The 114281-nt window shown below is 64.8% G+C and carries 100 protein-coding genes and 1 tRNA gene (2 of these 101 running past the window's edge); 42 read left to right on the top strand and 59 right to left on the bottom strand.

What is annotated here, in order from left to right; genetic code table 11:
• Nucleotides 1-281: the 5' end (the start) of a TetR/AcrR family transcriptional regulator gene (locus tag AC1Q7F_RS23425; protein ID WP_492510967.1), read on the bottom strand. 400 nt of this gene lie to the left of the window's left edge; 281 of the gene's 681 nt are visible here — the first part of the coding sequence; the start codon lies at nucleotides 279-281; its stop codon lies off the left edge, out of view.
• 264 nt (nucleotides 282-545) lie between these two features.
• On the opposite strand from AC1Q7F_RS23425, the gene AC1Q7F_RS23420 reads away from it, so the two are divergent.
• Together AC1Q7F_RS23420 and AC1Q7F_RS23415 are read left to right on the top strand one after the other, a co-directional pair.
• A complete protein-coding gene (locus AC1Q7F_RS23420; protein WP_492510966.1) occupies nucleotides 546-2651 on the top strand; it encodes a 3-hydroxyacyl-CoA dehydrogenase NAD-binding domain-containing protein in 2106 nt (701 codons plus the stop codon).
• Nucleotides 2652-2704: 53 nt separating this feature from the next.
• Nucleotides 2705-3922 (top strand): acyl-CoA dehydrogenase family protein, encoded by a 1218-nt coding sequence (locus tag AC1Q7F_RS23415; RefSeq protein WP_492510965.1) that lies wholly within the window; start codon nucleotides 2705-2707, stop codon nucleotides 3920-3922.
• Nucleotides 3923-4119: 197 nt separating this feature from the next.
• On the opposite strand, the gene AC1Q7F_RS23410 is transcribed toward AC1Q7F_RS23415, so the two are convergent.
• Entirely contained in the window at nucleotides 4120-5139 is a 1020-nt protein-coding gene (locus AC1Q7F_RS23410) for an NAD(P)/FAD-dependent oxidoreductase (RefSeq protein WP_492510964.1), read from the bottom strand.
• A gap of 150 nt (nucleotides 5140-5289) precedes the next feature.
• Here AC1Q7F_RS23410 and tsaE point away from each other — a divergent pair, with 150 nt between their 5' ends.
• The 8 genes from tsaE to AC1Q7F_RS23370 all read left to right on the top strand — a co-directional run bounded on the left by tsaE (nucleotide 5290) and on the right by AC1Q7F_RS23370 (nucleotide 14088).
• Entirely contained in the window at nucleotides 5290-5742 is a 453-nt protein-coding gene (gene tsaE / locus AC1Q7F_RS23405; RefSeq protein ID WP_492510963.1) for a tRNA (adenosine(37)-N6)-threonylcarbamoyltransferase complex ATPase subunit type 1 TsaE, read from the top strand.
• 6 nt (nucleotides 5743-5748) lie between these two features.
• Complete coding sequence (locus AC1Q7F_RS23400; protein ID WP_492510962.1) at nucleotides 5749-6753, top strand: aminoglycoside phosphotransferase family protein; 1005 nt, start codon at nucleotides 5749-5751, stop codon at nucleotides 6751-6753.
• A gap of 20 nt (nucleotides 6754-6773) precedes the next feature.
• Entirely contained in the window at nucleotides 6774-7514 is a 741-nt protein-coding gene (locus tag AC1Q7F_RS23395; protein ID WP_492510961.1) for a nucleotidyltransferase family protein, read from the top strand.
• Complete coding sequence (addB, locus tag AC1Q7F_RS23390) at nucleotides 7514-10546, top strand: double-strand break repair protein AddB (RefSeq protein WP_492510960.1); 3033 nt, start codon at nucleotides 7514-7516, stop codon at nucleotides 10544-10546. Before AC1Q7F_RS23395 ends, addB begins: the two co-directional genes overlap by 1 nt.
• A 21-nt stretch (nucleotides 10547-10567) precedes the next feature.
• Complete coding sequence (locus AC1Q7F_RS23385) at nucleotides 10568-11119, top strand: DUF1003 domain-containing protein (protein WP_492510959.1); 552 nt, start codon at nucleotides 10568-10570, stop codon at nucleotides 11117-11119.
• Between the two features lie 184 nt (nucleotides 11120-11303).
• Nucleotides 11304-12443, top strand: a complete 1140-nt coding sequence (proB, locus tag AC1Q7F_RS23380) for a glutamate 5-kinase (RefSeq protein WP_492510958.1) — start codon at nucleotides 11304-11306, stop codon at nucleotides 12441-12443.
• Between the two features lie 48 nt (nucleotides 12444-12491).
• Nucleotides 12492-13259 (top strand): competence/damage-inducible protein A, encoded by a 768-nt coding sequence (locus AC1Q7F_RS23375; protein ID WP_492510957.1) that lies wholly within the window; start codon nucleotides 12492-12494, stop codon nucleotides 13257-13259.
• A 31-nt stretch (nucleotides 13260-13290) separates the two neighbouring features.
• Entirely contained in the window at nucleotides 13291-14088 is a 798-nt protein-coding gene (locus AC1Q7F_RS23370; protein WP_492510956.1) for a substrate-binding periplasmic protein, read from the top strand.
• On the opposite strand, the gene AC1Q7F_RS23365 is transcribed toward AC1Q7F_RS23370, so the two are convergent.
• The 5 genes from AC1Q7F_RS23365 to AC1Q7F_RS23345 form a co-directional block, all read right to left on the bottom strand.
• Complete coding sequence (locus AC1Q7F_RS23365; protein ID WP_492510955.1) at nucleotides 14060-15031, bottom strand: tripartite tricarboxylate transporter substrate binding protein BugD; 972 nt, start codon at nucleotides 15029-15031, stop codon at nucleotides 14060-14062. The two genes, AC1Q7F_RS23370 and AC1Q7F_RS23365, sit on opposite strands and share 29 nt — an antisense overlap.
• 70 nt (nucleotides 15032-15101) lie before the next feature.
• Nucleotides 15102-16610 carry a tripartite tricarboxylate transporter permease gene (locus AC1Q7F_RS23360; protein WP_492510954.1) on the bottom strand — a complete coding sequence of 503 codons (1509 nt, stop codon included), beginning with the start codon at nucleotides 16608-16610 and terminating at the stop codon, nucleotides 15102-15104.
• Nucleotides 16611-16613: 3 nt separating this feature from the next.
• Nucleotides 16614-17060 (bottom strand): tripartite tricarboxylate transporter TctB family protein, encoded by a 447-nt coding sequence (locus AC1Q7F_RS23355; RefSeq protein ID WP_492510953.1) that lies wholly within the window; start codon nucleotides 17058-17060, stop codon nucleotides 16614-16616.
• Between the two features lie 172 nt (nucleotides 17061-17232).
• Nucleotides 17233-18135 (bottom strand): hypothetical protein, encoded by a 903-nt coding sequence (locus AC1Q7F_RS23350; protein ID WP_492510952.1) that lies wholly within the window; start codon nucleotides 18133-18135, stop codon nucleotides 17233-17235.
• A gap of 226 nt (nucleotides 18136-18361) precedes the next feature.
• Nucleotides 18362-19600, bottom strand: a complete 1239-nt coding sequence (locus AC1Q7F_RS23345; RefSeq protein ID WP_492510951.1) for a UbiH/UbiF/VisC/COQ6 family ubiquinone biosynthesis hydroxylase — start codon at nucleotides 19598-19600, stop codon at nucleotides 18362-18364.
• A gap of 300 nt (nucleotides 19601-19900) precedes the next feature.
• Between AC1Q7F_RS23345 and AC1Q7F_RS23340 the strand changes: the two genes are divergently transcribed.
• From AC1Q7F_RS23340 to AC1Q7F_RS23330, 3 genes are all read left to right on the top strand, one after another.
• Nucleotides 19901-20239, top strand: a complete 339-nt coding sequence (locus tag AC1Q7F_RS23340) for a P-II family nitrogen regulator (RefSeq protein ID WP_094452794.1) — start codon at nucleotides 19901-19903, stop codon at nucleotides 20237-20239.
• A gap of 370 nt (nucleotides 20240-20609) precedes the next feature.
• Complete coding sequence (locus AC1Q7F_RS23335) at nucleotides 20610-21860, top strand: aminotransferase class I/II-fold pyridoxal phosphate-dependent enzyme (protein ID WP_492510950.1); 1251 nt, start codon at nucleotides 20610-20612, stop codon at nucleotides 21858-21860.
• Between the two features lie 96 nt (nucleotides 21861-21956).
• A complete protein-coding gene (locus AC1Q7F_RS23330; RefSeq protein ID WP_492510949.1) occupies nucleotides 21957-24548 on the top strand; it encodes a DNA translocase FtsK in 2592 nt (863 codons plus the stop codon).
• Between the two features lie 13 nt (nucleotides 24549-24561).
• Here the strand turns inward: AC1Q7F_RS23330 and AC1Q7F_RS23325 are convergent, their stop codons facing one another.
• Genes AC1Q7F_RS23325 through AC1Q7F_RS23310 form a run of 4 tightly spaced genes read right to left on the bottom strand, consistent with a single transcriptional unit; the run spans nucleotide 24562 to nucleotide 27742 of the window.
• On the bottom strand, nucleotides 24562-24855 hold the full coding sequence (locus AC1Q7F_RS23325; RefSeq protein ID WP_492510948.1) for a putative quinol monooxygenase: 294 nt from the start codon (nucleotides 24853-24855) through the stop codon (nucleotides 24562-24564).
• Nucleotides 24856-24890: 35 nt separating this feature from the next.
• A complete protein-coding gene (locus AC1Q7F_RS23320) occupies nucleotides 24891-25379 on the bottom strand; it encodes a hypothetical protein (protein ID WP_492510947.1) in 489 nt (162 codons plus the stop codon).
• Nucleotides 25376-26524 carry a DUF2157 domain-containing protein gene (locus tag AC1Q7F_RS23315; RefSeq protein WP_492510946.1) on the bottom strand — a complete coding sequence of 383 codons (1149 nt, stop codon included), beginning with the start codon at nucleotides 26522-26524 and terminating at the stop codon, nucleotides 25376-25378. The genes AC1Q7F_RS23320 and AC1Q7F_RS23315 overlap by 4 nt, the downstream gene beginning before the upstream one ends.
• A gap of 60 nt (nucleotides 26525-26584) precedes the next feature.
• On the bottom strand, nucleotides 26585-27742 hold the full coding sequence (locus AC1Q7F_RS23310) for an MFS transporter (protein ID WP_492510945.1): 1158 nt from the start codon (nucleotides 27740-27742) through the stop codon (nucleotides 26585-26587).
• Nucleotides 27743-27922: 180 nt separating this feature from the next.
• Between AC1Q7F_RS23310 and AC1Q7F_RS23305 the strand changes: the two genes are divergently transcribed.
• Complete coding sequence (locus tag AC1Q7F_RS23305; protein WP_492510944.1) at nucleotides 27923-28435, top strand: HPP family protein; 513 nt, start codon at nucleotides 27923-27925, stop codon at nucleotides 28433-28435.
• Nucleotides 28436-28443: 8 nt separating this feature from the next.
• On the opposite strand, the gene AC1Q7F_RS23300 is transcribed toward AC1Q7F_RS23305, so the two are convergent.
• The 4 genes from AC1Q7F_RS23300 to AC1Q7F_RS23285 all read right to left on the bottom strand — a co-directional run bounded on the left by AC1Q7F_RS23300 (nucleotide 28444) and on the right by AC1Q7F_RS23285 (nucleotide 32886).
• Nucleotides 28444-29487, bottom strand: a complete 1044-nt coding sequence (locus tag AC1Q7F_RS23300; RefSeq protein WP_492510943.1) for a serine hydrolase domain-containing protein — start codon at nucleotides 29485-29487, stop codon at nucleotides 28444-28446.
• A gap of 58 nt (nucleotides 29488-29545) precedes the next feature.
• A complete protein-coding gene (locus tag AC1Q7F_RS23295; RefSeq protein WP_492510942.1) occupies nucleotides 29546-30952 on the bottom strand; it encodes a DegQ family serine endoprotease in 1407 nt (468 codons plus the stop codon).
• Between the two features lie 28 nt (nucleotides 30953-30980).
• On the bottom strand, nucleotides 30981-31241 hold the full coding sequence (locus AC1Q7F_RS23290; RefSeq protein WP_492510941.1) for a hypothetical protein: 261 nt from the start codon (nucleotides 31239-31241) through the stop codon (nucleotides 30981-30983).
• A 445-nt stretch (nucleotides 31242-31686) separates the two neighbouring features.
• On the bottom strand, nucleotides 31687-32886 hold the full coding sequence (locus AC1Q7F_RS23285) for a BaiN/RdsA family NAD(P)/FAD-dependent oxidoreductase (RefSeq protein WP_492510940.1): 1200 nt from the start codon (nucleotides 32884-32886) through the stop codon (nucleotides 31687-31689).
• Nucleotides 32887-33035: 149 nt separating this feature from the next.
• Between AC1Q7F_RS23285 and AC1Q7F_RS23280 the strand changes: the two genes are divergently transcribed.
• Nucleotides 33036-33659 (top strand): hypothetical protein, encoded by a 624-nt coding sequence (locus AC1Q7F_RS23280; protein ID WP_492510939.1) that lies wholly within the window; start codon nucleotides 33036-33038, stop codon nucleotides 33657-33659.
• Between the two features lie 42 nt (nucleotides 33660-33701).
• On the opposite strand, the gene AC1Q7F_RS23275 is transcribed toward AC1Q7F_RS23280, so the two are convergent.
• From AC1Q7F_RS23275 to AC1Q7F_RS23265, 3 genes are all read right to left on the bottom strand, one after another.
• The gene (locus AC1Q7F_RS23275; RefSeq protein WP_492510938.1) at nucleotides 33702-35120 is read right to left on the bottom strand and encodes a pentapeptide repeat-containing protein; all 1419 of its coding nucleotides are present in this window, start codon (nucleotides 35118-35120) and stop codon (nucleotides 33702-33704) included.
• A gap of 133 nt (nucleotides 35121-35253) precedes the next feature.
• On the bottom strand, nucleotides 35254-35673 hold the full coding sequence (arfB, locus tag AC1Q7F_RS23270; protein ID WP_492510937.1) for an alternative ribosome rescue aminoacyl-tRNA hydrolase ArfB: 420 nt from the start codon (nucleotides 35671-35673) through the stop codon (nucleotides 35254-35256).
• Nucleotides 35674-35725: 52 nt separating this feature from the next.
• Nucleotides 35726-36163: a hypothetical protein gene (locus tag AC1Q7F_RS23265; protein WP_492510936.1), complete on the bottom strand. Its 438-nt coding sequence runs from the start codon at nucleotides 36161-36163 to the stop codon at nucleotides 35726-35728.
• Between the two features lie 484 nt (nucleotides 36164-36647).
• Here AC1Q7F_RS23265 and AC1Q7F_RS23260 point away from each other — a divergent pair, with 484 nt between their 5' ends.
• The 6 genes from AC1Q7F_RS23260 (at nucleotide 36648) to AC1Q7F_RS23235 (ending at nucleotide 44457) form a co-directional block, all read left to right on the top strand.
• Entirely contained in the window at nucleotides 36648-37904 is a 1257-nt protein-coding gene (locus AC1Q7F_RS23260) for a type III PLP-dependent enzyme (protein WP_492510935.1), read from the top strand.
• Between the two features lie 370 nt (nucleotides 37905-38274).
• The gene (locus tag AC1Q7F_RS23255) at nucleotides 38275-39702 is read left to right on the top strand and encodes a homospermidine synthase (protein WP_492510934.1); all 1428 of its coding nucleotides are present in this window, start codon (nucleotides 38275-38277) and stop codon (nucleotides 39700-39702) included.
• A gap of 132 nt (nucleotides 39703-39834) precedes the next feature.
• Nucleotides 39835-40875, top strand: a complete 1041-nt coding sequence (locus AC1Q7F_RS23250) for a hypothetical protein (protein WP_492510933.1) — start codon at nucleotides 39835-39837, stop codon at nucleotides 40873-40875.
• Between the two features lie 87 nt (nucleotides 40876-40962).
• Nucleotides 40963-41337: a type II toxin-antitoxin system TacA family antitoxin gene (locus tag AC1Q7F_RS23245; protein ID WP_492510932.1), complete on the top strand. Its 375-nt coding sequence runs from the start codon at nucleotides 40963-40965 to the stop codon at nucleotides 41335-41337.
• 446 nt (nucleotides 41338-41783) lie between these two features.
• On the top strand, nucleotides 41784-43130 hold the full coding sequence (locus AC1Q7F_RS23240; protein WP_492510931.1) for an amidohydrolase: 1347 nt from the start codon (nucleotides 41784-41786) through the stop codon (nucleotides 43128-43130).
• 10 nt (nucleotides 43131-43140) lie between these two features.
• Nucleotides 43141-44457, top strand: a complete 1317-nt coding sequence (locus AC1Q7F_RS23235) for an amidohydrolase (RefSeq protein ID WP_492510930.1) — start codon at nucleotides 43141-43143, stop codon at nucleotides 44455-44457.
• Between the two features lie 2 nt (nucleotides 44458-44459).
• Here the strand turns inward: AC1Q7F_RS23235 and AC1Q7F_RS23230 are convergent, their stop codons facing one another.
• The 10 genes from AC1Q7F_RS23230 to AC1Q7F_RS23185 all read right to left on the bottom strand — a co-directional run bounded on the left by AC1Q7F_RS23230 (nucleotide 44460) and on the right by AC1Q7F_RS23185 (nucleotide 55523).
• On the bottom strand, nucleotides 44460-44897 hold the full coding sequence (locus AC1Q7F_RS23230) for a hypothetical protein (RefSeq protein WP_492510929.1): 438 nt from the start codon (nucleotides 44895-44897) through the stop codon (nucleotides 44460-44462).
• An 18-nt stretch (nucleotides 44898-44915) separates the two neighbouring features.
• Nucleotides 44916-46397, bottom strand: coding sequence for a phage terminase large subunit (terL, locus tag AC1Q7F_RS23225; protein WP_492510928.1), 1482 nt, complete (start codon nucleotides 46395-46397; stop codon nucleotides 44916-44918).
• Nucleotides 46397-48763, bottom strand: a complete 2367-nt coding sequence (locus tag AC1Q7F_RS23220) for a glycosyl hydrolase family 28-related protein (protein WP_492510927.1) — start codon at nucleotides 48761-48763, stop codon at nucleotides 46397-46399. Before AC1Q7F_RS23220 ends, terL begins: the two co-directional genes overlap by 1 nt.
• 97 nt (nucleotides 48764-48860) lie before the next feature.
• Entirely contained in the window at nucleotides 48861-49418 is a 558-nt protein-coding gene (locus AC1Q7F_RS23215; protein WP_492510926.1) for a hypothetical protein, read from the bottom strand.
• Nucleotides 49418-51313 (bottom strand): phage tail protein, encoded by a 1896-nt coding sequence (locus AC1Q7F_RS23210; RefSeq protein WP_492510925.1) that lies wholly within the window; start codon nucleotides 51311-51313, stop codon nucleotides 49418-49420. Before AC1Q7F_RS23210 ends, AC1Q7F_RS23215 begins: the two co-directional genes overlap by 1 nt.
• Nucleotides 51310-51882: a phage connector family protein gene (locus AC1Q7F_RS23205; RefSeq protein ID WP_492510924.1), complete on the bottom strand. Its 573-nt coding sequence runs from the start codon at nucleotides 51880-51882 to the stop codon at nucleotides 51310-51312. The genes AC1Q7F_RS23210 and AC1Q7F_RS23205 overlap by 4 nt, the downstream gene beginning before the upstream one ends.
• Nucleotides 51883-52064: 182 nt before the next feature.
• The gene (locus AC1Q7F_RS23200) at nucleotides 52065-52334 is read right to left on the bottom strand and encodes a hypothetical protein (protein WP_492510923.1); all 270 of its coding nucleotides are present in this window, start codon (nucleotides 52332-52334) and stop codon (nucleotides 52065-52067) included.
• Between the two features lie 5 nt (nucleotides 52335-52339).
• Nucleotides 52340-53158 carry a phage capsid protein gene (locus AC1Q7F_RS23195; protein WP_492510922.1) on the bottom strand — a complete coding sequence of 273 codons (819 nt, stop codon included), beginning with the start codon at nucleotides 53156-53158 and terminating at the stop codon, nucleotides 52340-52342.
• Nucleotides 53159-53476: 318 nt separating this feature from the next.
• A complete protein-coding gene (locus AC1Q7F_RS23190; protein WP_492510921.1) occupies nucleotides 53477-54853 on the bottom strand; it encodes a sensor histidine kinase in 1377 nt (458 codons plus the stop codon).
• Entirely contained in the window at nucleotides 54840-55523 is a 684-nt protein-coding gene (locus AC1Q7F_RS23185; protein WP_492510920.1) for a winged helix-turn-helix domain-containing protein, read from the bottom strand. The genes AC1Q7F_RS23190 and AC1Q7F_RS23185 overlap by 14 nt, the downstream gene beginning before the upstream one ends.
• Nucleotides 55524-56119: 596 nt before the next feature.
• Between AC1Q7F_RS23185 and AC1Q7F_RS23180 the strand changes: the two genes are divergently transcribed.
• A complete protein-coding gene (locus AC1Q7F_RS23180) occupies nucleotides 56120-57589 on the top strand; it encodes a Do family serine endopeptidase (protein WP_492510919.1) in 1470 nt (489 codons plus the stop codon).
• Nucleotides 57590-57677: 88 nt separating this feature from the next.
• Here AC1Q7F_RS23180 and AC1Q7F_RS23175 read toward each other — a convergent pair whose 3' ends face one another.
• From AC1Q7F_RS23175 to rho, 3 genes are all read right to left on the bottom strand, one after another.
• On the bottom strand, nucleotides 57678-59477 hold the full coding sequence (locus tag AC1Q7F_RS23175; RefSeq protein WP_492510918.1) for a M3 family oligoendopeptidase: 1800 nt from the start codon (nucleotides 59475-59477) through the stop codon (nucleotides 57678-57680).
• 104 nt (nucleotides 59478-59581) lie between these two features.
• Entirely contained in the window at nucleotides 59582-59788 is a 207-nt protein-coding gene (locus AC1Q7F_RS23170; protein WP_492510917.1) for a hypothetical protein, read from the bottom strand.
• A gap of 280 nt (nucleotides 59789-60068) precedes the next feature.
• Nucleotides 60069-61337 (bottom strand): transcription termination factor Rho, encoded by a 1269-nt coding sequence (gene rho / locus AC1Q7F_RS23165; RefSeq protein ID WP_492510916.1) that lies wholly within the window; start codon nucleotides 61335-61337, stop codon nucleotides 60069-60071.
• 563 nt (nucleotides 61338-61900) lie between these two features.
• Here rho and AC1Q7F_RS23160 point away from each other — a divergent pair.
• The 7 genes from AC1Q7F_RS23160 to AC1Q7F_RS23130 all read left to right on the top strand — a co-directional run bounded on the left by AC1Q7F_RS23160 (nucleotide 61901) and on the right by AC1Q7F_RS23130 (nucleotide 68859).
• Nucleotides 61901-62521: a response regulator gene (locus AC1Q7F_RS23160; RefSeq protein ID WP_492510915.1), complete on the top strand. Its 621-nt coding sequence runs from the start codon at nucleotides 61901-61903 to the stop codon at nucleotides 62519-62521.
• Entirely contained in the window at nucleotides 62511-63044 is a 534-nt protein-coding gene (locus AC1Q7F_RS23155; RefSeq protein WP_492510914.1) for a hypothetical protein, read from the top strand. The genes AC1Q7F_RS23160 and AC1Q7F_RS23155 overlap by 11 nt, the downstream gene beginning before the upstream one ends.
• 134 nt (nucleotides 63045-63178) lie before the next feature.
• The gene (locus AC1Q7F_RS23150; protein ID WP_492510913.1) at nucleotides 63179-63502 is read left to right on the top strand and encodes a hypothetical protein; all 324 of its coding nucleotides are present in this window, start codon (nucleotides 63179-63181) and stop codon (nucleotides 63500-63502) included.
• 235 nt (nucleotides 63503-63737) lie between these two features.
• The gene (locus AC1Q7F_RS23145; RefSeq protein ID WP_492510912.1) at nucleotides 63738-64397 is read left to right on the top strand and encodes an OmpW/AlkL family protein; all 660 of its coding nucleotides are present in this window, start codon (nucleotides 63738-63740) and stop codon (nucleotides 64395-64397) included.
• Nucleotides 64398-64599: 202 nt separating this feature from the next.
• Nucleotides 64600-65722 (top strand): peptide chain release factor 2 gene (prfB, locus tag AC1Q7F_RS23140; RefSeq protein ID WP_492510911.1). Its coding sequence is split into 2 segments (ribosomal slippage): nucleotides 64600-64668 and nucleotides 64670-65722, totalling 1122 coding nucleotides; the frame shifts between segments, so codons are not numbered across the junction.
• Nucleotides 65723-65918: 196 nt separating this feature from the next.
• Complete coding sequence (locus AC1Q7F_RS23135; RefSeq protein WP_492510910.1) at nucleotides 65919-67535, top strand: sensor histidine kinase; 1617 nt, start codon at nucleotides 65919-65921, stop codon at nucleotides 67533-67535.
• Between the two features lie 832 nt (nucleotides 67536-68367).
• Complete coding sequence (locus tag AC1Q7F_RS23130; RefSeq protein ID WP_492510909.1) at nucleotides 68368-68859, top strand: helix-turn-helix domain-containing protein; 492 nt, start codon at nucleotides 68368-68370, stop codon at nucleotides 68857-68859.
• Between the two features lie 142 nt (nucleotides 68860-69001).
• Here AC1Q7F_RS23130 and sucD read toward each other — a convergent pair whose 3' ends face one another.
• From sucD to leuD, 11 genes are all read right to left on the bottom strand, one after another.
• Complete coding sequence (gene sucD / locus AC1Q7F_RS23125) at nucleotides 69002-69874, bottom strand: succinate--CoA ligase subunit alpha (protein WP_492510908.1); 873 nt, start codon at nucleotides 69872-69874, stop codon at nucleotides 69002-69004.
• Between the two features lies 1 nt (nucleotide 69875).
• Nucleotides 69876-71072, bottom strand: a complete 1197-nt coding sequence (sucC, locus tag AC1Q7F_RS23120; protein WP_492510907.1) for an ADP-forming succinate--CoA ligase subunit beta — start codon at nucleotides 71070-71072, stop codon at nucleotides 69876-69878.
• A gap of 389 nt (nucleotides 71073-71461) precedes the next feature.
• Entirely contained in the window at nucleotides 71462-71773 is a 312-nt protein-coding gene (locus AC1Q7F_RS23115) for a hypothetical protein (RefSeq protein WP_492510906.1), read from the bottom strand.
• A 184-nt stretch (nucleotides 71774-71957) separates the two neighbouring features.
• Nucleotides 71958-73193 (bottom strand): class I SAM-dependent methyltransferase, encoded by a 1236-nt coding sequence (locus AC1Q7F_RS23110; protein WP_492510905.1) that lies wholly within the window; start codon nucleotides 73191-73193, stop codon nucleotides 71958-71960.
• 127 nt (nucleotides 73194-73320) lie between these two features.
• Nucleotides 73321-73635 (bottom strand): hypothetical protein, encoded by a 315-nt coding sequence (locus AC1Q7F_RS23105; protein ID WP_492510904.1) that lies wholly within the window; start codon nucleotides 73633-73635, stop codon nucleotides 73321-73323.
• Nucleotides 73636-74194: 559 nt separating this feature from the next.
• Nucleotides 74195-75160: a malate dehydrogenase gene (gene mdh, locus AC1Q7F_RS23100; protein ID WP_492510903.1), complete on the bottom strand. Its 966-nt coding sequence runs from the start codon at nucleotides 75158-75160 to the stop codon at nucleotides 74195-74197.
• 253 nt (nucleotides 75161-75413) lie between these two features.
• Nucleotides 75414-75857: a nuclear transport factor 2 family protein gene (locus AC1Q7F_RS23095; RefSeq protein WP_492510902.1), complete on the bottom strand. Its 444-nt coding sequence runs from the start codon at nucleotides 75855-75857 to the stop codon at nucleotides 75414-75416.
• Between the two features lie 134 nt (nucleotides 75858-75991).
• Nucleotides 75992-76258: a hypothetical protein gene (locus tag AC1Q7F_RS23090; protein WP_492510901.1), complete on the bottom strand. Its 267-nt coding sequence runs from the start codon at nucleotides 76256-76258 to the stop codon at nucleotides 75992-75994.
• 58 nt (nucleotides 76259-76316) lie between these two features.
• Nucleotides 76317-76712 carry a GNAT family N-acetyltransferase gene (locus tag AC1Q7F_RS23085; RefSeq protein ID WP_492510900.1) on the bottom strand — a complete coding sequence of 132 codons (396 nt, stop codon included), beginning with the start codon at nucleotides 76710-76712 and terminating at the stop codon, nucleotides 76317-76319.
• Between the two features lie 110 nt (nucleotides 76713-76822).
• Nucleotides 76823-77935, bottom strand: coding sequence for a 3-isopropylmalate dehydrogenase (leuB, locus tag AC1Q7F_RS23080; protein WP_492510899.1), 1113 nt, complete (start codon nucleotides 77933-77935; stop codon nucleotides 76823-76825).
• A 130-nt stretch (nucleotides 77936-78065) separates the two neighbouring features.
• Nucleotides 78066-78677, bottom strand: a complete 612-nt coding sequence (gene leuD / locus AC1Q7F_RS23075) for a 3-isopropylmalate dehydratase small subunit (RefSeq protein WP_492510898.1) — start codon at nucleotides 78675-78677, stop codon at nucleotides 78066-78068.
• 232 nt (nucleotides 78678-78909) lie between these two features.
• Between leuD and AC1Q7F_RS23070 the strand changes: the two genes are divergently transcribed.
• On the top strand, nucleotides 78910-79278 hold the full coding sequence (locus AC1Q7F_RS23070) for a VOC family protein (RefSeq protein ID WP_492510897.1): 369 nt from the start codon (nucleotides 78910-78912) through the stop codon (nucleotides 79276-79278).
• An 80-nt stretch (nucleotides 79279-79358) separates the two neighbouring features.
• Here the strand turns inward: AC1Q7F_RS23070 and AC1Q7F_RS23065 are convergent, their stop codons facing one another.
• Nucleotides 79359-79862 (bottom strand): helix-turn-helix domain-containing protein, encoded by a 504-nt coding sequence (locus AC1Q7F_RS23065; RefSeq protein ID WP_492510896.1) that lies wholly within the window; start codon nucleotides 79860-79862, stop codon nucleotides 79359-79361.
• A 416-nt stretch (nucleotides 79863-80278) separates the two neighbouring features.
• Here AC1Q7F_RS23065 and AC1Q7F_RS23060 point away from each other — a divergent pair, with 416 nt between their 5' ends.
• From AC1Q7F_RS23060 to AC1Q7F_RS23040, 5 genes are all read left to right on the top strand, one after another.
• Entirely contained in the window at nucleotides 80279-81892 is a 1614-nt protein-coding gene (locus AC1Q7F_RS23060) for a peptide ABC transporter substrate-binding protein (protein ID WP_492510895.1), read from the top strand.
• A gap of 96 nt (nucleotides 81893-81988) precedes the next feature.
• Entirely contained in the window at nucleotides 81989-83602 is a 1614-nt protein-coding gene (locus tag AC1Q7F_RS23055; protein ID WP_492510894.1) for a peptide ABC transporter substrate-binding protein, read from the top strand.
• Between the two features lie 114 nt (nucleotides 83603-83716).
• Complete coding sequence (locus AC1Q7F_RS23050) at nucleotides 83717-85300, top strand: peptide ABC transporter substrate-binding protein (protein WP_492510893.1); 1584 nt, start codon at nucleotides 83717-83719, stop codon at nucleotides 85298-85300.
• 185 nt (nucleotides 85301-85485) lie between these two features.
• Entirely contained in the window at nucleotides 85486-85896 is a 411-nt protein-coding gene (locus AC1Q7F_RS23045; protein WP_492510892.1) for a hypothetical protein, read from the top strand.
• A gap of 4 nt (nucleotides 85897-85900) precedes the next feature.
• A complete protein-coding gene (locus AC1Q7F_RS23040) occupies nucleotides 85901-86128 on the top strand; it encodes a helix-turn-helix transcriptional regulator (protein ID WP_492510891.1) in 228 nt (75 codons plus the stop codon).
• 59 nt (nucleotides 86129-86187) lie between these two features.
• Here the strand turns inward: AC1Q7F_RS23040 and folE are convergent, their stop codons facing one another.
• Entirely contained in the window at nucleotides 86188-86820 is a 633-nt protein-coding gene (gene folE / locus AC1Q7F_RS23035) for a GTP cyclohydrolase I FolE (protein WP_492511003.1), read from the bottom strand.
• 247 nt (nucleotides 86821-87067) lie between these two features.
• Nucleotides 87068-87460, bottom strand: coding sequence for a Co2+/Mg2+ efflux protein ApaG (gene apaG / locus AC1Q7F_RS23030; protein WP_492510890.1), 393 nt, complete (start codon nucleotides 87458-87460; stop codon nucleotides 87068-87070).
• A gap of 385 nt (nucleotides 87461-87845) precedes the next feature.
• Here apaG and AC1Q7F_RS23025 point away from each other — a divergent pair, with 385 nt between their 5' ends.
• The 3 genes from AC1Q7F_RS23025 to AC1Q7F_RS23015 all read left to right on the top strand — a co-directional run bounded on the left by AC1Q7F_RS23025 (nucleotide 87846) and on the right by AC1Q7F_RS23015 (nucleotide 89800).
• Nucleotides 87846-88502 (top strand): GNAT family N-acetyltransferase, encoded by a 657-nt coding sequence (locus AC1Q7F_RS23025; RefSeq protein WP_492510889.1) that lies wholly within the window; start codon nucleotides 87846-87848, stop codon nucleotides 88500-88502.
• Nucleotides 88503-88587: 85 nt separating this feature from the next.
• A tRNA-Gly gene (locus tag AC1Q7F_RS23020) sits at nucleotides 88588-88661 on the top strand.
• 68 nt (nucleotides 88662-88729) lie between these two features.
• Complete coding sequence (locus AC1Q7F_RS23015) at nucleotides 88730-89800, top strand: tyrosine-type recombinase/integrase (protein WP_492510888.1); 1071 nt, start codon at nucleotides 88730-88732, stop codon at nucleotides 89798-89800.
• Between the two features lie 39 nt (nucleotides 89801-89839).
• On the opposite strand, the gene AC1Q7F_RS23010 is transcribed toward AC1Q7F_RS23015, so the two are convergent.
• The 5 genes from AC1Q7F_RS23010 to AC1Q7F_RS22990 all read right to left on the bottom strand — a co-directional run bounded on the left by AC1Q7F_RS23010 (nucleotide 89840) and on the right by AC1Q7F_RS22990 (nucleotide 97257).
• Nucleotides 89840-90922 carry an endonuclease NucS domain-containing protein gene (locus AC1Q7F_RS23010; RefSeq protein WP_492510887.1) on the bottom strand — a complete coding sequence of 361 codons (1083 nt, stop codon included), beginning with the start codon at nucleotides 90920-90922 and terminating at the stop codon, nucleotides 89840-89842.
• A 9-nt stretch (nucleotides 90923-90931) separates the two neighbouring features.
• Nucleotides 90932-92626 carry a restriction endonuclease subunit S gene (locus AC1Q7F_RS23005; protein WP_492510886.1) on the bottom strand — a complete coding sequence of 565 codons (1695 nt, stop codon included), beginning with the start codon at nucleotides 92624-92626 and terminating at the stop codon, nucleotides 90932-90934.
• Nucleotides 92623-94080 carry a class I SAM-dependent DNA methyltransferase gene (locus tag AC1Q7F_RS23000; RefSeq protein WP_492510885.1) on the bottom strand — a complete coding sequence of 486 codons (1458 nt, stop codon included), beginning with the start codon at nucleotides 94078-94080 and terminating at the stop codon, nucleotides 92623-92625. Before AC1Q7F_RS23000 ends, AC1Q7F_RS23005 begins: the two co-directional genes overlap by 4 nt.
• A 3-nt stretch (nucleotides 94081-94083) precedes the next feature.
• Nucleotides 94084-96528, bottom strand: a complete 2445-nt coding sequence (hsdR, locus tag AC1Q7F_RS22995; RefSeq protein WP_492510884.1) for an EcoAI/FtnUII family type I restriction enzme subunit R — start codon at nucleotides 96526-96528, stop codon at nucleotides 94084-94086.
• Between the two features lie 318 nt (nucleotides 96529-96846).
• The gene (locus AC1Q7F_RS22990) at nucleotides 96847-97257 is read right to left on the bottom strand and encodes a hypothetical protein (RefSeq protein ID WP_492510883.1); all 411 of its coding nucleotides are present in this window, start codon (nucleotides 97255-97257) and stop codon (nucleotides 96847-96849) included.
• Between the two features lie 138 nt (nucleotides 97258-97395).
• Between AC1Q7F_RS22990 and AC1Q7F_RS22985 the strand changes: the two genes are divergently transcribed.
• Both AC1Q7F_RS22985 and AC1Q7F_RS22980 read left to right on the top strand, forming a co-directional pair.
• The gene (locus AC1Q7F_RS22985; RefSeq protein ID WP_492510882.1) at nucleotides 97396-98034 is read left to right on the top strand and encodes a hypothetical protein; all 639 of its coding nucleotides are present in this window, start codon (nucleotides 97396-97398) and stop codon (nucleotides 98032-98034) included.
• Entirely contained in the window at nucleotides 98034-98918 is an 885-nt protein-coding gene (locus tag AC1Q7F_RS22980) for an RNA 2'-phosphotransferase (RefSeq protein ID WP_492510881.1), read from the top strand. The genes AC1Q7F_RS22985 and AC1Q7F_RS22980 overlap by 1 nt, the downstream gene beginning before the upstream one ends.
• 281 nt (nucleotides 98919-99199) lie before the next feature.
• Here AC1Q7F_RS22980 and AC1Q7F_RS22975 read toward each other — a convergent pair whose 3' ends face one another.
• Together AC1Q7F_RS22975 and AC1Q7F_RS22970 are read right to left on the bottom strand one after the other, a co-directional pair.
• Nucleotides 99200-100324: a hypothetical protein gene (locus AC1Q7F_RS22975; protein ID WP_492510880.1), complete on the bottom strand. Its 1125-nt coding sequence runs from the start codon at nucleotides 100322-100324 to the stop codon at nucleotides 99200-99202.
• A gap of 839 nt (nucleotides 100325-101163) precedes the next feature.
• Nucleotides 101164-102861: a thiamine pyrophosphate-binding protein gene (locus AC1Q7F_RS22970; protein WP_492510879.1), complete on the bottom strand. Its 1698-nt coding sequence runs from the start codon at nucleotides 102859-102861 to the stop codon at nucleotides 101164-101166.
• Nucleotides 102862-102979: 118 nt separating this feature from the next.
• On the opposite strand from AC1Q7F_RS22970, the gene AC1Q7F_RS22965 reads away from it, so the two are divergent.
• On the top strand, nucleotides 102980-103411 hold the full coding sequence (locus tag AC1Q7F_RS22965; protein ID WP_492510878.1) for an Lrp/AsnC family transcriptional regulator: 432 nt from the start codon (nucleotides 102980-102982) through the stop codon (nucleotides 103409-103411).
• Between the two features lie 73 nt (nucleotides 103412-103484).
• On the opposite strand, the gene AC1Q7F_RS22960 is transcribed toward AC1Q7F_RS22965, so the two are convergent.
• The 7 genes from AC1Q7F_RS22960 to AC1Q7F_RS22930 all read right to left on the bottom strand — a co-directional run bounded on the left by AC1Q7F_RS22960 (nucleotide 103485) and on the right by AC1Q7F_RS22930 (nucleotide 112784).
• Nucleotides 103485-105014 (bottom strand): class I SAM-dependent methyltransferase, encoded by a 1530-nt coding sequence (locus AC1Q7F_RS22960; RefSeq protein ID WP_492510877.1) that lies wholly within the window; start codon nucleotides 105012-105014, stop codon nucleotides 103485-103487.
• 109 nt (nucleotides 105015-105123) lie between these two features.
• Nucleotides 105124-107694, bottom strand: coding sequence for a DNA topoisomerase (ATP-hydrolyzing) subunit B (gyrB, locus tag AC1Q7F_RS22955; protein WP_492510876.1), 2571 nt, complete (start codon nucleotides 107692-107694; stop codon nucleotides 105124-105126).
• Nucleotides 107695-107751: 57 nt separating this feature from the next.
• The gene (gene recF, locus AC1Q7F_RS22950; protein ID WP_492510875.1) at nucleotides 107752-108915 is read right to left on the bottom strand and encodes a DNA replication/repair protein RecF; all 1164 of its coding nucleotides are present in this window, start codon (nucleotides 108913-108915) and stop codon (nucleotides 107752-107754) included.
• 46 nt (nucleotides 108916-108961) lie between these two features.
• Nucleotides 108962-109129: a hypothetical protein gene (locus AC1Q7F_RS22945; RefSeq protein WP_492510874.1), complete on the bottom strand. Its 168-nt coding sequence runs from the start codon at nucleotides 109127-109129 to the stop codon at nucleotides 108962-108964.
• 238 nt (nucleotides 109130-109367) lie between these two features.
• Complete coding sequence (locus AC1Q7F_RS22940; RefSeq protein ID WP_492510873.1) at nucleotides 109368-109523, bottom strand: hypothetical protein; 156 nt, start codon at nucleotides 109521-109523, stop codon at nucleotides 109368-109370.
• Between the two features lie 131 nt (nucleotides 109524-109654).
• Nucleotides 109655-110773 (bottom strand): DNA polymerase III subunit beta, encoded by a 1119-nt coding sequence (gene dnaN, locus AC1Q7F_RS22935; protein WP_492510872.1) that lies wholly within the window; start codon nucleotides 110771-110773, stop codon nucleotides 109655-109657.
• Nucleotides 110774-110966: 193 nt separating this feature from the next.
• Entirely contained in the window at nucleotides 110967-112784 is a 1818-nt protein-coding gene (locus AC1Q7F_RS22930; protein ID WP_492510871.1) for a DUF885 domain-containing protein, read from the bottom strand.
• A 226-nt stretch (nucleotides 112785-113010) separates the two neighbouring features.
• Between AC1Q7F_RS22930 and AC1Q7F_RS22925 the strand changes: the two genes are divergently transcribed.
• On the top strand, nucleotides 113011-114281 hold the 5' portion of the coding sequence (locus AC1Q7F_RS22925) for a winged helix-turn-helix domain-containing protein (RefSeq protein ID WP_492510870.1). The gene runs 103 nt beyond the window's last position; 1271 of the gene's 1374 nt are visible here — the first part of the coding sequence; the start codon lies at nucleotides 113011-113013; its stop codon lies off the right edge, out of view.

The raw sequence follows: 114281 nt of genomic DNA, 5'->3' as shown, positions 1-114281 counted from the left end.
TTGGCCTTTTCCTCCGCCTCGCGCAGCAGACGGGCACGGGCGCGGTTCAACTCCATGGCGCCGCGCCGGAACACGGCGATCAGCAGCGCGTCCTTCGACCCGAAATGATAATTCACCGCCGCCAGGTTCACGCCCGCGGCCTGCGTCAGCTCGCGCAGCGATACGGCGGAATAGCTTTTCTCAGCGAATAATTTCTCCGCCGCGTCCAGGATCACTTCCTTGGTATCCTGGCGCCCGCCCATCACTTGCGTGTCGGCGGCCGGATCGGCCCCTGCCTTCATCCCGTTTCGTCCCCGCTACAGCCCTGAACCACAGCCCTGAATCACCCCTTGGCCGGGGCATTATACGCGACCGTATCAAACGGCCGTTCACACTTTATCCATGCCGCGCGCCGACGCCAACCATCCTGTAACCCGCATGACAGCTGGCATGACGTTACGGAAGAGGGTGGGGGCTTCATGGATTGACTTAAACAGTTGTTTGAAATTAACATGGGGTCAATGACAATCCCAGCACCATCGGTGCCGGCAGAGGGGAAACGCCAGATGAGCCAGCTTCCTGTCCGTTACGACCGCCAGGGCGCGGTCGGTGTCGTCACCGTGGACAGCCCGCCCGTCAACGCCCTGTCCCAGGCCGTGCGCCAGGGGCTGTGGGACGCGGTGACGCAAGGGTTCAACGATCCCGCCGTCACCTCCCTGGTCATCGTCGGTGCCGGGCGCACCTTCATTGCCGGGGCCGACATCGCGGAGTTCCTGACCGGTGGCATGGGCGAGCCCGACCTGAACGATGTCAACGCCCTGATCGAATCGGGGCCTAAGCCGGTGATCGCCGCCATCCATGGCACCGCCCTGGGCGGCGGGCTGGAAGTGGCCCTGTCCTGCCATTACCGCGTCGCATTGGCCAAGGCGCAGGTGGGATTGCCGGAAGTGAAGCTGGGCATCCTGCCCGGCGGTGGCGGCACGCAGCGCCTGTCGCGGCTGGTCGGGGCGAAGACCGCCATCGACATGATCACCACCGGTGCCTTCCTGCCGGCAGCCAAGGCCCTGTCCCTGGGCATCATCGACCATGTCGGTGAAGGCACCGACCCGCTGGCCGCAGCACTGGCCTTCGCCGCAACCCTGCCTGCCGGCCCGCACAAGCGTACGCGGGATCGGGAGGAGGGCTTGGCCGCCGACAAGGGCAGTGCGGTGTTCGATGAGGCGCGTACCGCGCTGGCCAGGTCCGCGCGCGGCCAGTTCGCGCCGCAGCGCTGTGTCGACGCCTTGGAGGCCGCCTTCACCCTGCCTTTCGATGCCGGTTTGAAGCACGAGCGGGAGCTGTTCTTCCAATGCATGGCGCATGATCAGGCCAAGGCCCTGATCCATGTGTTCTTCGCCGAACGCGCCATCTCCAAGATTCCCGACGTGCCGCCCAGCGTACCTGCGCGCAAGATCGCGCAAGTTGCCGTGCTGGGCAGCGGCACGATGGGCGGCGGCATCGCCATGAACTTCGTCAATGCCGGCATTCCCGTGCGCCTGCTGGACCTGGACCAGGCGGCGCTGGATCGCGGCATGGGCGTCATCGCCAAGAATTATGCGGGCACGGTCGCCAAGGGCAAGCTGGCCCAGGCGGAGATGGACAAGCGCCTGTCGCTGATCCAGCCCACCACCGACTATGCCGACCTGGCTGATGCCGACCTGATCGTCGAGGCGGTGTTCGAGGATGCGGACGTGAAGGCCACGGTCTTCCGAAGGATTGACGCGGTGGCCAAGCAAGGCGCCATCCTGGCATCCAACACCTCCACCCTGGACCTGGACGCTATCGCCGCCCACACCCAGCGCCCGGCCGACGTCATTGGCATGCATTTCTTCAGCCCGGCCAATGTGATGAAGCTGCTGGAGGTGGTACGCGGCAAGCATACCGCCCCGGACGTCATCGCCACCGCCATGGCCGTGGGCAAGCAGATCGGCAAGGTCAGCGTCCTGGTCGGCAATTGCGACGGGTTCGTGGGCAACCGCATGGTCCAGTATTACGCGACCGAGGCCCAGCGCCTGGTGATCGAGGGCGCGTCGGTGGAGCAGGTAGACAAGGCCGCCCTGGAATTCGGCCTGGCCATGGGGCCGTTTGCCATGGGTGATCTGGCCGGGCTGGACGTGATGGGTTTCATCCGGGCACGGCGCGTGGCCGCCGGCCTGATCTATGGCACGCCGCTGGCCGATCGCATCGATCCGGCGCGCAAGGGCCAGAAGAATGGCCGCGGCTGGTACCGGTATGAACCCGGCAACCGTACCCCTCTGTCCGATCCGGAGGTCACGGCCGTCATCGACGCCTATCGCGCGGAAAGGGGCATCACCCCGCGCGCCATCAGCAATGAGGAGATCAGCAAGCGCCTGATCTACAGTCTGGTGAATGAGGGGGCGAAGATCCTTGAGGAAGGGATGGCGTTGCGGGCCGGCGATATCGACATCGTCTATATCTATGGCTACGGCTTCCCCGCCTGGCGCGGCGGCCCGATGAAATTCGCGGAACTGGCCGGGCTGGATAATGTCCTGGCCGACATCACCCGCTATCATGCCGATGCCGTGGCGGCAAGCGACGCCGACAGCGCCTATTGGGAGCCGGCCCCACTGCTGCGGCGGCTGGTGGCGGAAGGGAAGAAGGGCTTCGGGTGAGCATTTGCTGCTCCCCACCCGCCCCTTACCCCCTTTCAGCGAAAGTCCCCGCCATGACCGCCATCTTCGAGATGTCACCCCGTGCCCGCGATCTGCATGAGCGGCTGACCGCTTTCATGGACGCCTATGTCTATCCCAACGAGCCCGCGCTTTATGCCCAGGTGGCGGAAGGCCCGACCCGGTGGAAGCCGGTGCCGCTGCTGGAGGAACTGAAGGAAAAGGCCCGCCAGGCCGGCCTGTGGAACCTGTTCCTGCCGGACAGCGACTTAGGCGCGGGTCTGACCAACCTGGAATATGCGCCGCTGTGCGAGATCATGGGCCGCTCCCATTGGGCACCGGAAGTATTCAACTGCTCTGCCCCCGACACAGGCAATATGGAGGTGCTGGTCCGCTATGGCACGGATGAGCATAAGGAGCGCTGGCTCAAGCCCTTGTTGGCCGGTGAAATCCGGTCGGCCTTCGCCATGACGGAACCGGCGGTGGCCTCCTCTGACGCCACCAACATCGCCACCCGCATCATCCGCGACGGCGATGAGTATGTGATCAATGGCCGCAAATGGTGGATCAGCGGCGCCAGCGACACGCGCTGCAAGATCATGATCGTCATGGGCAAGACCGACCCGGACGGGGAGGATCGCCATCGCCAGCAATCCATGATCCTGGTGCCCACCGACACGCCCGGCGTCACGGTCAAGCGCCCCCTGCCTGTCTTCGGCTATGATGATGCGCCACACGGCCATTCCGAGGTGCTGTTCGAGAATGTGCGGGTACCGGCATCCAACCTGCTGCTGGGCGAGGGCCGAGGGTTCGAGATCGCGCAGGGCCGCCTGGGCCCGGGCCGCATCCATCATTGCATGCGCCTGATCGGCGCGTCGGAGCGCGCCCTGGAACTGATGTGCAAGCGCCTGTCCTCGCGCGTCGCCTTCGGCAAGCCCATTGCGGCACAAAGCATCTGGCTGGAGCGCATTGCCGATGCCCGCATCGCCATCGATCAGGCCCGCCTGCTGACCCTGCAGGCCGCGCACATGATGGACACGGTGGGCAACAAGGTGGCCAAGGCCCAGATCGCCATGATCAAGGTCGTGGCCCCCAATGTCGCCTGTCAGGTCATCGACATGGCCATCCAGGCCCATGGCGGCGGCGGCGTCTGCGATGATTTTCCGCTGGCCTGGGCCTATGCCAATGCCCGCACCTTGCGCCTGGCCGACGGCCCGGACGAGGTGCATCGCAACCAGATCGGCAAGATGGAACTGGGCAAGTACCGGGGGTGAGGTACTGCGTTGGTTTCAGACGCTGACTGTTTTAAGTAGCAACACAACTTACCCGCCTTCCCGGCGCAGGCCGGGACCCAGGGGCCACAGGATCAAACCTCGACGCTGCTTGGATCAAAGCGGCTGAAAGGTCGGGCGCTTGACCCTGGGTCCCGGCCTGCGCCGGGAAGGCGAGAGAGAATATCGCACCGTATCGTTTACGCCCCCGGCACGCCCTTGGTCGTCGAATATTCGAAATGCATGGGCTGGTCGGGATGGATCAGGGCATGCACGGCGTGTGCTGCCATCGCCGCCTCGCTGAACCCGCACAGGATCAGCTTCAACTTGCCCGGATAATGGGCGATGTCGCCGATGGCATAGATACCCGGCGCCGACGTGGCCAGGGTCCGCTGATCGGCCAGGATGTGGCCCTTCTCCATGTCCAGGCCCCAATCAGCGATGGGACCCAGATTCATCGCGAGGCCAAAGAAGGGCAGCAACACATCAGCCGCCAGCACCTTCTCCTTGTCGTCCAGGTCGGCGACGCGCACGCCGGTCAGCTTTCCGTCGGTGCCTTCCAAGCCGGACAGCTGGTACGGCACCACCATCTCCACCCGGCCCTCCTTCACCAGCGCGTCCAGGCGGGAGACGCTTTCCGGTGCCGCGCGGAATTTCGGCCGTCGGTGGACCAGCATGACATGGGCCGCGACCTCGGCCAGGCTGTTGGCCCAGTCAACGGCGCTGTCGCCGCCCCCGGCGATGACGATGCGTTTGCCGGCGAAATCCTGGCGGCGCTTCACCAGATAGAAGACGCCCGTGCCCTCGTACTGTTCCAGACCCTCCAGCGGCGGCTTGTTGGGGCCGAAGGCGCCCACACCGGCGGCGATGATCACCGCCTTGGCATCGATGACCGTGCCCTTGTCGGTGCCCACACGCCAGCCGGCGTCGGTCCGGGTCAGCGTCGTGACCTGCTGGCCCAGATGATAGGTGGGGCTGAACGGGGCCGCCTGTTCGGCCAGCTTGTCGATGAGGTCGGCACCGTCGATGGCGGGATGGGCTGGGATGTCATAGATCGGCTTTTCCGGGTACAGCGCCGCGCATTGACCACCCACCATGTCGAGCGCGTCCACCACATGGGTGCGCAGCTTCAGCATGCCGCATTCGAACACGGCGAACAGGCCCACAGGGCCGGCGCCGATAATGACGACATCGGTGGAATGGACAATCTCGGTCGACATGGATCAACGCTCCCGGCGGGCGGATATCGGACAGGTGGCGTTTGGTGCCGCGTTTCGGGACGGATGGCAAGGGTGTGATTGCGTCGCCTCTTGCAGTGCGGGGCCCTTTTGTCGGAGTCTGGCTGCCATGATCCAGGAAAGCCCACCCGTATGACGCTTACCCTTTCCCTTCCCGACGAGGCCGCGACGGCGGCGCTGGCAGCCCGCATCGCCCCGCATCTGCGGGCCGGCGACGTGGTGACGCTGCGCGGCGACTTAGGCGCCGGCAAGACGGCGCTCGCCCGCGCCATGATCCGGCATCTGGCCGGCAATCCGGCAGAGGAGGTGCCCAGCCCCACCTTCACCCTGGTGCAGACCTATGAGCATCCGTCGCCGCCCATCTGGCATTTCGACCTCTATCGCCTGACCGATCCGGGCGAGGTGGTGGAACTGGGCTGGGAGGAGGCTCGCGATGCCTGCGCCCTGGTGGAATGGCCGGAACGGCTGGGGCCACTGATGCCCCGCGACCGGTTGGATGTGGAATTGACGCTGGACGGGCCGGCGGCCCGGCGTGCGGTGCTGACCGGGCATGGTGTCTGGGCTGCACGGCTGGAAGGATTGTGACCCCGAATGCGTGACGAAATGATCCGTTCCTTCCTGGATCGGGCAGGCTGGGCCGATGCCGCCCGCCTGTCGATGGGCGCCGACTGGTCCACCCGCCGGTATGAGCGGCTGACCAGACCGGATGGCACCCGCGCCATCCTGATGGATGCGGCCGGTGACGGGGCCGGACAGGTGCCGCCGTTTTTGCGCATGTGCGCCCTGCTGCGCGATGTGGCCCTGTCGGCACCGGAGATTTTCGCCGAGGACACGGGCCAGGGTCTGCTGCTGCTGGAGGATTTCGGCGATGACAGTTTCGCCACCCTGCTGGAGCAGGGCGACGACCCCTGGCCGCTCTATCAGGTGGCAACCGACGTGCTGTCCCACCTGCATGACCGGTTCGACAATGGGACGGCACCGGATGTGCAGCGCTACGATCTGAGCCTGTTTACCAGACAGGTGGCCCTGTTCGGCGATGCCTATCTGGATGCGGCGGAGCAGCCGTTGAGCGCGGCCGGCCGCCGGGCACTGGACGATGCCTGGGTCACGGTGCTGGGCCAGGTGCTGGGTATCGTGCCGGACAGCCTGCTGCTGCGCGACTATCATCCCGGCAACCTGATGGCCCTGCCCATGCGGCCGGGTGTGCGGGCCTGCGGGTTGCTGGATGTGCAGGATGGCGGCATCGGTCCCGTCAGCTATGATCTTTTGTCGCTGTTGCAGGATGCGCGGCGCGATGTGCCGGACGCCATCCAGGCCGCCATGATCGATCGCTATCTGACCGCCCGCCCCGGCCTGTCGCGCGATGCGTTCCTGGCCAGCTACGCCGTGATGGGCGCCATGCGCCATGCCCGCATCCTGGGCCGCGTAGCGCAACTGGCGGCGGGCGGGGGCAAGGCCAGGCAGCTGGCCTTCCTGCACCGGGTCTGGGGCCAGTTCCAGGGGGCCATCGCGCACCCGCTGCTGTCGCCGTTACAAAGTTTCATGGATCAGCATTTGCCCCGTGACGGGGCTGTGGCCCATATTCTTGGGCGTTAAGCCGAATTGGAGTGAGTGAGATGTCGTTGATGCCCAAGCGGGCGATGGTGCTGGCGGCCGGTCTGGGCCTGCGCATGCGCCCGATCACCTTGGAGACGCCCAAGCCGCTGATTTCCGTGGGCGGCCGTACCCTGCTGGACCACGCGCTGGACCGCCTGGAGGCGGCGGGCGTGGAGGAGGCCGTGATCAATGCCCATTGGCTGGCCGACAAGATCGAGGCGCACCTGGAGGCAAACCCCCGCCGCAAGCTGCGGCTGACCCTGTCGCGCGAAAATGTGCAACTGGAGACGGGCGGCGGCGTGAAAAACGCCCTGCCGCTGCTGGGCGATGAACCGTTCTTCGTGGTCAATGCCGACATCGTCTGGCTGGACGGGCCGGTGCCGACACTGAAGCGCCTGGCCGCCGCCTGGAACCCGGACCTGATGGACAGTCTGCTGCTGGTCACGCCGACCGCCACCGCCATCGGCTATGACGGGCGCGGCGATTACCAGATGGACCCGGACGGCCGCCTGTCCACCCGCGCGGATCTGGAGGTGTCACCCTTCGTGATGGCCGGCGTGTCGATCATGAATGCGGCACAGTTCGCCGACACGCCCGCGGGCGCCTTCTCCAACCTGCTGCTGTGGCGGCGGGCGGAAGAAGCGGGCCGGCTCTATGGCGTGCGGCATGAGGGCAACTGGTACCATGTCGGCACCCCGGCCGCCGTGCCGCAGGTCGATACCCATCTGGCCGCCCCGGCCAGCCGGGAGGTCGTGCCCTGATGCAAGGGCCTGCCATACCCGCCCCTTCCGCCCGCGTCTTCACGCTGGCCCCCAACCTGCCCTTCGTCGACGCGCTGGCGGCCGGTTTGTGGGAACAGGCGGGCGGGGATGTGCTGGCCCTGAACCGGTTCACGGTGCTGCTGCCGACGGCGCGCGCGGTGCGATCGTTGCGCGAGGCGTTCCTGCGCCTGTCGGGCGGGCGGCCCGTGCTGCTGCCCCGCATGGCGCCGCTGGGCGATGTCGACGGGGACGAGGTGTCCTTGATGATGGATGGGGTGACGGGCAAGGCCGGGGGCCTGGACCTGCCGCCGGCCATCGGCCCGTTGCGCCGTCAATTGCTGCTGGCCCGCGCCATCGCCGCAGCCGGCGACCGTTTCGCCAAGACCAGGGCGCAGGCAGCCCGGCTGGCGCGTGAACTGGCCAAGCTGCTGGACCAGACACAGACGGAGATGGTGGGGTTCGACCGGCTGCACAATCTGGTGCCCGCCGATTATGCCGAACATTGGCAGGTGACGCTGTCCTTCCTGTCGATCATCGTGGAGCAATGGCCGGTCATCCTGGCCGCCGAAGGGGCGGTGGACCCGGCGCAGGAGCGCAACAACCGCCTGCTGGCCTATGCCGCGGCGTTGCGGGCGGCCCCGCCCGCGTACCCGATCATCGCCGCCGGTTCCACCGGGTCGATCCCGGCCACGGCGGAACTGCTGTCCACCATCGCCCGGCTGCCCACCGGTTGCGTCGTCCTGCCCGGCCTGGACCGGGAATGCGATGCCGCGACCTGGGACGCGCTGGACGACGCCCATCCGCAATTCGGCCTGAAGCAGCTGATCGACCGCATCGGCGTGACAAGGGCGCAGGTGGCCGACTGGCCCCTGGCCGCCCGCGTCACCCCCTCCTGCCCCCCCGCCCGCACCGCCCTGATCGCCGAAGCGCTGCGGCCGGCGGGCACGACGGAGGCGTGGCGCGACCTGGGCGATCTGGACCCGTCGGTGCTGTCCGGCCTGACCCGCATCGATGCCGCCACCCCGCAGGAGGAGGCGGGCGTGATCGCCCTGATCCTGCGCCAGGCCCTGGAGATGCCGGAACAGACGGCGGCCCTGGTCACGCCCGACCGCAACCTGGCCCGCCGCGTGGCCACCGAACTGCGCCGCTGGGACGTGCGGGTGGATGACAGCGCCGGCCGCCCCCTGGCCCAGACGCCGGTCGGATCCTATCTGCGCCTGATCATGGATACGGCGGTGCAGGGTGCCCCCATCCCGCTGCTGTCGCTGCTGAAGCACCCGATGGCGGGGGCGGGCTGGCCGGCGGGACAGTTGCGGCGCCAGGCGCGTCTGCTGGAAACCGCCATCCTGCGCGGGCCACGTCCGGCGGCGGGGCTGGAGGGCTTGCGCCAGGCCATCCGCTTCGTCGCGTCGGATGCCGCCGACAAGCGCCGCCGCCTGAACAACCAGGCCATCCGCGACGATCTGCTGGCGGTGGTGGACCGGCTGGAGGCGGCGCTGGGCGACCTGGCCGCCGCCGTCGCGGATGGGGAGGAACGGCCGCTTTCCGACTGGCTGCGCCTGCATGTGGGTGCGGCGGAAGCACTGGCCGCACTGGAGGATGAGGCTGGCGCCGACCGGCTGTGGCGCGACAAGGACGGGGAGGCGGCGGCCGGCTTCATCGATGAGCTGCGCGAGGCCGCCGACGGCTATCCCCCCCTGGGCGGCAAGGATTATGCCGGCCTGATGGAGGTGCTGATCGCAGGGCGTGCCGTGCGCTCCACCTTCGGCCTGCATCCACGCCTGCATGTGCTGGGCCTGATGGAGGCGCGGCTGCAGCAGTTCGACGTCATGGTCCTGGCGGGGTTGAACGAGGGCACCTGGCCGCCGGCCCCGCCGCCCGACCCCTGGATGTCGCGCCCAATGCGGCGGGATTTCGGCCTGCCGGCGCCGGAGCGCATGGTGGGACAGGCGGCGCATGATTTTGCGACATCCTGCGGGGCCAGGACCCTGTACCTGACCCGCTCGGAGCGCGTGGAGGGCACGCCCACCGTGCCGTCGCGCTGGCTGCTGCGCCTGGACACGGTGCTGGACAAGGCGGGGCTGCGCGGCCGGATCGAGGGCAATGCCGGCCATTGGCGCGGATTGTGGCAGGCGCTGGACCGGCCGGCCCGCGTGCGGCCCTGTTCCGCCCCGGCGCCAAAACCGCCGCTGGCCGCCCGTCCGCGCCGCCTGTCCGTTACCCAGATCGAAACCTGGATGCGCGATCCCTACGCCATCTATGCCGCCAAGGTGCTGGACCTGTCGGCCCTGGACCCGATCGATGCCGATCCGGGGGCAGCAGAGCGCGGGCAGATCATCCATACCGCCCTGGATGCCTTCGTCCGGCAATATCCCGACGCCTTGCCGCCCGACCCGCTGGCCGAACTGCTGTCCATCGGCCGGGGCGCCTTCGGCGATCTGCTGGACCAGCCGGGCGTCGCCGCCTTCTGGTGGCCGCGGTTCGAGAAGGTGGCCGCCTGGTTCGTGGCGCAGGAGGCGGAACGCCGCCGCACCATCCGGCCCCTGGCCACCGAGGTGTCGGGACGCATCACCCTGGCGGGTCCGGCCGGCGACTTCATCCTGACGGCCAAGGCCGACCGCATCGACCGCACGCCCACCGGCGGGCTGGTCCTGATCGATTACAAAACGGGCACGCCGCCCGGCGACAAGGAAGTCAAGCTGGGCAAGGCGCCGCAGCTACCGCTGGAGGCGCTGATCGCGGCACAGGGCGGGTTCGAGCATGTGAAGGGTGCGCGCGTCGATGGGCTGGAATATTGGCGCCTGTCCGGCGGCGACCCGGCCGGCACCATCCGCGTGCTGAAGGAAGATCCGGCGGCGCTGGCGCTGGAGGCACGCGAAGGGCTGCTGGACCTGATCCACCAGTTCGACAATCCCGACATGCCCTATCATAGCCAGCCGCGCCCCGCCTGGACGCCCAAATATACCGACTATGCCCACCTGGCCCGCGTCAAGGAATGGTCGGCCGGCGGCGGGGGCGAGACGGAGGGGTAACGCGCAGCAAGGGTGCCCGCCATGAACGATGAAATCCGCCAACTGGCCGAACAGCTTCTGACCAGGGGTGAAACGGTGTTGAGCGAAAGGGAGCGGCGTGTGCTGTCGCGCATCGCCCATCGCCGCGCCATCACCCGCAATGGCCATTTCGAATTTGAGGCGTCGATGGGTTTCGGCGACCGGTTGTCCGACCGGGTGGCCAGCATCGGCGGGTCCTGGTCCTTCGTCATCGGCTTCGGCCTGTGCATGGCGGTCTGGATGGGGTTGAACGCCGCCATCTGGGGTTTTGCCTGGGACCCCTATCCTTACATCCTGCTGAACCTGATGCTGTCCACCCTGGCGGCGCTGCAGGCACCCATCATCATGATGTCGCAGAACCGGCAGGCCGCCAAGGACCGGGCCCAGGCCAACATGGACTATGAGATCAACCTGAAGGCCGAGCTGGAGATCATGGCCCTGCATGAGAAGCTTGACCGGCTGCGCATCGATCAGGTGGAAGGCATGCTGGACCGGCAGCAGCAGGAACTGGCCCTGCTGCGCGCGGCGGTGGAGAAGCTGGCGGCCGCCCAATAGGTAGGCACCAAGGCCGGCGACCGCCGGCCCGCGACCCCGTGGTCGCGCAAGCCAAGCCGCTGGATGGCGGCGCCCGGCGCCTGAGGGAACATGCAAGCGCATGGCCGCAATATTCCTTCGTGCATTGACCCCGGCACTTGCCGAAAAGCATAAGCGGGGTCTGGATATTGCCGGGATGGGTGCCATGGGTGTGGGTTCGCAGGATCTGGGTTCGGCGCGGCGGCTGATCGTGAAGATCGGGTCGGCCCTGATGGTCGATGCCGCCACCCACCGCATCCGCACCGACTGGCTGGACAGCGTGGCCGATGATGTCGCCGCACTGCGGGCGCGCGGGGTGGAGGTGGTGATCGTCACGTCCGGAGCCGTGGCCTGCGGGCGCGAGCATCTGGGCCTGGTCGGCCGCCCCCTGCGGCTGGAGGAAAAGCAGGCCGCCGCCGCCACCGGCCAGATCCGGCTGGCGCACGCGTACCAGGAGACGCTGGCCCGCCACGGCATCACCGTGGCCCAGGTGTTGCTGACCCTGGACGATACCGAAGACCGCCGCCGCCACCTGAACGGCCGCGCCACCATCGAAACCCTGCTGAAGCTGGGCGCCGTCCCTGTCATCAATGAGAATGACACGGTGGCCACAGCGGAAATCCGCTTCGGCGACAATGACCGGCTGGCCGCCCGCGTGGCGCAGATGATCAGCGCCGACACGCTGGTCCTGCTGTCGGATATCGACGGTCTCTACACCGCCGATCCGCGCAAGGACCCCGACGCCAAGCACATCCCGATCGTGCGGGAGATCACGCCGGAGATCGTGGGCATGGCCGGTGAGCCGCCGCCGGGTTACAGCAGCGGCGGCATGGTCACCAAGATCGTGGCCGGGCGCATCGCGCTGGCCGCCGGCTGCCGCATGGCCATCGCCATGGGCAAGCGTGACAATCCCCTGGGCGCCCTGGCCCAGCCCGTGGAACAGGGCGGCGCGCTGGCCACCTGGTTCGTGCCCAATGCCGAGCCACGCACGGCCCGCAAGCGCTGGATCGCCGGGGCGCTGAAGCCACTGGGCACGCTGGTCCTGGATGCCGGTGCGGTGGCCGCCCTGCTGAAGGGCGGGTCGCTGTTGCCAGCCGGCGTGCGCGGGGTGGAGGGGGAGTTCGAGCGTGGCGATCTGGTGCTGATCCAGGGGCCGGACGGGCGCACGGTCGGGCGCGGCCTGTCGGCCTATGCTGCCCCCGATGCCCGCGCCATCGCCGGGCGGCGCAGTGCGGAGATCGAGGCTGTGCTGGGCTATCGCGGCCGCGACGAGATGGTGCATCGCGACGATCTCGTCCTGGGCTGACGGGCCACCCGGCGCTATAGTCCCCGCACCCGATACGGAGCCTCACGCATGACCGACACCGCCCCCACGGCCGCCTTGCTGATCATCGGCAACGAGATCCTGTCAGGCCGCACGCAGGATGCCAATCTGGCCTTCATCGCCAACCATCTGGTCAACCTGGGCATCCGGTTCCGGGAAGCGCGGGTGGTGCCGGACGAGGAGGTTGAGATCGTGGCCGCGATCAACGCGCTGCGCGCCCGCTACACCTATGTCTTCACCACCGGCGGCATCGGGCCGACGCATGACGACATCACGGCCGAATGCATCGCCAAGGCCTTTGGCGTCGCCCTGATCCGCCATCCAGAGGCCGTGCGCCGGCTGGAAGCTCATTATGCCGGGACCGGCATGCTGAACGAGGCGCGGTTGCGCATGGCCAACACGCCGGAAGGTGCCATCCTGATCGACAATCCGGTCTCCACCGCGCCCGGCTTCCAGATCGGCAACGTCTTCGTCATGGCCGGCGTGCCCAAGATCATGCAGGCCATGCTGACCGGTATCGGCGACCGGCTGGTGGGCGGGCCGGTGGTGCGGACCAAGTCGGTGGCGTCGGCCATTCCGGAAGGCACCTTCGCCGACGCGCTGCGCGCCATCGCCGCCGATTATCCGGCCGTCGATATCGGCTCCTACCCCGCCTTCCGCCAGGGCAAGATTTCAACCTCCCTGGTGCTGCGCGCCACCGATCCGGATCTGCTGGCAAGGGCGACGGAAGCGGCGGCGGAAATGTTGCGGACCCTGGGGGGGGATCCGATCATTACAGACGGTTACGGGGATCAGTAGGACGGGTCGGCAGTGGCCAGGGGGTATAATCATGTTTCTGATGCCACGCCGTCGCCTACTCGGTGCTGCCATGGCCGCTCTGGTCCCCGCCTTGCCGGCGCTGGCCGGTGGACGGCGGCTGACCTGCGGTGTGATGGAGGCACCCCCCTGGCACCTGCCGGACGATCCGAAACAGGGTGTCGCGGTGGAGGTCATGGGGGACCTGTCCCGCCATTCGGGCCTCGACATCCAGATCGTACCGGCCCCGCTAATCCGGTTGATTATGGGAATGAAGGCGGGTCAACTGGACCTCATCACCTTCTTCGAACTGCCGGAACTGCAAGGACTGGCAGAACCCGTGGGGATATTGGGCCATCTGGCCATGGGGGTTGTCACCCGGCCCGGCCTCAATCCGCAATCACCCGCAGACCTCGCGGGATGCCGGATCGGTCTGCTGCGGGGGAACAACCGCGATAACCTGACGAAAACGCTGCCATCATCGGTCATACTGGTGGAACTGCGCGACCTGACGCTGGGCCTGACCATGATCATTGGCGGGCGGCTCGATGCGTTGATCGGCACGCCGCTGGCCCTTGGCTGGCACCTGAAGCAGGGCGGGTTCGCACCGGGATCCGTGGGCCCCTTCTTCAAATTGCTGAGCGAGCCGCTTTATCTCTATCTCAGCACTGTCCGGCACTATGATGACGATACACCGGAGCGATTGCGGGTGGGCATGCGGTCGATGGACCGCAACCTGGCCCGTCTGACCAGCTATTACTGGAAGGGGGCGGGATATGATAACCCGCCCCCTTTGGTCGATCTCAGTCCGCGTAAACCCCCGCCGCCGTGATCACCGGCTTCCAGCGGGCGATCTCGGCCGCCACATAATCGCCCAGCGCCTTGGGCGTGGCGCGCGCCTCGGCCACCGGTTCGGTCCCCAGCTCGTTGAAGCGCTGCTTCACCATATCATCCTTCAGCGCCACTTTCAGTGCGTCGGACAGCTTCTTGGTCACGGCATCCGGTGTGCCCTTGGGCGCATAGATGCCGTGCCAGACGGCGACCTGCACGCCGGGCAATCCCGCTTCCTTGGTGGTGGGCAGGTCGGGCAGCGACGGCACGCGGGTCGCGGTGGTCACGGCATAGGCCTTGATGGCCCCGCCCTTGATCTGGCCGGTGGTGTTGGTGGTCTGGTCGCACATCAGATCGACCTGACCGCCGACCAGATCATTCATGGCGGGACCTGTGCCCTTGTAGGGAACGGTGGTCAGGGCGGTGCCCAGCGCCTGCATGAACAGCATGCCGCACAGGTGCGACGCGGCACCGACGCCGGCATTGGCCAGGGTCACCTTGTCCGGATTGGCCTTCACATAGGCCACGAGCTCCTTCAGGTCCTTGGCCGGGAAGTCCTTCTTGGCGACGATGGTCATCGGCACGTCGGTGACCAGGCCCACGGGCGCGAAATCAGCCTTCGCGTCATAGGGCAGCTTGCGATAGAGCGTGGCAGAGGTCGCCTGGCCGATATGGTGCAGCAGGATGGTGTAGCCGTCGGGATCGGCCTTGGCCACGCGCGCCGCACCGATGGTGCCGCCGGCGCCGCCGACATTCTCCACGATCACCTGCTGGCCCAGGGTCTTGCTCATCGACTGGGCGACGAGGCGGGCCACGGTGTCGGTCGGGCCGCCGGCGGCGAACGGCACCACCATGGTGACGGGCCGGGTGGGATAGGTCTGGGCCTGGGCCATGCCGGCCCCGACCAGCAGGGAGGCGGCGAGGGCGATGGATGCGAAGCGCATGGTGTCTTCCTCCGGTTTATCGTTGTTGTCGTCAGGTCAAAGGCGGAAACAGACTGGCATAGGCGAGGGTTCAGTCCTCCTCATGGAACACTTCCTCGCGCCGCTTGCGCACCGAGGGCAGCAGCACGATAGCGACCAGGATGATGGCGATAACGATCAGGGTGGCCGACAGCGGCCGGGTCACGAAGATGGACGGGTCGCCACGCGCGATCAGGAAGGACCGGCGCAGGTTCTCCTCCATCAACGGCCCCAGCACGAAGGCCAGCAGCAGCGGCGCCGGCTCGAACCCGTGTTTCAGCAGGAAATAGCCGATGCCCCCGAACAGGGCGACCAGCATCACCTCCACCCCCGATGAATTGATGGAATAGACCCCGATGCAGCAGAACATCAGGATGGCCGGGAACAGAATGCGGTAAGGCACCTTCAGCAGGCGGACCCAGACGCCGACCAGCGGCAGGTTGATGATGACCAGCATGGCGTTGCCGATCCACATGCTGGCGATCATGCCCCAGAACAGGGTCGGGTTCTCGTTCATCACCTGCGGGCCGGGCACGATGCCCTGGATGGTCATGGCCCCGACCATCATGGCCATGACGGCATTGGGCGGGATGCCCAGGGTCAGCAGCGGGATGAAACTGGTCTGCGCGCCGGCATTATTGGCACTTTCCGGCCCGGCCACCCCCTCGATCGCCCCCTTGCCGAAGCGCTGCGGCGTCTTGGAGATTTTCTTCTCCAGGGTATAGGACGCGTAGGGCGCCAGGACGGCACCGTTGCCGGGCAGGATGCCCAGGATGGAACCGATGCCCGTGCCGCGCAGCACGGCGGGGAAGCTCTGCTTGATATCGGCCCAGGTCGGCATCAGGCCGGTGATCTTGGCCCCCAGCACCGTTCGATCCTGGGTCTTTTCCAGATTGCGCAGAATCTCCGCCACACCGAACAAGCCGACCGCTAGGGTGGTGAAATTGATGCCCTCCGCGATCTCTGAAATGCCGAAGGTCAGGCGCTGTTCGCCTGACTCCAGGTCGGAGCCGACGCAGCCCAGCAGCAATCCCACGATGATCATGGAAACCGCCTTGATCACCGATCCGCTGGCCAGCACGGTGGCACCGATCAGGCCCACCAGCATCAGGGCGAAATATTCCGGCGGCCCGAAATTCTGGGCAAACTTGGCCAGGACGGGCCCGAACAAGGCCACCACGAAGGTCGCGACGGAGCCGGCGAAGAACGAGCCCAGGGCCGCGATGGCCAGCGCCGGCCCGGCCCGGCCCTTGCGCGCCATCTGGTGCCCGTCCAGCGTGGTGACGACGGACGAGGTCTCACCCGGCATATTGACCAGGATAGCCGTGGTACTGCCGCCATACTGGGCGCCGTAATAGATGCCGGCCAGCATGATCAGCGCGCCCAGCGGGTCCAGATAGAAGGTGATGGGCAGCAGGATGGCGATGGTGGCGATGGGCCCCAGGCCGGGCAGCACGCCGATCAGCGTGCCGACCAGCGCCCCCATGAAGCAGAGCCCCAGGTTGATGGGCGTGGCCGCGGCCCCGAACCCCATGGCCAGGTTGGAAAACACATTGTCCATGGGTCAGAACCTCGGCCAGAGGGGGAAGGGCAGGCCCAGGGCCAGCACGAACAGGCCGACCGCGAACAGAATCAGCGCCGCGCTGACCACCAGCAGTTCGCGCCATTTCGTGTCGGGGGAACTGAAGGCCGCGATCCCGAACAGCAGCGCCGAAGCGATGACCAGGCCCAGCGGCCGGATGGCCAGACCGAAGGCCAGGATGGCGCCCAGGATGGGCAGAGCCTGGCGCCAATGCAGCCGGTCGAGGCCCGGCCCGTCCAGCACCAGCGACCGGCCGGCGATGATCAGGCCCATCAGGCCGGTCAGCGTGGCCAGTACGGTGGGGAAATAGCCCGGCCCCATGCGCGACGCCGTGCCGAACTTCAACTCCCCGATCTGGCTGAAGGCCAGGATGGACAGAAGGATGAGGGCGACGCCGCCCACGAAATCCTGAGGACTACGCACACGCATGGCGGCCCTCCCCAGCATTGCGGTTGAAACTGGCCGCGGGTCGCCGCATCCGTCCGTCCCTCCCCTGTCTGGCCCCCGCGCTTGTCCGGTGTCACCGGCTGCCGGGTGGTAGCTTTGCGCCATGGTTAACAGTAACCCGGAGCCCCTGGGGCCGCAACATGCGCCTTTGGGATCAAGACTTTGGTCGGGAGGTGTCCGGCGTCATGTCCAGCCACAGGTCTTTGTCGTCCAGCGGGGTGGCGGCCGGCAGGTCGGGGTTGGTCAGGTTGAAGATGCGGGCGCCCTGGAACCGCGACAGCGGGAAGATCGACGCGGTGGACGGATGCCTTTCCATGAAGCGGCGCAAGCGCCCTTCCCTGGCCATGCGGGTCAGGCCCGTCTCCATGCGCCTGGCCAGTTCCCGTTGACCCGGGGCCACGAACAGGTACATGGGCAGCGGATAGACCAGCAGCAGCCTGTCATAGACGATGACCCCCTTGTCCCCCATGGTCGCCACCTCCCCGTCGATCTCATTGATGGCGCGGGGAAGATAGTCGCAGCGCCCGTCATGGAGGCCGGGATAGGCCATGTCGATCCAGTCGAACTCCATCACCCGCAGCCCGGCCGCGCGCAGCACGGGCGTGTCCGGCCAATAGGCCCCCTGGCAGGCCTTCAGATGGGACAACTGGTCCAGCTTGGTGATCTTGTCGAATTCCGCCTTGCGGTCGGCCCGGATGACCAGGGCACGCTGCCCCGTCAACCCCATGTCGAGGGGGATGCGGATGGGGGTGACGATCCCTTCCCGCAGGCGACTGGTCGTGGTCCAGAGCATATCCAGTTCATTATGCGCCAGCTGCGCCAATAAACGCGCCTGGGGCACATCCTCCGGCACCTTGGACAGGCGGGCGGGACCAAACTCCGCCGTCGTATCGGCCAGCACCTGTTCGATCAGGTCGAGATAGAAGGAACGGACATTATGGCCGGCGGGCGAGGCGTTATGTTCCACACGATAGGTGCGCACACCGTCATCCGCCGCCGACGCATGCGCCGGGACCAGTCCCGTCATTGACAGCAGCAGCACCAACAGCCACCGCATGCCCATCCTCCCATCCGCCCGTTGACCGGGCATATGCATGCCAAGGTATGTCGCCTAGCACACAAGGTTTCCACGACTATGACAAGCGGAAAACAGTGGAGATTTCAACCAGCCAATTTACCGAAGTTTGGCTGGCGGGAGAACAAGGTGCGCGACAAACAGGTCGTGAGCCGCGTCGGCCCGCCTTTGATGCTCTCTCGGGTGGTTCGCGATGGGGTGAATATAGTTACAGCGCTTCGCCCCGCACCAGACGCGGCAGTTCGCCGACAATGCCCATGGCGTGCTGCATGAAGAACTTCTTGGCCGGCTTCAGCGGGGCCAAATTGTTGATCGCCGCCATGCCCAGACGGCGGGCATGGGCCAGCGGCTTGATATCATTGCTGAACAGCCGCACCAACGCGTCGGTGGTGGCCAGCAGGGTCACCGTGTCCACCCGGCGCCAGCGCTGATATCGCTCCAGCACGTCCGGAGAACCGGGGTCCAGGCCGACGCGCAGCGCATCCACCACCACCTCCGCCAGGGCCGCCAGATCGCGGATGCCGACATTCAGGCCCTGGCCGGCGATCGGGTGCATGCCATGGGCGCTTTCGCTGACCAGGGCCAGGCGGGTGTCGATATAGCGCTCGGCGTGGCTCAGGCCCAGCGGCCAGGCCCAACGCCCGGCCACGGGTGTAACGTTGCCCAGCCAGTCGCCCACGCGCAGCTGAAGCTCCTCCCGGAACCGGTCGTCGGACAGGCCCATGTAGAAATCGACGCGATCCGACGGCTCGGTCCAGACAATGCTGGTATGGTGGCCGCCGGCCAGGGGCAGCATGGCGAAGGGGCCGGTGGGCAGGAACTGTTCCACCGCCACACCGCCATGCGGGCCGTCATGGCGGATGGTGCAGACGATGGCGTGCTGCTGATAGGACCAGGCGATCTGCTTGATGCCCGCATGCTCCCGGCAGAAGCTTTTCTTGCCGTCGGCCCCCACTACCAGACGCCCGGTAATGGTGCATCCATCGGCCAGGGTGACGCGCACGCCCGATGCGTCCCGCTCCATGGCGGTCACCGTGGCCGGGGCCAGATGCGTGACGGCGGGCAGTTCCTTCAGCCGGCGATAGAGCGCGAAACGCAGCACCCGGTTTTCGATGATCCAGCCGAAGGGGCGATCCCCCACCTCCCGGTGATCATAATGCAGGAACAGAGGCGATGACTGGTCGGTGACGCGAATATCCAGCATCGGCCCGACATTGCCATCCAGATGGTCCCAGACACCCGCCCCCATCAGCACGGTGCCGGCGCCATAGGCGATGGCGGTGGTACGGCCGTCGAAATCGGGCTGCAGCGTCTCTTCCGCCGGCTCGCGGTCGATGACCAGGGTGGAAACGCCGGCCGTCCCCAACGCACAGGCGAGCGTCAGGCCGGAGAGGCCCCCACCCACGATGATGATATCGGCCCTGTGGTCGGCATTCTGCACGGTCATGATGCGGTTTCCCGGAACTTGGCTGCTCTTTTGGGCGTTGAGAAGCTTGGAGCAAGCCTTGACGCCTGTCCAGACGGCGTGGCGTCGCAGGGGTTGCTTAATTTTTAATCAGCATCTGCCCATGTGCGCGCCTATTCTTAACCACACGGGGACCCGGCTCGGATTTTTCGCAGCGTACACCTTAGGAAATGGCGCGCGGCACGGTTCTTGTAAGTTAGGATGGCGATGCGCCGGGGCTTCCCGCTCCAGCGCCGGCATCCGTAGTCGTTTCTGTTTCCATGCAGAGGAAGGGAGAGCGCAATGAAGCTCGTCGTGGCCATCATCAAGCCGTTCAAGCTGGACGAGGTGCGCGAGGCCCTGACGGGACTTGGCATCCAGGGCCTGACCGTCTCGGAGGTGAAGGGGTTCGGCCGGCAGAAGGGCCAGACCGAGATTTATCGCGGCGCTGAATATTCCGTCAGCTTCCTGCCCAAGGTGAAGGTGGAAGTGGCCGTTACGGACGAGCTGGTGGATGGCGTCGTCGATGCCATCCAGAAGGCCGCCAATACCGGCCGCATCGGTGACGGCAAGATCTTCGTGCTGGACGTCGTGCAGACCGTGCGCATCCGCACCGGCGAGCAGAACGGCGACGCGCTGTAAGTTTGTTCCCTCAAACGCCGGGCGGGCGCATCCGCGCCCTTGGGCTAACGTGACCACATGGTCGCGGGCCGCCGGTCGGTGGCCTGGGCGGTTATTCTGTCAGGTTGACCGGTAACCCAGGCATTTCCAGGCGTCCAGGCCCGTTCGCGGAACCTTCCGCGAACGGGCTTTCCTGATTCGTTCACGGAAAATTTCTGATTCGCATCAAAGACTTACAAGAGTTTTCAACGTTTTTCTTAGCCTTTATCCACAAGCCCTTGTAACAAGGCGCTTCTTCGGCTCCGCCCGCCCCGAATGGGTTGCTTGTGCCGGGCGGGAGCGGCGGCTACAATTCGGCGACACCCCATTTCGCCAGCCGCCAAGGGCCAAGATGTTCGACGCCGCCGCCAATGAAATCCAGGCGCCCTGCCGCAGCGACCGGCTTTCCGACCTGTCCGAATATCCGTTCCCGCGGCTGCATGCGCTGCTGGCCGATGTCACGCCGCTGGCCAATGTCGCGCCCAGCATCCTGACCATCGGGGAACCGCAGAACGAGCCGCCGCCGATCCTGACCCGCACCCTGGCGGCATCCGCGCCCTTGGCCTGGGCCAAGTATCCGCCCACAGCCGGCACGCCCGCCTTCCGGGCATCGGTGGCCGGCTGGCTGTCCCGCCGCTTCAACCTGCCAGACGGGTTCATCGCCGCCGACAAGACCATTCTGCCCGTCTGCGGCACGCGCGAGGCGCTGTATCAGCTGGCCCAGCTGGTGGTGCCGGCGCGCAAGGCCGGCGGGCGGCCCGTGGTGCTGATCCCCAACCCGTTCTACGCCGTCTATCAGGGTGCGGCCGTGATGGCGGGGGCGGAGCCGGTGTTCCTGGACGGTACCAGGGAAACGGGCTACCTGCCCGACCTGGATGCGGTACCGGAAGAGCTATGGGAACGCACGGCCCTGTTCTATCTCTGCACCCCCGCCAATCCGCAAGGTGCGGTGGCCAGCCTGGACTACCTGAAGCGCGCCCTGACGCTCGCCCGCCGGTACGGTTTCACCATCGCCTTCGACGAATGCTATGGCGAGCTGTGGCACGGCACGCCCCCCGCGGGTGGCCTGGATGCCGCCCTGGCGCTGGGCGGCGACAAGCCGCTGTCCAACCTGCTCAGTTTCCACTCGCTTTCGAAACGATCCAGTGCTGCTGGGCTTCGTTCCGGGTTCGTTGTGGGTGATCCAGACCTGATCGCCGGCTTCACCCGCCTGCGCGCCTATTCCCTGGCCGGCATGCCGCTGCCCGTGCTGGACGCGGCCACGGCGCTGTGGGCCGATGACGCGCATGTCGAGGTCAACCGCGCCTATTACCGCGCCAATGTCGATGCCGCGCAGGCGGTGCTGGAAGGCAAGTTGGGCTTCTATCGCCCCGATGCCGGCTTCTTCTTGTGGCTGGACGTCACCGGCGTCGCCGCCAATGGGGAAGAGGCGACCCGGCGCCTTTGGCGCGAGGGCGCCATCAAGGTGCTGCCCGGCACCTATCTGACCCAGCCGCATGTCGATGGCCATAATCCCGGCGACCGCTATATCCGCATCGCGCTGGTGCAGGATGCCGACAATGTCGCCCGGTCGATGGAACGGCTGGCCCGTATCCTGACGTGACCCTTCCTTGATCCCGCTGACCGGACGAGCCCTTCCATGCCGAGCCGCCCCGCCCAACAGACCCAATCCCCCGGCCGTCCCGCGCCGCGCGGGCCCATGCCGATTTCTGGTACCACAGGCGGCATCGGGGGCGGCACCGGCCCGCGCAAGTCGCGCCTGCTGCCCGATGGCATGATGGCCTTCGCGCTGCGCCGGCTGGTGGAAGGGGGCGGGCTGCTGGTGGTGATGGTCGGTCTGGCCCTGCTGCTGTCCTTCCTGTCCTATGACAGCCGCGACCCGTCCTGGAGCACGGCGGTGCCGGGCGACAATATCCCGGTGGGCAACCTGTTGGGCCGCACAGGTGCCTATATGTCGGACCTGCTGCTGCAATCGCTGGGCTATGCGGCCTATCTGCTGCCCTTGTTCCTGCTGGGCTGGGGGTTCCGCATCTTCCGGCACCGGCCGGTGCGCAATATTGCCCTGCGCGTGCCGCTGGCTCTGGCCGCCGTGCTGGTCATGGCCATGGCCATGGTCTGTCTGGCCCATGGCAATGCCGCCTGGGGCGGGCCCGCCGGCGCCATGCTGGTCAAGCCGCTGTTGAAGCTGGTGGTGGCGCTGGCCGGCGGCGTGTCGGGGCTGGTCATGGGGCTGGCTCTGCTGGTACCGGCCTTGTTCTTGTGCCTATGGGCGCTGGACGTGCGGCTGTGGGAAGTGACGGAGTTCGCCCGCAGCCTGGGCAAGCGTGCTCGCAGCCTGCGCACCGCCAGCACCAAGGCTGATGCGGAGGACGAGGCGTCGCCACCGGCCCCTGCCCAGGCCACCCGCTGGAGTGCGCAGCCCCAGCCCGCGGCAGCCGCCGACAAACCGACGCTGGGCGGCAAGGCTACCGCCCTGTTCGCCCGCCTGCGGCCCAAGCGCAAGGACGCTGCCCCGGCCGCGACGGCACCGGTCCCCACCGCGCCGCGCGTGGGCCCAAGCCTGGCGGGGGGTTTGTCTGTCGCGCCCGACGATGGCCAACCCCCGGTGAAGGAGGCCCCCGCCAGCCCGGCGGAGGAACGCCGCCGCCACGCCCCGCCCGTGGTGGCCCCCGCGCCGAAGCCCCTGCCCGAAGTGGCGCGCAAGGTGGAGAAGGCCCGCCAGGCGAATTTGCTGCTGGAGCCGGAGGCGCGCGGCGATTACGAGCTGCCGCCCGTCGACATCCTGCAATTGCCGCCCCATGGCGTCGGCCCGCTGATGAGCGAGGAAGCGTTGCAGCGCAATGCCGAGATGCTGGAAAGCGTGCTGGAGGATTTCGGCGTGCGCGGGCAGATCGTCAAGGTCAGTCCCGGCCCCGTGGTGACGCTGTACGAGCTGGAACCCGCACCGGGCGTGAAATCGGCCCGCGTCATCGGTCTGGCCGACGATATCGCCCGGTCCATGTCGGCCGTGTCGGTGCGCGTGGCCGTGGTGCCCGGCCGCAATGTCATCGGCATCGAGATGCCCAACCAGAAGCGCGAGACGGTTTACCTGCGCGAACTGCTGATGTCGGATGCCTATGAGAAGAGCCAGCAGAAGCTGGCCCTGGTGCTGGGCAAGGATATCGGCGGCGGCCCGATCATCGCCGATCTGGCCCGCATGCCCCACCTTCTGGTCGCCGGCACCACCGGGTCGGGCAAGTCGGTGGCCATCAACACCATGATCCTGTCCATCTTGTACCGGATGCCGCCGGACAAGTGCCGCTTCATCATGGTCGATCCCAAGATGCTGGAACTGTCCATCTATGAGGGCATTCCCCACCTGCTGGCGCCCGTGGTGACTGACCCCAAGAAGGCGGTCGTGGCGCTGAAATGGGCGGTGCGGGAGATGGAGGACCGGTATCGCAACATGTCCAAGCTGGGCGTGCGCAATATCGACGGCTACAACGCGCGCCTGAAGGAGGCGCGCCAGAACGCGGAAGTGCTGATGCGCCGCGTCCAGACCGGTTTCGACCCCGACACGGGCAAGCCGATCTATGAGGAACAGCCCATCGACCTGACGGAACTGCCCTATATCGTCGTCATCGTCGATGAGATGGCGGACCTGATGCTGGTGGCCGGCAAGGATATCGAAGCCGCCATCCAGCGCCTGGCGCAGATGGCGCGCGCCGCCGGCATCCACCTGATCATGGCCACCCAGCGCCCGTCGGTTGACGTCATCACCGGCACCATCAAGGCCAATTTCCCCACCCGCATCAGCTTCCAGGTCACCAGCAAGATCGACAGCCGCACCATCCTGGGCGAACAAGGCGCCGAACAGCTGCTGGGCCAGGGTGACATGCTGTACATGGCCGGCGGCGGCCGCATCACCCGCGTCCATGGCCCCTTCGTGCGCGACGAGGAGGTGGAACAGGCGGTGAAGTTCCTGAAGGCCCAGGGCGAGCCCTCCTATATCGACGCGGTGACGGAGGAGGATGAGGAGTTCGATCCATCATCGGCCGAAGGCGGCGGCGGCGGCGGCGAGAAGGGTGGGGAGGCGTCGGGCGACGACCTGTATGACCAGGCCGTTGCCGTGGTGACGCGGGAAGGCAAGGCATCCACCAGCTTCATCCAGCGCCACCTGCGCATCGGCTACAACTCCGCCGCCCGCCTGATCGAGCGGATGGAGAAGGAAGGCGTGATCAGCAAGGCCAACCATGCCGGCAAGCGCGAGGTGCTGGCCCGCAGCGCGGATGACCACGAGAGTTATAATTAAGGGGGCATGGGGGTCACGCCCACGGCTCCGTCTCCAGCCCCACCCGCACCACGGCGTCGCCCTGTTGGGCGCGCCACTGGCTCCAATGCTGGAAATGTGGCGACGCGTGATGGGCGCGCATCGCCGCCTCGTCCACGAATTCCTCCCAGACATGGAAGATGGCGGGGCCGCCCACTGCCTCCTCCGACCGGCTCCGCGCCGCGCGGAACTGGATGCAGCCAGGCTCCTGCCGGCTACCCTGCAGGTTATGGCCGAAATACTCGATGAACCCGTCCAGATGGGTCAGGGCCACCTCGAGCCTGATCAATCGTCCCTCGCGCGCCATCCTCTTTCCTTTCATGATCATGGACCGGCCTGCGGCACCTGGCCGTCGACGCGGATATCCTGCACGGCAATGCCGCCCTTGCCGTCGAAACGTACATAGAGGTCCACCACGCCTTTGCCGTCGCGCAACCAATCATCCAGGGCCCTCGCCCTTTCCTGGGATTGGTAGAGGCGCAGTTCGCGGTCCGGATCGGCGAGCGGCATGGGGCAGGATGCCAGCACCTCCGTCGCACAAGACGGCAACACGGTGAAGCCGGGCCGGCCCGGATCCTTCGGCCGATCGACCAGACAGATGCAATCGTTGGGGCCATGGCGGTCGCGCAGGCCATGTATGTCCAACCGGGCCGACAGATAATGGCCGCGCAGCAGGTCGCGCGGGTCGTAACCCAACAGGCGGATACGCATGCCGGGATCGCCGGCACTTGAAAAGGGCAGCCACAGGGCCCAGCCGGCCAGGACCAGGGTGGGAAGCAGCAGCAGGGCTGCCCGCAGGATGGATGTCCTCATGCCCCCTTCCCCCCGCCCCAGGACATGACCCGGCTGGCTCCGAAAGCCAGGGCGATCAGCACCAGGCCGGCCAGCACCAACCCCAGGCCCGTGGCCATCAGCCCCCCTGCCGCATCCAGATAGGCCACGAACACCCGCACGGCGATCAGGGCCACGGCCAGACGGAACACGTTGGTCTGGTGCGCCACCAGGGCCAGCCGCGCCAACCCGATCCAGTAGAGGCAGAACGCCACGCCCGTGACGATGGCGCCAGCGACACCGGAAAACAGCAGCGGCAGGACGCACAGCGGTGCCGTCAGGGCCACGGCCAGCCCCAGCCCGATCCGCAAGGTTCCGCGCCGGTCGGCCGGAACCAGCAGATGTGCCGCCGCCAAGGCCAGCAGGCCGATGCCGGCACCGATCAGGGCGTCCGTCTGCGTCGCCACCGTGGCTGGCCGGTCGCGCAACGGCTGCACGATCAGCAGCATGATGGTCAGGCCCAGAATGGCGGCCCCAGCCGCAACCTGCCCGCAATGCCGGGCCCAAGCCGGCGGCAGGGGCGGACAGGCGGCGCGCAGGGCGTAGAGCGCGGCCAGGAACAAGGCGACACAGGTCGTCATCAACCGGTTGCCGTCCAGCCACTTCTCATGATCATCCAGCGTGGCCAGAAACCAGGCGAACAGGCCCAGGGTCCAGACCCAGCGGTTCAGCCCGCCGCGCGCCAGGACCAGGGTGAAGGGGGTGGCCAGCAGCAGCCAGCCGCCCAGCAGGCCTGCGGTCGTGCCCTGCAACTGGAAGCTTTGCCCGATATGGGCGATCAGGCCCAGGGTGGAGAGCGAGAGCAGCAGCACGCCCCCTTCCACACGCGCAGCCCGGTCGGGATCACGCTGCCGCGCCCAGTACCAGATGGCCCCGCCCAGGCCCAGATTGACCGTCACATGCAGGCCCAGGCGCAGGCTGATGGGGATGTCGTCCCAGTTGGCGGCGATGATGGCGATGATGCCGACGCCGATGGTGAAGGCGCCCAGCACGGCCAGCGCCAGGGTCAGCTTCGGCCGGCCGCGCGATGCCTCGAACGCGGCGATGCGTTCGGCCTGGTCGGCATCGATGAAGCCCTCACGCCGCCAGTCGGCCAGCTTGCCCTGCAACCCGAAAAACGGACCCATGCAACCTTCCCGTCTTGGTTTGCCGTCAGGGTGGGGCAAAGCCCTTCCCTGCACAAGGCATCAATCCGGTAAACGCGGCAACAGCAATGCCGCTGCCCCCAACGTCTGCACGATCGCCACGGCCAGGGTCAGCGCCGGCAATCCCAGGGTGATGAAGGGGGCCAGCAGGGCTGTTCCCGCCGACGAGATGCCGGTGATGAACAGGATGACCAGGGCCGACGCCCGGTCGTCATCGCCGCGCCCCGCCATGATGGCCCGCAGGAAGCCGGGCGGCCCGCGCAGGCCCAGGCCGATATTCATGGGCGCGAACAGCACCGACAGCACCCAGACGGGGCCGCCGCCGGTCCAGCCATAGGCCAGCAGCAGCAGGCCAGACAGGAAGGCCAGCAAAGTGCCGATCCAGATCATCCGTTCCACGCCGAACCGCTTAGCCAGGCCGCCGGCCAGATTGGCAGCGATGGCGAACAGTGTGACGCCGATGGCCTGCATCAGAACGAAATCACCCATGGTGCCGCCCATGCCCACGGTGATGGTGACCGGTGCCCCGAACACGAAGATCAGCAGCCCGCCCAGCACGCCGCCATGCGACAGGCCATAGTGCAGGAACACGGGATCGCGCAGCAGCCGCAGATATGATCCTTGCCGCCGCTTCTCCACCCGGCCGCCGGGCAGAATGCGCCAGCCGGCCCCCAGACAGGCCAGCACCACCAGCGACGCCAGCGCCACCACCAGGAACGGCGCCTGCCACCCGGCCCAGGCGATCAGGGCGGCACCGGCCAGGGGGGCCGCACCCGGTGCGATGGCCTCGATCGAGCCCAGCAGGGCGAGCGCGCGCATGGCCCCGACCTCGTCAAACAGACGGCGGATGATACCGGGCGCGAAGACGGCCGGCGCCGATCCCGCCAGTCCCTGACCGAAGCGCAACGCGATCAACTGGTCCAGATCATCGACCAACACCGACAGACCGGTCAGCACACCGAAACCGGCGATGGCCAGCATCAGCAGCAGGCGGCGGTCGAAGCGCGCCGCCAGGGTGCCGAACAGCAGCATACCGGCCATGGCGCCGGCCACATAGGCCGCGATCACCAGCTGTGCCCGCGGCACGTCCCCGCCCGGCAGCGTCGCCAGCACCGGCAGCGCCGGTAGGATCAGGTCGATCCCGGCCATGCCCAGCAGTGTGCCCATCACCAGCAGGGCGCAGATCAAGCTCCGCGTCATGCGCCAATCCCCTTTCCCCAAATCTTTCAACGCCAATAAATCCGATATTGCATCTATTCCATATATCGATATCCAGGCCCCAGGCATGCGCCATGATCAATCGAGCGACCCGATAGAGATTGATTGCAAATTGTGCGGAACCAGGACAGAAAATAGGCATCGGTTGCACAGGTTTTACCCATGCCGCGTCACTTGCTTGTTCGCCATGAAACGCGCCACCCGCACCTGACCGCCCATGTTAAGGCGGGTCTGGGGGCGGCGGTATCCATCGCGGCGGCGGGCTGGCTGGCCGGGGTCACGCATCTGCCGCTGCTGCTGGCGCCGTTCGGGGCCAGTGCCGTGCTGCTGTTCGCGCAGGCTGCCAGCCCGCTGGCCCAACCGGTGAACGTCATTGGCGGCTATCTGCTGGCGGGGCTGGTGACCCTGCTGGCCCATATGGCCCTGCCCGGCGACTGGTGGGTAGTGGGGCTGACGGTGGGCCTGTCGATCACCGCCATGTCGCTGGCCCGGCTGACCCATCCGCCGGCGGGTGCCATGCCCGTGGTGGTGGCGGGATCATCCGCCATGCCGGCGCTGGAATTGCTGTCCATCGCGGTGGCCGGGGCCGTGGTCATGACCCTCTATGCCGCCTTGCACCACCGGTTGCCCCCGCGCTTCGATTATCCCAAGCGGCCGGCACCCGCCGTCAGGTAAGGGACGCGTCAGGGCGACGCACCGTCGGCCGCCATGGTCAGGGCGCGGATAATGGATTTCCAGTCATCGGCGATTCTTGGCAGGCGTGATTTGACCATCAGCAGGATGCTCAGGTCGCGGCCCCGGTCGATGCGCGGCCAGGTGCCGAAGGCGCCGGGGCTGGAGATGATGGGGCAGGACCCGTCACCCTCCAGCGCCTCGCACCACAGGCCGATGCCATAGCCCTTCATGGCTTCCGCCGCTTCCGGCTGCTCCCGCCGGTCGGCGCTGCCGATGCGGTCATGTTCCATGGCGGGGAAGATGTCGGCCGGCAGCAGGCGGCTGCCATCGGCCATCAGGCCCCGGCGGGCGATCAGCAGCAGGATGCGTTCATAATCGTCCGGGCTGGCGATCAGGCCGCCGGCCACCCCCCACTGATCACCCCAGCGGCAGGCGGACGACAGGCCCAGCGGATCGGCGATCAGGCGGCGGAACAGGCTGTTCCAGTCGGCCCCGCCCGCCTGTTCGGCCAGATAGGCCGCCACCTGCATCGAGACGCCGGAATAGGCGAAGACCTGGCCCGGCTGCCCGATCAGGTCCATGTCGGCCAACCCCTTCGCGGCGGTGGTCGGCGTGGGATAGCGCCGGTCCTGGCGGACAGGGCCGATGGCGGGCAGGGCCGATGTATGGCTCATCAACTGCGCCAGCGTGATGGAAGATGCCGGACCGGACGCCACCAGCCCCGCCTGACCCAAGGTCAGGTCCAGGCGCAACCGGCCCTGCACCACCAGGGCCATGATCACCAAACCCGCCACCCATTTGCTGGCCGATGCCACCGGGATGGCGGTGCCCGGCCCGATATCGCCGAAATAGCCGCGATAAAGCACCTGTCCCCGGTGATGGGCCACGGCCGCCACCCCGTCCAGCCGGTGGCGGCGGATGGCATCCTGGATCAGGCCGGTCACTGCCGGCAGGTCGGGGGAGGAAGGATCGACCGCCGCCGCGCCCGCCCGCAGCAATGTCAAGAACGGGCCGGCGGCCAGCAGGGACAGGATCAGGCGGCGGTTCAGCATGGCGGCACCTCAGGGATGGAAACCATTCCTTGTACGCGCCACCAACGCCGACCCTGCCTCAGCCCCCCACCGTCGTGGTCAGGGTCTGGTCACCGCGGCGCACGGCGATGGTCCAGCGGCGGACCTGGACGGCCAGGGCCGAATCCAGGTCGCCCACGCGGCGGATATCGGCATTGTTGACCGACAGCACCACATCCCCCGGCCGCACGCCCAGGCTGGCGGCGGGCGTGCCCCGCCCGACCTCCAGCACCACCACGCCGCTGTCGGCGCCGTCGAAGCGCAGTTCCTCCACCAGGGCCGGGTTCAGGTTGGCGACCTTGGCACCCGACAGCGGGTTGCGCCCCGCCAGGATGGTCTCCTGTCGTGCCGGTTCCTCCGGCGGGCCGATCAGGCGCAGCGGCAGGGTGGTCTCTCTGCCCCCGCGCAGCACGGTGATGGTGGTGTTGCCGCCCACGCCCAGCGTGGCCACGCGATAGCGCATGCTGTCGGGATCATCCACGGGCTTGCCCTTGACGGCCGTCACCACGTCACCGACCTTCAGCCCCGCCTGATCGGCCGGCCCGCCCTTGCGCACCTGGTTGATCAGCACACCCGCCGGACGGGGAAGGCCCATGGATGATGCGATCTCGCTGGTCACCGGCTGGCCACCGGCCCCGATCCAGGGGCGCACCAGCTTGCCGCCATTGCGCACCGCTTCCACCACCGTGCGCACCATGTTAGCGGGAATGGCGAAGCCGATGCCGATGGACCCGCCCGACCGGCTGTAGATGGCAGTGTTGATGCCGACCAGCCGCCCATCCATGCCGATCAGCGCCCCACCGGAATTACCCGGATTGATGGCGGCATCGGTCTGGATGAAGAAATTATAGTCGGAGATGCCGACGGCGGTGCGGGCCACAGCCGACACGATGCCGCTGGTCACCGTCTGGCCCACGCCGAACGGGTTGCCGATGGCCAGCACCAGATCGCCCACCTCCAGATCGTCGCTGTCATGCATCTCCAGCACGGGCAGCTTCTCCTTGCCCGGATCGATGCGCAGGACGGCCAGATCCACCTGCTCATCCGTGGTCACCAGCCGGGCAGCGAATTCCCGCCGGTCGGACAGGACCACGGTGATCTCGTCGCTGTCCTTGATGACATGGGCGTTGGTGACGATCAGTCCATCGGCACCCAGGATGACGCCCGACCCCAGGCTGCTTTCCACCCGTTCGCGCGGGATGCCGGACAAAGCCTCCCCGAAGAAGCGCTGGAACAGGGGGTCCTGCAACAGGGGGGAGATGCGCTGCTGCACCCGGCGCTTGGTGTAGATGTTCACGACCGCGGGGCCGGACTGCTTCACCAGGGGGGAGAAGGACAGCATCATGTCGGCGCGGCTGGCCGGCACGGCCTGGGCCAGGGCGGGAACGGGGGACAGCAGCAAGGCGGCCAGCGACAGCACCGCCAGACGGGGGGCGAACAGCTTCATCATCACATCCCGAAGAATGGGTCGCGGATCAGCAACGGGCGGAGCAGCTCTGCAACTCCGCCTTGCAGGTCGCCCCCATGCCATAGTCGGTGCGGCCGACCTGGGAGGTATTGCCGGGGCTGGCCGATTGCTGATCCATGCAGATATTGTTGTCGCGATTGCATTGCGCCAGACAGGCGCGGCGCGGGTCCAGCCCCTCGCGGGATTCGCGCTGGGCGGGAGCGGACATGCAGCCGGCGAGGCTGGCCAGGGCCAGCAGGGCGGCGGCGACACGGACGGCGTTGTTCATGATGGGGCTTCCAAGAGGGGACTTGGCCTGCATCCTAGGCCGATCGGCGAGGGGCGCAACAGGGATGGTTGTCGCGGGCAAAGATGGCGGCCGCGGGGCGGCCCAACCGGCTGGTATCGGAACGTCAGAAAACGCGCGCACAAGTCTATGCAATTTCTCTTAAATATGTTCGGGATTTCTGTCAGAACGAAAACGGCGGCCCGGATGGGCCGGACCGCCGTCAACGGAGGTAAAGAGGCATGAAGACAATGCCCTTTATCCTGTTGCTCCGGGTTCCGATCTGGGGGCGGCGTGTGTTGCACGTCACCATCCTGATCAACCGGGCATAAGGAGGGTGGGTCGGTGTGTAGGATCACCGGCCCACCTTCTCCCGACTATAAGACAAATCTTCCCGCCTGACCAGAAAGACCTTACCCAGGCACACCAATATCACCGACGGGAGCGCTCACGCCGCCATGCCGGCCGCATGGGCACTGGACCAGGCCCATTGGAAATTATAGCCCCCCAGCCAGCCGGTGACGTCCACCGCCTCCCCCACCACATAGAGGCCGGGGATTTTCCGGGATTCCATGGTCTTGGACGACAGTTCGGCCGTGTCGATGCCGCCCAGCGTCACCTCCGCCGTGCGATAGCCTTCCGTGCCATCGGGATGGACTTTCCAGGCGTGCAGCGCCGACGCCAGCGCCGTGAGATCGGCATCCTTCAGGTCGGCCATGGGCCGGCTGACCAGCGGCGCGGGGCCGATCAGGGCCGTCTCGAACATCCGTTCCGCGAAGCGGCGGGGCAGCAGCTCGCCCAGGATGGTCTTCAGTTCCGCCTTGTGCCGCGTGCGTTTCAGCCCCTTCAGATGGTCGGCCAGGGGCTGGTCGGGGGACAGGTCGATGGATACCCCCTGCCCCGGCTGCCAATAGGAACTGATTTGCAGGATCGACGGACCCGACAGGCCGCGATGGGTGATCAGCAGCGCCTCGCGGAACCGTCCTTTGCCGCAGGAGACGGTGGCCTCCAGCGGCACGCCGGACAGGTCCTTCAGCTTTTCCAGATCGGAAGGCGCAAAGGTCAGCGGCACCAGGGCTGGACGCGGCTCCACCAGCGACAGACCCCATTGGCGGGCCAGCCGGAAGGCGAAGTCGCTAGCCCCCATCTTGGGGATGGACGGGCCACCGGTGGCCAGGATGAAGCTGTCGGAGGTGAAGGTGCCATGGCTGGTGGTGAGGGTAAAACCGCCCCCCTCCCCCTTCGCCACATCGTCGATGCGGCAGGCGGTGCGGATGTCCACGCCGGCATCGGCGCATTCATCCAGCAGCATCCCCAGGATGCGCGGCGCGCCATCGTCGCAGAACAACTGGCCCAGCTTCTTCTCATGCCAGCCGATGCCGTGGCGTTCGACCAAGCTGATGAAATCATGCTGCGTATGCCGCTTCAGCGCGGAGATGCAGAAGGATGGGTTGGCGGAGAGATACCGGTCGGGCCTGGCTTCCAGATTGGTGAAGTTGCAGCGCCCGCCGCCGGAGATCAGTATCTTCTTGCCCACCTTCTCCGCATGGTCGATGACCAGCACGCGCCGCCCCCGGCGGCCCGCGAAGATGGCGGCGTAAAGCCCGGCAGCCCCGCCGCCGGCGATGATGATGTCCTGCTTGTCCATCGCACTTCAGATGTCGTTGTAGCGAGAAGCTGTAAAAATCCACCGCCACATTGTCAATCCATGCTCGGCACCATGACAGGCATCTCCACAAAAGGTTGGATTCATGCTAGCACCCCGATTGAAGAGATGTATCTGGAACGGGGACTGGAATGCGCAGCGTATATGCGATTGCATGCCTTATGATCGTTGCAGCTCCTGCCTATTCGCAGGAAGCGGACCGGAATTCGACTTTCGGCATTACATTTGGGGACACACTTGAAAAGTTGCGCGCAAAAGGCACGGTTTTCACCGTAGCAACCGATATCAAGTCGAACGCGGCGGAATGGTACCACGTTCAGAAATTTCCCAATCACCCACAGGAAACTGACCTTGCCGCCATTGCCGTCACGGATAAAGGTCTACAAAAAATCATCTGGATGTCAAAAACGATAACCGATGATGCCCTAGGCAGCGAGGGGAAGAGGAAATTTTCATACTATGAAGAAATATTGACCAAGAAATACGGCCCGGTCGAATCATCTTTCACGGTGAAAAGAACGGGCATGACACTTTACAAGGACGCGGATGAATTCTACCAATGCCTAAAATACGATGGGTGTGGTTATTGGATGACCGGCTGGAAGGGTGATTGGGGGACTGCGATTCTTACAATAGAAGGAACCAGCAATCGAGGCTCCGGCTGGCTGAAAATAGCGTACGAAGGGCCGTATTGGTCGGCCGCACTGCAGGCGGAAAAGGCCAAGCAGCAGCAGAAGGATCAGGGCGCCTTCTGAGAGCGTGATTCACGTTTCGGATGGGAATCCCTTGAACAGATATTATCCGCCTTCCAGATCGTCCAGATCGGGCAGACCCTTGGCGTTGGCCAGCTTGCATTTGGAGAAATCCACGCCGCGCAGGTCGGCATTGGTCAGGTTGGCATCCGACAGGTCCGCCCCCTTGATGGAGACGTTGCGGATCTGGGCCTGGCGCAGGTCGGCACCGGTCAGGTTGGCCCCCGACAGGTCGGCCCCCACCAGGATGGCCTTGCCCAGGCGGGCGCGTTCCATATTGGTCTGCCAGTCATGGCCCTGGATATTGATGGGCGATGCCAGCACGCCCGTCATGTCCGCGCCCACCAGCATGGAGCGGATCATGCGGGCCCCGCGCATGTTGGCATTGCGCAGATTGGCCCCGCGCAGGTCGGCGGATGACAGGTCGGCCATCAGCAGGGCGGAGCGCGACAGGTTGGCATTGCGCATCACGGCGCCGCGGAAGATGCCGGCCGACAGGGTCATGCGCGACAGGTCCAGGCCCGTCAGATCCTTGCCCGACAGGTCCAGCTGCTTGCCGGCGGCGCCATTGGTCTCGATCCATTTGGCGTGTGCCGTCAGCATGTCGGCCAGGCTTTCCTCCATCCCGGCCAGCTGCTCGATGGTCTTCACATCCTCCATATTGGCCAGCGTCAGGTCGACCCCGTCCAGGATGGCACCGATCAGGTTGGCGCCCCGCAGGTTGGCGTGGCGCAGGATGGCACCGGTCATGATGGCGCCTTCCAGGTTCGCCCCCTCCAGGTTCGCCTCCGTCAGGTCGCAACTGGTCAGATCGCAGCCTGTCAGGTTGCTGTCCGACAGGTTGGCCTTGACCAGGATGGAGCCGCGCAGGTCGGCGTCGCGCAGGTCGGTCTGCATCACAAAACTGTCGGACAGCCGCGCTTTGGACAGGGTGGCGCGCATGATGACGGCCTTGGACAGGTCCGCCTCCGACGTGGATTGCACCGACACCAGTTCGCCATTGCGGGCCAGCGCCAGCGTGCCGTTGCGGAAATCGGCCGAGGTCAGGTTGCAGCTGATCATGACCGCCCCGCGCAGGATGGCGCCGCGCATGTCGGCCGCCGTCAGGTCGGCATGCATCAGATCGGCCTCTGCCAGATCGGCGGCATAGAAATTGGTCATGCGCAGGTCGGCCCCGCGCAGCAGCGTGTTATGCAGCTTGGCCCCGGTGAAGTCGGCCGAGGCCAGCACGGCACCCGACAGGTCCAGGTTCGACAGCTCGCACAGCTTGAAATGCGCCCGCACGCCAGTGACGCGCTGTTCCACGAAGGCCTGATGCTGCTTCAGCATCACATCCAGGTCGCTCTGCACGATCTTGTTGCGATAGACGCCCAGGCGTTCATCCAGGAGCGAGGGCGATTTCTGGATCGCCACCTTGCTGAGGTCGGTCCGGGAGGAGCCGTCGGTGCGGGTGAACTTCGACATGGATGCGGCAATACCTGGAAACCGGGCCGGAAACGCCCGGCCGCCCTTGTAAACGCATTAAGACATGAGCCCAGGCCTGACGCAAAGGGGTATTGCGTAAGGTTAGGGCCGCGTCACGAGAACATCATGCGGGTCAATCCATCGAAACCTTGCCACGCATCTTCTTCACGTCGGCCCGCGTGGTTTTCGCGTCCAGCCGGCGGGTCTTCGACGCCAGCGTCGGGCGGGTCGGCCGGCGGGGCGCCTGGCGTTCGGCGGCCTTGGCCAGGATTTCCACCAGCCGGGCGCGCGCATCTTCGCGGTTGCGCTCCTGACTGCGGTGGGACTGGGCCACCAGCACCAGCACGCCATCGGCCGTCAGCTTGCGCCCGGCCACGCCGCGCACCCGCTGTTTCAGCCAGTCCGGCAAGGTCGGCGAATTGGCGACGTCGAAGCGCAGCTGCACCGCTGTTTCCACCTTGTTGACATTCTGCCCGCCCGGACCGCCGGCGCGCAGGAAACTCTCCTGCAGCTCCTCCTCGTCGATGGCGATATGGGGGGTAATGGGGATCATGGTTCCGGTTCCGCTGGCCTGTCCCGTCAACAACAGGAAACGGGGCTTGCCGTCAAGGGCCCGGCGGCGGCGGCTTGCGGGCGGGCACCGGGGAAGACTGGGCCGGGGTGGGGGCACCCTTCTTGCGGCCATGGGTGATGCGCGGTTCCGGCGGGTCGATGCGCGGTTGCGCCGGGCCGTCCACCGTGGCGGCGGGCGGTGCGGGTGGGAGCGGGTCCTGCAAGGCCCGCTGCGCCCGGTCGGCATCCAGGCGCAGGCCATCGGCCTCGCGCTGGCGCATGGGATCGGGATTGGGCCGCAGCGACAGATCCGACTGGCCGCGCAGCGTATCCACCTGCATCCGCCCGCGTTCGGCGTCCAGCGGGCTGGGGCTGATGGGGGCGCCGAACGTCGGCGGGGGCGACAGCAACGGGTTCTCCTGTGCCCCGGCGGCAACCGGGAACAGGATGGAAAGGGCGGTCAGCGCCAGCGGAAGGATCAGTCTGCGCATGGACCTCATATGGGCCGCCCTGCCGCACCCGCACACCCCCCCGCAAAGTGGGAAGCCAGATATGCGGAAGAAGGGGAAAACGCCCCTTGCACCATCAGCCCTTTGCATGGATAAGCTGTTTTCACGACGCACCCGCACGTGCCCCTGGCCCCTTGTGCCACGCAACGACGTCAGGCGTCCTTTTTGGCAGCACCGGTCAACCGTGGGCCGGTACCCCCGAGAGGGAAGTCGATATGAACGCCGTTATGCCCCATCGGGCCATGGTTCGGTAAGGACCCCACTGGCCCGCCTCGTCCGTTGACGCTTTGCGGTCTTCCCCAGACCCGGCAATCACGACGCGGAACCAGAAATCCAGATCACCGCACATGCCGGCCGGCAGGTCCGTACCGCCGCCGCCATCATTCCATATTTCCGCCATGTCCCGCGCCCCTTGATCGGCGAGGCTGGTGGCATGGGGCATCCGCCCCCGGGGGACCGTCTCCACATGGCCCAGATCCGTTTTCGCACCGCCGTCGCCCCGCTGCGCCGCAGCCATAACCGCACCCATGCCGTCCACCTGCCCAGCGTCAACGCGATGGTGGCGCGGCTGGAGCCGGCGGAGCCCATGCATTGCATCCGCCCCGCCACCCTGCGCGCCACCGCCGGCCGCTTCATCGACCTGTTCGACCAGGCCACGGGCGGCCATGGCGATGTGCTCTATGCCGTGAAGTGCAATCCCGACCCGGCCTTCCTGCGCGCCCTGTACCAGGGCGGCGTGCGGCATTTCGATTGTGCCTCGCCGGCCGAAATCCGCGTCGTGCGCCAGATGTTTTCCGACGCGCAGATCCATTACATGCATCCGGTGAAGAACCGCGCCGCCATCGCCAAGGCCTATGGCGACATGGGCGTGCGCGACTTCTCCCTGGACAGCCTGGACGAGCTGGACAAGATCGTCGCCGTCACCGGCGGGGCCGATCTGGGCCTGTTCATCCGTCTGGCCATGCCCAAGGGCAAGGCCGCCTATGATCTGTCGGGCAAGTTCGGGGCGCAGTTCGACGATGCCGTCACCCTGCTGCGCCGGGCGCGCACCGTGGGCGCCCGTGTCGGCCTGTGCTTCCATGTCGGCAGCCAGATGATGGAACCGGCCGCCTATGGCCGCGCCCTGGAACTGGCCGGCCGGGTGATCGCGGCGGCGGGTGTCGCCATCGACGTGCTGGATGTCGGCGGCGGCTTCCCGGTCGCCTATCCGGACATGGACCCGCCCGACCTGACGCTGTACATGGACGCCATCGCCCAAGGCCTGCGGACGCTGAACCTGCCCGCGTCGGTGCGCATCTGGTGCGAGCCGGGCCGCGCCCTGGTGGCCGGCGGCGGGTCGGTGGTGGTGCAGGTGGAACGCCGCCGCGGGTCGGACGAGCTGTTCATCAATGATGGTGTCTATGGCAGCCTGTCGGATGCCGGCGTGCCCGGCTTCCTGTTCCCCTGCCGTCTGGTCCGCCGGTCCAGCGCGCCGCTGGCGCCGTTCAGCTTCTGGGGTCCCACCTGCGACAGTGCCGACCGCATGAAGGGCCCCTTCCTGCTGCCGGCCGATGTGCGCGAGGGCGACTGGATCGAGATCGGGCAGTTGGGCGCCTATGGCGCCACGCTCAGGACCGAGTTCAACGGCTTCGACCAGGCGCATCTGGTGGAGGTCTGCGACGGTCCGCTGCTGGAAACCGCGGGACATGGGGCAAAGGCGCCCTTGTCCTGGGCTGCCGCCTGATCCAATCCGGTGTGCAGCGACTATATCGGTGCCCAAGGGGGAAATAATGAATTCCGCACCTGCAACGATCATGGCCGCCGACCGCCCTGTGTTCGCGCAGCAATTCAGCGTACTGCTCCAGGGACAGACACGAGTATTTCACGAAGGCGTCATTGCAACGCATGGCACCAAGGTGATACCTCTGTCTCACACCATCTTCACTAAACGTGAAGCTTGATATAGCATTGCGGTAGTACCAAACCGGGCGCGGGTCCCATCCTGTTGGACGGGGCCAGCGCCTTTCGTTGTCCTGCATCACATCTGAAGCACGTCAACCCCACAAGCCATGAGGCTCCCATAGGCGGGTAATAGCCCCGGAGAACCCACGAAAATGACCCAATATCAGAAGCATTGTGCCCTTCCCGGGCGTCTTGTGATGGTAGGTTTCGGCAGCATCGGACAAGGTGTCCTGCCCCTTATTCTGCGGCATATCGACATCAAGCCCCAGAACATCACCATCATCACGGCGGACGAGCGCGGCCACGGTGAGGCTGACTATTTCGGCATCAAGTTCGTCAAGGAACCGCTGACCCGGCAGAATTACCGGGCCATGCTGGAACCCCTGCTCTCCAAGGGCGATTTCCTGCTGAACCTGTCCGTGGATGTCTCCTCCACGGCCCTGGTTGAGCTGTGCGCCGAACGCGGCGCGCTGTATCTGGACACCTGTATCGAGCCCTGGCCCGGCGGCTATACCGACCCCAGCCTGTCGCCGTCCCAGCGCTCCAACTACGCGCTGCGCGAGCAGGCGCTGGAACTGCGGGGCCGGCTGGGCACCACGGGTCCCACCGCCGTGCTGACCCATGGCGCCAATCCCGGTCTGGTGTCGCATTTCGTGAAGCAAGCGCTGCTGAACATCGCGGAGGATACCGGCCGCGACGTGACCGACGTGCCGGCCGACCGCGCCGGCTGGGCGACGCTGGCCCATGAACTGGGCGTCAAGGTGATCCATATCGCCGAACGCGACACCCAGGTCTCCTCCATCCCGAAAAAGCGGGGGGAGTTCGTCAATACCTGGTCGATCGATGGCTTCATCTCCGAAGGCTGCCAGCCGGCGGAGCTGGGCTGGGGCACGCATGAGGCCACCTTCCCGCCCGACGGCATCCGCCACACCTTCGGCACCCAGGCCGGCATCATCCTGAACCGGCCGGGCGTGACCCAGCGCGTGCGCACCTGGACCCCGATGGAAGGCCCCTTCCACGGCTTCCTGATCACGCATAGCGAGGCGCTGTCGATCCCCGATTACCTGACCGTGCACGACGCGGACGGCAAGGCGATCTATCGCCCCACCTGCCACTATGCCTATCACCCCTGCGACGACGCCGTGAAATCGATCCACGAATTCGCCGGCAAGAACTACGTTCAGCAGGAGACGCAGCGCCTGATGATGAAGGAGATCATCGACGGTGTGGACGAGCTGGGTGTGCTGCTCGCCGGCCATGAAAAGGGTGCCTACTGGTTCGGCTCGCAGCTGACCTGCTCGGAAGCCCGCCAGCTGGTCGAATTCAACAGCGCCACCAGCCTGCAGGTCACGGTCGCCGCCTTGTCCGGCATGATCTGGGCCATCGAAAACCCCGACCGCGGCATCGTGGAGGCCGACGACATGGATTTCCAGCGCTGCCTGGATATCTGCATGCCCTATCTGGGTCCGGTGGTGGGGGCCTATACGGACTGGACCCCGCTGGAGGGCCGCAACAAGCTGTTCGTCGAGGACGTGGACATGTCCGATCCGTGGCAGTTCAAGAATATTCGGGTGGTGTGAGGGGAGTGGGCGGGGGCCAGTAGGCCCCTGCTCCGTTGAATTCACATCGCGCGAAGACCGGACGTTTTTATAGCTTTTGTCTCCAATTTTTCTATTTTAATGTGCATTAAACCTTGGAACAGGAGCTCTCAGATGTCACGCGACATGAGCAACTTATCTTGGGCGGCTGTTGAGGGCCGCTGGAAAAGGCTGAACGAAGACACTTATCAGTTTTGTGGGGGCGAGTATGACCCACAAAATCAATCCGCTGAAGGATCCCCAGAGACACAAGGCGCGCAAAATAATAAATATGTTGAGTACGGTGTTTTGTTATGTGATGAAAAATTTAAGGATGGAGAGATTTCTGTAGATATTGAGTTTTCAAAAGTTGATCATAGATCAACGGCAGAAATAATTATACAATATAACGTGGAAACTAAAGATTTTCTAAGCTATGGCGTAACTGGTGGCGCGCTGGGAATGACGCCACAAAATTCGGGCTATATGTATAAACTGAGATATTTTGGCCAACCATTTGATGCAAACCAGAATTCAATCGCTCGCAATCGTGGATGGACTTCACTTTTTGAAGCTGGAACTGGATACAATATTAAAGAAAACAATGTTTATAAGTTGACCATAAAAGCAAGCGGTCAGACAATTATTCTTTATCTGGATGGCGTTGAAATTGGCAAAAAAGAATTGCCGGTACCCTCTCTGCCAGGATACCAATGCGGTATAATGGCGGGAAACGTTGGCGATGTTAAATTTAGGAATTTTCAGGTCTCATCAAAAAAGCCCTTAGCATTTGTAGTTATGCAGTTTGGTACTGAACAGTATGAGAGTCTATTCAGTGACGTAATAGAACCTGCATGCAATGCGGCGGGTATCGTGCCTTATAGAGCTGATTTTACATTTCTTCCCGGCTTAATAATTGAGGATATAAAGTCAAAAATACGAGAGTCGAGGATAATTATAGCAGAAATAACACCAAATAACCCGAACGTATATTTTGAGATTGGCTACGCCGATGCACTCGGAAAGCCCATAATATTAATATCCGATCAAAAAGAGGGGCTTAAGCCTTTTGATGTAAGGGCTTATAGGACGATTTTCTATGAAAATAGTATAAAGGGGAAATCTAGAATAGAGTCTGATCTGCATGCTTACCTGAGTGGCATATTATCATTTTGAGTGCATTGCGGATAATTTGCTTCCAGACGTAAGCATGGACTATGATGGCCATTGGCCTCACACTCTCGCTCCTCAACAGGAGCCCCCATGCCCACTCCAACCCGCACCCGCACCAAAAGGCTTGAAGCCCGCGTCACCGCCGAGCAGAAGCGGTTGATCGAGCAGGCAGCGGCGTTGCAGGGGCGCAGCGTCACGGATTTCGTGCTGAGCAGTGTGCGGGAGGCCGCCGAGCGGGCCATTGAGGAATATCAGCGTTTGGAGCTGTCGCTCCGTGACAGCCAAGTCTTCGTCCAGGCGCTACTGAACCCGCCGCCCCCCAATGACCGGTTGCGCGAGACGGTGGCGCGGTACCGGACTGTCATGGGTCTTAGTGATTTCACTGACGCCGACATTACGGCTCTGGAAACGACCAGCGCCGCGCCGGAGGCGGCGGAATTCAATCACGAGATGACGTCGCCCTGATCTTCCTTTCTCGTCCTCCCGGCACAAGCCGGGACCCAAGGGCCAAGGTAATTGCTCACGTGGTTGGCACGCGCAGCACGGAATCAGGGTTCTGGCCGTGATCCAGTTTTCGGCAACGGCTGATTTCCGCCATTTCATCACATTCGATGGTTTCTCGAATCCGGCCAAATGTGGAAATGAACGCCGCTCAAGCCAACCACATGAGCAATTACGGGCCAAGAGCCCGACCTATCAACCGCTTTGATCAAAGCTGCCGAGAGGTTTGAACCTGTGGCCCCTGGGTCCCGGCTTGCGCCGGGATGACGGAAGGGAATGTATTCAAACGTCGCGGCCCAATCCCTAAAATCCAAACAATCCCAACCGCTTCTTACCCACCAACCCCATTGCACCCGCCCGCCTGCCCTGTCACCCTCTTGCCCAAATCAGCATCCATGCGGAGAAAACAAATGCGGGTGACGGGTCGGACGGGGTTCACGAAGGTACGGGCGGGTCTGCTGGCGGCATTGGTGCTGCCCTGCCTTTCGCTGCCCGCCGGGGCACAGAATGCAGCCACCCCCGACATCCCCGCCTATATCAAGTCCGACGTGAAGGCGCTGGAGCCCAAGATCGTGGCTTGGCGCCGCGACATCCACCAGCATCCGGAGCTGGGCAACCGCGAGACGCGCACGGCCAAACTGATCGCCGACCATCTGAAGAAACTGGGGATGGGGGTAGAGATCGGGGTGGCGCATACCGGCGTCGTCGCGGTGCTGAAGGGGGCCAAGCCCGGCCCTGTCGTGGCGCTGCGCGCCGACATGGATGCGCTGCCGGTGACGGAGCGGGTGGATGTGCCCTTCGCGTCCAAGGTGCGCACCAGCTATAACGGCCAGGATGTGGGCGTCATGCATGCCTGCGGCCATGACGGCCATGTCGCCATCCTGATGGGGGTGGCGGAGCTGCTGGCCAAGCGCAAGGGGGAGCTGCGCGGCACCGTCAAGTTCATCTTCCAGCCGGCCGAGGAAGGTCCGCCGGACGGCGAGGAAGGCGGGGCGGAGCTGATGATCAAGCAGGGCGTGCTGTCCAAGGACCCCAAGCCCGAGGCGATCTTCGGCCTGCACCTGTTCTCCGCCGGGCGGGCGGGCACCATCAGCTATCGCCCCGGTCCCGCCATGGCGGCGGCCGACAGTTTCCACATCACCGTCAAGGGACGACAGACGCACGGCGCCTATCCCTGGGCAGGGGTCGATCCCATCGTCACCGCGTCACAGATCGTGACCGGCCTGCAAACCATCGTCAGCCGCAATGTCGAACTGATCAAGGAGCCGGCCATCGTGTCGGTGGGCGCCCTGAACAGCGGCGTGCGCAGCAACATCATCCCCGATCAGGCGGTGATGATCGGCACCATCCGCACCTTCGACCCCGCCATGCGCGAACAGATCCACCGCCGCATCAAGGAGATCGCGGAGAATATCGCCGAAAGCCAGGGGGCCACGGCGGAGGTGAAGATCGATCGGGGCTATCCCGTCACCGACAATCATCCGGGCCTGACCGAATGGGCGGCCCCCATCCTGGCCACGGTGGCGGGGGCGCAGAATGTCAGCGTCGGTCCCAAGGCCGGCGGGGCGGAGGATTTCAGCTATTTCCAGCAGCAGATCCCCGGCTTCTTCTTCTGGGTCGGTTCCACCGGTCCCGAGGTACCGCTGGACAAGGCGCCTTCCAACCATTCGCCGCTGTTCAAGATCGACGAAGCCTCGCTGCTGACCGGGGCGGAGACGCTGGCCGCCGTCACCGTCGCCTATCTCGACAGCCATTGAGGCGGGGGTGATGATGCGCGCGACATTGCTGACCGCCGCGGCCCTGGCCGCCCTGCTGTCCGGCCCCGCCGCCCGGGCCGCCGATCCGCCGGCGGTGCCTTCCTCTGTGAAGGCCGACGTGAAGGCGCTGGAGCCGAAGATCATCGCCTGGCGCCGCGATATCCACCAGCACCCGGAACTGGGCAACCGGGAGACGCGCACAGCCAAGCTGGTCGCCGAGCATCTGAAAAAGCTGGGCATGGAGGTGCAGACGGGCGTGGCCCATACCGGGGTCGTGGCCGTGTTGAAGGGCGGAAAACCCGGTCCCGTGGTGGCCCTGCGTGCCGATATGGACGCGCTGCCCGTGACGGAGCAGGTGGACCTGCCCTTCGCGTCCAAGGTCCGCACCACCTATAACGGCCAGGAGGTGGGCGTCATGCATGCCTGTGGCCATGACGGCCACGTCGCCATCCTGATGGGGGTGGCGGAGCTGCTGGCCAAACGCCGGGCGGAGTTGCCGGGCACGGTGAAGTTCATCTTCCAGCCGGCCGAGGAAGGCGCGCCCGACGGCGAGGAGGGTGGCGCGGAACTGATGATCAAGCAGGGCGTGCTGGATGCTGAGCCCAAGCCGCAGGCGATTTTCGGCCTGCATCTGGGATCGGCCTATCATGCCGGCACCATCGCCTATCGGCCGGGTCCGGCCATGGCGGCCGCCGACACGTTCAAGATCGTGGTGAAGGGGCGGCAGGCCCATGGCGGCCGACCCTGGACGGGTGTGGACCCGCTGGTCACGTCGGCCCAGATCCTGGTGGGGCTGCAGACCATCGTCAGCCGCAATATGGAGGTGATCAAGGAACCGGCCGTGGTGACGGTGGGTGCGCTCAATGGCGGCGTGCGGTCCAACATCATCCCCGACAAGGCGGAAATGGTCGGCACTATCCGCACCTTCGACGAGGCCATGCGACAGGAGGTGCATGACCGCATCCGCCGCGTGGCCACCAACATCGCCGAAAGTGCCGGCGCCACGGCCGAGGTGACCATCGAAACCGGCTATCCCGTCACCGACAATGACCGCGACCTGACCGGCTGGGCCGCCCCCGTCCTGCAGCAGGTGGCGGGGCCGGGCAAGCTGGTGGTGGGCACGAAGACGACGGGGGCGGAGGATTTCAGCTTCTTCCAGCAGAAGATCCCCGGCTTCTTCTTCTGGGTCGGTGCCACGGAACCCGACATCTCCCTGGACAAGGTGCCTTCCAACCATTCCCCTTTGTTCAAGGTGGATGAGAGCAGCCTGGCCATCGGGGCGGAAGCGCTGGCCAGCCTGACGGTGAGCTGGCTGGCCAGCCACTGATCTCAGGTGCGGTAGAAACTGAACCCCGCCAGCTGGGCCACCGGCGTGCGCCCGCTGGCCCAGTCGGGCAGAACCGCCCCTTCATCCAGGAAACGGTCGGCGCCGGCCACGATCCGGTCCGGTCCCGCCAATGCGCGCCGCGCCACGCGCTGGGCGGCCGCGAAGGCGCCATCGCCGCTTTCCACGGCCAGCATCGGGCCATGGCGCGGATCGGCCGGATCCCAGGCGGCGAACAGGGCGGCGTCGCGCGCCACCATGGTCAGCGACCGGCCGGGGGCGCGGTGGCGGGCATTCACCGCCATGGCGGCCAGCGCCTCCATGGCGCGCACGCCGCGATCATGGCCATGCGCCCAGATGGCGCGGGCGAGCGCGTCCAGCCCGGCATCGGGCGGGGTCATTGCGGGGCGGTCGGGTTCGGGGACCAGCAGGGGGCGGGTCATCTGTCAGGCTCCTTCAAGTCAAAGATCGAAATCCGTCTGGGCCATCACCGGGCCGGGACGGGTGGCATGGTCGGGGCGCTGGCGCGGGCATTTGGAAATGGCGCCGGCCAGGGCGTCCAGCCCATCATCATGGCCCTTGCCGCGCGGCCGCCATTCGCGCATCTCCCGGCCCAGGGGGCCGGCAATGACAGTGTCATGGGCGTATAGCAGGCTGGCATGCAGGGGCGCGTCGATGGCACCCAGGATACGGTCCACCTTGGACTGGGTGGACCGTTCCTCCAGCACCCTGGCCCCGGACAGGCCCCGTTCCAGCAAGGTCCTGCGCAGGGTTTCGGGCAGGAAGGCGCCGACGCCATTCACCTCCAGATGGATGGTGCCCACGCCCGTGTCCGCCACCATGCCGGCCAGGTCCCGGCACTGCGCCTGCCCCGCCGCCAGTTCAGAGCCGAGCGGCACGGTCAGGTAGAGGGCACGGTGGATGAAGAAGCGGCCCTCCCCATCCTCCCCCAGCAGCACGGCCACCGACCCGTCGCCGGCCCGGCGGCGCTTGCGGTCACGCAGGCCCAGGGCCGGGTCCCACCAGACACGCAGACTGCGCAGCCGATGCGGGCCCAGGTGGAAGTCCGGCTTTGCCAGACCCGGCCGCTGCAATTCCCAGTCATAGGCAATCAGCTTGTCGGCATCCAGCCGCCCATCCTCCAGCGACACCGGCTTCAGCATCATCTGGCTGGCGAACTTGTTGGCCGGGCTGCGCCGGCGGATACGCTCGATGGCGTCGATGGAGAACCGTTCCGGCCAGGCACTGGTGCCGGCCTCTGTATAGACCGGCTTTTCCAGCCGCTCGAACCCGTCCAGAAACGGCACCTCCTCCCCCTCCTCGATGAGCGCGCGGCGGCTGTAGATCGACTGGAAACTGTGCGGCGTGCCGATATAAAGCTGGGTACCGCCTGGCGACAGGACATAGGTGATCTCCGCCAGCCGCTCGCGCAGTTCAGAGCGTTTCTCCGCCGTGCCGCAGGTATTGGGCACCTCCACATCGTCACAGACCACGATGTCGGCATGGCTGCCCGTGACATTGGCGGTGATGCCCTTGGCCTGCATGGAGGGGTCGCGCCCCACTTTGTCGCGGGATATCGCAAACTCCTCCGCTCCCCACAGCTCCGGTTTGGCGGGCTTCATGCCCTGGCAGAGCGGGTGGCGTTCCACGATGCGCTTGACCGTGCGCACCATCTTCTTGGACAGATGATTGTCGGCCGCCAGCACCATGACCCGGCGGTTGGCATCCAGATACAGCAGCCAGGCGCAGAACAGACCGATCAGGGTGGATTTGCCGCTGTCGCGGAAGGCCAGCAGCAGCAGTTCCTTCGACCCCGCCCGCCAGCGCGCCTCCAGCCAGTCGGCCATATCCGTGTGAAGGGCCGGCGTCACCAACCCCTGTTCGGCGTTCCACCGTTCCAGGAAGGCGATGAAGCCGGTCTTGTCATCAGCAACGCCCGCCATCAGGTGCGCCCGATCACGTACCAGGCTGCTCCGTTGGACAGCAGGATCATGCCGTCAAACGGCGCCGCCAGCGCCTTGGGCCCGCCATCGGGGCCGCCGCTGCCGTCGCCGCTGGTCACATTGACGGCATTGCCGGACGGGTCGGTCTTCTTCACCGACAGCCTTGTGCCGCTATTGGCGGCCGATGGGGCCGGCAGGCGCACCTCGACCACGCCGGCAAAGGCGGAGACCAGATAATGCTCGGCCCCCAGGTCGGGCTGGAACAGGCCCGCCGCCTCATGGAAATGGATGGTGGCCGACGGGCGGCTGGATGACGTCACCCACCAGGCCGACCCGTTGGAGAACACCGTCACCTGTTCATGCTGCTTGGCCAGTTGCCACACGCGGCCATCGGGGCCGGTGCCCATGGCCGCCGTCACGGTGACCATGCCGTCCGACATATCGGACTTCTTGATGGTGACGCGCCGGCCCACGGCCTGGGTTGCCGACGGGCTGGGCAATCGCACCTCCACCGCCCCGTCCTCCCCGCTGACCAGATACAGGTCCTTCATCAGGTCGGGCTCGAACAGCCCGCCTTCATCGCGGAATTCGGCATTGCCCGGTTGGCCCGTCCGGGCCGTCACCCACCAGCCGGCGCCGTTGGACACGACGCTGACATGGTCATAGCGCGACGACAGGATCACCGGCCGCCCGTCCGGCCCCGGCCCGCCCAGTTCGCTGACGGTGACGGGGTTGGCGGAACTGTCGGTCTTCTTGATGGTCATCATGCGGCCATTGGCGGTGTCGGCCTTGGGCAGGCGGAATTCCACCGCCCCGCCGAAGGCCGACACCAGATGCGTGGTCGATGTCAGATCGGCTTCCACCAACCCGCCCGTCTCCGGCTCCACATAATGGGTATCGACGCTGAACCCTTCCACCCGCAGGTCGGTGACATGGGTTTCCTTCAGCAGGTTGCGCAGCGGGTAGCCGGCATTGATGGTGGTATAGGCGCGGGCCGATGACGTGTCCCAGATCGGCTGCCCGCCCGTGGCGCTGAACAGGTTGACGATGCTGGTATTCTGGCTGCCATTGTCGATGCGGATGCCGGGCAGGGCGCCCAGGCTCTCGGCATAGAAATTGACGATCAGGTTCTGGTCGGTGGCCGCACCCAGCCGCAGGCAGGCCTGGCCGCCGGGATGCAGGTTGGCCTCGCAATCGGTGAAGCTGTTGTTGAAGCGGCCGGCGGAGATGAAGAAGCCGCAACCGCTGAGCGGGGCCGACAGGGAATAGACGCGGACATCCTGGAACTTGTTGGCATTGGGCGTGTCGCCATCGCCCTCCACCGTCAGCAGCACGCCATGTGCCGCCGGCCGGGCCACCAGCACGCGGGCGATATGGTTCCAGTAGCAGGGCCGGTTGGTGTCGTCATAGCCGTCCAGGACGATGCCGTTGACGGCATCCCAGATCGACAGATTCTCCACGACATTCTTCACGCATGGCCCGTCGCGGCCATAGAGCTTCACGCCCGTGGCCCCGCCGACAATGCGCAAGCTCCGCAGGGTGGCGTAGCCATCGACCAGTTCCACGGCATTGAAGCCACTGGGATATGTCGGCAGGTTGACGGGATCATAGGCATCGGGCCGCGCCTGGATGACGCTACCCTCCCCTTCCCCATACAGCGTCTGGCCATAGGACAGCACGATGGGCGCAGACGTGCGATAGGTGCCGGCGGGCAGGAAGACGGCACGGTGGGCGGCCAATGCGGCCAGGATGGCGCCGGTATCGTCCGTCACCCCGTCACCCATGGCACCGAAATCGCGCACCGTCACCAGATCGCGCAGCTTGTCGGCCACGGCACGGGTGACGGCACCGGGGCCATGGGCGGCGACGGTGCCGGAGGCGGGCAGGCTCTCCAGGGCCAGGGCCATGGGGTTGCCCGCCGCATCGAAACCCAGCGCCGCCCCGGCCCGCACGGCACGGTCGGGCAGCAGGCCGGACGCGGGCAGGTCGGTGGCCGGGGCGCGCAGCATGCGGGCCTGATCGGCGGCCAGTTGCTGCACCATGGCGGTCAGCCGGTTCAGCTGCTCGTTCAGGCTCTTCGCCGCCAGCGGCCCGCTTTCCAGGAAATCCGCCTGCCGGTCCAGCGCCACGCGGCGTTCGATGGTGATGATGGTGCCGGCCGGCGGGGCGGTGTCGAGCTGAACGGCCCCACCCGCCGGATCGCCCAACCCTTCCAGCGTATAACCGCTGGTCCAGGGGGCGGCATCCAGGTGCAGGGACAGGTCCGACGGGCTGTAGAGGGGAAAGGTGAAGGCAAAACGGCTGGCCACCCCGTCGGCGACGAATTGCGCGCGGGGGCTGGCCGCCGGAATGGGGGCGGTGGGCATGGGGGCCTCGTGTTCGATGAACGGTGAAAATCCCCTCCCGCCTTCCCGGCCTGCGCCGGGAAGGCGGGAAAATGGGAATATGAAAGACAGGGCTGCGTCACAGCCCCCGCGCCAGCCGTTCCAGGCGCTGGCGTTCCTGCTGGCGGGTCAGGTCCAGCAGGTTGCGGTGTTTCAGCGCCGCCTCCTCGTCGGACAGGCCGGCCAGACGCAGGGCGTCCAGACGCGCCGCGTCCTCGCGTTCCTGCTCTGCCGCGCGTTCGCGGCCCAGCAGCACCGCCTCCCCAGAACCATCGGCGGACCCGATGCCCTGGGCACCCAGTTCGGCACGCAAGGTGCCCGTCTCCTGACGCAGGGTCCGGCGGCGGTTGCGCTGGGATATCTCGCCCTCGGCCTGGATGCGTTCGGCCGTGCGGGCGTTGCGTGCACGCAAATCCTCCAGGTCGGCGCCCTGGCGGGCAGACAGGTCGGCACTGTCGGCCGCCTGTTCGGCATCCAGGATCAGGCGTTCGCGCTTCTTGCGCCGCGAACTGGTGATGCCCAGCAGGTCCTCGGCCCGGCGTCGGTCATTGTTGATGCCGGTCAGGCTGCCGATCAGACTGCTGCCGGGGGCCGAGGCGCTGAGCACGGTCAGCGCGGGGGTGGTGAGGCCGCCCATTATTCGTTCACCTTCATCTCATGGGTTACGGACAGGAGCGTGAAGGGCAATGGCCGTTCCTCTGCGATGCGCCAGGGCGGGCCGGCCCGGCTGGCCGCCCAGCCCAGGCTGGTCAACCGCCGGTCGCCGGTGAAGGCGGGGGCGGGATCGTCGGCCAGCGCGGGGCCGGCGGCGCGCCGAAGCGGCACGTCCACCGGCCCCTGCCCCAGGTCGGCGCGCAGCGCGGGCGTATCCTTCAACCGGAAGGTCACCGCCAGCAGGCGCGCACGCCGTCCCTGTCCCTCCGCCGCCAGCAGGTTGGGCGGCATGGGTTCGATGGCATGGGTATAGGGAAGGCCGGCCTGCACCGTGGCGGCAGGCCGCGCCAGACGGATGCGGCCGGCGGCGACGGGGGCCGTCTGGGTGATGGCGCCATCGGCCAGCACCGCCACCTGCCGCCCGTCCAGATGGTCCAGCCCGGCCCAGCGGCTGGTCGCGCTATCCACGCTGCCCGCCAAGCCGGCATCGACATGCAGCGCGTCGTCCCAGACCTCCACCGCCACGCGCCCGTCGCGGTCGACCAGCCAGTAGAGATGCCGGCCGACATGGGCCACGGACAGCACCCGCCCCGCCGTCTCCACCCTTGTCCAGGCGCGGATCTGTTCGTTGCGATACAGCGTCAGGACGGCCAGCGTCCCGTCCGACTGTACCGCCAGCAACAAGCGGCGGCGTCGGTCATATTCCAGCTCCACCGTGCCGGGCAGGATGGGCCTTGTGGTCAGGGTCAGGTCGGCGGCGGAATAGGATTGCTCCAGATCGGTCCACAGAAAATCGCGGATCGACCCGTCGCCGGCCGCGAACAGGGTGCCGCCATCGATCTCCTGCGGCGGGATATTGCGGTCGGCCACGCTGCCGATGCGGGTCTGCCGGTCCAGGCGGATGGCGGCGGGGGTCAGGGGCTGGCCCGTCACCGCCCATTCCCCGCCCGTGGTGAAGACCTGCAGGTGCCGGCCGGAATAGACGGCGCGGATCGGGTTCACCTCATCCGACAGGATGGCGAACTCGATGGCGCTGTCATCCTCCCCTTCGCCCAGATCGAAATTGAACAGGTCGCCCGATTTCGACAGCCAGAGGCGGTTGGGCAGGTCGCGTGACCCGCCCACCACCAGCCGGTCCTGATGGAAAGCGACGGAGATCGGCCAGCCGCGCTGCGGGCTGAACGCTGCCTCGTCCCAATCCGGGGTCGGGTTGGTGTGGGGCAGGCTGTCGGCCAGGTCGATCTCGGCTTCCGTCACGGAACGAACGGCGGCGATACGACCCGGCTTGCGATGGATACGCAGCGGTGCCCCCTCGTGATCAGGGGTGAACACTGGCGCCGACGCCCGCAGCCGCACCCGGCCCGTCACACCCGACGGGGTCAGCGTGATGGATGCGTCGGCAAAGCGGTAGAAGGGGATGCGCGGTCGCCCATCCTCTTCGGCAAAGACCCAGGGCTCCAGCGTCCATTGACCAGGCCCGCGCCGGCTGATGCGGCGCGGCTGCACGTCGGGATGGCAGACCAGCAGCACATCACCGCTCTGCGCCCAGGTCAGGTTGGCCAGTTGGTCCAGGTTCCAGGGCGCGGGCAGGGTCGCCTGCAAGATATCATTGCCGAAGATGGACAGCAGCCGGTCGGTCAGCACCAGCAGATGCGTCTGCTCGGTATTGAAGATAAACGGGATCAGGCGGCCCGGCCCCGGCACATGCGCGATGAAGCCCGTGCCCGGCCGCCGCGTGATGCCGCCCGTCGGCTCGATCAGCACATTGGTCAGGGTCAGCGCCCCATTCTCGAACGCGGCCAGATCGCCGCGGCCCAGCAGGTCGGGGCTGACGCAGCCACCGGTGAAGCTGGTCTTCACACTTTTCAGGCGGGTCATGACAGGCGGGCCTCGATCAGGGTGAAATCCTCCAGGCCCGGCTGGCTGTCCTGCGACACGTCGGTCAGCCGTGCCCGGCGGAACTCCGCCTCCGCCTGCTTCAGCAGGGTTTCGGCGCGGCTGGTGTTCTCCGTCAGCGGCACGCAGAATTCCGACGCCAGCCGGGCGATCAGGGCCGCGTCGAAAAAGGCGGGGAAGGCACCCTCCGCCACGCGAGCCACATAGGTCAGGGTGACATCGGCGGCATCGGCCAGCAGGCCGGTGCCCTGGATGCGATAGGACAGGCCCCGCCCCCGCCCGCCGGTGCCCAATGACAGCGCCCGCAGGAAATCATCCGGCAGGGCGAAGGCGTGGGCGAAGTCGGCGGGTGGCGATGCCGCCAGCCGCACCAGCGCCGCCTGCCTGGTGGCAAAGCTCCAGCCATGCGCGGCCAGAACTGCGTCGCGGGTGGGGGCATAAAGGGCCGCAGCCAGTTCCGCTTCGGCCGTGCCGTCCTGGAAGGAGGTGATCGGGTTGGCCCCGATCTTCAAAAGCGCACGGGCGCACAGCCCGACAGCGGAATAGGCCATGGGGTGATCCTTGGGAGAATGTGCAAATCCATTCCCGCCCCTCCACCGTCACCCCGGCGAAGGCCGGGGCCCAGTTCATAGAGCGAAGTGCTTTGGATTCTGGGCCCCGGCCTTCGCCGGGGTGACGGTGGAGAGAAAGGAAGTCACGCCGCCCTAACGAACAAGGGACAGGCTCACCTGCCTCAATCCGTATCCGCCGCCCCCACCGGGGTCAGATCGGCGGTATCGACCACCCCACCCCCATTGGCATTGACCAGCAGGATGCCGGCAACGGGCGTGCCGCCGACGCCGGTATTGGCCAGGATCATGTCGCCCAGGCGCAGCATGTGGCTGGCGGCGTTGAAGTAACCGGCGGCGCGCACGGCGGTGTGCGCGTCCGGCGTGGTGTAGTGCCAGAGCGTGAAGCCGTTGGCATAGGCCAGGACCGACAGGTCCCGTGACAGATAGGACATGGGCCTCACTCCTTGCAGCGCAGGGTGACGACGCCGGTGGCGTCGATCAGGGCGGCACCCTGGGACATCATGTTGTTGACGAAATGCGCGGCGCGATCGCCGTGCCAGGTGATGTCGCTGGCCACGTCCGACCCGCTGGCATGGCCGACGGCATTCTTGTGGTACCAGTGGCAGAGGCGAACAGTACCGGCCGAGAGCGTCAGGCCGGAATGCGGCATCCACAGCGTGCCCAGCCAGCGCTTGGCCTGGGTGCCGCGCCAGGGCAGCTCGCCGTCACCGACATAGTCGGAATTGGCGAATTCCTCGATGCCCAGCAACTGGCTCCACTGTTTCCAGCCGACCACGGCATAGCGCTGGCCGTCATCGGGCACATCCGCCGCGCCCAACAGCTCAAACGCCGCCAGCACCTTGTCGCGGGTCAGGCCGTCCGTGTCGCCGCCGGCATAATTGGTGGCCGCGTCCAGGCGGGTGATGATCAGCTCGTCCGTCTTGCGGCCCAGCGCATAGGCACCGGCATTGGCGATCACCGCGCGCTCATCGATATTGGTCTTCAACTCGTCCAGCTTGTCGACCCAGTCGCCGGCATAATAATCGGCCAGCGCGCAGTCGACCGTGCCATGGTCCAGGTTCATCACCGGGACATTGCCATGGCGCGACTTGGTGCTGGCCACACCCTTGCCGACCTTCTGAAAGACGGTGGTCGCACCCTTCACATTGTTCTTCGACCGCACCGTGGCGCGCAGCTTGGAGCCCAAGCGCTGATACGCCTCATGCACTTCGCGTTCGTACTGCTTCACGAACGATTTCTCGATGTCGGTGGACATCCTGGGACCTCATTCCTGTCGTGGGCGCAGCCGTCGCGGTTGCCGGACCTGGGGTCCGGCCGCATGTCGGGCGGCAATTGGGGATGCCTGAAAAGGCATGGGCCCCGACGCTGGCCGTTGAAGATCAACGGTTACCTGGGTCGGGGCCCATGGTCAGGCGATGGGAGGGGACAATGCAGCCAAGTCCGTCGCCGGCCGATCAGCCGGGTCGCAACTATGGCCTTGGCAAGGACAGATATAGGATTATTTTCTGATATTCGTCAATGAAAAAATGAATGAATACAATTATATGTGAGTAATCTCATATAATTGCATTCATCAGATCGGAAACCGCAACTCCACCTTCAACCCCGGCGCCGTTTGGTCTTCCCGCGCATCCGACAGGGTCAGGTCGGCGCCGTGCAGCCGGGCCACCGCCGCCACCAGCGACAGGCCCAGCCCATGGCCCGGCGTGCCGCGATGCGCCTCCAGCCGCACGAACCGTTCCAGCACCTTGTCACGGCTGTCGGCCGGAATGCCCGGCCCCTGGTCGGCCACCGACAGGATGGGGCGCCCGCCATTGAACCCCGCCGACACCATGACATGGCCATGGTCCGGGCTGTATTTCACGGCATTCTCGATCAGGTTGCTGACCAGCTGGGCCAGAAGCTGACGGCTGCCGCTGACGGTAACGGGTTCCGGTGCCGACACATCCATGGACAGGCCGCGTTCTTCCGCCAGCGGCGTATAAAGCTCCGCCACCTCCGCCGCCAGCGCCGCCAGATCCACGGGTTCGAAATCGGTGCGGGCCCGGCCCGTCTCCGCCGCGGCGATGGTCAGGATGGCGTTGAACACGCCCAGCAGCCGGTCGATCTCGGCGATGGCCTGTTCCAGCGTGGTGAACTGCGCCTCCGACAGGCCCTCATCCCGCTGCGCCAGTTCCAGCCGGGCGCGCAGCCGGGACAGGGGGGTCCGCAGATCATGGGCGACATTGTCGGTGACCTGCCGCATGCCCAGCATCAGGCGCCCGATTTCGTCCAGCATGCGGTTCAGTTTCGTCACCAGCCGGTCGATCTCGTCCCCCGATCCCGTCACGGCCATGCGGTCGGCGAAGGAACCGGCGGTGATGCGGTCGATGGTGCGGTTGATGCTCTCGATCCGCTCCGCCACCCGCCGGCTCATATAAACTGCCCCCAGCATGCCCACGGCCAGGGCCAGCGACACGGCCCAGATCAGGCCGGTCAGCAATTGCCCGCGCAGCAGATAGCGGTCGGTCATGTCATGCCCGACCAGCAGCCAGCCGATGCCCTCGATCGGCAGGATGATGGCCACGGCCTGGCGCTTGCGCCCCGGCTCCTTGCGGCTCTTGATGTCGAATTCCACCCAGCCCGGCCCTGGATCGCCCGACGGCCAGTTGGCCAGGTTGCCGGCGATGATGTCATGGGCGGGCGTGGTCAGGGCATAGATCATGTCGGTACGCCCGTCGCCGGCGCGTTCCGAAACGATGCGCAGCAGGCCCATGCGGCCGCGGTCGTTCAGGGCGCCGGTCAGTTCCTCCACCTCCCGCAGCACGGTCTCTTCCGTGTGGCGGTTGATGAAGCCGGCGGTGAACCAGTAGACGACGCCCAGCACCACCATGACCGAGAGCGTGAACAGCCCCAGATGGAAGGTGGCCAGCCGGAAGCTGGTGGTGCGCAGGAAGTTAAGCCGGCTCACGGACCACGTACCCCGCCCCGCGCACCGTATGGATCAGGGCCGCCGGGTGATCCTTGTCGATCTTCTGGCGCAGCCGGGCGATATGGACGTCGATGACATTGGTCTGCGGATCGAAATGATAGTCCCAGACATTTTCCAGCAGCATGGTGCGCGTCACCACATTGCCGGCATTGCGGATCAGATATTCCAGCAGCTGGAACTCGCGTGGCAGCAGGTCCACGGGCTTGCCCGCCCGCTTCACGGTGCGGGCCAGCAGATCCATCTCCAGATCAGCGATCTGCAGCCTGGTCACCGGCGCGGAGCCACCGCCCTTCGACCGGCGCTGCATCACCTCCAGCCGTGCCAGCAGCTCGGCAAAGGCAAACGGCTTGGTCAGGTAATCGTCGGCCCCCGCGCGCAGCCCCTTCACCCGGTCATCCACACTGCCCAGCGCGGACAGCACCAGGGCCGGTGTGTCGTTGCCCGTGGCCCGCAGCACCTCCAGCAGCGACAACCCGTCGCGCCCCGGCAACATGCGGTCCACAACCAGCGTGTCATAGGGCTCACTGGCCGCCAGGAACAGGCCATCGCGGCCATTGTCGGCATGATCGACCACATGGCCGGCCTCTTTTAGGCCCTTGACCAAGTAGTCGGCGGTGGCGCGGTCGTCTTCGATGACAAGGATCTTCATGATGGCGCATCCTAAACCCGGACGGGTTCGCTTGGAAATACCGCCTCAAGGAAATGAGGCAGCAGCGATCTTAATCGCTGCAGGCCGGCGACCGCCGGCCCGGCGCACATGCGCCGTAAGCCAAGCCCGCGGATGCGGGCGCCCGGCGCCTGAGGGAACAACGAAAAGAGCAAACAAAAAAATAATGGCCGGGCGGTGGGGGCCGCCCGGCCACAGGGGACGAGAGAGACTTACGATGTACGAACTGTCGAACATGAGGCGGCGACGGGGACCGGAGAGTGGGGAAGCGGTCCCCGCCGACCTCACTGAATGGACCCACGGGGCGGGGGGTGTGGGGCTCAAGGTGCCCCGTCGATCCATGTCTGCACCTTATTCCCGGCCCGCTGACAGCCACATTTCGGGAAGATGAACAAAGTTTCATGTGCTGGCGCTTGAAAGCGGGCACCGTCAGCCCCACCCTCGGTCACCGGACCGGATGACAGAATTTTCATCCCCCTGTCAGTCGCCTGTGGGCAGACCCCTGACAGGATGGAACCATCAACAGCGCCGCCGGACACCAACCGGCGCCGCATGGCAGAAGAAGAATGGAGACCATGATGTCGCTTCCCACCACCCGGGCCTTCCGCCGCAACCTGGCCATGGCCCTGCTTGCCGGCACGGCCCTGCTGGGCCCGGCGACCATCCAGACCGCCCGCGCCGCACCCGCTGAGGTGCTGGCCGCCGGCGGCGTCGCCGATCTGGTGGAACGGGTGTCGCCCGCCGTGGTGACCATCACCGCCGCCCAGACGGCGCCCACTCGCACCGTTGCCCGCGACCTGCCGCCGGGGTTTGAGGAATTCCTGCGCCGCTTCGGCATGCCGGGCCTGCCGGGCCAGGGTGGCCGCAGCGAAGGCCGTGGCGCCCCCGTGGCCCGCGCGCTGGGTTCCGGCTTCGTGTTCGACAGCACCGGTTATGTCGTGACCAATCGCCATGTCATCGCCGACGCCGATCAGGTGACCGTGGCCTTCAGCGACGGGACGGAGCGCGAAGCGGAATTGATCGGCGAGGATGAGCGCACCGACCTGGCCGTGCTGAAGGTCAAGACCGACAAGCCGCTGCCCGCCCTGAAATTCGCCGACAGCGACAAGGTGCGCGTGGGCGACGTGGCGGTGGCGGTGGGCAACCCGTTCGGCCTGGGCGGTACCGTAACCGCCGGCATCGTGTCGGCCAGGAGCCGCGATATCGGGTCCGGCCCCTATGACGACTATATCCAGCTGGACGCGTCGATCAATTCCGGCAATTCAGGCGGCCCGACCTTCAACATGACGGGCGACGTGATCGGCATCAATACCGCCATCTTCACCCCCAATGGCGGGTCGGTGGGTATCGGCTTCGCCATCCCGTCCAATCTGGCCAAGCCGGTGGTCGAGGCGCTGAAGCGCGACGGCAAGGTGGAGCGCGGCTGGCTGGGCGTGAATTTGCAGGGCGTGACCAAGGAACTGGCCGACGGCCTGGGCCTGGCCAAGGAGGGTGGTGCCCTGATTGCCGCCGTGGAACCCAAGAGCCCGGCGGATACGGCCGGCCTGAAGCCCGGCGACGTCGTCCTGTCGGCCGGCGGCAAGCCGGTCAAGGACACCCGCGACCTGGCCCGCCATGTCGGTCAGGTGAAGCCGGGCGCCAGGCTGGACCTGTCCGTCTGGCGCGACGGCAAGGAACGCACCATTCCCGTGACGGTCGAACAGGCCCCCGGCCAGCCGCAGCAGCGCCTGGCCAAGGCGGAGGCCCAGAAACAGGATGGAGAGGAAGTCGCCGGCCTGAAACTGTCCGGCCTGACCGACCAATGGCGCCAGCGCCTGCGCCTGTCCAGCGATGCCAGCGGTGTGGTCGTGTTGGATGTGGGTGACGGGGTGGAGGGGCTGCGCCCCGGTGACCTGATCACCTCGGTCAACAACGCCCCCGTGACCCAGCCGGCCGATGTGGCGACACAGGTGAAGGCCGCCTCCAAGGCCGGCCGCAAGAACGCGCTGGTCCAGGTCCGCCGTGGTGAGACGACGGCATTTCTGACCATCCCGGTGGATGCCGGCTGACGGTATCGGCGGGGAGGACATGCGAAGGGGGAAGCGGGCGACCGCTTCCCCCTTTTCTACATCCGCCTCAATCGTCGGACGCGCGACGTTACAACCCTTCCAGCTCCGTGATGAAGCTGTCCAGCAGGCCCAGGCCCTTGTTCCAGAAGGACGGGTCCTTCAGGTCCAGGCCGAACGGGGCCAGCAGGTCGCCATGGTGCAGCGTGCCGGCGGCCGACAGCATTTCCATGTATTTGTCGGCGAACTCCGCCCCCTGACCCTGGGCCGCAGCCTCCTGATAGGCGGCATACAGGCTGTTCACCAGACAGTCGCCGAAGGCATAGGCGTAGACATAGAAGGGCGAGTGGACGAAATGGCCGATATAGGTCCAGTAAGGACGATAGCTGTCCTCGAACCGGAAGGCCGGGCCCAGGCTTTCGCTCTGCACCTCCATCCAGATATCGGCGATACGCTCGGCTGACAACTCGCCCTCGCGCCGTTCGGTGTGCAGCTTGCGCTCGAACTGATAGAAGGCGATCTGGCGGATGACGGTGTTGATCATGTCCTCCACCTTGCCGGCCAGCAGCGCCTTGCGCTTGACCGGATCGGTGGTGGCGTCCAACAGGCTGCGGAAGGTCAGCATCTCCCCGAACACCGACGCGGTTTCGGCCAGCGTCAGCGGGGTTGAGGCCTGCAAGTGCCCCTGTTCACGGCACAGATACTGATGCACGCCATGGCCCAGTTCATGGGCCAGCGTCATGACATCGCGCGTGCGGCCCATATAGTTCAGCAGCAGGTAAGGATGCGCCGACGGCACCACCGGATGCGCGAAGGCGCCGGGATTCTTGCCGGGCCGGGGCGGCACATCAATCCAGGGATTGTCGAAGAATTCCTGGCCGATCGCCGCCATGCGCGGGTTGAACCGCGCATAGGCGTCGCGGACGATGCGCTTGGCATCCACCCAGGGGATCTTGCGGTCATCATCACCGGGCAGCGGCGCGTTGCGGTCCCAGTAATCCAGCTTGTCCTGCCCGAACCACCTGGCCTTCAGGCTGTAATAGCGGTGGGCCAGGCGCGGGTATGCTGAACGGACCGAGGAGAGCAGCGCATCCACCACCTCATCCTCCACCTGGTTGGCCAGGTTGCGGGACGACCAGGGGTTGGCGTAATGGCGCCAGCGATCCTCGATCTCCTTGTCCTTGATCAGGGTATTCATGATATGGGCGAAGGTGCGCTGGTTCTTTGCCAGCACCGCTCCCAGGCTCTCCGCCGCCTCCTTGCGCACGGTCGCATCGGTGGAGGAAAGCAGGTTCAGCGCCTGGGCGGAGGTCAGTTCGTCGCCCCGCACGGTGAAGCGCAGCTCGGCCAGATGCTCGTCGAACAAGCGGGTCCAGGCGGCGCGGCCAGCCACAGACTTCTCATGCAGCAGCTTCTCCACCTCGTCCGACAGCTGGTGCGGGCGGAAGATGCGGGTGTCACGCAGGAACGGGGCATAGGCCGCCAGCGCCGGGCTGGCCATCTTGGCCTCGAGTTCTGCATCCTCCAGCCGGTTGATCTCCAGCGTGAAGAACAGCAGGTGAACGGAAATGCCCGTCACCCGCTCGCTCATGCCCTGATAGAAGCGGCCGATATTTGGGTCGGCCATGTTAGACGCATAGAGCAGGCCGGCGAAGGACATGACCTTCGACAAGACCTCATCCAGCTTTTCATAATCGGCGATGGCGCCGGCCAGCTCGAGGCCGGTCAGCCCGGCCAGGTGCCCCTGGTAGCGGGCAGCGAAGGCGGCGGCATCCTTCTCCGCCTTGTCCAGGTCACCGGACAGCACGGGGCTGTCGGGGCCGGCATACAGGTCGGACAGGTCCCAGGCGGGCAGTTCGCCCAGGTCGGCATGGTTCAGGCTGTCGGGCACAGGGCACCCCCTCCGCATAGCAATCTTGCCGATTGCATATGGCACGCCGGGGGCGGCAGTTCAATCGGACGCGGCGACGCCCCGTCCGGCCAGCGTACAGAAGCTCAGGCGGCGGATATGACAGCGGCGCGACCGCAATCATTGCTGGCGATGCGGCCTGCGGTCAGACGGACGATGCGCAACACATCCTCCGGCGCCACGCCGTCCCGATCCATCAGCATCAGCGCGATGGGATCGGACAGCAACTCACCGAGACTGGCTTCGCCCAGCAACGCCTCATCAAGGGTGAGGATGAATTCGTTGTTTTCCATGGGCATTTCCTCCTGTCCGGGTCTTGCGGCGGGCGTCTGCGGGTCCACGAGGCAACGATCTGATCATGCGCCGGTTCCATGACATTTCAAAGGCACGCATGACCGATTTCCACGACCCTATACGTTTTCGCTCGCCAGCACCGTGACGGCCATCACCCGACCTATGAAAAGCGCGGAAAACCGCCTGTCTTACGGCCTAATCCTTCCGGTGGAAGGGCACGAAAAAGGCCGCCGCGGGTTGCCCGGCGGCGGCCTTCCCAAACAGGGCTGATAACGCCTGTTACTGGTTCATGCTGTCGAAGAAATCGTTGTTGGTCTTCGACTGCTTCAGCTTGTCGACCAGGAATTCGACCGCGTCCTGCGGACCCATCGGGTTCAGGATACGGCGCAGGATCCACATCTTGGCCAGCGCGCCGCGATCGACCAGCAGGTCTTCCTTGCGGGTGCCGGACTTCTGGATATCCAGCGACGGGAAGATGCGCTTGTCGGACAGCTTGCGGTCCAGCACGATTTCGCTGTTACCGGTGCCCTTGAACTCTTCGAAGATCACCTCATCCATGCGGCTGCCCGTATCGATCAGGGCCGTGGCGATGATGGTCAACGAACCGCCTTCCTCGATATTGCGGGCGGCACCGAAGAAGCGCTTGGGACGCTGCAGGGCGTTGGCGTCCACACCACCGGTCAGCACCTTGCCCGACGAAGGCACGACGGTGTTGTAGGCACGGCCCAGGCGGGTGATGCTGTCCAGCAGGATGACGACGTCGCGCTTGTGCTCGACCAGGCGCTTGGCCTTTTCCAGCACCATCTCCGTCACCTGCACATGGCGGGTCGCCGGCTCGTCGAAGGTGGACGACACCACCTCGCCGCGCACCGAACGGGCCATGTCGGTCACTTCTTCCGGACGCTCATCAATCAGCAGGACGATCAGATAGACTTCCGGATGGTTGGTGGCGATGGAATGGGCGATGTTCTGCAGCATCACCGTCTTGCCGGTGCGCGGCGGTGCGACGATCAGGGCGCGCTGGCCCTTGCCCAGCGGGGCCACCAGATCGATGACCCGCGTGGTCATGTCCTTGCGGCCCTTGCCGGTATTGTCGACCTCGACCTCCAGCTTCAGCCGCTCATCCGGGTAGAGCGGCGTCAGATTGTCGAAATTGATCCGGTGGCGCACCTTGTCCGGATGGTCGAAATTGATGGTGTTGACCTTCAGCAGCGCGAAATAGCGCTCGCCATCCTTGGGCGCGCGGATCTGGCCTTCCACCGTGTCGCCGGTGCGCAGGCCGAAGCGCTTCACCTGGGACGGGGAGATATAGATATCGTCAGGGCCGGGCAGATAGTTGGCTTCGGGGCTGCGCAGGAAGCCGAACCCGTCGGGCAGCACTTCCAGCACGCCTTCGCCATAGATCGGCACGTCGTTCTCGGCCAGCTGCTTGAGAATGGCGAACATCATGTCCTGCTTGCGCAGGGTGCCGGCATTCTCGATCTGCAGCTCCTCGGCAAAGGCGAGCAGCTCGGCGGGGGTTTTGGCCTTGAGTTCCTGGAGATTCATCGGGATCTGGCTTCGGTCGGCCGGGAGGCCGGTTGCGGGGATGGGGGCGGAGCCCCCTGGGACGAAAATGGGGGGCGGATCCCCCTGGGACGAAAAGGGGGGCTGGCCCCCACATGGATGCGCCCCGATTGGGGCGGGATCACGGCCAACTGTTCGGATTGGATGGAATCAAAACGGGGGCCGGCAGCACGGGACTTCGCGACGGTCTGACTTGGGTGCAAGCAGGGGGGAGGAAGGGGCGGTAGAACCGGCTGGGAAAGCCAGTCCCGGCGATGGCCGCATGGGAAGAAGGTCCGACAAACCTGCTTCCGGCGATTCGCTCCAGCCCACCAAGCGGCAGGCCAGACAAGGCAGGATGCACCAAGGCATCCCGGCGAACGGCATCACCTTTCACCTTATGGCATGGTTAGCCCAGCCTTCAGCCCAAGTCAAAGCAAAAGAGGGAAGTGGCCCCGCCAAAGCGTCGGCAACCACCATTCGGACACGTGGACCAACAGGAAGCTTTGCTCAATCGCGCGTTGCTGTACTATATGCTTGAAACCGCATCACCTTGGGCAAAAACCATGCGCCTGCTGATCGCTGACGACCATGACCTGCTGCGTGACGCCCTACGCTCGCATTTCGAGCGGGAAGCCCCCGGCACTTTCGTGCAAGGCGTAGGCACCGTAAGCGAGGCATTGAAGGTGCTGGACGATGGCCAGCCTTTCGACATGCTGCTCCTGGACCTGCGGATGCCGGGCATGAACGGCCTGAACGGCCTTGTCCGCCTGCGCGAGCGCTATCCGTCGCTGAAGATCGCCCTGATGTCGGGTGAGGCGAAGAATGAGGATATCCGCCTGGCCATGGCCCATGGCGCCGTGGGCTTCCTGCCCAAGACGCTGCCGGGTTCCATCCTGTTGCAAGCCGTGCAGCGCATGGCCGCCGGCGAAGTGTTCATGCCGGAGAATCTGCCCGAAAGCGCCATGGCAACCGACGGCAACGCCCTGAACAGCACCTTCACCCGGCGCGAGCGGGAGGTGCTCGACTTCCTGCTGAAGGGCCAGTCCAACAAGGAGATCGCCCGCGCGCTGGACCTGGAGGAGGTGACGGTGAAGCTGCATATCCGCGGTCTGTGCCGCAAACTGGGCGCCAAGAACCGCACACAGGCCGCCATGCGCGCCGTGGAGCTGGGTCTTGCCCGCTGATCCGGCCCCGTCGCCGGGAACTGCGTTGGATGCCAACGGGCTTCCGCGCGGCTTGCGCCATGATCTGGTCAATGCCCTGAACGCGCTGCTGGGCTTTGCCTCCTTCCTGGAGGAGGATTTGCCCGACGGGCCACAGCGCGATTTCGCTCGCCGCATCCAGGATGCCGGCCGTCAGGCCATGCTGCTGGCAGAGCGTATTCCATCCCCCACCCGCGCCGCGGCGGTCCGTGTCCTGATGGTTTCGTCGGCCGCCGACGCCGATCCGCTGATCCTGGAACTGGATGGCTATGGCTGCGAGGTGACCCTGGTCCCCAGCCCGGCCCGCGCGGTGCAAGTGCTGCGCAAGGCACCCGACGCCTGGGACTTGATCCTGGCCGACCTTCCCGGACCGGCGGAGAATGCCGTTCTTGTCGAGGCGGCGGGGGACATCCAGATCATCCCGCGCCTGGCCAACAGCACCGGGGCCAGCCTGGCCGTGACCCTGCGCACGGCCGGAACAAGGCGGGCGGCGCCCCGTTCCTGATGACGGGTTTACCGCACCTGGATTATGATCTTTTGGTGTGATTTACACCCTGTCCCGGCACCAGGTTTCATGCGACTCTTCGCTTGAAGCATGGCCCACAACGGCCACTGCCAGTCTGGGGCGGGTGTCCACAAATGTCCTTGAAATGCTGGTTTATCGCCCTGACCGCCCTGTTGCTGGCCGGCCCCGCCTGCGCGGTCCCCTGCACCTTGCCGCGCATCGATGGTGGTATTCAGAGCGGGCAGGCCGACCGTATCGACCGCGACCGCACGGCACTGCTGAGTTATGAGGCCTGTCTGGCCGAGCAGGAGGAGTTGGAGGCCGCCTTCAACAGCCCCGCCGCCGGCCGCACAGCCCTGCAACGCGAAGCCGCGGCCAATCTGCGGCGCACGCTGGACGCCTGGCAGCGTACCCGTCGCGCCGCAGATTCCACGCCGCAGGACAAGAAGCGCTCCTGATCCCCCTCCCCTTCCCGCCATCGCCCCCTTGCGGCGAACATTGGTCATGCTGCCGCGCAGCATGGGCGTATCTGCCATTCGGATAATGATGGCAAGGTCGTTGGTCAAATTGATCCAAGTCAGGGAAGGGCACGACCAAGGCTTCTATAAGTCAATCCTGTAAACGACGCGTGAAACGGCGTCCAGGAGCTGGGGGAAATATTCGCCCGGCACATGATATAGGAGCCTTGTTGCCATGAAGAATTTCGCTGTGCCGGCGCTTGCCGCCGCGTTGACAATTGGTGCCGCCGCCGCTGTGCCGGCCCATGCGGAAAAGGCCGCCGGTGACCTGCTGGTCCGTGGCCGCGTCATCTATGTGCAGCCGGATGAAAGCAGCAGCCTGAAGCTGGGCACGGCCCCCATCGCCGGCAAGGCATCGGCCGATGCCTCCGTCGTGCCGGAACTGGATTTCAGCTACTTCTTCACCGACAATCTGGCCGCCGAGCTGATCCTGGCCACGACCCACCATAATGCCATGTCCGCCAAGGGGTCGCCGCTGGGCGCCTCGGTCGATCTGGGTGATGTCTGGCTGCTGCCGCCGACGGTAACGGTGCAGTATCACTTCAACCCCAAGGGCAAGGTCAGCCCCTATATCGGCGCCGGCGTGAACTACACGATTTTCTACGGCGACGATCCGGGTGCCGCCCTGGGCATCGACTATGACAACTCTTTCGGCCTGGCCGCCCAGGCCGGTGTGGATGTCGAGCTGACCGACAAATGGTCGCTGAACCTGGACGTCAAGAAACTGTGGCTGAACACCGACGTCAAGGTCAATGCCGGTCTGGCCAGCCCGGTCAATGCCAAGGTCGATCTGGACCCGTGGATCTTCGGCGTCGGCGTCGGCTATCGCTTCTGATCGAAGCGCCCTCAGGCGCCGGGCCGGCAGTCGCCGGCCTGTAGGTTGGCGGTACACCCACCGTTCCCTGAAACCGGGGGCGGCCATGTCGGGAATTGGCTTGGCCTCGGGCATCTTCCGGGGGTAAACAAGCCCCTTTCCAACGTGGCCGCCCCCGGACCAATTCCGGGGCGTGGTCACAGCTTGCAGATGGGAGCATGCCATGCGTGCCGAAATCCAGGCGGTGTCCGAGGCTGTGGAACAGTCCTTGGGCCTGCTGAGGAGGCATCTTTGACTGGGAGAAATCCCTGTTCCGCCTCGATGAACTGACCGCACTGACCGAAGACCCGAACCTGTGGAATGACAGCGAGCGGGCGCAGAAGCTTCTGCGTGAGAAGAACCAGCTGGAATCGTCCCTGAACGGCACGCGGCAGCTGGAACGCGACCTGAAGGACAATCTGGAACTTCTGGAGATGGCGGAGATGGAAGGCGATCAGGATATGATCGCCGAGGCCGAGAAGGCCGTCTTCGCCCTGAGGGACCGCGCCGCCACCATGGAGCTGGAAAGCCTGCTTTCCGGCGAGGCCGACGCCAACGACGCCTATCTGGAAGTGAATGCCGGTGCCGGCGGCACGGAGGCCCAGGACTGGGCCCTGATCCTGTTCCGCATGTATTCCCGCTGGGCCGAACAGCACGACTACAAGGTCGAGCTGCTGGACGAAACCAATGGTGAAGAGGCAGGCATCAAGTCCGCCACCATCCAGGTCAAGGGCCACAACGCCTATGGCTGGCTGAAGTCGGAAACCGGCGTCCACCGTCTGGTGCGCATCAGCCCGTTCGACAGCCAGGCGCGGCGCCACACCTCCTTCTCCTCCGTCTCCGTGACCCCGGTGATCGACGACAAGATCAATGTCGAGATCAATGAGAAGGATGTGAAGGTCGATACGTTCCGCGCCAGCGGTGCCGGCGGCCAGCATGTGAACAAGACCGATTCGGCCGTGCGCTTCACCCATATCCCCACCGGGATCGTGGTCTCGTGCCAGCAAGAGCGCAGCCAGCACAAGAACCGGGCCAAGGCCTGGGACATGCTGCGCGCCCGCATCTATGAGATGGAGTTGCGCAAGCGCGAGGAGGCGGCCAACGCCCTGGAAGCCACCAAGACCGATATCGGCTGGGGCCACCAGATCCGTTCCTACGTCTTACAGCCCTACCAGATGGTGAAGGATCTGCGGACCGGCGTGGAAACATCGGACAGCAGCGGCGTGCTGGATGGCGACCTTGACAAGTTCCTCCAGGCGGCATTGGCCCAGCGCCTCAACGGGCATGGCGATCAGGTCAACGGCTGAGCCCGCGACGTTTCGACAAATATGATGGCCGATGGTCGGGGTCCGGCAACATTCTGTTGCCGGACCCTTTTTTTTGATCCAGAAAGGATCAACCGGGCCGGTGGCGTTCCGAACGCCCCGACCTTTTCCCATTTTTCCAAATGGCGGATGCCCCGGCGTCGGTGGGACGCGATCAGGCATCGCATGGGGTTGCCTGATGGTCGCGTCGGACACGACGGCGTTGGATATGTCGGCCGGCGGGCCAGGGGACACCGATCCCCTGTTCTCCTCCTATTTCAACAGCACGTCGCTGGGCCTTGTGCTGCTGGATGGCGACGGCACGGTGCGTGCCGCCAATCGCGCCGCGCTGCGCATCGGCAACTTCGCACCTGCCCAGGTCCTGGGGTTGGCGCTGTGGGATACGCCTTGGTGGCGCGGGGCGCCGGGCCTGCGCGAACGGCTGATATCCGCGGTTCAGGCGGCCGGTCATGGTGCCACCATCCGCTTCGACGCGGCCACCGGGCCGGAAGCCGGTGCGCCCCTGGTCTTCGACCTGTCCGTCACCCCCATCGACCCTGGCCATGATGGCGCCGTCCGCCTGATGGTGGAAGCCCGCGACGTGACGGAGGCGCGGGACATCGAACAGGCCTTGCGCGCCAATGAACAGCGCCTGCGCGACATGGTGGAAGGGTCGGTGCAGGGCATCGTGGTCCATTCCGGCAAGCGCATCCTGTTCTGCAATCCGGCCTATGCCCAGATGCTCGACTACGACTCCATGCTGGACGTGATGTCGATCAGCCTGGACGACATCATCCCCGAGCCTGGCCGCGAGCAGGCCTACCGCGCCTGGTCCATCCTGCTGGCCGGCGGCAAGCTGCCCATCATCCGCTCCGCCCCCAATGTGAAGCGCGACGGATCGCTGATCCATGTCGATGTGCTGGCCCGCCGCATTGTCTGGGACGGGCAGTATGCCATCCAGGCGACAGTGGTGGACGTGACCGCCCAGGCCAAGGCCGCCGCGGCCGAAGCCGCCCGTCTAGCCGCGGAGGAGGCGTCGCAGACCAAGTCCGCCTTCATCGCCACCATGAGCCATGAGCTGCGCACGCCGCTGAATGCCATCCTGGGCTTCGCCGGCATGATCGCCAGCGCAGACCCGGACGGCGCCCCGGCCGACCCGCGCCATGTCGAGTATGCCGGCGACATCACGGTTGCCGCCCGGCACCTGCTGTCGGTGATCAACGACATGCTGCATCTCTCGAAGATCGAGGCCGGGCGACTGACGCTGGAACCCTGCTGGATCCCGCTGGAGGGCGAGTTGCGGCAAATCCAGCGCATCGCCCAGGGCCTGGCCCAGAACAAGCAACTGTCGATCGGCGTCGAATTGCCGACGGGGGAACCGCTGCTGCTGCTGGCCGACGAGCGGGCGCTACGGCAGTTGCTGCTGAACATCGTGGGCAATGCCGTCAAGTTCACGCCCGATGGCGGCGACATCCGGCTGGCGGCGGAGTTCGACCGTACCGACGGGCGGCTGGTCCTGTCCGTCGCCGATACCGGCGTGGGCATTCCGGAAGGCGACCTGGAACGTATCTGGCGGCCGTTCGAACAGGTGGGCCGCGTACAGGACCACCAGAATGGCACCGGCCTGGGCCTGTCCATCGCCCGCGCCCTGGCCGAATTGCACGGGGCCGCAGTCTCGGTGGACAGCGTACTGGGAAAGGGAACCGTGTTCCGCTTCCGCTTCCCGGCCGATCACGTGGCGCGTGGTGCCGCCCCCCGCGCCGCTGCCAGCAACGATGAACCAGGCGCAACGGCCGCCAAGCGCGCCGGTCGCTAATACCAAGCGGCGGTGAGGGGAACGCATCGTCGCTTGATTGGCCCCTGCGGGCTGCATTGATCGGAACCAACGATTCTGATCAATGCAGATCGGTATAGAAGCCCCGCAACCTCGTGGCGTAAAAACGACGGCTGGTAACGGAAATATAACCGTTTAGGGTTATTTCTGTCGCGCCCGGCACGCACGCCGGCAGCAACGGTCATTCCAACTTGCGTCCGCACGCTGGAAGGGCTGACAGCAGAAAATCCCGTCCTTTAGGAATACAACCAACGCCAGAATTCCCGCCGCTGACAATCAGGCCCGGCCGTAGGCCCACCCAAATAAACCTACATGCGGCTGCAACCGACTTTGACAAGCGGACGCATTTTCAGTCACCATCCATTCCAATGCAACGGGTGGAGACTACATACGGCATCCGCACTGTCCGGTAGACAATTCCTCATCAGAATACAGGACATACGCCGGCCTAGCAGTCGGAGCTGCTATTTCCATGCCTTCTGGCATCAGCCCATTCAGCCGGACTGCAATGTCGGGAAATTTGGGAAAATACCGGTCCATTTACTTCGTGTACCGGCTTCCGTTTCATTTTGCAAAGGCTCAATCTCTTGAAACCGAGTTTACGCATCGAAAAACGGGAATTCAACGATAATCCGTCCTCCACCGGCCGATGCCGGCAGTGGCCGCCCCATGGAATATCGGAACCCGGAGTTGCATACAACAAGATGCAATCTCGTATCCTCGATTGGTCCGCCCCATGTCGTCACGATGATTTTGGTGCCGGACCATTTTTCACGGCTTGTTCCGACCGCTGCCCCGATTGCAGGGGTGCGTCATGACCAGCGCCATTGCAGAGCGCCTGCGGGAGCTGCGCAAACGACTCGGCTTCGATCGCCGCTCGGACATGGCGCAGCATCTGGGCCTGCCCAACTCCACCTACAGCGCCTATGAGGGTGATTCCGGTCCCCCCAAGGTGGAGTGGCTGGTGGAACTGGCGCATCGCGGCGTGAACCTGAACTGGCTGCTGACGGGCGAGGGGGAGATGATGCTGCCTCCCCATCTCGTGGGCGCCGCCGCCCCATCCCCCCCTGCCACCACGGCCCGCCATGCGGAGAGTGCCGACCCGCGTGAGATGGAACTGAACACCTATCTGTTGGCCGCCATGATCCACCATGTGGAGCGCGATGCCCAGGAACGCGGCCAGACGCTGACCCCCCTGGAAAAGGGCGAGCGGGTGGCCCGCCTCTACACCGCCTCGGCCCGCGTGGCGGAAAGCGAACTGGCCACCCAGCCGCTGTCGCGCGCAGCGGAAGCGCCGGAGCGATAGACGCGATCATACCGGCGCCGCTGACGCCAAACGGGGAAAGGCGACACGTCACCGTTCGCTATAAACCGCAGGCAAGGCATGAAAAAACCCGCCGGATCGCTCCGGCGGGTTTTTCATACCTCAACGCTTCAGGCTGCAAGGATCAGCCCAGCGCCTTCACCATGGTCGAGCCCAGGCTGGCCGGGCTTTCGGAGACATGGATACCGGCGGCGCGCATGGCTTCGACCTTGAACTCGGCGGTGTCGTTACCGCCGGAGATCACGGCACCGGCATGGCCCATGCGGCGGCCCGGAGGAGCCGTACGGCCAGCGATGAAGCCAACAACCGGCTTCTTCAGGCCCGACGCCTTGATGTACTCCGCACCGTTCACCTCAGCGTCACCACCGATCTCGCCGATCATGATGATGCCTTCGGTTTCCGGATCGCGGGCGAACATCTCCAGCGCCTCGACGAAGTTCGTACCGTTGACCGGATCGCCGCCGATGCCGATGCAGGTGGTCTGACCCAGACCAGCCGCCGTGGTCTGAGCAACCGCTTCGTACGTCAGGGTGCCGGAACGGCTGACGATGCCAATCTTGCCACGCTTATGGATGTGGCCAGGCATGATGCCGATCTTGCATTCGTCCGGGGTGATGACGCCGGGGCAGTTGGGGCCAACCAGACGGGTACCGGAGTTCTGCAGGGCGCGCTTGACGCGGACCATGTCCAGGACCGGGATGCCTTCGGTGATGCAGACCACCAGCGGCAGTTCGGCATCAATGGCTTCCAGGATGGCGTCGGCCGCGAAGGGCGGCGGCACATAGATGACCGAGGCATTGGCGCCGGTCTTCAGCACCGCGTCGGCCACGGTGTCGAACACCGGCAGGTCGAGATGCTTGGAGCCGCCCTTACCGGGGGTCACGCCGCCGACCATCTTGGTGCCATAGGCGATGGCCTGTTCGGAATGGAAGGTCCCCTGCGCGCCGGTGAAGCCCTGGCAGATGACCTTGGTGTCCTTATTGACGAGCACGGCCATGTTACGCAGCCTCCTTCACGGCCTTGACGATCTTTTCCGCAGCGTCGGCCAGATTGTCGGCCGACAGGATGGGCAGACCGCTATCGGCCAGGATCTTCTTGCCGAGATCGACGTTGGTGCCTTCCAGACGGACAACCAGCGGAACATGCAAGCTGACTTCACGCGCGGCGGCGACAACGCCCTCCGCGATGACGTCGCAGCGCATGATGCCGCCAAAGATGTTGACCAGGATGCCTTCGACATTCGGGTCGGACAGGATCAGCTTGAAGGCGATCGTCACGCGTTCCTTCGTGGCGCCGCCGCCCACGTCCAGGAAGTTGGCCGGTTCGCCGCCATACAGCTTGATGATGTCCATCGTGGCCATGGCCAAGCCGGCGCCGTTCACCATGCAGCCGATGTTGCCATCCAGCTTCACATAGTTCAGGCCGTGCTTGGTGGCTTCCGTTTCCGAGGCTTCTTCTTCGGTCGGGTCGCGCAGTTCTTCCACGTCCGCGTGGCGATACAGCGCGTTGTCGTCGAAATTGACCTTGGCGTCGAGCGCGATCACGTCGCCGGCACCGGTCACGACCAGCGGGTTGATCTCAACCATGCTCATGTCCAGGTCGATGAACGCCTTGTACATGGCGGTCATGAACTTGGCGGCGGCACCGACCTGCTTGCCTTCCAGGCCCAGCGCGAAGGCGACCTTGCGGGCGTGATAGCCCTGCAGGCCTTCGACCGGGTCGATGGCGACCTTGGTGATCTTTTCGGGGTGGCTGTGGGCCACTTCCTCGATCTCCATGCCGCCCTCGGTGGAGGCGACGATGGTGACGCGCGAGGAACCGCGATCCAGCAGCATCGACAGATACAGCTCGCGCTTGATGTCGGCCCCTTCCTCGATATAGAGGCGGCCGACTTCCTTGCCCGCTTCGCCGGTCTGCTTGGTGACCAGCACCTGGTTCAGCATGGCGGCGGCGTTGGACTTCACATCGTCAACGCTCTTGACGACGCGGACACCGCCCTTGCCGTTGGGGTCGTTCTTGAAACGACCGGCACCACGGCCGCCGGCATGGATCTGCGACTTGACCACCCAGACGGGGCCGCCCAGTTCGGTGGCGACCTTGGCGGCTTCATCCGGCGTATAGGCGACGCCGCCGCGCGGCACCGCGACGCCGTATTTCTTCAACAGGCTCTTGGCCTGGTACTCATGGATATTCATCGGTCAGCCGTCTTGCTCTGGATGGGAGACGGGCCGGTCCGGCAGGGGGTCCGCCGGGCCGCACACGGGGGTCCTCCCCACGCGGGCGGCACTTTAGCACTATGGGAACCGGGATCAACCATCCAAAGGTCCCCACTTATGTCCAACAGCGTGTGGAATTTCGCACAGGCCGCCAAACTTGCCCACGACAGAAAATGGCGTAAACCCTTGCATCGCAACACGACCATGCCGCATGTGCGGAATGGTTGAGCGTCGGGCGCAGGGGTGCCATGTAACGGCGGCAGGACCACTACGCAATCGTTGGGCGCAGCACCACCATGTGCGCGTTCCGGGCCCATCGGCCCGGAACGCGCCAACCCGGCCACAGCCCCAGCCCCCTTCGTGATGGATCAGCCGCCGCGGCTCTTGAAGGCCTTCAACTGCTTGTTGAAGTTGGCCGCCAGCTTCTCCATGCGTTCGGTCGACTTGTTATAGCTTTCGACATCCATCTTGCCGCGCTTGCCCTCCATCGTCAGGCAGGCCTGATATTCTTCGGTGGCGGCGATATAGGCCTTCACGGCCTTCACGGCATCAGCCATTTGCGCTTCCGATGCTGCCGACCCATCCGGCAGGGTCGGCGGGTCGCCCTGCTCACATCCGGCATGGGCCGCTCCCGTCAGAAACAACAGGCAGAGGGCGGTACTCAGGATCGCTTTCTTCATCATATGGGCACCCCTTAAACAATAAAATTTTAGGCAATAAAGCATCCGTGCGTGCCGTCACGACGGTTACTTTATTTCCGCGGTTTTATTGGGTGCCAAGTTATCCCCAACTGACTGACTATTAGGCTTTAAGCCATTATCTCCCTAAACTTGGGGACAAGGATAGGTTCATCTCAGGCGCGCGTCAATTACGGCTGGGGCGGGGCGAGAGGGTAAATTCATGCGCGGCGGCAGGTGCCGTAACGTCACCGGGCCCGCGCCAGGGGTCGCGGACCCGCCCGGGCGGCCAGCCCGCTGCCCTGGCGGCCGCCAGCATCCGGCCGGCAATCAGGTTCGGCGAGGGAAGCAACCAAACCGTGCCATCGAATCCGCCAATCGCGTCGGGGGCATGGATCATCTGGCCCTCCAGCCGGCGACCGGCCTGCAACAGGTCGAACAGGACGATCTGTCCCATCTTCACCCTCTCGGCCAGCGGCGGGTAGAGTGCGGCCATGCGCGCATAGTCCATGCCCAGGCCCCACAATCCCACGGGTTTGCCGGCTTGGACCTCTGTCACGATGCCGCGGGCGATGGCCTGCCGCCGGGCAGCCAGGACATCCAGGCTGCCGGCGACGACACGGGCGGCATCGGCGCCATCGGCACGGTGCACCAGGGCGCGCAGCACCCCGCGCCGGGCGTCGACCCGAACCAGTGCCATGCCGCAGGAACGCAACAACGCCGTCAGATTGTCGAGCGTGAAGTAATGCAGGTGCTGGGGCACGACCAATGGATGGACGCAAGCCAATTGCGCATCGAACACACCGAAATCCGGAACCTCTATATAGGCATGACCACCGGGGGCCAGCATGGCGCGCAGGGCGCGCAGGAAACCCCTGGGGTCCCTCACATGCTCCAGCACATGGATGCAGAACAGCAGGCGGGCACCAAAAGCTCCCTCCGGGCCGGAAGGGAGCCGATTCAAATCAACCGGCTGGAAGGGAATACCGTCGGGCAACAGGCGCTGGAAATCCAGTCCCAGCAGCCGATCCACGGGCACACCATGCCGGTCGCGCAGCAAACGCAGCACCTCGCCGCGCCCGCAGCCGACATCCAGGATCAGGCCGTCAGCGACCACACCCTCCTCGCGGCAGAAGGCCAGCGCATCCTCGCCACCACAGATCGGCTGGTCGCCACCGATGATAGGGTCCGATCCATAGAGGTTGGTCAGGGAGACATCGTCATACTGCACGCCCAACCGCACATGGCCGCAGGTCCGGCAGGCAACCAGCGGTATCGAACGGTCACGGCGAATCAGGTCGCCCTGGGAATCGCTCGCCCAGCCGCCGCTGTGCATGGCCCCGACCGGGCCCGTCTCCAGATCAAGGCAGATGGGACAACGTCCCGGCGCATCCCGCCATTCATCCATACTCACCCCCGCCATTTCGCGCCTGCGCAGCACGGGTATTAGCATAGAAAAACCCGCACCGGTTTCCCCAGTGCGGGTTTGTCGTAAAATGGCCAGTCCGACGGAGAGGTCGGACAGCTGCCAAGCGCTGTAAAACGACCGATCAGCCGTTGCGGGCCTTGAAGGTCTTCAGCTGCTTGTTGAAGTCGGCGGCCAGCGCTTCCATGCGCGCGGCGGACTTGTTGTAGGCTTCCAGATCCATCTTGCCACCCTTGCCGGCGGCTTCCAGGCACGCCTGATATTCTTCGGTGGCCACGATATAGGCCTTAACCGCCTTCATCGTCTCCCCCATCTGCTCCTGGGTGGCCGTAGCGCCATCCACCAGCGAGGGCGGGTTGCCCTGCTCGCAGCCGGCGGCGAAGGCGGAGGTGGCAGTCAGGGACAGCAGGGCGGTGGCGAACAGCAGGGCGGTCTTCATGGGGTGTCCAATTCCTTATGATGGCGAGATTGGGTTCAACGGCGGAAGCGGGGATTGCCAGTACAACACCGCCAGCGTCAACAACATTCACCCCCTCGCGGGGACGCCATGCCATCGGCGGCGGCACTTCACTGACCTTGTGACGAGACCGGCCTTGAACGACTTGGCCACGCCACACAATTAACTAGACACTTCATGGAAACATCGCGGTGCCGGCGTTTCAGGCTGCACTTTATTCACGACGTCCGTTTGATGAGGCGGACTATACGGGCCACCCGTAACTGAATGGTTAAAAAAGTGGTGGAAACCTATCCTTTCGGCACGCCTGAATGCAGGTCAGTTTTGCACGTGAAGCACAGATGCGTCGCCGAGTGATGCGAAATCTTACTGGATATTTGTATTGTATTTTATGAAATTACTCATGAACATGGCGCGCTTGACATGTTCGAGACCGTTTCTGCAATTTCAGGGCAATAAAAAGCCCCGCACGGGGGTCCCGTGCGGGGCTTTCATGAAAGCGGCATGCCGGAGCGCGTCCGCCCGGCACCTGATCAAGGCATCAGCCCTCGGCCGAGACCTTGGCAGTGACCTCCACCAGGGTCTTAACGGCATCGACCGACTTGTCGAAATTGGCCTTCTCTTCGGCCGACAGTTCGATCTCGATGATCTTCTCCACGCCCTTGGCGCCGATGACGGTGGGCACGCCGATATAGAGGCCGTCCACGCCATACTGGCCGGTCAGCTTGGCGGCGACCGGCAGGACGCGCTTCTTGTCCTTCAGATAGCTTTCGGCCATGGCGATGGCGGAAGCAGCCGGGGCGTAGAAGGCGGAGCCGGTCTTCAGCAGACCGACAATCTCCGCACCACCGTCGCGGGTACGCTGCACGATCTTGTCCAGCTTCTCCTGCGTGGTCCAGCCCATCTTCACCAGGTCGGGCAGCGGGATGCCGGCGACGGTGGAGTAGCGGACCGACGGGACCATGGTGTCACCATGGCCGCCCAGCACGAAGGCCGTCACGTCCTCGACCGACACGCCGAACTCCTCGGCAAGGAACCAGCGGAAGCGGGCGCTGTCCAGCACGCCGGCCATGCCGACGACCTTCTCCGGCGGCAGGCCGCTTTCCTGCTGGAACAGGCCGACCATGGCGTCCAGCGGGTTGGTGATGATGATCACGAAGGCGTCCGGGGCATGGGCCTTTACGCCAGCGGCGACGACCTTGATGACCTTGGCATTGATGCCGACCAGGTCGTCACGGCTCATGCCCGGCTTGCGCGGCACGCCGGCGGTGACGATCACCACGTCGGCGCCGGCGATGTCGGCATAGTCCGACGTGCCCGCGTAGCCGGCGTCGAAGCCGGCGACCGGCGACAGCTCGGCAATGTCCAGCGCCTTGCCCTTGGCGACGCCCGCGAAGTCGGGGATATCGAGCAGGATGATATCACCCAGCTCCTTCTGGCCGGCCAGCAGGGCCAGCGTGCCACCGATCTGGCCAGCGCCGACAAGCGCGATCTTCTTGCGTGCCATGGGAATTTCCCTTCGATTTGGTTCGGGTCAGGAAACAAGATTACGTTTGGAACATCCGGCAGCGCCTTTTCTTAGCTGCAATGCGGGATGACCCTGGGCGGCGTGATTAGCCTGAAACAGCCGTTCGGGCAAGCCGCCAAGGGTCGTGGGTGCGGGGTGGCTGGTCAGCGCCTGACGCAAGGCGTGTATGCAGGCACCGCCGATGACCGGAATTTCCGGCGGACGGCAGCGTTGCTGGCGGCATGAACAGCCGTCAGCCCGGCTTCTTGGGCTGCCACATGGCGTTGACGATGACCCAGCGGTCGCCAAACCGGCCCATATGGAAATAGTCCACGAACCAGGGCGTCTCCACCCGCACCACGGCGACGGTACCGGTGACGTCCAGCACCCGCACCGACCGGTCCCACTGTTCCTTCGGCGTCTTCAGCACACCCTGGCGCGTCAGCTCGACCAGTTCATCCTTGCTCATGCGGCGCAGGGCCAGAAGCTCGTCCTGATCGGGGCTGGCGCGGACGGCGCGCTTGGCCAGATCGGGGTGCAGGGCGCGGGCGACACGGGGTGCATCCCCCTCCAACTGGCCATCGACATAATCATAGGCCGTGGCCTCGATGGCCTTGATGGTGGCGGGATCGGTCTCCGCCCGTGCGGGCAGTACCGTGAGGGTCAGCAGCACGGGCAGCAGGATGCGCAGACGCATGGTGGGGGCTTTCGGTCGGATGACGAGAAGTCCCGGACTGTATCGGATGGGTACGGGGGTGCAATGGCGGGCGGGGACTGGTCCCAGCGCTGAGGCGTCACCTGGACCTAAGCGCGCCTGTGCTCAGCCTGTCATCAGGGCCGGCCGCCCCAGCGCCAGCGCATCTGCCCCTCCGTTCGCGACGCCGCGAACCAAAGGAAGATCGCCGTTGCAAATACTACCCAGCCCAATGGGATGGCCGCGCGCCAGGGGCCGGGTGGTGGATCGATCAGCAGGCGGATCGCGAACATGCCGGCAACAAGAACCAGAGCATAGACGGCAATCGCCAACCAACCTTCCCAGGTGATCGGGGAATAACCATAACCAAAGCGCTTGGGCCCGAACCAGGGTCGTTCCGACATGGGGCAACTCCATCATCCGAGGACAATAAATCCTATCCGGTGTGGAAGTGACAAGCAATCACAACCGGCCGGAGCCACTTCCCGCCAGCAGCTTCACATCGATGCCCAGCAGGGTGACAGTCTCCGTCCGCGCCCCCAGCGCCCGGTAGAACAGGCCGGCGCGGACATTGGCGGGCCTTGCATGCCAGCAGACCCAGGACAGGCCGTCGGCCAGCGCCATCCGCCCCACCGCCGCCATCAGGGCGCGGCCGATGCCCAGCCGACGTGACCCCGGCTCGACATAGATGTTTTCCATCATCAGGCCGCCGGTGGCCGTCTGGCTGTCATAACCGCCGGTCAGCAGCACCATGCCGGCCAGCCGCCCGTCCCATTCCGCCACCAGGCAGCGGAACATCGGGGTCGGCCCAAAGCACTGGTTGCGGAACAGGATGGGGGTCAGGGCCGGCGGGTCCATGCCTTCCTCCGCCGACAGGGCGGCGACGAAGGCGCAAACAACAACGGCGTCCGCAGGGGTTGCCCCACGGACGCCGGTTTGTTTAGGCGGGATCAACGCCACAGGGCCGCTCAGACCGCAGCCTTGTCCATCTCGCGCAGGATGCTGTCGGCCATGACGGAGGTCGACACCTTGGCCATGCCCGGCTGCATGATGTCGCCGGTGCGCAAACCGGTGGACAGCACGTTCTCCACGGCCTTCTCCAGAATATCGGCCTCATCCTGCAGATCGAAGGACCAGCGCAGGGCCATGGCGAAGGACAGGAACATGGCGATCGGGTTGGCCAGATCGCGGCCGGCAATGTCCGGGGCCGAACCATGCACCGGCTCGTACAGGGCCTTGCGCTTGCCATTGGCGTCGGCCGCACCCAGCGACGCGCTGGGCAGCATGCCGATGGAACCGGTCAGCATCGAGGCCTCGTCCGACAGGATGTCGCCGAACAGATTATCGGTGACGATCACGTCGAACTGCTTGGGATTGCGCACCAGCTGCATGGCGGCGGCGTCGGCCAGCATGTGGGACAGTTCCACATCCGGGTACTCAGCCTTGTGCAGGGCGATGACTTCCTGCTTCCACAGCAGGCCCGCTTCCATCACGTTGCTCTTTTCCGACGAGCACAGCTTGTTGCCGCGCTTGCGGGCCAGCTCGAACGCCACGCGGGCGACGCGGTGGATCTCGTGCGTGTCATAGACCTGGGTGTTGATGCCACGGCGTTCGCCGTTCGGCAGGTCGATGATGCCGCGCGGCTCACCGAAATACACACCACCGGTCAGCTCACGGACGATCATGATGTCCAGGCCGCGCACGATCTCCGGCTTCAGCGAGGAGGCATCGACCAGCGCGTCGAACACCTTGGCCGGGCGCAGGTTGGCGAACAGCTGCATCTCCTTGCGCAGGCGCAGCAATCCTGCCTCGGGACGCTTGTCGAAGCCCAGATTGTCCCACTTCGGACCGCCCACGGCGGCCAGCAGCACGGCATCCACGGCCAGCGCGCGGGCCATGGTCTCGTCCGTCAGCGGCGTGCCATGCGCGTCATAGGAGCAGCCGCCGACCAGGCCTTCCTCCAGCTGGAACTCGACACCGCGCTTGCGGGCATACCAGTCAATGACGCGACGGACCTGACGCATGACCTCGGGACCGATCCCGTCGCCCGGCAGCAAAAGGAGCGAACGCTTCGTCGACATTGGAATACCTCTGTATGTTTGCTTTGGCATTGGCGGCGTCGTTCCGCCGCGGCTGGATTCATAGACCTTCCCGGTCACGCCGCCAAGGGGCGGCGCGCTGCAAACGGGGCGCAGGTCAGCTCAAGGACGATCAGGAGGCCCACAGCCAGGGCTGGCCGCCCTTGGCCTTGGCTTCGAACGCGTCGATCGATGCTTCCTCGCGCAAGGTCAGGCCGATATCGTCCCAGCCGTTCAGCAGGCACTGGCGGCGGAACGGCTCCACGTCGAAACCAATCTTCTCGCCATCGGGCAGGGTGATCTGCTGGGCTTCCAGATCGACGGTGAAGGTGGCGTTGGCGCCATTGTCGGCGGCCGCCATCAGCCTGTCCACGACCTCGGTCGGCATCCGGATCGGCAGGATGCCGTTCTTGAAGCAGTTGTTGAAGAAGATGTCGGCAAAGCTGGGGGCGATGATGCAGCGGATGCCGAAATCGGCCAGCGCCCAGGGGGCATGCTCGCGGCTTGAACCGCACCCGAAATTGTCGCCGGCGATCAGGATCTTGGACTGGCGGTAGGCCGGCTTGTTCAGCACGAAGTCCGCAACCTCCTTGCCGTCCTTCAGGCGCATGGAGGCGAACAGGCCAGTGCCCAGACCGGTGCGCTTGATCGTCTTCAGATAGTCGGCGGGAATAATCATGTCCGTATCGACATTCATGAGACGCAGCGGGGCGGCGACACCGGTGAGCTGAACGAACTTTTCCATGAGGGCTTTACCCGACGACATAGGGGATGGAACAGCCCCATTTCTGCCATGTGCCCGCCGCACGGCGCAATACATGATCGTTGGAAGGCAGCCCTGCGACAGATGCTTGCGTGGTACTTTCACCACCACCCTATTCCATGGGTCCTGACCGATGGTCGGGATGGCAGAACGGGCGGGGACACCCTATCTTGAAGGGAAGAAGGACAAACCTGTTCAGCGGAGGGTCGGCGCCATGCGTGTGTTCCGTATCATCCTTCCCGTCGCCGCCATCGAGGAGGCGGCCGGCTTCTATGGGGCGCTTCTGGCCCAGCCGGGGCAGCGCGTCTCCCCCGGCCGGCATTATTTCGATCTGGGCCAGCTGGTGCTGGCCTGCTACGACGCGCAGGCCGACGGGGATGAGGGACCGGTCAGGCCCCTGCCCGAGCCTGTCTATTTCGCCGTCCATGGCCTGGACGATTTCCATGCCCGCGCGCAAGGTGCGGGCGCCGTCATGGAAGGCGGGATCGAGGTCCGTGCCTGGGGAGAGCGCAGCTTCTATTGCCGCGATCCGTTCGGCAATCCGCTCTGCTTCGTGGAGGCGGGGACGGAGTTCACCGGTTGATGGCCTGCAGCCATCCCAACATCTTCAAGAAGCCGGACAAGCGGGGATTGTTCGCCGGTCGCGGCGAAACCTGATCCGGTTTACGCCGCCTTGTTCACATGCTCCTTCACCCCGCCGGCCATCAAGAAGGCCAGGCAAGCGTTGCGCTGGACCCGATAGGCGCCGGGCGTCACCCCCACGGCGCGACCGAAAATGCCCGTCAGATGCGCCTGGGACGAGAACCCGGCCGCCGCCGCGATCTCCGCCAGCGGCATCTCCGTCTCCAGCAGCAGACGCTTGGCGCCATTGACGCGGCGGGCCATCACGTAACGATGCGGCGCCTCGCCCAGCGCCGCCTTGAACCGGCGGGCGAAATGGCTGGGGCTCAGCCCCGCGACGGCAGCCAGGGTGGCCAGTGACAGATCATCGTCCAGGTTCTGTTCCACAAAGACCAGGACGCGGCGCATCTGCAGCAATGACAACGCATTGGCGCCATCGGCCCCGCCGCTCTGGTGACGGGTCAGGATGGCTTCCACCGTCTCGGTCTCGGCCGCAACGCAAGCCGCGATCTGCGGCAGATGAAGGTCGGACGACACAACAGACATGGCGACTCCCCCGTCAGGTCGGCATCCGCTCCGGGGCGGAGGGGCCGGCCAACAACATGAAGCGCCACGGGACCGACGCCAGTGTGATCGCACCGCTGTTGGGAACAGGGACGAGGGACTGGGACGGAGGTGGCGGAATGGGTTGCTATCGACCGGCAGATGACAAGGGTAGTCCCCGGAACCGGTTCTGACCATATGATTAAGCGACCAACCTGTGCGTTCGCTGTGCGCACCGTCACTCGCGCTGAAAAATCACAGGCTGGCCGCCATTGACATCGATACCCCGGCAAGACGGATGCACGATGGCAGGCGAAGCGGCTCCGTGCATTTCCCTGCCATCAGCCCTGGACATGGCGCCCCTTAGACCGCACATAGACGCGGGGGGCGTTATACCGGTGCAGTTGGAGCAAAAAATCATGCGTATCGCGCGTCGCATCGCGCCGGCCGCCATTGCGGCCTTCGCCACCTTTTGCCTGATGGCGGGCGGTGCCGCCCCGGCTTTTGCCGAAATGGTGCTGAATCGCGGCAACCAGGCGGAGCCGACGTCGCTGGACCCGCATAAGGGCACGGACGTACAGTCGGCCCGCATCGGCTATGACCTGTTCGAAGGGCTGCTGACCTTCGGTCCCGATGGCAAGACCATCCCCGGCGTGGCCGAAAGGTGGGAGATCAGCACCGACGGCCTGACCTACACCTTCTTTTTGCGCGCCGACGCGAAATGGTCGGATGGCACTGCCGTGACGGCGGATGATTTCGTCTTCTCCTGGCGCCGGGTGGTCGATCCCAAGACCGCATCCGACTATGCCTATTTCCTGTGGCCGGTGAAGAATGGCGAGGCGATCAGCAATGGCAAGGCGGCCCTGGATACGCTGGGCGCCGTCGCCGTCAATCCCCGCACGCTGAAGGTGACCCTGGAACAGCCCACGGGCTATTTCCTGTCCTCGCTGGTCCACCGCATGACCTATCCGGTGTCAAAGGCCAATGTGGAGAAGTTCGGCAGCGATTTCGTGAAGCCGGGCAACATGGTGTCCAACGGCGCCTACAAGCTGGCGGATTACCTGCCCCAGTCCTATGTGAAGGTCGTGAAGAATCCGTTCTTCCGCGAAGCGGCGTCTGTGAAGGTGGATACGGTCGTCTTCCACCATACCGACAGCCCGGAGACGGAATTGCGCCGGTTCCGCGCCGGTGAGCTCGACATCGTGCAGATGGCGCCGGTCACCCAGATCGACTGGCTGCGCCAGAACATGCCGGAGACGATGAAATTCTATCCGGTGCTGGGCACCCAGTACCTGGCCGTCAACATGACGAAAGAGCCACTGGCCTCGAACCCCAAGCTGCGCCAGGCCCTGTCGCTGGCCGTCGATCGGCAGATCATCGTCGACAAGATCACCAAGTCCGGCGACGCCCCGGCCTATACGCTGACCGCCCCCGGCGTGCCGGGCTATACCCTGCCCGACGCCAACATGGTCAAGGCCACCCAGGCCGAGCGTGACGCCATGGCCAAGAAGCTGGTGGCGGAGGCCGGTTATGGGCCCGGCGGAAAGCCGCTGACGGTGGAAATCCTGCACAACACCAACGAGAGCACGCGCAAGATCGCGGTCGCCATTGCTTCCATGTGGCAGTCCAAGCTGGGCGCCAAGGTCAGCCTGAATAATCAGGAATGGAAGGTCGTGCTGCAGAATGCCGGCGAGAAAAGCTATGCCAACACCGTGGCGCTGGGCTGGATCGCCGACTTTCCCGATCCCTACACCTTCCTGAAGCTGTTCCTGGGTGATGTGGGCAAGATGAACCGCGCCGGCTATAACAACCCGGCCTATGATGCCAAGTTGCGCGAAGCCAACCTGTCCACCGATCCGGCCCGGCGCATGGCCATGATCGCCGAGGGCGAGGCCCTGATGCTGGCCGACGCACCCATGATCCCGCTCTATCACCAGGCCTATCGCAACCTTGTGCATCCGCGCGTCAAGGGCTGGGTCGCAAGCGCCATGGGCGTGCAGCCCACCCGTTACCTTGAGGTCGCCGGCCGCTGAAAGGCGGCGGGCCAACCGGGCCCTCCATCATAAACAGGTCCGGATCAATCAGGCGGTTCGCATCCATACGAGATAAGGAATAGGAGAAGATCGGGCATGTCATCAATCTGGAGAACAATGCGCGGCTTGGTGGCCGCCACCGCTTTGCTTGCCACCGGCCTGGGCGTCATCGCCCTGCCAGCCCAGGCCCAGAAGGTCCTGCATCGCGGCAACGGGGCGGAGCCGGAAACCCTTGATCCCGCCAAGTCCAGCGGCGTGCCCGAAAGCTGGCTTCAATATGACCTGTTCGATGGGCTGGTCATGCCCGACGGCAAGGGCAACTTCATCCCGGCCGCCGCTTCAAGTTGGGACATCAGCCCCGACGGGCGGGTCTACACCTTCCACCTGCGCCGCAATGCCAAATGGTCGGATGGCACGCCCGTCACCGCGCAGGATTGGGTCTTCTCCTGGCGGCGTCTGGTCGATCCCAAGACCATGGCCGACTACGCCTATTTCCTGTGGCAGGTGAAGAATGCCCAGGACATCACCCTGGGCCGCAAGGCGCCCGACACGATGGGCGTGCGCGCCGTGGATGATTACACGTTCGAGGTCACGCTGGCGGCACCCACCCCGTATTTCATATCGATGCTGCACCATCATTCCACCTATGCCCTGTCCAAGGCGAATGTGGAGAAGTTCGGGGCGGAGTTTGTGAAGCCGGGCAATCTGGTGACCAACGGCGCCTACATGCTGGCCGAGGCGGTGCCGCAGAGCCATATCAAGATGGTGAAGAATCCCCACCATTACGATGCGGCCAACACCAAGATCGACACCGTCTTCTATTATCCCACGGAGAATCAGGAAGCCGAGCTGAAGCGCTATCGCGCCGGCGAACTGCATATCGCCTATGAGGTGCCGGTGGCCCAGATGCAGTGGCTGCGCCAGAACCTGCCGTCGGAACTGCACTTGGCGCCCTATTTCGGCACTTATTTCTACGCGCCTAACCTGACGAAAGAGCCCTGGAAGTCCAACAAGGATCTGCGACTGGCGCTGAATCTGGCCATCGACCGCGACATCATCGTGGACAAGATCAACCAGCGCGGCGAAATCCCGGCCTACAGTTTCGTGCCGCCCGACACGACCAACTATACCCAGCAGATCCCCGATTATGCGAAATGGACCCAGCAACAGCGTGATGCCAAGGCCAAGGAACTCTTCGCCAAGGCCGGCTATGGTCCGGGGGCCAAGCCGCTGGAGGTCGAACTCCTGTACAATACCCAGGAAAACCACCGCAAAGTGGCGATCGCCGTCGCCTCGATGTGGCAGCAGAAGCTGGGCGTGAAGGCCACGTTGAATAATCAGGAATGGAAAGTGTTCCTGAATACCCGTGACGAGAAGAAGTTCAAGGATATCACCCGCCATGGCTGGATCGGCGACTATAACGACGCCAATAATTTCCTGGAATTGCTGCGCGGCGATATCGGCAAGCAGAACCCGGCGGCCTTTTCCGATCCGCAATATGATTTGCTGATGGCGGAGGCGAACACCACCGCCGATACAGCCAAGCGTGCGGCCCTGTTACAGCAGGCCGAAAGGCTGATGATCGCGGAGGTGGCCGTGTTCCCTATCCATTTCTACAGCTCAAAACATATGGTCAGCCCCAAGCTGATCGGCTGGACCGACAATCTCCAGGACCTGCATCCCTCACGGTTCCTGGACCTGAAGCCGTAAACCCAACAGTAGGGCACACCCTGGCCGAATGATCGGCCGGGGTTTTCTCTTGCCCGCATCCTGGCGGGGCCTATCCTGCTGACAGGCTTTGTCCGGTTGGTTGGGGAGACATCGGTGCGTTTACTGGCGACCTTCTTTCTGCTGCTGTCCATCCTGATGGCGGTGCCGTCACGGGCGGAAATGGTGCTGCACCGGGGCAACGGGTCGGAGCCGGAGACGCTGGACCCGCATAAATCGACCGGCGAGGGCGAGAGCTGGATCGAAATGGACCTGTTCGAGGGGCTGGTCGCCGCCGACGCCCTGGGCCGGGTCATCCCCGGCGCCGCCCAGCGCTGGACCGTCAGCGATGACCGGCTGACCTATATTTTCCACCTGCGGCCCAACGGCAGATGGTCGGACGGCACCAAGGTCACGGCTGGCGATTTCGTGTTTTCATGGCGCCGTCTGGTGGCACCGGCCACCCGTTCCCGCTACGCCTTCTTCCTCTGGCCCGTGAAGAATGCCGAGGCCGTGTCCAAGGGCCAGATGCCGCCCACCGCCCTCGGGGTGGAAGCCATCGACGATCTGACGCTGCGCGTGACGCTGGAGGCGCCGACCTCCTACTTCGTGGCCTCGCTCCAGCATCATTCCACCTTCGCCGTGTCGCAGGCCAACGTGAAGAAGCATGGGGACGAGTTCATCCGGCCGGGCAAGCTGGTCTCCAACGGTGCCTTCATGCTGGCCGAAACCGTACCCCAGGGCCATGTGAAGCTGGTGCGCAACCGGTATTTCCACGCGGCGGCAGATGTGGCGCTGGATGCCGTCTATTTCTACCCCACCGAGAACCGGGAGGCGGAGCTGAAGCGGTTCCGCACCGGGGAACTGGACGTCACCTATGACGTGCCCGACGGGCAGATTGCCTGGATACGCCAGAACATGCCGGCCGACCTGCGGCTGGCCCCTTTCTTTTCCACTTACTGGTTCAACATCAACCTGCGCAACGAGCCGTGGAGATCCAACCCCGACCTGCGGGCGGCCCTGTCATTGGCCATCGACCGGCAGCTGATCGTGGACAAGATCACCCAGGCCGGCGAGATCCCCGCCTATGCCATCACCCCGCCCGGCACCGACAATTATGTCGCTCCGATGCCGGAATGGGCCCGCTGGACGCAAGGCCAGCGCGATGCCAAGGCCAAAGAATTGCTGGCCAAGGCCGGATACGGGCCAGGCGGCAAGGTGCTGGAGGTGGAGATCCTGTTCAACACGTCGGAAAACCATCGCAAGATCGCCATCGCCATCGACAGCATGTGGCGCCAGAAGCTGGGCGTGCGCGCCAAGCTGGTGAACCAGGAATGGAAGGTGCTGCTGCAGGCCCGGGCGGAAGGCCGGTTCCAGGATATGATCCGCGCCGGCTGGATCGGCGATTACAACGATGCCTATTCGTTCCTGTCGCTGTTCCTCTCCGATGTGAAGGGACAAAATCACAGCGGATACCGCAATCCCGACTATGATCGGCTGATCCGCGCCGCCGCGTCGGAGGTGGACCCCACGGCCCGGCGGCAATTGATGCAGCGGGCCGAAGCCATGCTGCTGTCCGATCACCCCGTCATCCCGCTTTACACCTATGTGACCACGCACATGGTCTCCACCCGCGTCAGCGGCTGGCAGGACAATATCCGCAACCTGCACCTGTCGCGCTATCTGTCGGTGACGCCTTAGGGCCGTTTTCGGTTGACCGGAGGCGGCGAAGGCGGCGACTGCCACAGCACCGCACATGGGCATGGAGCCAAGCCACACATGTAAAATATATTTGACATTATGCGCATTTGGAGCACATTATGTTAGATAAACTTAACATAACGGTAGGAATATCGAACATGTCATTTCGGGAGAGGTTGAGCTGGATGCAACTGCTGGCGCTGCTGGGTTTTGGCGGGGCCTATTTCATCCCGGTGTTTGGCGCCTATCTGGGCTGGGCCGCCGTGCCGGGCGGCGGACAGTTCATGTGGCTGATCGTCTGTATCGTGGGGATGATCGTGGGTCAGATCGTCATCGCGATCGTCCTGGCCGTGATGCTGGCGCTGCGCAGAGATGGCAAGGTGCGCAGCGCCGCCGACGAACGCGACCGGCAGGTGGCGCTGCTGGGTACGCGCACCGGCTTCTACGTGCTGGTGGCAGGAACGATTGCCGCCATGCTAAGCCTGCACCATGGCGCCGACAAATTGCTGCTGGTGAACTTCATGCTATGCGCCCTGCTGGTGGCCGAGATTTCGCGGCTGGGCACCGTTGTCTTCATCTATCGTCGCGGCTGGTGAGCCCATGCTGCCCTTCACCAATCATATCCGCCGCCTGCGGTTTGAAGCCGGCGAGATGACCCAACAGGATCTGGCCGACAGGATCAGCGTGACGCGCCAGACGGTTGCCGCCATCGAACAGGGCAAATACTCCCCCAGCCTGGAGGCCGCCTTCCGCATCGCGCAGGTATTCCAGGTACCCCTGGAAAGCGTTTTCCAATGGCGCGGGGACGGGCCATTCACGGCGAAATGAAAGCGGGGGGCGGCCCGACAGGACCGCCCCCTTTCGTCATTGTGGTCTGGCGACCTTTATCACCCCTCCAGGCTGCTGACCGGGTTGCCGATCATGGCCAGGAACTCGCGTCTGGTCTTCTCATCCTCACGGAAGGCGCCCAGCATGCGGCTGGTCACCATAGTGACACCGGGCTTGTGGATGCCGCGGGTGGTCATGCATTGGTGCGTCGCCTCGATCACCACGGCCACGCCCAGCGGTTCCAGCACCTCGTCGATGGTATTGGCAATCTGGGCGGTCATCTTCTCCTGGATCTGCAGGCGCTTGGCATAGACCTCGACCACGCGCGCCAGCTTGGAAATGCCGACGACACGGTTGCGGGGCAGATAGGCGATGTGCGCCTTGCCGATGATCGGCACCATATGGTGCTCGCAATAGCTTTCCAGGCGGATATTGCGCAGGACGACCATCTCGTCATAGCCGTCCGTCTCCTCGAACGTCCGGGCCAGCAGTTCGACCGGGTCCACACCATAGCCCGCGAAGAATTCTTCATACGAACGCACGACGCGGTCAGGCGTGCCCACCAGCCCTTCGCGGTCCGGATCGTCGCCGGCCCAGCGGATCAGGGTGCGTACGGCGGCTTCCGCCTCCTCCTTGGAAGGACGGACCAAATTGGGATTGGTGGCGGCGGGGCCGGCGCGGCGGCCATGCACGGGACCCTTCACGACCTTGTCTGCGTTATTCCTGGGCACGCTCACGGGGATGCACTCCTCATTTCGTTGGTTCGGCTCATTCGCGCCCCTTGGCGGGGCGCAGGCCGGTTCCCCCGATCCAGCCCGCCGGATTACCCCATTTGGAAGGGGTCGTCACCGGCACCACAGCAGATGGCTTGTTGGCCGAATGTTTCAAGCACCGATTTCGGATATCGCTCCAGCAGTATGGGTTGAGGTCTCTCACGCATCAGTTCAGACGCCGTGCCTGGTGCGGGCTGTCCAGGGAAAAGGCGGGAATGGCGATATCGAACGCCTCCCCGTCCGCATTCTCCATCCCATAGCTGCCGACCATGATGCCCGACGGGGTGGAAAGCGGTGTGCCGCTGGTATAGCTGAATTCCTCGCCCGGCCGCAGCAGCGGCTGTTCACCCACCACGCCCGGTCCCCGCACCTCCATCAACCGGCCCAGCGCGTCGGTGATCTTCCAATGGCGGGTGCGCAGGCGCACCGTCTCCCGCCCCAGATTCTCGATCCGCACCTGATAGGCCCAGACATAGTGGCTTTCACCCGGCTGCGACTGGTCGGACAGGTATCGCGGCTCCACCGTCACCCGGATCGCACGCGTCGTGTCGCTATACATGGCGCCTCTCCCATTTCCGATCCGATGACCTGATCCCGGATTTCATCATGGCCGCCAGCCCCTTGGGCCCGCACAGCCGCATTATAGGCCGTTGCCCCCCTCACACAATCCCGGGCGGTCCCTTGTCCTGGTGCTCCGGTGGTGCTTCGTCATGAAAACGCCGCTTGCGTCGGGGGGCTGATGGCTTCATATAGCAAACATGTTCAACTGTTCATGAGCCGCGCGATGTTGCGCTTCATTCCCTCGCGACGACGAAAGACCTCCGTCCCCTTCGGACGGCTGGTGCTTGCGCACGGGACCTGACGCCTCATCCGCGTGGGGGTCCCGGCCAGACGCTTCTTCAGTGTCTCCCCCACACTTCATTTTGCCGGGAAACCCCAATCGTATGAACATCACGCTTGAGCAGCCGGTTCACGCCGCCGCCATCGAAAAGCTCCTCGACTCCTCGTTCGGCCCCAAGCGCCACACCAAGACCGTCTATCGCCTGCGCAAGAATGTCGCCCCCGTGGCCGAGCTGTGCTTTGTCGCCACCGACATGGACCAAGACGGCCATGAGGTGCTGGTCGGCACCATCCGCTATTGGCCGGTGACGCTGGGCGGCAATGTCCAGGCCCTGATGCTGGGCCCCATCGCCATCGCCCCGGATCTGCGCAGTGGCGGCATCGGCGGCAAACTGATCCGGCACAGCCTGGAGGCCGCCAAGGCCCTGGGCCATCGCATCGTCATCCTGGTGGGCGATGCGCCCTATTATGTGCGTTTCGGCTTCCAGCGCGACCTGGTCGCCGGCCTGTCCCTGCCCGGCCCTGTTGATCCGTCCCGGTTCCAAGGTCTGGAACTGGTCGATGGCGCCCTGACCGGCGTCACCGGCATGGTGGGCCGGGCCAAGCCGGCGAAAGTACGGACCGCCGCGGCTGCCGGCGCCACCCCCGCCCAGCGCCCCGCCGCCAAGGTCACCACCCTGCCCCTGTTCGCCGCCGCCGCCCTGGCTGCCGACCTGGAAGTACCGGTGTCCCGACGTCGCCCGCGGCGCGCGGCGCGATGATCCGGGCGGGCCGGCCCAGGGACGGTCGGGCGACGATTAGCCCCTTGATCCGGCACCCGGAACCCCATATAAGGACGGTCCCGGCGCGGGTGTAGCTCAATGGTAGAGCAGAAGCTTCCCAAGCTTACGACGAGGGTTCGATTCCCTTCACCCGCTCCAGTTTCTCTTGATTTTCTGGGGCAATTTGGGACAGTGGTGGGGCAAAGCAGTGTCCCAGCAGGTGCCCCATGGCGTCCGTCGAGAAGCGCGGCCCCTACCAATATCGCGTGAAAATCCGCCGAAAAGGCGTGTCCGAGACCCGAACCTTCGAGACTTTGAAGGAAGCGGAGGATTGGGCGCGAATAATGGAAGGCAAGGTCACTGGCGATGAGTACCAGGACCGTAAGAAGGCGCGGGACACTTCTCTGTCCCAGGCGTGCGAGTGGTTCGAGGCGAATCTCGATCGCAGCAAGGCCGACGCGAAGAATAAGCTGTCCAAACTGGCCTATTGGAAGCGCTCGGAATTCGCCGGCTGGTCGGTCTTGTCCCTTCGGCCGGCCGATCTGATTCGCTGGCGGCGCATCGTCCTTGATGAAGACAATGCCGAGGATGGCGAATGCCAAGGCCCGGCGGCCGAATGTGGATCACAGACGATCGTGCATCGCCTTAACGTCTTGAGTCAGGTTCTGCAGAAATGGGCATTAGCCCATGACCAGCCAGTGACCAGCCCCATCGTCCCGGGGGTACGCCCATCACTCCCGCATGGCCGTGACAGGAGGCTTCTGGATGGTGAGGAAGAACGCCTGCTGTTGGCGGCCGAGGGATCATCACGACCATGGTTGAAGGCGGCGATTCTGATCGCGCTGGAAACCTGTATGAGACAGTCTGAATTGGCAGAACTTACGTGGAGCCGAGTGAAGTTGGATGCTGTGCATCCCTGTTGCGATCTTCTCCGTACCAAAAATGAACGTCCGCGGAGAGTGCCTCTGTCCAACCGTGCGGCTGGTGCCTTTCGCAGCCTTCAGCCTACCGGCACCTCCGGTGCGATCGGTATTCGCACCGTTTTACCTGTGGAGACGGGGCGTGGCATTGCCCATGCCTTCCGGGACGTGGTGTCGGACGAGACATTTCCCGACCTCCGATGGCATGACCTGCGACACGAGGCGGTTTCACGGCTGTTTGAGCTGACGGACCTTCGCGACACGGAAATCATGGCCATTTCCGGCCATTTGCGGCCGGAGATGCTGACGCGCTACACGCATCTGCGCGCGGATCGTCTGGGGGAGCGGCTGCCGGGAGGGGCACAGAACAGACGATAGCTGCGATAGTACCTCATACGCCGAGGTCGCCGGCAGATATCACCTGCTGAGGAAGCGGGCTTTCAGCCGTTCAACCGTCGTCCGCCATTTCGGGGTGGTGGGGCGGCAGACGGTGTTCTGGTTGCCGAACAGGCCGATTTCCTGCACCGCGCGGGTCAGCGGAAGCGTGGCATCCCAGGCCACGGGCACGAACCATTCACACTTTTCCGGGTCATCGGCAAAGGCGCGGTGATAATCGGCCCCGGTCAGGATATCCAGCGCCGGCACGGGCTCGCCCACCCCGTTCAACAGGGTGAAGGCGCTGGCCGGTACGCTGGGGCCGGTAACGCGACCCACGCCGATAAAGCCATGGTCGGGTGATTTCACCCAGATGCGGTCGCCCGGTTTCAACAGGCCCAAGGTCTTGCTGTACCAACTGGCCCCGCCCGCACTGATGAAGCCATGGCGGATGGCATCATCCCAGGACCGGTGCGGCCCCGCGCCGAAGGAGGCGTAGAATTCGCCGTTCCATGGCTCCTTCTCCCCGCCCGCCGGCAGAATGGTGTCGGGGGCCGGTTCCACCCGATCCTTCAACCAGACCCGGCTTAACAATGTCCGGTCACCCAGGGCGAAGACCTGGAAACACAGGACATTGATGGCGATGCCCCGGTCGGCCAAATATGTGACGATGCGTTCGCTGTCGGCGTCCAGTTCCGCCGCCACGATCACCACCTCATGTGTGTGGTTCAGCATCTCTTCGTCCAGGTCGCTGCCGAAACGGGCGCGGAAATCAATGGCCAGATTGCGGCCCGGCGCAAAGCGGGCATGGATGGCGGCAATATCCTCAGGTCTCAACCCTTCCACCCAACTGGCATAATCCAGGGCCTGGGCCACCACATCGCGCGGCGTGCGCTCGCGTTTCAGTTCGATCAGGACAAGGGCCCCATCCGGCGCGATGGCCAGAAGGTCGATGATGCCGCCATGCGCCGTGCGTTCCTGCCGCCCGATCAGCATCCAGGAATCCGACAGGATCTGCGGTGCCGCCACGATCATCTCCTCCAGCACCTTCTCGCTGGGCAGCGTGGCGCGGGAGAGCGGTTGCGGCGACGGCCCGACCGTCCAGATGGCGTGATGGATGCTCATGGTCCGAGTTCACTCCGCAGCATTGGCCAGGGCGGCGGCGGGGGCCAGCGCCGCCTGCAAGGTGGCCTCCAGCAACCGCGCCCGCGTGGCGCTGGCATTGCTCAAGGCCGCCTCCAACGCATCGCACAGGGTCATCAGTTCGTTGACCTTGGCGACGATGCGGCGCTGTTCGGCGAGGGGGGGAAGGGGGATCGGGTATGCACGCACTACCGACATATTTACTCGTGGCGCTGCACCACCGGTCGTCTTAACCAAGGCGAAGTCCGTCACCCACGGGGAGTTGAGACATATTTCGAGGAATTCAGGCAGTATGGCACGCCCAGCACGTAATAACATGAGTCTCTGACCGAGGCAAAGCCGTGTATTTGTCGGAATCCTACAACCAACACCCAATATTCCACCTTCCCTGATATAAAGTATATCATCCGCCATGGGCTCAAGGCGCTCTATTCTTTCAATATATGTCTCTTCATCTACGAAATTTTGGGACGATAAATCAAGAAATCCTGCCTTTACCTGATTTGTCCTTACACATATAGCGCCGCTCTCGGCCCAGCGTGGAGTTGTATGTGGGCAATCCACTATGTGGGAGCAAACTCGAGAAAGAGGCTCGATCGTCCAACCCAGTGGCATACGAAATGCCGCTGCCCGGGCCTCAAACGCTTTGCTGTCATAGGGTTCAGATACACTATCATCTCGGAGTAAAGTCTGATTGGTGCAATCGTCTCCACACTCTTGAATCGTAAGCTTTCCCAAAACGGCCAAATTCAAGGTCGTCTGGCGAAGCTGCTTCACCTGATCCGGGCGAGTGGTGAGGGCCGGAAGGACGTTCAGGGCGAAGTGGGCGTCGGTGGGGAAGGTTTCCGGGTCGGGATTGTTGAGGCGGGCAAGGCTGGCCGCCGCCATCCGGTCGCGCGTTTCCTCCCGCGCCGCCCGCGCCGCCTCCAACTGATCGCACAACGCCATCAACTCATCGACCTTGGCGACGATGCGGTGCTGTTCTGCGAGGGGTGGGAGGGGGATAGGTAGATTTAAGATTACCTCACGAGAAACATTCTTCATTGAGGGGCTAACGCCAGTCGCTCGTTTCGCATAATAATCTCGTGCAAAATCTGCATAATTATTCACAATACATATATATTTTTTATTACAACAATCTGCGATTTTCAACCTTACAATCTTGTCGCTCATCATTAGACGATGGGGCTCAGTCTCGACAATCACAGATTTTGCAACAAGCTCAGAGGTATTGGCGCGAGAGATTAGAAAGTCGCCCTCCGAGATTACTGCCTGCTGCCTAGGTTGCATTCCTGGCAATAGAGCTTTGTTCTCGTTTGGTCGAAAGGAGCCCCATGATACGGCGCTAACCTTCAGAACACCCCAATTGTCGCCACACCTCGGTTGGTCAGTGGTTTTGGGACTCCATCCGGCGTCAGAATGAATCACTAACGCCCCCAGTGTTACCCACCGCCAGGACTCGTGAACCTCGTAAGGCCAACTTTCCCCCTGAACGCTATGCGCGAAATTACGGAAAACTATGCTATTTATAAGGAGTGGCATCGAATCAGCCGGTTCATCCCCCGCATCCTGCGGCACCAGCTTGCCCCGCACAGCCAAATCCAGCACGAAGCGGCGCAGGCGGGCCACCGCGTCGGGGGCGTCAGCGATGCGGTCGTAATGGGCCAGAAGCATCTCGGCATTCATCGGGACAGCGCCTCGGCCAGGATCGCCTTCAACTGGTCACGCAGGCGGGCCACATCCTGTTCCGCCGCGTCCAGATCGGCGGCCAGGGTTTCGGGGTCGCCATGGTCATCAGCCACGGCATGCGGGTTCTTGATATCCAGGTTCCAGCCGCGTTCCTTTACCTGATCCACGGGCACGCGCCAGGCGCGGTCCGTCTCCGCCCGCCCCTTGCGCTTGGCCCCGCCCCACCAATCCGCACAATCGGCCAGATGCTCCTGCCGGATGGGTTTGGTCATGGAATAGGCCTTCTGCCCTGCGGGCACCCGATGTTCCCAATACCAGGTTTCCTGGGTCGGGCGGCCCTTTTCAAAGAACAGCAGGTTGGTGCCGATGGAGGCATAGGGTTTGAAGACGGAATTGGGCAGGCGGACGATGGTGTGCAGATCACACTCCGCCATCAGATGTTCCTTCAGCCGGGTCTTCACCCCCTCCCCGAACAGCGACCCGTCGGGCAGGACCACGGCGGCCCGCCCGCCGGGCTTCAACAGGCGGATGATCAGGGCCAGGAACAGGTCGGCGGTTTCGCGCGTGCGGAAATGGGCGGGAAAATTGCTCTCAATCCCGTCCTCCTCCTTCCCGCCAAAGGGCGGGTTGGTCAGGATCACATCCACCCGTTCGGCCTGCGTCCAACTGATATAGGGCCGGGCCAGGGTATTGTCGTGGCGCACAAAGCTGGGGTCGGCCACGCCATGCAGCAGCATGTTGGTGGTACACAGCATGTGCGGCAGGGGCTTTTTCTCCCACGCGCGCAGGCCGTCCTGCAGGCGGCGTTCATCGTCCGGCCGCTTCACATGCCGGTCGCGCATGTGGCGGATGGCGCAGGTCAGGAAACCGCCGGTGCCGCAGGCCGGGTCCAGCAGCACATCGCCCGGACGCGGGTCGATCCGGTCCACCATGAAGGCGGTGACGGCGCGGGGCGTGTAATATTCCCCGGCATTGCCGGCATTCTGCAGATCATTCAAAAGCTGTTCGTAAATCTCCCCGAAATGCCGGCGCTCGGCCAGATCGTTGAAATCCACGGCAGCGATCTTGTTCACCACCTGGCGCATCAACTGCCCGGATTTCATGTAATTATAGGCATCCTCGAACACCCCGCGCACCACCCGGCGGCGGTCGCCCGGCTGGCCGGTGATGGGCAGGGATTTCAGGGCCGGGAACAGATCATCATTGATGAAGGCCATCAGGGCATCGCCCGTCATCCCCTCCGGGTCCGCCGCCCAGGTTCGCCACTGATACCGGGGCTGAATGGGGGACCGGTATCCCGCCTGCACCTCCTCCAGCTCCTGATCCTGATCGTCGATGATCTTCAGGAAGAACATCCAGCAAAGCTGGGACAGGCGCTGTGCATCGCCATCCACCCCGCTATCCTTGCGCATGATGTCCTGGATGGTCTTGACGGTATTACGGACGGACATGGGTTACGCGACTTCCTCGTAAAGGGCGGACTGAATCTGGGCGACCGCCGCATCGAAATCCGGACGGCCACCGAACTGCCGGAGCAATTGCACCACGGTGCCCATCCGGTCGAACGGGGCAATCTGTAATACCCTGGGATCGGCCAGATCAAGCAAGCCATCATCGCTGTATTTGGCCAGCAGCGCCTCCAGCACGGCGCGGGCCTGGGGGCCGTACTGGGTGAATATGTCCCGCTTCTGCACATTTGCCGCCCGCTCAGCCCGTGTCAGGGGTGGGCGATCAAAGGCGATGTGGCAGATCAGGTCGAACGGGTCCAGATCATAGCCCAATTCCTGGGCCACCAGATCCAGCGGCAGGCCCGCCGCCGCCAGCTCCTCCACCAGTGCCTGTTTGCGCGCCTGGCCGTTCCAGCGTTTCAGGAAAACATCCAGGCTGGTGAAATGGCGTTGCAGGGCCTTGCGCGTGTAATCCCGCAGGCTTTCGGTGACCAGGCGGCCCGCCTCGTCCAGATATTCCACCCGCTCGGCCACCACCTTTGCCGCCACGCCATCGACATAGATTTTGCCATACCGGGGACCGACCGGCGGCAGGGTGATATCGGGCGGCCCGCCCTCCGGGATGGTGTCGTCCGGCCCCGGTGCCTCGGGAAAGCCGCCATCGGTCAGGTCCGGTTCGTCGGGTGGGGTGATGGGATCATCCTCGCCCGGTTCGTAAATCTGGACCGGATCGCCATCAAAGGCCGGATCGGCGAACAGGTTGGTGGCACCGCGGAAATCCATCAGGGTGAAGTAATATTTGTGGCTGTCCTCATGCACGCGGGTGCCGCGCCCGACAATCTGCTTGAACTCCGTCATCGACCCGATCTCCCGATCCAGCACGATCAGGCGGCAGGTCTGGATATCCACCCCGGTGGACAACAGGCGCGACGTGGTGGCGATGACGGGATAGGGCGATTCAGGATCGCGGAAATTGTCGATCTGCGCCTGGCCCTCCGTATCGCTGCCGGTGATGCGCATGACATAGCGGGGGTTCTGCGCGCACAGGTCCGCATTCTCATTCACCATCGCCTGGCGCATGCGGGCGGCATGTTCCTCATCCACGCAGAAGATGATGGTCTTCTGGAACCGGTCGCCGCTGTCGCGCAGGAAATCGCTGACCTTGCGCGCGACCAGCCGCGTGCGCTCATCAATGACCAGGGTGCGATCGAAATCCTTGATGTTGTAAAGGCGGTCCTCGACCTCGTTGCCATCGCGGTCCAGCGTGCCGATGGTGGGGCGATAGCCCTGAACATCGCGGTCGATATGGACCTTGATCACCTTGTACGGGGCCAGGAAGCCATCGCGGATGCCTTGTTTCAGGGTGTAGGCGTAGACCGGGTCGCCGAAATAATCGATGTTGGAGACATATTTGGTTTCCTTCGGCGTGGCGGTCAGGCCGATCTGGGTGGCGGCGGAGAAATGCTCCAGAATCTCCCGCCAGGCCGAATCCGCCGCCGCACTGCCGCGATGGCATTCATCGATGATGATCAGGTCGAAGAAGCCGGGCGACAGTTCACGGAACAGCTTCTGATGCTCCTCCGGTCCTGTAATGGCCTGATAAAGGCCCAGATAGATTTCGTAAGAGGAATCGATGCGGCGATGGCGGTCGACGGCCAGGGCCAGATCGATCTTGGTTCCGTCCGCCCGCTCAATCGTCTTGGCATTGGCGCTGAGTTTCGCCATGGCACCGCCAAAGGGGCGGAAGTCGCCCACCATGGTCTGGTCGATCAGAACGTTGCGGTCGGCCAGGAACAGGATGCGCTTCTTCCGTCCGGCCTTCCATAGCCGCCAGATGATCTGAAACGCGGTGTAGGTCTTGCCCGTGCCGGTCGCCATGACCAACAGCACACGATCCTGTCCCTTGGCAATGGCCTCCACCGCCGCATTCACCGCGTTGATTTGATAATAGCGCGGGGTCCGGCCATTGCCGTCATCGTGATAATCCTGCTGGGCGATCCGCTCCGCCTCCCCCGTCAGCCCCTTCCACGCCGCGTAGCGGGCCCAGAGTTCCGCCGGGGATGGGAACGCATCCAAGGCCAGGGTCTGCTCCATCTCCGCCGCCATGCCGGTTCGGTCATGGAAGATGAAGCCGTCCCCGTTGGAGGAGAAGACAAAGGGGATGCCCAGGATTTCGGCATATTCAAGCGCCTGCTGCAAGCCGGAGCCGACGGCCTGGCTGTTCTCCTTGGCTTCGATGATGGCGAGCGGCAGGTTGGGCTTGAGATACAAAACATAATCGGCGCGTTTGCCCTGGCCACGGCTGACCACCCGCCCCCGCACGATGATGCGGCCAGCGGTGAAACTCACCTCTTCCCGCACTTGGCTCAGCGGGTCCCAACCGGCCTGAAGCAGCGCCGGGGTGATGAATTTTGAGCAGATGTCGCGTTCACTCATATCCCGCTTGTTCATCCGGCGCTCCAGACCCAATCGGATTGGGTGAAAATCATATATCCGCTGCCACGCTAATTGTTTCGCCTATCCTCCCACGAATTGCAATCCGCTGCACCTTGGGTGACTGAGCCGCACGGAGCCGCCGATAGAAGATCTGGACAGTCCAGAGTAAAGATTTCGGTTCACCATGTAGCCATACCTTCATTGCCCGGACCTGCTGCCCTTACTTGGGCCCTAGGGGGTGGGGGTACAGTAACCAAGGAACACCAGCGCAATTAAGAGATTAAATCTCTTTTAATTGCGCTGGTGTTCCTTGGCGAAACGTGACACCGGGAGTCACATGTGACTGAGGAAGAGAAGGTCAAAGGCCGTCGGCATCGTGATTCTGGTCGCATCGGCTGGCATCTTGGTCGGCCGACGCGAACCGCCCATATCAACTTTCGTTCCATCCAAGTCGGTCAGCCTTGTGGGCGGGGCGGTTCCATCGACTACATCACGCGAGAGGGCGATTACAGCAGTCGCGATGACTTGGTGCATGTAGCCGGCGATCCAGACAATCTGCGAGAGGCCATCGCAGCCGTTGACCAGGCTGCCATCTGGCGCCGTGGTGCGACGGCCGAGCGAGTGGCAATCGCGACCGTGATGGAACTGCCTGCTGATGTTGGGCTTGCCGCACACATCCGGGCAGCAGAAGCGATTCAGCACTACTGGCAGGACCAGGGACACGACGCCATCGTCGCTATTCATTATGAACCGGGAAATCCGCACATGCATGTGCTAGCCACGGCCCGCCCAACTTTCCGACGTGGTGGCGGTTGGGAGGTCGATAGGCTGGCTCCGGCTCCGCTTCGCGGCAAAGCCGCTGTGCGGGAGGCTAGGCGCGCCATGACCGACATCGTGAACCAGGTGTGCGGGAGCCGTGTCCGTTTCTGGGGAGGCCGAGACCGGGATATGGATCGTCCTGGCATCGTTGGCCGCAAGCCCGAACGACGCCCGCCCCAGGCCGTGCGCCACGGGCGGCGACCGGATGATCCCGAGCAGATCCTGATGGCTCGGAAACATCACCAGGAGGACCGCGAACAGGCCAAAGTGGCGAAGCAGGGCAACCGGGCCCTGAAACGCCAGAAGGCCCTCCAGCGCGTCGAAAAGGCCGGTGTGCCGGTGCGTGTCGTGACTACACGGAAGGTCCGCGACAACAGCATACGATCCGTCGTCAGCGAGGCGTACTTGCATGAGGTCCAAGCCGAGAGCTTCAAGGCCGGGCGAAAGCATGGGCTTAAGGAGCGCCCGGCACCGCCACCGCTGCCCATGCTGACGGAAAAGCAGACGGCATGGGTGATCGACACTCACCGGAAGCTGGATCTTGAATTGGCGGCCGACTGGTACACCACAGCTGAAGGCCGGGCAGCCGCGTTCGGTGTGGTCAGAGGCGCATCCAGGCTGTCTGAGTTGACAAAGCAGCCAGCAGCCACGCCAAGCCCGCAGGCGCCTAAAAAGCCCATTCGTGGCTGGGAGCGTGAGTGATGAAATTGCCCTGCGTCGTTTCGAACCGTATCAGAGAATGGATGCTGACAAGAGCATTCATGGGTCATGCATTGACACTGCAGAGACTGATGACGGACCATTCGATCCATGTTTCACGCTCATTCTGGGACGGCAGCTTCCTTGTTCCCAAGAGGTGCGGTAAAGGATGGCCGGACCATCGGTTGAACATGTTCCACCACGTTCCGGCACTTCTGCATCTGCCTCCGCATCGACCGCCGCGCCTGCCGTCAGGTCAGTCACGACGCCGGCTGCTGGGCTGTCCACTCATTGTGCTTGCCGGGTTAGTGAAATCTTGCTTCGATAAATTGCTGATCGGAGGAGGGGCCGAGAGCATGAGCAAGGAGAGCAAGTTCCTATCCCGCGTCCTGCGCCACGAGCCGGAAGCCGCCGGCCTGGTACTAGGCTCTGGGGGCTGGGTGCTGGTCGAAGATTTGCTGCGCGGAATGAAACAGGCTGGCCATACCATGACCATGGACGATCTGCGCCAGATCGTAGATGCGAATGACAAGAAGCGCTTCACCCTCTCAGATGATGGCTGCCGCATCCGGGCAGCACAGGGTCATTCAGTCCCCATAAATCTCGCGTTGCCGTTAGCGGTTCCGCCGGCAGAGCTGTTTCACGGAACGGCGGCAGCGTTCCTGGACGCGATCTTTGCAGAGGGGCTAAAGCCTGGCCGTCGTCAACATGTCCACCTGTCAATGGACATGGCTACAGCTATCCGCGTCGGTCAACGTCACGGTCGCCCTGTGGTGCTGCGCATTGATGCCGCCGGCATGCATACGGCCGCGCATTCCTTCTGGCAGGCAGACAACGGCGTTTGGCTAACAAATGCCGTGCCACGCGTCTTCATTGGTTTCGCGTAGTCTGCCGGATCAACCAAGCCGGAATCCCCGGTAGGTCTACGATTTGGTCTGGCCTCAGGCCAAAATCATGGCTGCCACCTGACGAAAACGTCAGCATTACATTCCGTAATGGCCAGATCTCGACATACTCGGCCGCTGGCCCTTGAGTAGTTTTGTTTTCGCGGTCCGTCATGTCTTCTCCCGTTATATAGCTCGCGGCGTGCCAGACACCAAACCAATAGCTTATGACCATATCATAGCCATTTCCCCGTACAGCTGCATGATCCGATGCGGGCCGCCCATCAGTTTAGGTTTCGCCGCTTTTCAGCTTCGATACTGGCCCAGATATCAGGCTGTCCCGCAGGTGCCTCCAGCAAAGAACGGGACCAACCGACCGGATTGCGAACAGTGGTCCCCTTATAATCGGAGCGTGATTTTAGCAGCGCCAACGCGATGATCGCAGCCACGCCGAGAGCGCCGTGACGCGGGACAGCATTTAGCCAGATATCGACGGGAATGCCGAGCCATGCCCGCCAGTCATCGGCGATTCGAAGTAACGTATGACGGTCTGGACTATGTGGCCCATTCAGCGGCCAACCCTCACGGGTAAGGGCAGCGTCGAAGTCGGGTGACACCACCCTGATTTGCCGAATCGCCCGCGCCCAAGAAGGCGTTGGAGTAAAATGCCCGATACCGCCCCTGCGCTCGATTTTCTGCTGTTGTGGAGCCTTTTGGCTCCCGCCAGCGAGCCATTTCCTCGGCAATCCACGTTTACCAACAGCAATGCCGGTGGAGTTGATGTTGACCGGTTTCGCTTCAGTAGTTCGGATGCGCAGTACAGAATCCTTTTGAGGATTTTCTGTAGCTGTATATGGGGTGTCAAAATCGTCACCCCCGGGTGACAAATCTGGCAAGGGAATTTCATCGTCGCCAATGCCGACTGTGGATAAGTCGATGCCGTCGTGCGGCCGGCCGCCGAACAGGGCCTGGATGCGCTGGCGGCGTTCATCGAGCGTGGCAATGAATGGGCGTAGATCAATCCCGTCCCGGTGGCCCAGTACGGTGTATCGGCGCAGGATCATCTGCTGTGCTTCCAGCTGTGCTAAGACGCGCATGACCTTGCGCTCCGACCAATTGGTCATCGTGACCATACGTCGGGTGCCGACATATGAGGTCGGTTTACCGATGCGCCAAGTTTCCTTGGCGCTCAACCGGAAGAACAGCCGAAGGAGACGGCTGCAATCGCTATCGATTTGTGGATCGAAATCCAATGCCGACATGCACTCGCGCCAAAGGGCGCGCAAATCTACAGGAGCAACGGATTCGGCCAGTCGCACCAGACTGTCAAAATCAGAAGCTCTGCGGCAGCCATTCACTTCCACTCGCAGGGTAATATCAACAATAGGGGTTTGCATCTCGGAGTGCATCGATTCACTCCGCCTGTACTCGCCTTTTCACCAACTCAGCTTTGCTTGGACGTCCTCGGCGTCTCGATTGCTTCTGCTGAATTTGACTATCCAGGAAAGCTTGTACGTCATCAGCCCGAACGATGACTTTCCGCCCGACGCGGATGACTTGCAGCTGTCCGTTTGCTACTAACTTATCGAATAGGCGCAGGCTGAGCGGGAAAAACTGAGTAATTTCAACGCGTGGAAAATATGCTGGCGCCACCATTGTGTAGGTCTCCGGCTAAGGACGACCAGGGTTGGCTCTGGCTTATTAGGGGCTCCCATTCCCCCTGCACCCCCAACGTTTCCTTAGGCACGCGGGCGCCCTCGACTTTTGCAGGTTCGACTCTCCCGAAGGCACGACACCAAGCCTGGTCACGCGCAAGCAGCAGGCCCTATTGCCTACGGCCCCCCATGTTACGCCACCTAGGCATCAAGTCGATCGGCGGGTCGTTGACCAAGCCAACCGCGGATCCTATACCAACACAAATACAGTGCCGGAACGGCCCTTCACAACAGGACCGGACGCGCCATGAGCTGGACAAAGAATGTTGGAGCAGCAGAGCGGCGTCAACAATTATCGTTGGGACAAATTGGGGCATTTCACATGCAGTTCGGTGCAGCCAAAGGCAGCGCCGTGCAGACCAACCGTCAGAAAAACAATGGTTTATCAACTACCCCCAGAGAGAGCCTAGCCCAAAGACCGGCTTCCCAAGCTTACGACGAGGGTTCGATTCCCTTCACCCGCTCCAACGATTTTCCGGTTTTGTCGATGATGACCAACGGCGCCCGATCGGGCGCCGTTGTCGTTTCAGGCATCATGCCCCCGCCAGCGCCTTCTCCCGGATGCCGGCCAACGTGCTGGTCGGCGTGATGGCTTGCGGGTCCAGGCGTACATGCACCAGGGCCGGGCGGCCACTGGCGATGGCGGCGTCGAAGACCGCCTGGAACGCGCCCGCCTTCTCCACCGTGAACCCCACCCCGCCATAGGCCCGCGCCAGGGCCGCGAAGTCAGGGCTGTAGAGATCCGTGCCCAGCACGCGACCGGGGAATTCCCGCTCCTGATGCATGCGGATGGTGCCGTACATGCCATTGTCGATCACCACCGCCACGATGGCCGCGCCATGCTGCACGGCGGTGGCGAATTCCTGGCCATGCATCAGGAAACAGCCATCGCCGGCCAGGGCGACCACGGTCTTTTCCGGATGGCGCAGCTTGGCGCCCACGGCTGCCGGCAGGCCATAGCCCATGGACCCGCTGGTCGGTGCCAGTTGCGTGCCATAGGCTTGGTACCGGTGGAACCGGTGCAGCCAGATGGCGTAGTTGCCGGCACCGTTGCACATCACCGAATCGGCCGGCAGGGCCCGCAGGGCGTCAACCACTTCCGCCATCTGCACCGGGCCGGGATTGGGCGGTACATGGTCGGTCCAGGCGCGGTAGGCCGCCCGCGCCCCTTCCCGCCAGGCGGCACGGGGCGCCGGCACTGGATGCGTCAGGGCGGTCATCGCGGCAGAGACGAAGGCGCGCGGGCCAGCCTGAATGGACAGGCGGGCCTGATAGACGCGGCCCAACTCCTCCACACCGGGATGAATATGGACCAGTGGCACGCCCGGATCTGGAATGCCCAGCAACGCATAGCCCTGCGAAGGCACCTCCCCCAGCGTGCCGCCCAGCATGATCAGCAGGTCGGCCTCCTTCACATGACGCAGCAGGGCCGGGTTGGCGCCAAAGCCCAGGTCGCCGGCATAGGCCTCGCTCATGCCATCGACCAGCATCTGGCGACGGAATTCCACGGCCAGGGGGATCTGGTGTGCTTCGGCGAAACGGGTGAAGGCGGCAGCACTGTCGGCGTTCCAGCCGCTGCCACCCAGGATGGCAAGGGGCCGCTCGGCGCCGGACAGCAGGCGGGACAGTTCCGCCATCGCGGCGGGATCGGGAAAGGCCTCGGCGGGCGCCGCAACGGGTGCGTCGGCGATGTCGGACAGGTCGGCCAGCATATCCTCGGGCAAGGCGATGACCACCGGGCCCGGCCGCCCCTGGCTGGCCACGCGGAAGGCGCGGGAAACCAGTTCGGGGATGCGGGCCGCGTCATCGATCTCGACCGCCCATTTGGTCATGGAGCCGAAGACCGCCGCATAATCCACCTCCTGGAAGGCACCGCGATGGCGCATGTCGCGCGCCACCTGACCCACGAACAGGATCATCGGTGTGGCGTCCTGCTGGGCGATATGGATGCCGGCCGAGGCGTTGGTGGCGCCGGGCCCGCGGGTGACGAAGCAGATGCCCGGCCGGCCCGTCAGCTTGCCCTGGGCCTCGGCCATGATGGCGGCCCCGCCTTCCTGGCGGCAGGTGATGAAACGGATATTGCTGTCATGCAGCGCGTCCAGAACCGGCAGATAGCTTTCGCCCGGCACGCCGAACACCATGTCGACCTTCTGCCCTTCCAGTGCCGCGACCAACAGGCGCGCACCCGTGCGCCCGCCATGTCCTCCCGTACCCGTCCCGAACTTTTTCATGCTTGTCGCCTCTTGCTTGGCCTGCCGCGAGTTTGTGAGGTAGAACCGTCGGAATGAAGCACCGGATTGTGCAATTACCCTATGCCTTCTGGTCGAAACGTAGGTCAAGGCCGACGCAATGCAGCTTGATGACAAGGATACGGCCCTGCTGCGCCTGCTGGAGGCCGATGCCCGCATGCCGGCGGCCACGCTGGCCCGGCGGTTGAAATTGTCGCGCACCACGGTACAGGCCCGCATCGACCGGATGGTGGCCAATGGCATCATTACCGGTTTCACCGTTCGCCATGGCGACGCCTATCGTCGCGCGCTGCTGCAGGGCATTGTGATGATCACCGTGGCGCCCAAGCAGACGGCCGCCATCGAAGCCAAGCTGCGCGCCATGCCGCAGGTTCGCGTCCTGCATTCGGTCAGCGGCGGTTACGACCTGATGGCCACGGTTGCGGCCATGGAAATTGGGGAACTGGATCAGACCATCGACGCCATCGGCCTGATGGAAGGGGTGGAGCGCACCACCTCCTCCATCATCCTGTCGACACGGGTAAACCGCTGATACCGGCCTGCGGCGGGGGTACCTTATTGCAGGCCGGCCCGGTATGTCGGGCGCCCCTGGGACCTGCATGGCATCAGATGATCTGAAGCCTTTTCAGAACCGGCCAGGTCTCAAGCATGAAGGCGGCCTCGCGGCGGCGAAGTTCGTCCAGATTTTCCCCTGCGTCCATGATCATCTGACCATCGCGGACGAAACGCTGGCTGTGCGCGCTCATATGTGCCCAGACCGATGCTGCGGGATCGGCAGCGCCGGCCAGATGCGCCGACAACAGCATCTGTGTCGTCTGATCCAGGGGTCTGCCGCCGCCCGTCAGGGGCGACGCCAGGAAGCCGATATCCGCTGAAAACCGGGCGCAGGCCATCACGGCCCGGTTGAAACGGTCGGTGTGGACCTTGGCGGCGGCGGCCTGTTCCGGGGCCACGCAGGGATGCGCATTATCCTGCGAGACGAGGATGCTGAGGGCCTGGCAAATCTGGCCGAAGGAAAGATGGGGAAGTGCCGCCGCCAGTTCCCCGACCGTGACGGGTCCATGCGCCAGTTTCTGGATAATGGGCGCATAGATCTCCGAACTCAGCGTCATCTGCCCCAACGCTGTCATCAGCTTCAGGTCCAGCAGGCTGGATTCGGACACCGTCAGAATGAAGGATGTCTGTCGCCACATCGTCTCGGCAAGGGGGCCCGCAAGAGGCAATGGCCCTTTGACGAACAGGTCGCGCCGGAATTGCTGGTTCAGGATGTAATCCTTCAGCCCCTCGCGCCTTGTCTTGTTCTCGACGCCGTTCAACAGGGCCAGTTGCGCCTCGTTGAATTGCAGGTTCTCGATTCCGTCCAGAAGGCGTGCCACCGCGATCCAGGTCAGCTTGGCCGCCGTCAACTCCTCCACGACATCGGCGTGATAGAAGGGGGTCCAGTCGAGGTTGAAATACTCATGCGCAACATAGGCGCGCGTTTGGCCGCTGATATGCTTGATCCGGTCCGCCATGCCTGAATTTTGCAAAAAATACCGGGCATCGCCCTTGACCAGCGCCTCCGCGGCTTTCAGCGCCTGGTCGATCCGGACCAGAATCGGCGCATCGCTGCCCGCCGCATGGTCCACCAACAGCCGCCGCAGCGGCATGATCGGCGCCCATCCCGGCAAGGTATTATAGGAAATATAGACCAGCCCGCCGACCCGCAGCCTTCGAGCGATGAACCGCACGATGGCCTCGCGATTCTGCACGCTGATCCAGCTATAGATGCCGTGCAGGACGATGATGTCGAAATCGGGCAGGTCTGTGCGCTCAGCCATCTCCGCGAAGCTGCTGTCCAGGAAATGGACATTGGCGATGCCGGCCTCCGCCGCCAGCGCGCGAGCGCCGGCTATCTGTGACGGGTTGAAATCATTGGCGTAGAACTGGATATGGGGATTGGCGGCGGCCAGCAGGTTGGTCGTAAAGCCCTGACCGCAGCCCAACTCGCAATAGGTCAGCGGGCGGGCCGGGTCGGGGGATGTCTGGTTGACGGCAAGGGCGGCCAGCGCCATCAGATTGGGGGTCAGTTCCCGGTAGAAACCGTGGGTATAGTTGATTTCCGCAACATACCCGTCCGACCAGTTGCTCCACATCAGCCATCACCCTTCATTCAGGCGCCCTGGCTGCAGGGCGGCCCGTTCTGCCAACGGACATTCCGGCTGCGCCGGGGGGGCCCCGATCCCGGTCCACCCCTGCCGGCGATCAGACGTCCAAATTCGCAACCTTCAGCGCATTCTCCTGGATGAAGGCGCGGCGCGGTTCCACCACGTCGCCCATCAGGGTGCTGAACACATCCTCCGCATCGTCGGCATGGTTGACCTTGACCTGCAGCAGCGAGCGGACATTGGGGTCCAGCGTGGTCTCCCACAGCTGATCGGGGTTCATCTCGCCCAGCCCCTTGTAGCGCTGGATGGTCAGGCCATGGCGACCCTGGTCGATCACGCCCTCGAACAGCGAGGACGGACCGGTGACATGGCGCAGATCCTTGACACGGTGGCGCAGCGTACCGGCGACCGTATAGGTGGTGGCGAGATGGTCCAGCATCGCGTCCAGGCGGCGGGCCTCCGCGCTTTTCAGCAGGTCGCCATCCAGCACATGGCGGTGGGTCACGCCACGCCGCGTGCGCGACAGGACCAGGCCATCGACATCGGCGCTGCCCTGCCAGCCGCCCACGGCGGCGGGCGTGGCATCGGCGGCCATGGCATCGCCGGCGGCCAGCGCCCGGTCACGGGCCAGCACGTTCAGACGCTCAGCCACCAGGGAGGCCAGCGACGTGGCGCGGTCGGGATCGTCCAGCAGCTTGGGCGACAGGGCACCAATGATCGCGGCCTGTTCCACCACATCGCGGTTGCCGGCCTTGCGGGCCAGGGCCTGGATGGCGGATTTGGCGGCGCGGGCCTGTTCGACCAGACCGCGCAGATCGTCTCCGCCCTTGGGCGTACCGTCGGCACCCACCAGGAACACATCGTCGGTGCCCTGGGCGATCAGGTAATCTTCCAGCGCGCGGTCATCCTTCAGGTACCGCTCCTTGGCCGTGCCGCGCTTCACGCGGTAAAGCGGCGGCTGCGCGATGTAGAGATAACCCTTCTCGATGATCTGCGGCATCTGCCGATAGAAGAAGGTCAGCAGCAGGGTGCGGATATGGGCGCCGTCGACATCGGCATCCGTCATGATGATGATCTTGTGATAACGCGCCTTTTCGATCTGGAACCCGATTTCGGGGTTCAGCTCATCGCGCCCGATACCGGTGCCCAGCGCCGCGATCAGCGTGCCGATCTCGGCCGATGACAGCATCTTGTCGAAACGCGCCCGCTCCACGTTCAGGATCTTGCCGCGCAGGGGCAGGATGGCCTGGTTCTGGCGCGAACGGCCCTGCTTGGCGGAACCGCCGGCCGAATCGCCCTCCACGATGAACAATTCGGACAGGGCCGGGTCGCGCTCCTGACAGTCGGCCAGCTTGCCGGGCAGGCTGGCCATGTCCAGGGCGCCCTTGCGGCGGGTCAGTTCACGCGCCTTGCGGGCCGCCTCGCGCGCGGCAGCGGCTTCCACCACCTTGCCCACGATCCGGCGGGCATCGGCGGGATGTTCCTCAAACCAGGTGGACAGCGCATCGGCGCAGATCGACTCCACCACCGGGCGCACTTCCGACGAGACCAGCTTGTCCTTGGTCTGGCTGGAGAATTTCGGGTCCGGCACCTTGACGGAGATGATGCAGGTCAGGCCTTCGCGCATGTCGTCGCCCGACAGCGCCACCTTCTCCTTCTTCAGGATGCCGCTTTCTTCCGCGTATTTATTGACCGTGCGGGTCAGGGCGGCGCGGAAGCCGGCCAGATGGGTGCCGCCATCCCGCTGCGGGATGTTGTTGGTGAAGCACAGCGTCGTCTCGTGATAGCTGTCGTTCCACTGCAACGACACTTCCACGCCGATCGACACGCCGGCTTCCGACGCGCGTTCGTTCTTGGCATAGATGCCGGGCTTGTGCAGGGGGGTCTTGGACCGGTCCAGATAGGCCACGAAGGCCTCCAGCCCGCCCTCATAGAACAGCTCGACCGTCTTTGGCTCCACACCGCGCGCATCGGTGAAGATGATCAGCACGCCGGAATTGAGGAAAGCCAGCTCCCGCAGGCGATGTTCCAGGGTCTGGAAATCGAAATCGGTCTTGGTAAAGGTGGCCTTGGACGGCAGGAAGGTCACCTCCGTGCCGGTCAGCGCCTCACCGGCGCGCTTGCCTTCCGCCACGATGGGGGCGGGGCCGACATCGGCCAGCGGTGCGGTGGCATCGCCATGGGCGAAGCGCATTTCCCACACCCGGCCCAGGCGCCAGATGCGCAGGTCCAGAATTTCCGACAGGGCGTTCACCACCGACACGCCCACGCCATGCAGGCCGCCGGATACCTTGTAGCTGTTCTGGTCGAACTTACCGCCGGCATGCAGCTGGGTCATGATGACCTCCGCCGCCGACACGCCTTCTTCCTGGTGGATATCCACGGGGATGCCGCGGCCATTGTCGCGCACGGTCACCGACCCGTCGGCGTTCAGGCGCACATCCACCCGGTCGGCATGGCCGGCCAGCGCCTCGTCGATGGCGTTGTCCACGACCTCATACACCATGTGGTGCAGGCCGGACCCGTCATCGGTATCGCCGATATACATGCCGGGGCGTTTGCGGACGGCGTCCAGGCCCTTCAGCACCTTGATGGAACTGGCTCCATATTCCTCTGCGGCAGCGGAAACGGAGAGAGCGGCGGCGGGGTTGTGATCAGTGTTCGTCATGGTGCCGGAGTGTAGCAGAAAGCAGCGGAAAACAGGGATAAAACCGCAAGAACGCTGTCAGAATTCCGCATGGCACAATCGCGATTGGGCGACTGCGACATGCGTGGCGGAAGACCCCAGCGGGCGGAAGATATCGGCATCGGTGCCTGTCATCCAGGCCTGGCTGCCAGTGGCCAGAATCTCGTCGAACAGCGCCTGCCGGCGACCGATATCCAGGTGCGCCGCCACCTCGTCCAGCAGCAGCAGCGGCGCCGTTCCCGTCTCCGCCCGCATCAGGCGGGCATTGGCCAGAACGATGGCGATCAACAGCGCCTTCTGCTCGCCGGTACTGCCCAGTTCGGCCGGCATGTCCTTGGCGCGGTGGGTGACGGCAAGGTCGGAACGATGCGGCCCCACCGTCGCCCCGCCCGCCGCCGCATCGGCCCGGCGTCCGTCGGCCAGGGCCTTGCGGAACGCGTCTTCGGCCTCCAGCGCCGGGCGGCCGGCCAGCATGGCATCGACGGCACCGATCATTGCGATGCCGGGGGCGGGGAACGGCCCCACGCCCTGGGAAGCCGCCGCCTCCAGCCTTCGGGCCATGTCGGCGCGGGCCGCGGCGACGGCGATGCCCGTCTCCGCCATCTGGCCCTCCAGCGTCGACAGCCAGGCCGGGTCGACCGGGCCATCGCGCAGGATGCGGGCCCGTTCGCGCAAGGCATTCTCATATTTGGTCAGGCGGCCTGCATGGCCGGGATCGAAGCCGAAGACCAGCCGGTCCAGGAAGCGCCGCCGCCCCGCCGATCCTTCCAGGAACAGCCGGTCCATCTGCGGCGTCAGCCAGACGACGGAGACATGTTCTGCCAGCGCGATCTGGCCCTTGGCGGGACGCCCGTCGATATGGACCAGGCGGCGCTCGCTCTCCCCCCCGGCCGGGTCGCGGCCGGTGCCGATCTCCACGGGGCCGGCGGCGGTGGCGACGGTTGCGGCGATGGCCCAGCCGGGTCCGCCCGTCCAGTCGGCGGCCGAACTGTCGCCGATCCGCTCGATCTCCGACAGCTTGGCCCGGCGCATGCCTCGGCCGGGTGCGAGGAAGCTGACCGCCTCCAGGATATTGGTCTTGCCGGCCCCGTTCTCCCCCGTCAGCACGACAGGCCGCGCGTCGCATTCAAGCCGCGCGCTGGCATAGGACCGGAACCGGGTCACCGTCAGGCGGGTGACGGCCAGGGTGGGAAGGGAGGGCATCAGGTGGGGGAGGTCCGGATATACGGGGAGGATGGACGAGCCAGGATCACTCGACCTCAGCGGCGGCACGTCGCTCAGCGATCAGTTCATCAGCAAGGCTGATACCTTCCGGAACATATTGGCGGACCAGGGATTGGGCGCGCTTGATGGCAGCAGCAATGTCTTCCGGCGCGACCGCACGTTCATTGGCCTGCCGATTGATTCGCACCGACACCGACTCACCCTCTCTGTTCAAGAATGTGATTCTTGACATGCCCCCACACTGTGTCAAGACGGCATGCCCTTGGTCCGGGGCGGCGGCGTACGGACATCGCCGGGTGCGATTTCTTCGATGATATCAGACATGCACCCAGTGATCATGATGGGATGCTGCTCCCAAAGCATGGCCGCAAAACTGGACCAATAACCCAGCATCACCAATGATCCGAATAGATAGGGCATCGTCCGGCGTATCATCGCGCCATCCCGCTCTTCAGGTACCTTACCGCTTCTTCCGCTTCCGCGATGGCACGGTCCAAATGCCCCAGGATGCGAGGGGCCGCATCCGCCAGGGCGGCCAGAAAGGCCTCTATCGCCTCTCGATTCTCATAAAGCTCGTCCTCCACCATGTGACAGCCTCCTCACCATGGCAAGGATCAAAGGGTGCGCGGGTCGTGCCGGCAAGGCAAGTGCCGAAAACGAAACACCCCGGCCGATCTCCCGGCCGGGGCGCTCCGCGAGTTCAACCAAACAACAGGCCTCACACCCGCATCGGCATCAGCACATACAACGCCGAGGCGTCTTCGGCGTCGCGGACAATGGTGGGGGAATTGCCGTCGGCCATCTGCAGGCGGGCCTTGCCGCTTTCGATCTGGCCGGTAATGTCCAGCAGGTAGCGGCTGTTGAAACCGATCTCCAGCGGGGTGGAGGCGTAATCGACCTCCAGCTCCTCCGACGCCGACCCGGCATCGGCGGCCGTGGCCGACAGGGTCAGCACGCCCTGGCCCAGCGACAGCTTCACGGCGCGCGACTTCTCGGTGGAGATGGTGGCGACGCGGTCCACGGCGGCGGCGAACAGCTTGCTGTCCACGTCCAGCGACTTGTCATTGCCGGCGGGGATCACCCGCTCATAATCCGGGAAGGTGCCATCGATCAGCTTGCTGACCAGGGTGACATCGCCCAGGGAGAAGCGGATCTTGGTCTCCGACAGGCCGATCTCGACCATATCGCCGACCTCGTCCAGCAGCTTGCGGACCTCCAGCACGGTCTTGCGCGGGATGATCACACCGGGCAGGCCGGCCGCCCCTTCGGGCAGCGGCGTCTCCACCCGCGCCAGACGGTGGCCGTCGGTGGCCACGGCGCGCAGGGTCGGCTCCTCCCCGGCCTTGCCCTTGGTGGCATGGACATGAATGCCGTTCAGGTAATAGCGCGTTTCCTCAGTGCTGATGGCGAACTTGGTCCGGTCGATCAGACCCTTCAGCACATCGGCCTTCAGCGCGAACTGGTGCGGCCAGCTGCCATGGGTCATTTCCGGGAAATCGGCGACCGGCAGGGTGCCCAGCTTGAAGTTGGAACGGCCGGACCGCAGCGTCAGCACATCGCCCGTGGCATCCAGCTCCACCTGGCTGCCATCGGGCAGCTTGCGGGCGATGTCATAAAGCGTGTGCGCCGGGGCCGTGGCCGAACCGGGCGTCAGGATCTCCGCCGTCACGGTCTCGGAGATTTCCAGGTCCATGTCGGTGGCAACCAGCGACAGCGTGCCGTTACCCGCGTTCAACAGGACATTGGACAGGACCGGGATGGTATTGCGCCGTTCGACAACGCTCTGCACATGCCCGAGGGAGCGAAGCAGGGCGGCACGTTCGATGATGATCTTCATCCTGGACCCGGTCGGCTATGGCCCCCGAAAAGGGGGCGTCAACGTTGCTTGATCCCCGCCAAGGGAGCGGGAAGGGGCGCTACCATAGCATAAGACATCGGACATAACAGGGGTTTGGTGCATGGATCACCCCCTTGTCTAACGGACAGGGTCCCTCGCCGCAGACCAGCGGCAAGGGACCCTGTTGAGCGGGTTACTTCACCCCCTTCACCCAGGCATCCACCTGCGCCTCCAGCACCGTCAGCGGCAGGCCGCCGGAGCCCAGGATGACGTCGTGGAAGCCCTTGATGTCGAACTTGGTCCCCAGCGCCGCCTTGGCCTTGTCCCGCAGGTCCAGGATCTTCAGCTGGCCCAGCTTGTAGGCGCAGGCCTGACCGGGCAGCACGATGTAACGGTCGATCTCGATCGTCACCGCATCCTCGTTCATGCCCGTCGTGTCGCGCATATAGGCGATGGCCTGTTCACGGGTCCAGCGCTTGGCATGGATGCCGGTATCCACGACCAGACGCACGGAACGGAACAGTTCGGCCTGCAACCGGCCCAGATCACCGTAAGCGTCGTTTTCATACATCCCCATTTCCACGGCCAGCCGCTCGGCATAGAGCGCCCAGCCTTCGGCATAGGAGGTGAAGGGGTAGACCTTGCGAAAGGTCGGTACATCCTCCACCGTCTGGGCCAGCGCCAGCTGGAAATGATGGCCGGGCACCGCCTCGTGATAGACCAGGGTCGGCAGGCTGAACTTGGGCGCCCGCGCCTTTTCCCCCAGATTGATATAGAAGATGCCGGGGCGGGAGCCGTCGAGCGCCGGCGGGTTGTAATAGCCGCCGGGTGAGGTCGCCTCGGCATATTCCGGCACGGCCTGGATATCGACCGGCTGCTTGGGCAGCTTGTTGAACCATTGCGGGGCCTTGGCCATGACCGTGTCGGTCATGCGTTTCAGATCGGCCAGTTCCTGGTCATAGCTTTCGCGGCCGGGCGGGTATTTCTGGGCGGGGTCCTGTTCCAGGGCACGCACCCGCTCGCCCACCGTGCCGTCATTCCGGCCCAAGCTTTTCAGCAGCGTATCCATCTCCGCCGTGATGCGGGCCACTTCCGACAGGCCGATCTCATGGATCGCGTCGGGTTCGGTATCGACGGTGGTGTTGGCCCGCAGCGCCAGCTTGTAATAGCGCGCACCGTCGGGCAGACGCCAGACGCCGGCGTCCGACGTGGCCTTGGGCCGGATTTCCTCGCGCAGCAGCTTGGCCAGCGCCTGATAGGCGGGATAGACATCCTTTTCCACGGCGGCGGTGGCCGCGGCGATCAGGCGGGTACGCTCCGCCTCTGCCACGCCGGCCTTTTCCAGCCGCGTCTTGAAGGTGGTGATCAGCGGATTGTCGGCCACCGGGTCCTTGGTGAAACCGTCAATCACCACCAGGCTTTTATCGACCACGAAATCGGGCGGCACGACACCGGCCTTGGCCTGGTTGCGCACCGACAGCGCCAGCTGCCCGAACTTGGTGGAGACGGCGTGCAGGCGGCTGATATAGCGCTCCGCCGACTTTACATCGTTGACCACATGCGCATTGGTCAGGAACTGCGGCAGGCTGACCGGGGCGGAGAACAGCTGGTCGATCGGGTACAGCCCGCCGCCCGGCACCGCCCAGGGGAAATCCAGCTGCGCCAGATTGGTGGAATAGAATTCCAGCATCACCTGCTGCGAGATCGCCTGCTGTCCGCTCAGGCCGGTAAAGCCCTTGATCTCCGCAATATAGCGGGTCATGTCCTTGCGGGCCTTTTCCAGGTCTTCCGGCTTGACCTCGTCCAGCTTGCCGGAATGGAAATCCAGGAAGGTGCCGTCGATCATGCCCAGTTGGGTCAGCGTCTCCGGACTGTCCAGAACCTGAAGGATGGTCTGGCGCTCGATGGTCGGGTGGATGGGCAGCGGGCCCCACAGCCCGTAACCAACGGCGATGGCAGCCAGGCCGACGACACCCCCCACGGTGCCCAGCAATATCTTCTTCAATTTCACTGTTGTAACCCCCTCTGTTCGCGCCGCCCGCTTGTCCCTTTTGCCGGCCGGTCGCGGGCATGGAGGCTACATCCAGCCGCAAGCCAGCACCAGCCCGGCGGTGCGGCGCCGGGACCATTCCGGCCCACGGGCACGGGACCAGCGGTGCCGCGCCATTTGCCAAGCCGTGCGGTTCACGGCACTCTCCCGCCCCTGTATTGCGGGACAGGGCGGATGCGGCATGGGCGTGGCGGGCAACATCGATCTGGTGGTGGAGCCGGATTTCCGCCTGGGCCCCTGGCTGGTGCGCCCCTCGCAGGGCATGGCGTGCCGCGATGGCGCGGAGGTGAGGCTGGAACCCCGCGTCCTGCAGACCCTGATCGTCCTGGTCCGGGCAGACGGGCGGACGGTATCGCGCGCCGAACTGATGCGCACGGCCTGGGGGCTGGAGGTCGGCGATGATGCCATCGGCCGCTGCATCGGCAGGCTGCGCACCGTGCTGGCCGTGGACGGGGTCATCGGGGTCGAAACCATTCCCAGGATCGGCTACCGGCTGGATATTGCCAAGGAGGCGGCACCCGCGACGCTCTCCCTATCCCTCCCCCCACCCCCGCCGGCCCCTGTTCCCACCCGCCGCCGGCTGCTGTTGGGCGCAGGCGTTGCGGCCCTGGCCCTGCTGGCGGCCGCAGGCGGCACCCTGCTGGCGCAGCGGGTGCCCATGACCCGCGATCCGGGACAGGATGTGCAGCTTGGCGGCATCCCCGACCGCGACCGGCTTGCAGAGATGCGCAGCACGCCTTCCACCCCGCTGCGCCTGGGCCCCGACGGCAGCCACGAACCCCTGCTGCCGGCCAGCAATCGTCTGGACGGGGACCCCGATATCAGCGCCAGGGGCGGCCTGGCCTTCGCGTCTGAGCGGACGGGCCTGTTCGAGATCTGGGTGGCCCCGCCGGGCCAGCCCCCCGCCCCCGTGACGCAGTTTCAGGGCCCCTTCACCCGGTCGCCGCGCTGGGCACCGGACGGGCGGCGGCTGGCACTGGTCTCCACCATCGATGGGGCGCCGGGCCTGTTCATCCTGGACAATGGTTCCGGCCGGCTGAAACGGGTAGCGGCCGATCCGGGGGCGGCGGACTTGGCCCCCGCCTGGTCGCGCGACGGCCAGCGGCTGTATTTCGCGTCCAACCGGCTGGAAGGCTGGCGCATCTGGATCACCCGCCCGCCCTATGATCAGGCGATGCCCATCACCGAGGCCGGATGGCGGGTGGCGAAGGAAAGCGCCGATGGCCGCTGGCTCTATATGGTGAAGGAGGATGAGGGCGGGTTGTGGCGCCAGCCAGCCGACGGCGGCCTGGCGGAAAAGGTGGCCGACCTGCCCGACGCCGATGACAAGGAGAGCTGGGTGGTGGGGCCGGCCGGTGTGTATCTGGTCGAACGGCCGGGCAATGGCCCGGCCCGCATCCTGCTGCTGCCCGCCGATGGCGGGCCGATGCAGGTGGCGGCCGACCTGCCCGACGCGCT

Source organism: Niveispirillum sp. GW835-FHT14G11, from assembly GCF_058793615.1.
This window is presented reverse-complemented; position numbering and strand designations above follow the sequence as displayed.

What these genes read in the sequence shown, in the direction of transcription:
- AC1Q7F_RS22980 (WP_492510881.1), top strand. Translation starts at nt 98,034, where the DNA reads ATGAAATTGCCCTGCGTCGTTTCGAACCGTATCAGAGAATGGATGCTG.
- AC1Q7F_RS23105 (WP_492510904.1), bottom strand. Translation starts at nt 73,635, where the DNA reads ATGAAGACCGCCCTGCTGTTCGCCACCGCCCTGCTGTCCCTGACTGCC.
- AC1Q7F_RS23395 (WP_492510961.1), top strand. Translation starts at nt 6,774, where the DNA reads ATGTCGTTGATGCCCAAGCGGGCGATGGTGCTGGCGGCCGGTCTGGGC.
- AC1Q7F_RS23060 (WP_492510895.1), top strand. Translation starts at nt 80,279, where the DNA reads ATGCGTATCGCGCGTCGCATCGCGCCGGCCGCCATTGCGGCCTTCGCC.
- AC1Q7F_RS23135 (WP_492510910.1), top strand. Translation starts at nt 65,919, where the DNA reads ATGGTCGCGTCGGACACGACGGCGTTGGATATGTCGGCCGGCGGGCCA.
- AC1Q7F_RS23245 (WP_492510932.1), top strand. Translation starts at nt 40,963, where the DNA reads ATGCCCACTCCAACCCGCACCCGCACCAAAAGGCTTGAAGCCCGCGTC.
- AC1Q7F_RS23275 (WP_492510938.1), bottom strand. Translation starts at nt 35,120, where the DNA reads ATGTCGAAGTTCACCCGCACCGACGGCTCCTCCCGGACCGACCTCAGC.
- AC1Q7F_RS23290 (WP_492510941.1), bottom strand. Translation starts at nt 31,241, where the DNA reads ATGAACAACGCCGTCCGTGTCGCCGCCGCCCTGCTGGCCCTGGCCAGC.
- AC1Q7F_RS22940 (WP_492510873.1), bottom strand. Translation starts at nt 109,523, where the DNA reads ATGGTGGAGGACGAGCTTTATGAGAATCGAGAGGCGATAGAGGCCTTT.
- AC1Q7F_RS23305 (WP_492510944.1), top strand. Translation starts at nt 27,923, where the DNA reads ATGCCGCGTCACTTGCTTGTTCGCCATGAAACGCGCCACCCGCACCTG.
- AC1Q7F_RS23040 (WP_492510891.1), top strand. Translation starts at nt 85,901, where the DNA reads ATGCTGCCCTTCACCAATCATATCCGCCGCCTGCGGTTTGAAGCCGGC.
- AC1Q7F_RS23235 (WP_492510930.1), top strand. Translation starts at nt 43,141, where the DNA reads ATGATGCGCGCGACATTGCTGACCGCCGCGGCCCTGGCCGCCCTGCTG.
- AC1Q7F_RS22960 (WP_492510877.1), bottom strand. Translation starts at nt 105,014, where the DNA reads ATGTGGAGCAACTGGTCGGACGGGTATGTTGCGGAAATCAACTATACC.
- AC1Q7F_RS23250 (WP_492510933.1), top strand. Translation starts at nt 39,835, where the DNA reads ATGTCACGCGACATGAGCAACTTATCTTGGGCGGCTGTTGAGGGCCGC.
- AC1Q7F_RS23255 (WP_492510934.1), top strand. Translation starts at nt 38,275, where the DNA reads ATGACCCAATATCAGAAGCATTGTGCCCTTCCCGGGCGTCTTGTGATG.
- apaG (WP_492510890.1), bottom strand. Translation starts at nt 87,460, where the DNA reads ATGTATAGCGACACGACGCGTGCGATCCGGGTGACGGTGGAGCCGCGA.
- AC1Q7F_RS23330 (WP_492510949.1), top strand. Translation starts at nt 21,957, where the DNA reads ATGCCGATTTCTGGTACCACAGGCGGCATCGGGGGCGGCACCGGCCCG.
- mdh (WP_492510903.1), bottom strand. Translation starts at nt 75,160, where the DNA reads ATGGCACGCAAGAAGATCGCGCTTGTCGGCGCTGGCCAGATCGGTGGC.
- AC1Q7F_RS23205 (WP_492510924.1), bottom strand. Translation starts at nt 51,882, where the DNA reads ATGGCCTATTCCGCTGTCGGGCTGTGCGCCCGTGCGCTTTTGAAGATC.
- AC1Q7F_RS22975 (WP_492510880.1), bottom strand. Translation starts at nt 100,324, where the DNA reads ATGCACTCCGAGATGCAAACCCCTATTGTTGATATTACCCTGCGAGTG.
- AC1Q7F_RS22970 (WP_492510879.1), bottom strand. Translation starts at nt 102,861, where the DNA reads ATGAAAAAGTTCGGGACGGGTACGGGAGGACATGGCGGGCGCACGGGT.
- AC1Q7F_RS23095 (WP_492510902.1), bottom strand. Translation starts at nt 75,857, where the DNA reads ATGCGTCTGCGCATCCTGCTGCCCGTGCTGCTGACCCTCACGGTACTG.
- AC1Q7F_RS23085 (WP_492510900.1), bottom strand. Translation starts at nt 76,712, where the DNA reads ATGGACCCGCCGGCCCTGACCCCCATCCTGTTCCGCAACCAGTGCTTT.
- sucD (WP_492510908.1), bottom strand. Translation starts at nt 69,874, where the DNA reads ATGGCCGTGCTCGTCAATAAGGACACCAAGGTCATCTGCCAGGGCTTC.
- rho (WP_492510916.1), bottom strand. Translation starts at nt 61,337, where the DNA reads ATGAATCTCCAGGAACTCAAGGCCAAAACCCCCGCCGAGCTGCTCGCC.
- AC1Q7F_RS23335 (WP_492510950.1), top strand. Translation starts at nt 20,610, where the DNA reads ATGTTCGACGCCGCCGCCAATGAAATCCAGGCGCCCTGCCGCAGCGAC.
- AC1Q7F_RS23090 (WP_492510901.1), bottom strand. Translation starts at nt 76,258, where the DNA reads ATGTCGGAACGACCCTGGTTCGGGCCCAAGCGCTTTGGTTATGGTTAT.
- AC1Q7F_RS23010 (WP_492510887.1), bottom strand. Translation starts at nt 90,922, where the DNA reads ATGAGCATCCATCACGCCATCTGGACGGTCGGGCCGTCGCCGCAACCG.
- AC1Q7F_RS23260 (WP_492510935.1), top strand. Translation starts at nt 36,648, where the DNA reads ATGGCCCAGATCCGTTTTCGCACCGCCGTCGCCCCGCTGCGCCGCAGC.
- AC1Q7F_RS23025 (WP_492510889.1), top strand. Translation starts at nt 87,846, where the DNA reads ATGAACATCACGCTTGAGCAGCCGGTTCACGCCGCCGCCATCGAAAAG.
- AC1Q7F_RS23150 (WP_492510913.1), top strand. Translation starts at nt 63,179, where the DNA reads ATGTCCTTGAAATGCTGGTTTATCGCCCTGACCGCCCTGTTGCTGGCC.
- AC1Q7F_RS23310 (WP_492510945.1), bottom strand. Translation starts at nt 27,742, where the DNA reads ATGACGCGGAGCTTGATCTGCGCCCTGCTGGTGATGGGCACACTGCTG.
- AC1Q7F_RS23375 (WP_492510957.1), top strand. Translation starts at nt 12,492, where the DNA reads ATGACCGACACCGCCCCCACGGCCGCCTTGCTGATCATCGGCAACGAG.
- AC1Q7F_RS22990 (WP_492510883.1), bottom strand. Translation starts at nt 97,257, where the DNA reads ATGAATAGCGACGATGGCGTCGTGTCCCTGGTCCTGCCAGTAGTGCTG.
- tsaE (WP_492510963.1), top strand. Translation starts at nt 5,290, where the DNA reads ATGACGCTTACCCTTTCCCTTCCCGACGAGGCCGCGACGGCGGCGCTG.
- AC1Q7F_RS23130 (WP_492510909.1), top strand. Translation starts at nt 68,368, where the DNA reads ATGACCAGCGCCATTGCAGAGCGCCTGCGGGAGCTGCGCAAACGACTC.
- AC1Q7F_RS23015 (WP_492510888.1), top strand. Translation starts at nt 88,730, where the DNA reads ATGGCGTCCGTCGAGAAGCGCGGCCCCTACCAATATCGCGTGAAAATC.
- AC1Q7F_RS23280 (WP_492510939.1), top strand. Translation starts at nt 33,036, where the DNA reads ATGCGCAGCGTATATGCGATTGCATGCCTTATGATCGTTGCAGCTCCT.
- AC1Q7F_RS23300 (WP_492510943.1), bottom strand. Translation starts at nt 29,487, where the DNA reads ATGCTGAACCGCCGCCTGATCCTGTCCCTGCTGGCCGCCGGCCCGTTC.
- AC1Q7F_RS23215 (WP_492510926.1), bottom strand. Translation starts at nt 49,418, where the DNA reads ATGGGCGGCCTCACCACCCCCGCGCTGACCGTGCTCAGCGCCTCGGCC.
- AC1Q7F_RS23285 (WP_492510940.1), bottom strand. Translation starts at nt 32,886, where the DNA reads ATGGACAAGCAGGACATCATCATCGCCGGCGGCGGGGCTGCCGGGCTT.
- AC1Q7F_RS23145 (WP_492510912.1), top strand. Translation starts at nt 63,738, where the DNA reads ATGAAGAATTTCGCTGTGCCGGCGCTTGCCGCCGCGTTGACAATTGGT.
- AC1Q7F_RS23320 (WP_492510947.1), bottom strand. Translation starts at nt 25,379, where the DNA reads ATGAGGACATCCATCCTGCGGGCAGCCCTGCTGCTGCTTCCCACCCTG.
- addB (WP_492510960.1), top strand. Translation starts at nt 7,514, where the DNA reads ATGCAAGGGCCTGCCATACCCGCCCCTTCCGCCCGCGTCTTCACGCTG.
- AC1Q7F_RS23345 (WP_492510951.1), bottom strand. Translation starts at nt 19,600, where the DNA reads ATGACCGTGCAGAATGCCGACCACAGGGCCGATATCATCATCGTGGGT.
- AC1Q7F_RS23115 (WP_492510906.1), bottom strand. Translation starts at nt 71,773, where the DNA reads ATGAAGAAAGCGATCCTGAGTACCGCCCTCTGCCTGTTGTTTCTGACG.
- AC1Q7F_RS23420 (WP_492510966.1), top strand. Translation starts at nt 546, where the DNA reads ATGAGCCAGCTTCCTGTCCGTTACGACCGCCAGGGCGCGGTCGGTGTC.
- AC1Q7F_RS23065 (WP_492510896.1), bottom strand. Translation starts at nt 79,862, where the DNA reads ATGTCTGTTGTGTCGTCCGACCTTCATCTGCCGCAGATCGCGGCTTGC.
- AC1Q7F_RS23070 (WP_492510897.1), top strand. Translation starts at nt 78,910, where the DNA reads ATGCGTGTGTTCCGTATCATCCTTCCCGTCGCCGCCATCGAGGAGGCG.
- AC1Q7F_RS23315 (WP_492510946.1), bottom strand. Translation starts at nt 26,524, where the DNA reads ATGGGTCCGTTTTTCGGGTTGCAGGGCAAGCTGGCCGACTGGCGGCGT.
- AC1Q7F_RS23180 (WP_492510919.1), top strand. Translation starts at nt 56,120, where the DNA reads ATGTCGCTTCCCACCACCCGGGCCTTCCGCCGCAACCTGGCCATGGCC.
- AC1Q7F_RS23200 (WP_492510923.1), bottom strand. Translation starts at nt 52,334, where the DNA reads ATGTCCTATCTGTCACGGGACCTGTCGGTCCTGGCCTATGCCAACGGC.
- AC1Q7F_RS22985 (WP_492510882.1), top strand. Translation starts at nt 97,396, where the DNA reads ATGACCGACATCGTGAACCAGGTGTGCGGGAGCCGTGTCCGTTTCTGG.
- AC1Q7F_RS23045 (WP_492510892.1), top strand. Translation starts at nt 85,486, where the DNA reads ATGCAACTGCTGGCGCTGCTGGGTTTTGGCGGGGCCTATTTCATCCCG.
- AC1Q7F_RS23160 (WP_492510915.1), top strand. Translation starts at nt 61,901, where the DNA reads ATGCGCCTGCTGATCGCTGACGACCATGACCTGCTGCGTGACGCCCTA.
- AC1Q7F_RS23240 (WP_492510931.1), top strand. Translation starts at nt 41,784, where the DNA reads ATGCGGGTGACGGGTCGGACGGGGTTCACGAAGGTACGGGCGGGTCTG.
- recF (WP_492510875.1), bottom strand. Translation starts at nt 108,915, where the DNA reads ATGCCCTCCCTTCCCACCCTGGCCGTCACCCGCCTGACGGTGACCCGG.
- arfB (WP_492510937.1), bottom strand. Translation starts at nt 35,673, where the DNA reads ATGATCCCCATTACCCCCCATATCGCCATCGACGAGGAGGAGCTGCAG.
- AC1Q7F_RS23185 (WP_492510920.1), bottom strand. Translation starts at nt 55,523, where the DNA reads ATGAAGATCCTTGTCATCGAAGACGACCGCGCCACCGCCGACTACTTG.
- AC1Q7F_RS23110 (WP_492510905.1), bottom strand. Translation starts at nt 73,193, where the DNA reads ATGGCGGGGGTGAGTATGGATGAATGGCGGGATGCGCCGGGACGTTGT.
- AC1Q7F_RS23005 (WP_492510886.1), bottom strand. Translation starts at nt 92,626, where the DNA reads ATGAATGCCGAGATGCTTCTGGCCCATTACGACCGCATCGCTGACGCC.
- AC1Q7F_RS23370 (WP_492510956.1), top strand. Translation starts at nt 13,291, where the DNA reads ATGTTTCTGATGCCACGCCGTCGCCTACTCGGTGCTGCCATGGCCGCT.
- leuB (WP_492510899.1), bottom strand. Translation starts at nt 77,935, where the DNA reads ATGTCGACGAAGCGTTCGCTCCTTTTGCTGCCGGGCGACGGGATCGGT.
- leuD (WP_492510898.1), bottom strand. Translation starts at nt 78,677, where the DNA reads ATGGAAAAGTTCGTTCAGCTCACCGGTGTCGCCGCCCCGCTGCGTCTC.
- AC1Q7F_RS23220 (WP_492510927.1), bottom strand. Translation starts at nt 48,763, where the DNA reads ATGCCCACCGCCCCCATTCCGGCGGCCAGCCCCCGCGCGCAATTCGTC.
- AC1Q7F_RS23340 (WP_094452794.1), top strand. Translation starts at nt 19,901, where the DNA reads ATGAAGCTCGTCGTGGCCATCATCAAGCCGTTCAAGCTGGACGAGGTG.
- sucC (WP_492510907.1), bottom strand. Translation starts at nt 71,072, where the DNA reads ATGAATATCCATGAGTACCAGGCCAAGAGCCTGTTGAAGAAATACGGC.
- AC1Q7F_RS23410 (WP_492510964.1), bottom strand. Translation starts at nt 5,139, where the DNA reads ATGTCGACCGAGATTGTCCATTCCACCGATGTCGTCATTATCGGCGCC.
- AC1Q7F_RS23230 (WP_492510929.1), bottom strand. Translation starts at nt 44,897, where the DNA reads ATGACCCGCCCCCTGCTGGTCCCCGAACCCGACCGCCCCGCAATGACC.
- AC1Q7F_RS23170 (WP_492510917.1), bottom strand. Translation starts at nt 59,788, where the DNA reads ATGGAAAACAACGAATTCATCCTCACCCTTGATGAGGCGTTGCTGGGC.
- AC1Q7F_RS23210 (WP_492510925.1), bottom strand. Translation starts at nt 51,313, where the DNA reads ATGACCCGCCTGAAAAGTGTGAAGACCAGCTTCACCGGTGGCTGCGTC.
- AC1Q7F_RS23350 (WP_492510952.1), bottom strand. Translation starts at nt 18,135, where the DNA reads ATGCGGTGGCTGTTGGTGCTGCTGCTGTCAATGACGGGACTGGTCCCG.
- hsdR (WP_492510884.1), bottom strand. Translation starts at nt 96,528, where the DNA reads ATGAACAAGCGGGATATGAGTGAACGCGACATCTGCTCAAAATTCATC.
- AC1Q7F_RS23000 (WP_492510885.1), bottom strand. Translation starts at nt 94,080, where the DNA reads ATGTCCGTCCGTAATACCGTCAAGACCATCCAGGACATCATGCGCAAG.
- AC1Q7F_RS23265 (WP_492510936.1), bottom strand. Translation starts at nt 36,163, where the DNA reads ATGCGCAGACTGATCCTTCCGCTGGCGCTGACCGCCCTTTCCATCCTG.
- dnaN (WP_492510872.1), bottom strand. Translation starts at nt 110,773, where the DNA reads ATGAAGATCATCATCGAACGTGCCGCCCTGCTTCGCTCCCTCGGGCAT.
- terL (WP_492510928.1), bottom strand. Translation starts at nt 46,397, where the DNA reads ATGGCGGGCGTTGCTGATGACAAGACCGGCTTCATCGCCTTCCTGGAA.
- AC1Q7F_RS22965 (WP_492510878.1), top strand. Translation starts at nt 102,980, where the DNA reads ATGCAGCTTGATGACAAGGATACGGCCCTGCTGCGCCTGCTGGAGGCC.
- proB (WP_492510958.1), top strand. Translation starts at nt 11,304, where the DNA reads ATGGGTGTGGGTTCGCAGGATCTGGGTTCGGCGCGGCGGCTGATCGTG.
- AC1Q7F_RS23415 (WP_492510965.1), top strand. Translation starts at nt 2,705, where the DNA reads ATGACCGCCATCTTCGAGATGTCACCCCGTGCCCGCGATCTGCATGAG.
- AC1Q7F_RS23355 (WP_492510953.1), bottom strand. Translation starts at nt 17,060, where the DNA reads ATGCGTGTGCGTAGTCCTCAGGATTTCGTGGGCGGCGTCGCCCTCATC.
- AC1Q7F_RS23365 (WP_492510955.1), bottom strand. Translation starts at nt 15,031, where the DNA reads ATGCGCTTCGCATCCATCGCCCTCGCCGCCTCCCTGCTGGTCGGGGCC.
- AC1Q7F_RS23055 (WP_492510894.1), top strand. Translation starts at nt 81,989, where the DNA reads ATGTCATCAATCTGGAGAACAATGCGCGGCTTGGTGGCCGCCACCGCT.
- AC1Q7F_RS23400 (WP_492510962.1), top strand. Translation starts at nt 5,749, where the DNA reads ATGCGTGACGAAATGATCCGTTCCTTCCTGGATCGGGCAGGCTGGGCC.
- gyrB (WP_492510876.1), bottom strand. Translation starts at nt 107,694, where the DNA reads ATGACGAACACTGATCACAACCCCGCCGCCGCTCTCTCCGTTTCCGCT.
- AC1Q7F_RS23385 (WP_492510959.1), top strand. Translation starts at nt 10,568, where the DNA reads ATGAACGATGAAATCCGCCAACTGGCCGAACAGCTTCTGACCAGGGGT.
- AC1Q7F_RS23295 (WP_492510942.1), bottom strand. Translation starts at nt 30,952, where the DNA reads ATGAAGCTGTTCGCCCCCCGTCTGGCGGTGCTGTCGCTGGCCGCCTTG.
- AC1Q7F_RS23195 (WP_492510922.1), bottom strand. Translation starts at nt 53,158, where the DNA reads ATGTCCACCGACATCGAGAAATCGTTCGTGAAGCAGTACGAACGCGAA.
- AC1Q7F_RS23360 (WP_492510954.1), bottom strand. Translation starts at nt 16,610, where the DNA reads ATGGACAATGTGTTTTCCAACCTGGCCATGGGGTTCGGGGCCGCGGCC.